104 protein-coding genes, 10 tRNA genes and 1 pseudogene (1 of these 115 running past the window's edge) are annotated in these 115,343 nt (G+C 42.7%); 52 read left to right on the top strand and 63 right to left on the bottom strand.

Annotated elements, in window-relative coordinates:
- The 5 genes from pstA to FTU46_RS07095 all read right to left on the bottom strand — a co-directional run.
- Positions 1-287: the 5' portion of a phosphate ABC transporter permease PstA gene (pstA, locus tag FTU46_RS07115; protein WP_180104639.1), read on the bottom strand. It extends 1,105 nt beyond the left edge of the window; 287 of the gene's 1,392 nt are visible here — the first part of the coding sequence; the start codon lies at positions 285-287; the stop codon falls past the left edge of the window.
- Positions 287-1,666: a phosphate ABC transporter permease subunit PstC gene (pstC, locus tag FTU46_RS07110; RefSeq protein WP_180104638.1), complete on the bottom strand. Its 1,380-nt coding sequence runs from the start codon at positions 1,664-1,666 to the stop codon at positions 287-289. The genes pstA and pstC overlap by 1 nt, the downstream gene beginning before the upstream one ends.
- A 105-nt stretch (positions 1,667-1,771) precedes the next feature.
- Positions 1,772-2,800 carry a substrate-binding domain-containing protein gene (locus FTU46_RS07105; protein WP_180104637.1) on the bottom strand — a complete coding sequence of 343 codons (1,029 nt, stop codon included), beginning with the start codon at positions 2,798-2,800 and terminating at the stop codon, positions 1,772-1,774.
- A gap of 193 nt (positions 2,801-2,993) precedes the next feature.
- Positions 2,994-4,376, bottom strand: coding sequence for an amino acid permease (locus FTU46_RS07100; protein WP_159123120.1), 1,383 nt, complete (start codon positions 4,374-4,376; stop codon positions 2,994-2,996).
- Positions 4,377-4,420: 44 nt separating this feature from the next.
- On the bottom strand, positions 4,421-6,136 hold the full coding sequence (locus FTU46_RS07095) for an alpha-keto acid decarboxylase family protein (protein WP_180104636.1): 1,716 nt from the start codon (positions 6,134-6,136) through the stop codon (positions 4,421-4,423).
- 139 nt (positions 6,137-6,275) lie between these two features.
- Here FTU46_RS07095 and FTU46_RS07090 point away from each other — a divergent pair, with 139 nt between their 5' ends.
- Positions 6,276-6,749: an Lrp/AsnC family transcriptional regulator gene (locus FTU46_RS07090; protein WP_180053220.1), complete on the top strand. Its 474-nt coding sequence runs from the start codon at positions 6,276-6,278 to the stop codon at positions 6,747-6,749.
- Positions 6,750-6,803: 54 nt separating this feature from the next.
- Here the strand turns inward: FTU46_RS07090 and FTU46_RS07085 are convergent, their stop codons facing one another.
- Positions 6,804-8,234 carry an aldehyde dehydrogenase family protein gene (locus FTU46_RS07085; protein ID WP_180104635.1) on the bottom strand — a complete coding sequence of 477 codons (1,431 nt, stop codon included), beginning with the start codon at positions 8,232-8,234 and terminating at the stop codon, positions 6,804-6,806.
- Between the two features lie 303 nt (positions 8,235-8,537).
- On the opposite strand from FTU46_RS07085, the gene FTU46_RS07080 reads away from it, so the two are divergent.
- Positions 8,538-9,590, top strand: a complete 1,053-nt coding sequence (locus FTU46_RS07080; protein WP_180104634.1) for an aromatic ring-hydroxylating dioxygenase subunit alpha — start codon at positions 8,538-8,540, stop codon at positions 9,588-9,590.
- 86 nt (positions 9,591-9,676) lie between these two features.
- Here the strand turns inward: FTU46_RS07080 and FTU46_RS07075 are convergent, their stop codons facing one another.
- The gene (locus tag FTU46_RS07075) at positions 9,677-11,209 is read right to left on the bottom strand and encodes an aspartate aminotransferase family protein (RefSeq protein ID WP_034703653.1); all 1,533 of its coding nucleotides are present in this window, start codon (positions 11,207-11,209) and stop codon (positions 9,677-9,679) included.
- 3 nt (positions 11,210-11,212) lie between these two features.
- Positions 11,213-12,586, bottom strand: coding sequence for a diaminobutyrate--2-oxoglutarate transaminase (locus FTU46_RS07070; protein ID WP_180104633.1), 1,374 nt, complete (start codon positions 12,584-12,586; stop codon positions 11,213-11,215).
- Positions 12,587-13,061: 475 nt separating this feature from the next.
- Here FTU46_RS07070 and FTU46_RS07065 point away from each other — a divergent pair, with 475 nt between their 5' ends.
- Entirely contained in the window at positions 13,062-13,766 is a 705-nt protein-coding gene (locus FTU46_RS07065) for an SIMPL domain-containing protein (protein ID WP_004646521.1), read from the top strand.
- A gap of 167 nt (positions 13,767-13,933) precedes the next feature.
- Positions 13,934-14,530 carry a phosphatase PAP2 family protein gene (locus tag FTU46_RS07060; RefSeq protein WP_180104632.1) on the top strand — a complete coding sequence of 199 codons (597 nt, stop codon included), beginning with the start codon at positions 13,934-13,936 and terminating at the stop codon, positions 14,528-14,530.
- Between the two features lie 56 nt (positions 14,531-14,586).
- Here FTU46_RS07060 and proB read toward each other — a convergent pair whose 3' ends face one another.
- Positions 14,587-15,720 carry a glutamate 5-kinase gene (gene proB / locus FTU46_RS07055; RefSeq protein WP_180104631.1) on the bottom strand — a complete coding sequence of 378 codons (1,134 nt, stop codon included), beginning with the start codon at positions 15,718-15,720 and terminating at the stop codon, positions 14,587-14,589.
- Positions 15,721-15,747: 27 nt separating this feature from the next.
- Positions 15,748-16,953 carry an Obg family GTPase CgtA gene (cgtA, locus tag FTU46_RS07050; protein WP_004782712.1) on the bottom strand — a complete coding sequence of 402 codons (1,206 nt, stop codon included), beginning with the start codon at positions 16,951-16,953 and terminating at the stop codon, positions 15,748-15,750.
- Positions 16,954-17,280: 327 nt separating this feature from the next.
- On the opposite strand from cgtA, the gene FTU46_RS07045 reads away from it, so the two are divergent.
- Positions 17,281-18,417 carry an MFS transporter gene (locus FTU46_RS07045; RefSeq protein ID WP_180104630.1) on the top strand — a complete coding sequence of 379 codons (1,137 nt, stop codon included), beginning with the start codon at positions 17,281-17,283 and terminating at the stop codon, positions 18,415-18,417.
- Between the two features lie 50 nt (positions 18,418-18,467).
- Here FTU46_RS07045 and FTU46_RS16705 read toward each other — a convergent pair whose 3' ends face one another.
- The 6 genes from FTU46_RS16705 to uvrB form a co-directional block, all read right to left on the bottom strand.
- The gene (locus FTU46_RS16705) at positions 18,468-19,100 is read right to left on the bottom strand and encodes a hypothetical protein (protein ID WP_257218977.1); all 633 of its coding nucleotides are present in this window, start codon (positions 19,098-19,100) and stop codon (positions 18,468-18,470) included.
- Between the two features lie 29 nt (positions 19,101-19,129).
- On the bottom strand, positions 19,130-19,504 hold the full coding sequence (locus FTU46_RS07035) for a helix-turn-helix domain-containing protein (RefSeq protein ID WP_159123113.1): 375 nt from the start codon (positions 19,502-19,504) through the stop codon (positions 19,130-19,132).
- Positions 19,505-19,716: 212 nt separating this feature from the next.
- On the bottom strand, positions 19,717-21,174 hold the full coding sequence (locus FTU46_RS07030) for a glyceraldehyde-3-phosphate dehydrogenase (RefSeq protein ID WP_180104629.1): 1,458 nt from the start codon (positions 21,172-21,174) through the stop codon (positions 19,717-19,719).
- 246 nt (positions 21,175-21,420) lie between these two features.
- Complete coding sequence (rarD, locus tag FTU46_RS07025) at positions 21,421-22,353, bottom strand: EamA family transporter RarD (protein ID WP_180104628.1); 933 nt, start codon at positions 22,351-22,353, stop codon at positions 21,421-21,423.
- A gap of 168 nt (positions 22,354-22,521) precedes the next feature.
- On the bottom strand, positions 22,522-23,121 hold the full coding sequence (locus tag FTU46_RS07020; protein WP_180015125.1) for a lipocalin family protein: 600 nt from the start codon (positions 23,119-23,121) through the stop codon (positions 22,522-22,524).
- A gap of 142 nt (positions 23,122-23,263) precedes the next feature.
- Positions 23,264-25,285, bottom strand: a complete 2,022-nt coding sequence (uvrB, locus tag FTU46_RS07015) for an excinuclease ABC subunit UvrB (RefSeq protein WP_034170047.1) — start codon at positions 25,283-25,285, stop codon at positions 23,264-23,266.
- A gap of 339 nt (positions 25,286-25,624) precedes the next feature.
- On the opposite strand from uvrB, the gene FTU46_RS07010 reads away from it, so the two are divergent.
- Positions 25,625-26,413: a hypothetical protein gene (locus FTU46_RS07010; protein ID WP_034580895.1), complete on the top strand. Its 789-nt coding sequence runs from the start codon at positions 25,625-25,627 to the stop codon at positions 26,411-26,413.
- Between the two features lie 56 nt (positions 26,414-26,469).
- Here the strand turns inward: FTU46_RS07010 and FTU46_RS07005 are convergent, their stop codons facing one another.
- A complete protein-coding gene (locus tag FTU46_RS07005) occupies positions 26,470-26,649 on the bottom strand; it encodes a hypothetical protein (protein WP_004782731.1) in 180 nt (59 codons plus the stop codon).
- Between the two features lie 445 nt (positions 26,650-27,094).
- On the opposite strand from FTU46_RS07005, the gene FTU46_RS07000 reads away from it, so the two are divergent.
- The 5 genes from FTU46_RS07000 to FTU46_RS06985 all read left to right on the top strand — a co-directional run bounded on the left by FTU46_RS07000 (position 27,095) and on the right by FTU46_RS06985 (position 31,489).
- Positions 27,095-28,189 (top strand): OmpW family protein, encoded by a 1,095-nt coding sequence (locus FTU46_RS07000; protein WP_034702885.1) that lies wholly within the window; start codon positions 27,095-27,097, stop codon positions 28,187-28,189.
- Between the two features lie 182 nt (positions 28,190-28,371).
- A complete protein-coding gene (locus tag FTU46_RS06995) occupies positions 28,372-29,586 on the top strand; it encodes an MFS transporter (protein WP_180104627.1) in 1,215 nt (404 codons plus the stop codon).
- Positions 29,579-29,713: a hypothetical protein gene (locus FTU46_RS16700; protein WP_257224610.1), complete on the top strand. Its 135-nt coding sequence runs from the start codon at positions 29,579-29,581 to the stop codon at positions 29,711-29,713. Before FTU46_RS06995 ends, FTU46_RS16700 begins: the two co-directional genes overlap by 8 nt.
- A gap of 185 nt (positions 29,714-29,898) precedes the next feature.
- Entirely contained in the window at positions 29,899-30,858 is a 960-nt protein-coding gene (locus tag FTU46_RS06990; protein WP_180104626.1) for a TauD/TfdA family dioxygenase, read from the top strand.
- A gap of 301 nt (positions 30,859-31,159) precedes the next feature.
- Complete coding sequence (locus FTU46_RS06985; protein WP_180033336.1) at positions 31,160-31,489, top strand: four-helix bundle copper-binding protein; 330 nt, start codon at positions 31,160-31,162, stop codon at positions 31,487-31,489.
- A gap of 100 nt (positions 31,490-31,589) precedes the next feature.
- Here the strand turns inward: FTU46_RS06985 and sthA are convergent, their stop codons facing one another.
- Entirely contained in the window at positions 31,590-33,005 is a 1,416-nt protein-coding gene (gene sthA / locus FTU46_RS06980) for a Si-specific NAD(P)(+) transhydrogenase (protein ID WP_004782740.1), read from the bottom strand.
- Positions 33,006-33,222: 217 nt separating this feature from the next.
- On the opposite strand from sthA, the gene lipA reads away from it, so the two are divergent.
- From lipA to FTU46_RS06965, 3 genes are all read left to right on the top strand, one after another.
- The gene (gene lipA / locus FTU46_RS06975; RefSeq protein ID WP_004782741.1) at positions 33,223-34,236 is read left to right on the top strand and encodes a lipoyl synthase; all 1,014 of its coding nucleotides are present in this window, start codon (positions 33,223-33,225) and stop codon (positions 34,234-34,236) included.
- A 351-nt stretch (positions 34,237-34,587) separates the two neighbouring features.
- Entirely contained in the window at positions 34,588-37,092 is a 2,505-nt protein-coding gene (locus FTU46_RS06970) for an acyl-CoA dehydrogenase (protein ID WP_180016750.1), read from the top strand.
- 168 nt (positions 37,093-37,260) lie between these two features.
- On the top strand, positions 37,261-37,653 hold the full coding sequence (locus FTU46_RS06965; protein WP_004782744.1) for a carboxymuconolactone decarboxylase family protein: 393 nt from the start codon (positions 37,261-37,263) through the stop codon (positions 37,651-37,653).
- A 133-nt stretch (positions 37,654-37,786) separates the two neighbouring features.
- On the opposite strand, the gene FTU46_RS06960 is transcribed toward FTU46_RS06965, so the two are convergent.
- The 9 genes from FTU46_RS06960 to FTU46_RS06920 all read right to left on the bottom strand — a co-directional run bounded on the left by FTU46_RS06960 (position 37,787) and on the right by FTU46_RS06920 (position 45,796).
- Entirely contained in the window at positions 37,787-38,626 is an 840-nt protein-coding gene (locus FTU46_RS06960) for an NAD(P)-dependent oxidoreductase (RefSeq protein WP_373686583.1), read from the bottom strand.
- A gap of 51 nt (positions 38,627-38,677) precedes the next feature.
- The gene (gene rutG / locus FTU46_RS06955; RefSeq protein ID WP_004782746.1) at positions 38,678-40,039 is read right to left on the bottom strand and encodes a pyrimidine utilization transport protein G; all 1,362 of its coding nucleotides are present in this window, start codon (positions 40,037-40,039) and stop codon (positions 38,678-38,680) included.
- A gap of 33 nt (positions 40,040-40,072) precedes the next feature.
- The gene (gene rutF / locus FTU46_RS06950; RefSeq protein ID WP_373686582.1) at positions 40,073-40,588 is read right to left on the bottom strand and encodes an NADH-dependent FMN reductase RutF; all 516 of its coding nucleotides are present in this window, start codon (positions 40,586-40,588) and stop codon (positions 40,073-40,075) included.
- A 145-nt stretch (positions 40,589-40,733) separates the two neighbouring features.
- Positions 40,734-41,114 carry a pyrimidine utilization protein C gene (gene rutC / locus FTU46_RS06945; protein ID WP_004810557.1) on the bottom strand — a complete coding sequence of 127 codons (381 nt, stop codon included), beginning with the start codon at positions 41,112-41,114 and terminating at the stop codon, positions 40,734-40,736.
- Between the two features lie 33 nt (positions 41,115-41,147).
- Positions 41,148-41,909 carry a pyrimidine utilization protein B gene (gene rutB / locus FTU46_RS06940; RefSeq protein WP_004646492.1) on the bottom strand — a complete coding sequence of 254 codons (762 nt, stop codon included), beginning with the start codon at positions 41,907-41,909 and terminating at the stop codon, positions 41,148-41,150.
- Positions 41,906-43,012, bottom strand: coding sequence for a pyrimidine utilization protein A (gene rutA, locus FTU46_RS06935; protein ID WP_004646490.1), 1,107 nt, complete (start codon positions 43,010-43,012; stop codon positions 41,906-41,908). The genes rutB and rutA overlap by 4 nt, the downstream gene beginning before the upstream one ends.
- A gap of 335 nt (positions 43,013-43,347) precedes the next feature.
- Complete coding sequence (rutD, locus tag FTU46_RS06930; protein WP_180104624.1) at positions 43,348-44,139, bottom strand: pyrimidine utilization protein D; 792 nt, start codon at positions 44,137-44,139, stop codon at positions 43,348-43,350.
- An 80-nt stretch (positions 44,140-44,219) separates the two neighbouring features.
- On the bottom strand, positions 44,220-44,477 hold the full coding sequence (locus FTU46_RS06925) for a hypothetical protein (RefSeq protein ID WP_004782755.1): 258 nt from the start codon (positions 44,475-44,477) through the stop codon (positions 44,220-44,222).
- Positions 44,478-44,614: 137 nt separating this feature from the next.
- On the bottom strand, positions 44,615-45,796 hold the full coding sequence (locus FTU46_RS06920; RefSeq protein WP_180104623.1) for a trypsin-like peptidase domain-containing protein: 1,182 nt from the start codon (positions 45,794-45,796) through the stop codon (positions 44,615-44,617).
- A gap of 170 nt (positions 45,797-45,966) precedes the next feature.
- On the opposite strand from FTU46_RS06920, the gene FTU46_RS06915 reads away from it, so the two are divergent.
- The 7 genes from FTU46_RS06915 (at position 45,967) to FTU46_RS06885 (ending at position 48,711) form a co-directional block, all read left to right on the top strand.
- Positions 45,967-46,725, top strand: coding sequence for a Nif3-like dinuclear metal center hexameric protein (locus tag FTU46_RS06915; protein WP_125278371.1), 759 nt, complete (start codon positions 45,967-45,969; stop codon positions 46,723-46,725).
- Positions 46,726-46,878: 153 nt separating this feature from the next.
- Positions 46,879-47,505, top strand: coding sequence for a superoxide dismutase (locus FTU46_RS06910; RefSeq protein ID WP_004782758.1), 627 nt, complete (start codon positions 46,879-46,881; stop codon positions 47,503-47,505).
- Between the two features lie 105 nt (positions 47,506-47,610).
- Positions 47,611-47,686: transfer RNA gene (locus FTU46_RS06905), tRNA-Asn, on the top strand.
- Between the two features lie 6 nt (positions 47,687-47,692).
- Positions 47,693-47,768: transfer RNA gene (locus FTU46_RS06900), tRNA-Asn, on the top strand.
- A gap of 279 nt (positions 47,769-48,047) precedes the next feature.
- Positions 48,048-48,123 (top strand) — tRNA-Asn (locus tag FTU46_RS06895).
- A gap of 6 nt (positions 48,124-48,129) precedes the next feature.
- Positions 48,130-48,205: transfer RNA gene (locus FTU46_RS06890), tRNA-Asn, on the top strand.
- Positions 48,206-48,276: 71 nt separating this feature from the next.
- Positions 48,277-48,711 (top strand): DUF2726 domain-containing protein, encoded by a 435-nt coding sequence (locus FTU46_RS06885; protein ID WP_166137107.1) that lies wholly within the window; start codon positions 48,277-48,279, stop codon positions 48,709-48,711.
- A 5-nt stretch (positions 48,712-48,716) separates the two neighbouring features.
- Here FTU46_RS06885 and FTU46_RS06880 read toward each other — a convergent pair whose 3' ends face one another.
- The 6 genes from FTU46_RS06880 to glnA form a co-directional block, all read right to left on the bottom strand.
- The gene (locus FTU46_RS06880; RefSeq protein WP_034702851.1) at positions 48,717-48,977 is read right to left on the bottom strand and encodes a hypothetical protein; all 261 of its coding nucleotides are present in this window, start codon (positions 48,975-48,977) and stop codon (positions 48,717-48,719) included.
- Between the two features lie 110 nt (positions 48,978-49,087).
- Complete coding sequence (locus FTU46_RS06875; protein ID WP_180104622.1) at positions 49,088-50,338, bottom strand: S9 family peptidase; 1,251 nt, start codon at positions 50,336-50,338, stop codon at positions 49,088-49,090.
- A gap of 106 nt (positions 50,339-50,444) precedes the next feature.
- Positions 50,445-51,323 carry a 4-hydroxybenzoate octaprenyltransferase gene (gene ubiA, locus FTU46_RS06870; protein WP_034702847.1) on the bottom strand — a complete coding sequence of 293 codons (879 nt, stop codon included), beginning with the start codon at positions 51,321-51,323 and terminating at the stop codon, positions 50,445-50,447.
- 6 nt (positions 51,324-51,329) lie between these two features.
- Positions 51,330-51,851, bottom strand: a complete 522-nt coding sequence (locus tag FTU46_RS06865) for a chorismate lyase (protein ID WP_218945655.1) — start codon at positions 51,849-51,851, stop codon at positions 51,330-51,332.
- A complete protein-coding gene (locus tag FTU46_RS06860) occupies positions 51,844-52,119 on the bottom strand; it encodes a hypothetical protein (protein ID WP_180015586.1) in 276 nt (91 codons plus the stop codon). The genes FTU46_RS06865 and FTU46_RS06860 overlap by 8 nt, the downstream gene beginning before the upstream one ends.
- Before the next feature lie 86 nt (positions 52,120-52,205).
- Positions 52,206-53,621 (bottom strand): type I glutamate--ammonia ligase, encoded by a 1,416-nt coding sequence (gene glnA / locus FTU46_RS06855; protein ID WP_171064793.1) that lies wholly within the window; start codon positions 53,619-53,621, stop codon positions 52,206-52,208.
- Between the two features lie 807 nt (positions 53,622-54,428).
- Here glnA and FTU46_RS06850 point away from each other — a divergent pair.
- From FTU46_RS06850 to trpC, 3 genes are read left to right on the top strand one after another with little or no spacing between them, the layout of a single operon-like run.
- Positions 54,429-55,013, top strand: coding sequence for an aminodeoxychorismate/anthranilate synthase component II (locus tag FTU46_RS06850; protein WP_218951176.1), 585 nt, complete (start codon positions 54,429-54,431; stop codon positions 55,011-55,013).
- A 17-nt stretch (positions 55,014-55,030) separates the two neighbouring features.
- Positions 55,031-56,077, top strand: a complete 1,047-nt coding sequence (gene trpD / locus FTU46_RS06845; protein WP_034590018.1) for an anthranilate phosphoribosyltransferase — start codon at positions 55,031-55,033, stop codon at positions 56,075-56,077.
- A gap of 20 nt (positions 56,078-56,097) precedes the next feature.
- Positions 56,098-56,904: an indole-3-glycerol phosphate synthase TrpC gene (trpC, locus tag FTU46_RS06840; protein WP_180104621.1), complete on the top strand. Its 807-nt coding sequence runs from the start codon at positions 56,098-56,100 to the stop codon at positions 56,902-56,904.
- Positions 56,905-56,972: 68 nt separating this feature from the next.
- On the opposite strand, the gene FTU46_RS06835 is transcribed toward trpC, so the two are convergent.
- Positions 56,973-57,413 (bottom strand): GFA family protein, encoded by a 441-nt coding sequence (locus FTU46_RS06835; protein WP_180104620.1) that lies wholly within the window; start codon positions 57,411-57,413, stop codon positions 56,973-56,975.
- A 252-nt stretch (positions 57,414-57,665) separates the two neighbouring features.
- Here FTU46_RS06835 and FTU46_RS06830 point away from each other — a divergent pair, with 252 nt between their 5' ends.
- From FTU46_RS06830 to FTU46_RS06815, 4 genes are all read left to right on the top strand, one after another.
- Positions 57,666-58,349, top strand: a complete 684-nt coding sequence (locus FTU46_RS06830; RefSeq protein ID WP_034590020.1) for a Smr/MutS family protein — start codon at positions 57,666-57,668, stop codon at positions 58,347-58,349.
- A gap of 93 nt (positions 58,350-58,442) precedes the next feature.
- Positions 58,443-58,991, top strand: a complete 549-nt coding sequence (folE, locus tag FTU46_RS06825; protein ID WP_171064799.1) for a GTP cyclohydrolase I FolE — start codon at positions 58,443-58,445, stop codon at positions 58,989-58,991.
- Positions 58,992-59,055: 64 nt separating this feature from the next.
- Entirely contained in the window at positions 59,056-59,415 is a 360-nt protein-coding gene (locus tag FTU46_RS06820; protein WP_159124404.1) for a cupin domain-containing protein, read from the top strand.
- Between the two features lie 267 nt (positions 59,416-59,682).
- Positions 59,683-60,237 carry a DUF4385 domain-containing protein gene (locus FTU46_RS06815; RefSeq protein ID WP_159124405.1) on the top strand — a complete coding sequence of 185 codons (555 nt, stop codon included), beginning with the start codon at positions 59,683-59,685 and terminating at the stop codon, positions 60,235-60,237.
- Here the strand turns inward: FTU46_RS06815 and FTU46_RS06810 are convergent.
- The 5 genes from FTU46_RS06810 to hemE all read right to left on the bottom strand — a co-directional run bounded on the left by FTU46_RS06810 (position 60,234) and on the right by hemE (position 66,293).
- Positions 60,234-61,631, bottom strand: coding sequence for a diguanylate cyclase (locus tag FTU46_RS06810; protein WP_180104619.1), 1,398 nt, complete (start codon positions 61,629-61,631; stop codon positions 60,234-60,236). The genes FTU46_RS06815 and FTU46_RS06810 overlap by 4 nt on opposite strands.
- A 203-nt stretch (positions 61,632-61,834) precedes the next feature.
- Positions 61,835-63,721 (bottom strand): DUF4105 domain-containing protein, encoded by a 1,887-nt coding sequence (locus tag FTU46_RS06805; protein WP_180104618.1) that lies wholly within the window; start codon positions 63,719-63,721, stop codon positions 61,835-61,837.
- Between the two features lie 73 nt (positions 63,722-63,794).
- Complete coding sequence (locus FTU46_RS06800; RefSeq protein WP_004782788.1) at positions 63,795-64,265, bottom strand: DUF3015 family protein; 471 nt, start codon at positions 64,263-64,265, stop codon at positions 63,795-63,797.
- A 143-nt stretch (positions 64,266-64,408) separates the two neighbouring features.
- The gene (locus tag FTU46_RS06795) at positions 64,409-65,212 is read right to left on the bottom strand and encodes a DUF817 family protein (protein ID WP_159124408.1); all 804 of its coding nucleotides are present in this window, start codon (positions 65,210-65,212) and stop codon (positions 64,409-64,411) included.
- A gap of 10 nt (positions 65,213-65,222) precedes the next feature.
- On the bottom strand, positions 65,223-66,293 hold the full coding sequence (gene hemE / locus FTU46_RS06790; protein ID WP_166138565.1) for a uroporphyrinogen decarboxylase: 1,071 nt from the start codon (positions 66,291-66,293) through the stop codon (positions 65,223-65,225).
- A gap of 206 nt (positions 66,294-66,499) precedes the next feature.
- Here hemE and FTU46_RS06785 point away from each other — a divergent pair, with 206 nt between their 5' ends.
- The 6 genes and pseudogenes from FTU46_RS06785 (at position 66,500) to FTU46_RS16875 (ending at position 73,016) form a co-directional block, all read left to right on the top strand.
- Positions 66,500-67,717 carry a L,D-transpeptidase family protein gene (locus tag FTU46_RS06785; RefSeq protein WP_180104617.1) on the top strand — a complete coding sequence of 406 codons (1,218 nt, stop codon included), beginning with the start codon at positions 66,500-66,502 and terminating at the stop codon, positions 67,715-67,717.
- A gap of 163 nt (positions 67,718-67,880) precedes the next feature.
- Positions 67,881-68,579: a pirin-like bicupin family protein gene (locus FTU46_RS06780; RefSeq protein WP_180104616.1), complete on the top strand. Its 699-nt coding sequence runs from the start codon at positions 67,881-67,883 to the stop codon at positions 68,577-68,579.
- Between the two features lie 305 nt (positions 68,580-68,884).
- Positions 68,885-69,865 carry a class I SAM-dependent methyltransferase gene (locus FTU46_RS06775; protein WP_180104615.1) on the top strand — a complete coding sequence of 327 codons (981 nt, stop codon included), beginning with the start codon at positions 68,885-68,887 and terminating at the stop codon, positions 69,863-69,865.
- Positions 69,866-70,088: 223 nt separating this feature from the next.
- Positions 70,089-70,436, top strand: a complete 348-nt coding sequence (locus FTU46_RS16695) for a hypothetical protein (RefSeq protein ID WP_257218571.1) — start codon at positions 70,089-70,091, stop codon at positions 70,434-70,436.
- 48 nt (positions 70,437-70,484) lie between these two features.
- The gene (locus tag FTU46_RS16690; RefSeq protein ID WP_257224609.1) at positions 70,485-70,862 is read left to right on the top strand and encodes a hypothetical protein; all 378 of its coding nucleotides are present in this window, start codon (positions 70,485-70,487) and stop codon (positions 70,860-70,862) included.
- A pseudogene (locus tag FTU46_RS16875) lies at positions 70,790-73,016 on the top strand (ImpA family metalloprotease). The gene FTU46_RS16690 and the pseudogene FTU46_RS16875 overlap by 73 nt, the downstream one beginning before the upstream one ends.
- A gap of 108 nt (positions 73,017-73,124) precedes the next feature.
- Here the strand turns inward: FTU46_RS16875 and FTU46_RS06765 are convergent.
- The 8 genes from FTU46_RS06765 to FTU46_RS06730 form a co-directional block, all read right to left on the bottom strand.
- Positions 73,125-73,610 (bottom strand): CinA family protein, encoded by a 486-nt coding sequence (locus FTU46_RS06765; RefSeq protein ID WP_180104614.1) that lies wholly within the window; start codon positions 73,608-73,610, stop codon positions 73,125-73,127.
- A 477-nt stretch (positions 73,611-74,087) separates the two neighbouring features.
- Positions 74,088-74,285 (bottom strand): hypothetical protein, encoded by a 198-nt coding sequence (locus tag FTU46_RS06760; protein ID WP_034706083.1) that lies wholly within the window; start codon positions 74,283-74,285, stop codon positions 74,088-74,090.
- Between the two features lie 70 nt (positions 74,286-74,355).
- Complete coding sequence (locus tag FTU46_RS06755) at positions 74,356-74,583, bottom strand: hypothetical protein (protein ID WP_004782813.1); 228 nt, start codon at positions 74,581-74,583, stop codon at positions 74,356-74,358.
- Between the two features lie 102 nt (positions 74,584-74,685).
- Positions 74,686-74,901, bottom strand: a complete 216-nt coding sequence (locus FTU46_RS06750; protein ID WP_004782814.1) for a cold-shock protein — start codon at positions 74,899-74,901, stop codon at positions 74,686-74,688.
- 431 nt (positions 74,902-75,332) lie between these two features.
- On the bottom strand, positions 75,333-77,033 hold the full coding sequence (locus tag FTU46_RS06745) for an NAD-dependent malic enzyme (protein ID WP_034704912.1): 1,701 nt from the start codon (positions 77,031-77,033) through the stop codon (positions 75,333-75,335).
- A 423-nt stretch (positions 77,034-77,456) separates the two neighbouring features.
- A tRNA-Ser gene (locus FTU46_RS06740) sits at positions 77,457-77,547 on the bottom strand.
- A gap of 87 nt (positions 77,548-77,634) precedes the next feature.
- Positions 77,635-79,671 (bottom strand): NADPH-dependent 2,4-dienoyl-CoA reductase, encoded by a 2,037-nt coding sequence (locus FTU46_RS06735; protein WP_180104613.1) that lies wholly within the window; start codon positions 79,669-79,671, stop codon positions 77,635-77,637.
- Positions 79,672-79,818: 147 nt separating this feature from the next.
- A complete protein-coding gene (locus tag FTU46_RS06730; RefSeq protein WP_125278928.1) occupies positions 79,819-80,172 on the bottom strand; it encodes a hypothetical protein in 354 nt (117 codons plus the stop codon).
- A gap of 245 nt (positions 80,173-80,417) precedes the next feature.
- Here FTU46_RS06730 and argG point away from each other — a divergent pair, with 245 nt between their 5' ends.
- Positions 80,418-81,761: an argininosuccinate synthase gene (gene argG, locus FTU46_RS06725; protein ID WP_005234795.1), complete on the top strand. Its 1,344-nt coding sequence runs from the start codon at positions 80,418-80,420 to the stop codon at positions 81,759-81,761.
- 56 nt (positions 81,762-81,817) lie between these two features.
- Here the strand turns inward: argG and FTU46_RS06720 are convergent, their stop codons facing one another.
- On the bottom strand, positions 81,818-83,089 hold the full coding sequence (locus FTU46_RS06720; protein WP_180104612.1) for a GGDEF domain-containing protein: 1,272 nt from the start codon (positions 83,087-83,089) through the stop codon (positions 81,818-81,820).
- A 152-nt stretch (positions 83,090-83,241) separates the two neighbouring features.
- On the opposite strand from FTU46_RS06720, the gene pyrC reads away from it, so the two are divergent.
- The 13 genes from pyrC to FTU46_RS06655 all read left to right on the top strand — a co-directional run bounded on the left by pyrC (position 83,242) and on the right by FTU46_RS06655 (position 92,995).
- On the top strand, positions 83,242-84,276 hold the full coding sequence (gene pyrC, locus FTU46_RS06715) for a dihydroorotase (protein ID WP_180104611.1): 1,035 nt from the start codon (positions 83,242-83,244) through the stop codon (positions 84,274-84,276).
- Entirely contained in the window at positions 84,261-84,920 is a 660-nt protein-coding gene (gene rnt, locus FTU46_RS06710; RefSeq protein WP_034704922.1) for a ribonuclease T, read from the top strand. Before pyrC ends, rnt begins: the two co-directional genes overlap by 16 nt.
- A gap of 20 nt (positions 84,921-84,940) precedes the next feature.
- Positions 84,941-85,016: transfer RNA gene (locus FTU46_RS06705), tRNA-Glu, on the top strand.
- A gap of 161 nt (positions 85,017-85,177) precedes the next feature.
- Complete coding sequence (locus FTU46_RS06700; RefSeq protein ID WP_004782839.1) at positions 85,178-85,333, top strand: hypothetical protein; 156 nt, start codon at positions 85,178-85,180, stop codon at positions 85,331-85,333.
- Between the two features lie 132 nt (positions 85,334-85,465).
- Positions 85,466-86,896, top strand: a complete 1,431-nt coding sequence (locus tag FTU46_RS06695) for an amino acid permease (RefSeq protein ID WP_180104610.1) — start codon at positions 85,466-85,468, stop codon at positions 86,894-86,896.
- A 210-nt stretch (positions 86,897-87,106) separates the two neighbouring features.
- Positions 87,107-87,182, top strand: a tRNA-Glu gene (locus FTU46_RS06690).
- Between the two features lie 109 nt (positions 87,183-87,291).
- Positions 87,292-88,704 carry an amino acid permease gene (locus FTU46_RS06685; protein ID WP_180104609.1) on the top strand — a complete coding sequence of 471 codons (1,413 nt, stop codon included), beginning with the start codon at positions 87,292-87,294 and terminating at the stop codon, positions 88,702-88,704.
- 84 nt (positions 88,705-88,788) lie between these two features.
- A complete protein-coding gene (locus tag FTU46_RS06680) occupies positions 88,789-89,682 on the top strand; it encodes an alpha/beta fold hydrolase (protein ID WP_180104608.1) in 894 nt (297 codons plus the stop codon).
- Positions 89,683-89,930: 248 nt separating this feature from the next.
- Complete coding sequence (locus tag FTU46_RS06675; protein WP_180104607.1) at positions 89,931-90,842, top strand: alpha/beta hydrolase; 912 nt, start codon at positions 89,931-89,933, stop codon at positions 90,840-90,842.
- A gap of 131 nt (positions 90,843-90,973) precedes the next feature.
- A tRNA-Glu gene (locus FTU46_RS06670) sits at positions 90,974-91,049 on the top strand.
- A 24-nt stretch (positions 91,050-91,073) separates the two neighbouring features.
- A tRNA-Glu gene (locus tag FTU46_RS06665) sits at positions 91,074-91,149 on the top strand.
- A 45-nt stretch (positions 91,150-91,194) separates the two neighbouring features.
- Positions 91,195-91,270, top strand: a tRNA-Glu gene (locus FTU46_RS06660).
- Between the two features lie 303 nt (positions 91,271-91,573).
- Positions 91,574-92,995 carry an iron-containing redox enzyme family protein gene (locus FTU46_RS06655; protein WP_180104606.1) on the top strand — a complete coding sequence of 474 codons (1,422 nt, stop codon included), beginning with the start codon at positions 91,574-91,576 and terminating at the stop codon, positions 92,993-92,995.
- Between the two features lie 67 nt (positions 92,996-93,062).
- Here FTU46_RS06655 and FTU46_RS06650 read toward each other — a convergent pair whose 3' ends face one another.
- The 5 genes from FTU46_RS06650 to FTU46_RS06630 all read right to left on the bottom strand — a co-directional run bounded on the left by FTU46_RS06650 (position 93,063) and on the right by FTU46_RS06630 (position 101,662).
- Complete coding sequence (locus FTU46_RS06650; protein ID WP_180104605.1) at positions 93,063-94,307, bottom strand: NADH:flavin oxidoreductase/NADH oxidase family protein; 1,245 nt, start codon at positions 94,305-94,307, stop codon at positions 93,063-93,065.
- A gap of 127 nt (positions 94,308-94,434) precedes the next feature.
- Positions 94,435-95,445 (bottom strand): ABC transporter permease, encoded by a 1,011-nt coding sequence (locus tag FTU46_RS06645; RefSeq protein WP_180104604.1) that lies wholly within the window; start codon positions 95,443-95,445, stop codon positions 94,435-94,437.
- Positions 95,445-96,488, bottom strand: a complete 1,044-nt coding sequence (locus FTU46_RS06640) for an ABC transporter permease subunit (RefSeq protein ID WP_180104603.1) — start codon at positions 96,486-96,488, stop codon at positions 95,445-95,447. Before FTU46_RS06640 ends, FTU46_RS06645 begins: the two co-directional genes overlap by 1 nt.
- 22 nt (positions 96,489-96,510) lie before the next feature.
- Positions 96,511-98,343 carry an extracellular solute-binding protein gene (locus tag FTU46_RS06635; RefSeq protein WP_180104602.1) on the bottom strand — a complete coding sequence of 611 codons (1,833 nt, stop codon included), beginning with the start codon at positions 98,341-98,343 and terminating at the stop codon, positions 96,511-96,513.
- A 16-nt stretch (positions 98,344-98,359) separates the two neighbouring features.
- Positions 98,360-101,662 (bottom strand): LysM peptidoglycan-binding domain-containing protein, encoded by a 3,303-nt coding sequence (locus FTU46_RS06630; RefSeq protein WP_180104601.1) that lies wholly within the window; start codon positions 101,660-101,662, stop codon positions 98,360-98,362.
- 208 nt (positions 101,663-101,870) lie between these two features.
- Between FTU46_RS06630 and dnaQ the strand changes: the two genes are divergently transcribed.
- The 3 genes from dnaQ to nudC all read left to right on the top strand — a co-directional run bounded on the left by dnaQ (position 101,871) and on the right by nudC (position 105,793).
- Entirely contained in the window at positions 101,871-103,244 is a 1,374-nt protein-coding gene (dnaQ, locus tag FTU46_RS06625) for a DNA polymerase III subunit epsilon (protein WP_180104600.1), read from the top strand.
- Positions 103,245-103,370: 126 nt separating this feature from the next.
- A complete protein-coding gene (locus tag FTU46_RS06620; protein ID WP_180104599.1) occupies positions 103,371-105,014 on the top strand; it encodes a chemotaxis protein in 1,644 nt (547 codons plus the stop codon).
- Positions 105,014-105,793, top strand: coding sequence for an NAD(+) diphosphatase (gene nudC, locus FTU46_RS06615; protein WP_180104598.1), 780 nt, complete (start codon positions 105,014-105,016; stop codon positions 105,791-105,793). Before FTU46_RS06620 ends, nudC begins: the two co-directional genes overlap by 1 nt.
- Before the next feature lie 69 nt (positions 105,794-105,862).
- Here the strand turns inward: nudC and FTU46_RS06610 are convergent, their stop codons facing one another.
- The 4 genes from FTU46_RS06610 to FTU46_RS06595 form a co-directional block, all read right to left on the bottom strand.
- Positions 105,863-106,741, bottom strand: coding sequence for an alpha/beta hydrolase (locus FTU46_RS06610; protein ID WP_180104597.1), 879 nt, complete (start codon positions 106,739-106,741; stop codon positions 105,863-105,865).
- Positions 106,731-107,423 (bottom strand): BON domain-containing protein, encoded by a 693-nt coding sequence (locus FTU46_RS06605; RefSeq protein WP_180104596.1) that lies wholly within the window; start codon positions 107,421-107,423, stop codon positions 106,731-106,733. Before FTU46_RS06605 ends, FTU46_RS06610 begins: the two co-directional genes overlap by 11 nt.
- 136 nt (positions 107,424-107,559) lie before the next feature.
- Complete coding sequence (locus FTU46_RS06600; protein WP_180048115.1) at positions 107,560-107,973, bottom strand: YraN family protein; 414 nt, start codon at positions 107,971-107,973, stop codon at positions 107,560-107,562.
- Between the two features lie 9 nt (positions 107,974-107,982).
- Positions 107,983-108,942 (bottom strand): penicillin-binding protein activator, encoded by a 960-nt coding sequence (locus tag FTU46_RS06595; RefSeq protein WP_180104595.1) that lies wholly within the window; start codon positions 108,940-108,942, stop codon positions 107,983-107,985.
- Between the two features lie 10 nt (positions 108,943-108,952).
- Here FTU46_RS06595 and rsmI point away from each other — a divergent pair, with 10 nt between their 5' ends.
- Positions 108,953-109,795 carry a 16S rRNA (cytidine(1402)-2'-O)-methyltransferase gene (gene rsmI, locus FTU46_RS06590; protein WP_004782868.1) on the top strand — a complete coding sequence of 281 codons (843 nt, stop codon included), beginning with the start codon at positions 108,953-108,955 and terminating at the stop codon, positions 109,793-109,795.
- A gap of 68 nt (positions 109,796-109,863) precedes the next feature.
- Here rsmI and FTU46_RS06585 read toward each other — a convergent pair whose 3' ends face one another.
- The 6 genes from FTU46_RS06585 to FTU46_RS06560 all read right to left on the bottom strand — a co-directional run.
- Entirely contained in the window at positions 109,864-110,115 is a 252-nt protein-coding gene (locus FTU46_RS06585; protein ID WP_004782870.1) for a hypothetical protein, read from the bottom strand.
- Positions 110,116-110,289: 174 nt separating this feature from the next.
- Entirely contained in the window at positions 110,290-111,537 is a 1,248-nt protein-coding gene (locus FTU46_RS06580; protein WP_180104594.1) for an FAD-dependent monooxygenase, read from the bottom strand.
- On the bottom strand, positions 111,534-112,742 hold the full coding sequence (gene ubiH / locus FTU46_RS06575) for a 2-octaprenyl-6-methoxyphenyl hydroxylase (protein ID WP_034703738.1): 1,209 nt from the start codon (positions 112,740-112,742) through the stop codon (positions 111,534-111,536). The genes FTU46_RS06580 and ubiH overlap by 4 nt, the downstream gene beginning before the upstream one ends.
- Before the next feature lie 404 nt (positions 112,743-113,146).
- Entirely contained in the window at positions 113,147-113,587 is a 441-nt protein-coding gene (locus tag FTU46_RS06570; protein WP_004782875.1) for a BLUF domain-containing protein, read from the bottom strand.
- Positions 113,588-114,508: 921 nt separating this feature from the next.
- Positions 114,509-114,979 (bottom strand): transposase family protein, encoded by a 471-nt coding sequence (locus tag FTU46_RS06565; protein ID WP_180104593.1) that lies wholly within the window; start codon positions 114,977-114,979, stop codon positions 114,509-114,511.
- On the bottom strand, positions 114,927-115,343 hold a 417-nt coding region (locus FTU46_RS06560; RefSeq protein ID WP_048882114.1), incomplete at its 5' end, for a transposase family protein. The genes FTU46_RS06565 and FTU46_RS06560, both read right to left, overlap by 53 nt.

Below are 115,343 nucleotides of genomic sequence, written 5' to 3'. Positions count from 1 at the left end.
TTAGGTTTTGGATCAATATTGACAATGGCTGGATCAAAATGAATCGGCAAGCTCATACTGCTTTGCCAGAATGCTGGCAAACCTTTGCCCAAAATACTGCCGAAAAGCACCACTACAAAGAACAAACCAGCCAATACAGCAGAAAGCCCCATGACACGAAAGGTTTTTTCTTTGCGATGACGTCGTGCCAGAGAGCTCTGAATGGTCTTCCTGCGCTTTTCACGTTGCTCAGCAGCCACAGATGGATCAATAGGCTGATCTACAGGCGTTGTATTTGAAGTACTCATTAGTCGTATTGCTCTCGATATTTACGCACGATGTACAGTGCAACAATGTTCAGCCCCAAAGTAATGACAAACAAAGTAAGACCTAAGGCGAAAGCCACCAGCGCCTGCGGACTGGCAAAGTCAGTATCACCCGTCAACTGATTGACGATGGTAATGGTCACTGTTGAAACTGCTTCCAGTGGATTGGCATGCAGTTGCGGACTGTTTCCTGCTGCGAGTACCACAATCATGGTCTCACCAATGGCCCGCGATGCCGCCAGCAAAAAAGCGCCAATAATGCCGGGTAAAGCGGCTGGTAAGACAACCTGACGAATCGTTTCAGATTTGGTCGCGCCCAGACCTAAAGAACCATCCCTCAAGGCACGTGGGACCTGGGTAATAATGTCGTCTGATAAAGAGGAAACAAATGGAATAATCATGATGCCCATAACGAAGCCAGCAGTAAGCGCACTGGTGGCATTAATATCAATACCGACCAAAGCACCTAGACTTTTAAGAAATGGCCCCAGAATCATTAAGGCGAAAACACCGTAGACAATCGTTGGAATTCCAGCCAAAACCTCAATGGTCGGCTTTGCCCAAGCTCGGAAGCGTGGTGATGCGTACTCGGCCAGATAAATCGCAATCATCAGTCCTAAGGGGACTGCAACAAGTAATGCAATCCCGCTGACCATCAATGTTCCCCACAGCAATGGCAATAATCCATAACTGCCTTCGGCATGACCCGTGGTGCTAAAACCCGGATCCCATTCGGTGCCAAAGAAGAAATCCAGTGGACTGACAAAGCTGAAGAATCGCATGGCTTCGCCAAACATCGACATCACAATGCCGAGTGTGGTCAGGATGGCTACTCCAGAACACAAGGCCAGTCCGATATTCATGATCTTTTCGACCTGATTCCGTGCACGAAAATTCTGGCTGATCCGTTTTTTTGCCCAGACCAGACTGGCCAAAGCCACAGAAATAACAACTGCCAGTTTGGCAAAAGTACCGATGGTAGAAAATTTAGCTAATTGTTCTGCTGCTGCAAGTTCATAAGCAGCTGGCTGATCACTGACACCGAAACCGGAAGCCAATGCCTGTACACGGTCTATGACCACACTCAGACTGGCTTGATCCAGATGAGTCAAAACATCATGAGGCAGGTGCTTAATTACGACCTGTTCCAGCAGGCTAGGTTCAACAATGTTCCATGCCATCAGAATCAAAAATGCAGGAAGTCCACACCACAAAGCTACCAGTGCGCCATAATATCCAGGACGTGAATGTAGCATCGCAGAATTATTGCCCTGACCTGCTAGTTTCCGGCTTTTACTTAATCCGATTTGATAGGCGATGGCAATTAAAGCCAGTAACACACCTATAAGTAGCAGATTCATGTATTCTCCATGGTTCTTTTCAGGATTTTAGTCTGTAAAAAAACTTGCTTGTTATGAAAAGCCGATGACAGGTCGACTGTCACCAGCATTTTCCTAAATCCTGTTTTATTTCACTACTACGGCTTTTGCAGCCTTAAAGTTTGCCAGCACTGCTGCACGTTCTTTGTCTGACATTGAAATCAAGCCGGCTTTTTCCAGCTTGGAACCCTTACCTGATACTTTTTTATTCAGGAAATACTCTGTGAACTGTTGCAAACCTTTGATTGATTTCAGGTGTTCGCCTTTGACATAGAAGAACAACGGGCGAGATACTGGATAAGCCCCATTTAAAATGGTCTTTTCAGAAGGTGCCACGTTATTGACTGTAGCTACACGTAGCTTGTCGCGGTTTTGATCGTAAAAGCCCAGGCCGAATACGCCAACAGCGCTCGGTGAGGTTTTTAAGCGAGCCAAGGTTTCAGTATAGTCACCTGAAATTTCAACAACACGGCCATCTTTACGGAAGCTGGTACATGCTTTTTTCTGTGCATCTTTCGCTAGAGCCTTAATAGCAGCATACGATTCACAACCTGCATCCACCATCTTCTCCTGGAAGACTTCACGTGTGCCATGATTCGAAGCTGGAATTACTAGCGTGATCGGCTCATTCGGTAATGATGAATCAATTTGGTTCCAGCGAGTATATGGGTTAGCCACCATTTTCCCTTTAGAAGGTAACTGCGCAGCTAAAGCAGCATAAACATGCTGAGGTCGTAATTTATAAGCGGCTTTATTCGAATTAGATGCAAAGACAATCCCGTCATACCCGATCTTGATTTCTAGTACCTTGTTGACACCATTCTTTTTACATTCTGCCAGTTCGGCACTTTTGATTTGACGCGAAGCATTGGCAATATCAATGGTATTGTCCCCTACACCATTACAGAACTGTTTTAGGCCGCCAGATGAACCACCCGAACCAACGACTGGTGTTTTAAACTGGGGGAAGGTATTGCCAAATTCTTCAGCGACAATACTGGCATAAGGTAAAACAGTAGAAGAACCTGCAATTTGGATGGTGTCACGTGCTGCATTCGCTGTCGTGGATGCCGCTATCCCCGCTGCAATTAAGATTGCTATATTTGTTAAGCGCATTCTGGATCTCTCTCATTTATTAAAATTTCGAGTACATCACTTTTGATTCAGTTGAGTACCTGTTTTGATACTCACATTTTGATTTTGGAATATGACAGCCGGGTTACAGCTTTATGACGGTTTTATGATAATTAATCCGTCACCTGATCAAGACAATATAATAGAAGAAAGACCCTGTTCAGGGCCTTTTTATTTAAGTGGTGGGTTCAGTAGATTCAGGCAAGAGCACAGGTTTCCTGCGATATTTCATCACATACATCACCGTCAAAAACAGCAACCAGACCGGCACCAATGCAACGGCAATCTGCATTTCTTTGGTAAAGCTCATGATCATTAAAATCATGATGATAAATGAAATCGTCAGGTAATTACTCCAGCGGCCAAACAGACTTGGGAATGCGGTCGTCTGCTGCTGTTCCTGCATGGCTTTTCTGAATTTCAGATGGGTCAGTGAAATCATCAGCCAGTTAATCACCAGAGCTGAAACCACCAGTAGCATCAGAATACCAAAAGCTTCACCCGGCATGAGGTAATTCATTAATACACAGATACCGGAGACTGCTGCCGAGAATAGAACAGCATTTACCGGGATACCACGGCGGTTAATTTTCTTTAAGAATGCCGGTGCATTACCCTGCTGAGCCAGACCCAACAACATGCGGGTATTACAGTAAATACAACTGTTATAGACTGAAAGTGCAGCGACCAAGACTACAAAATTAAGAACATTAGCCACGCCGTGACTATTCAATGACTGGAAAATCATTACGAACGGACTACCGCCTTGCGCCACCAGATTCCATGGATAGAGACATAGCAACACACCTATGGCGCCAATATAAAAAATGAGTACACGGTAGACAATTTGATTGACTGCTTTTGGAATGGTCTTTTCTGGATTTTTGGTTTCACTAGCAGCAATACCAATCAGCTCCAGCCCACCAAATGCAAACATAATCACGGCAAGTGCCATCATAAAACCCGACCAGCCCTCAGGGAAAAATCCGCCATGCTGCCACAAGTTGGTCACACTGGCCTGACTTCCTGCAGAACCGCTAAACAGCAGATAGATCCCGAATCCGATCATGCTTAAAATGGCAATGATCTTGACCATGGAAAATATAAATTCGCTCTCACCGAAGAATTTGACATTGACCAGATTGATCCCATTCATAAGCAGGAAGAATGCCAGTGCCGTGAGCCAGGTCGGAATCTCCGGCCACCAGAACTGAATAAAAGTACCAATTGCACTCAACTCAGCCATACTGACTAAGACATAGAGCACCCAATAGTTCCAGCCTGAAATAAAGCCTGCTTTTTTGCCCCAGTATTTATTGGCAAAATAACTGAAAGAGCCACTGACCGGTTCATGCACTACCATTTCACCCAATTGGCGCATGATCAGAAATGCAATGATACCAGCGATGGCATAGCCCAAAAGCACTGATGGGCCTGCCAGCTGAATCGTATGTGATAAACCTAAAAATAATCCTGTACCGATCGCTCCGCCTAAGGCGATTAGCTGAATATGCCGGTTGGAAAGCTGTTTTTTTAATTGATGATCTTCAACATCCATATTGTCACTCCTTGTGAACAATTTTTTTTAATTTCTACATTTTGCTAGATTGCCTTTTTGTAGGGAGGTGTATTCTGCTCAACCAGCTGCTTATAACCATATTCACCATAGTCATAGCGTGCCACGACTTCAGCAAACTGTTTTAAGCGTTGTGGAGCATCCATACGTGGAAGTTGCAGTTCAATCAGACATAATTCCTCAGCCTGATGAACTTGTGCGAGTGTACGCTTTAATTCTGCCGGGGTTTTCACTATATGAGCCTGATGCGGGGTATCTGCAGAAAAGACTTGGGCAAACTGACTGTATTGCCAGTTCTGAATATCGTTATACTTGGCATTTTCACCCATGATCAAACGTTCAATGGTATAGCCGCCATTATTCAAAATAAAAATTACAGGTTTTAAGCCTTCTCTTAATAAGGTTGAAAGCTCCTGAATGGTCAGCTGAATCGAACCATCACCAATAAACAGCAGATGACGGCGCTGTGGTGCAGCAAGCATACTGCCAAGCAAGGCAGGCAAGGTATAGCCGATTGAACCCCAGATCGGTTGTACCAGATACTTGGCGGTCACAGGTAAGGTCAATCCAGACAACCCCGCATTGGCGGTGCCCACTTCTGCCACAATCACATCATCTTCCTGTAAGAATTCAGAAATCTGCTGCCAGAGTGCAGTTTGGCTCAGCGCAGTATTTTCTTCGATCTGTTGAGTTTGTAACGATGGTTTTGGTGCAGGATTAAAAGTACGTGGTTGATCATCTAAAGTCTGTTTTGAGATAGCTTGGATCAACTGAGCTAAATCCAGTCCACTGATCATCTGCCCATCCAGACAAAGACAGGAATCCGCCAGATACAACATATTTTGTACGGATACACGATGTGAGAAAAATGCGGTGGCAACATCGGTAAAACGTGGCCCAATAGCGATCAGGCAATCCGACTGTTCCACCAGCTGACAAGTCGATGCTGCGCTTGCTGCACCTGCATAAACGCCCGCATATAAGGGGTGACTTTCATTCATGATATTTTTGGCAGTAGACAGACAGGTATAGGGAATCTGCATGCGCTCAGCCCAATTTTGCAGCATATCGGTAAGCTGGAAAATTTCTGCTTCATTGTCAATGAGCAGGACTGGCTGACGTGCCTGTTTGATGCGTTTGGCTATCCGTGCCGCAGTTTCTTGCAGAAGTTTTGGATCACTCTGTGGACGGCTCAGATCCAGAGGCTGCTTAGGTACTTTAATCTGAAGATGGGTAATATCCGATGGAAGCTGGATATGAACCGGTCGACGCATCAATATACATTGCTTTAATACCCGGTCAATTTCACTCACTGCATTGGCTGGAGTCAAACGTGTCTGTGCCACGGTAAATTCGCGCATGCAGTTCATGATATTGTCATAATCGCCATCAATCAGGGTATGGTGTAACAAAGCACCCTGCTCTACGGCATGCAAAGGCGGGATACCGGAAATATGCACCATGGCAACCTGCTCGGCATATGCACCTGCAATGCCGTTAATCGCGCTCAAATCACCAACCCCATAAGTGGTCAGTAAAGCGCCGACACCATGCAGACGGGCATAACCATCCGCTGCATAAGCTGCATTTAGCTCATTACAGTTACCAATAAATTCCAGTTTCGGATCAATTTCGATCTGTTCTAAATAGGAGAGATTAAAGTCGCCTGGCACACCAAAAATATGCTGAATTCCTAGCTCTTGCAGGCGCTGATTAAGGTACTGACCAATTTCCATAAACATTATTATTTTCCCTATCACTTATTATGCTTCAATTACAGAATATTGCATTTCATTTTCTGATTTCGTGCATAATGCAAGTCACAATGATTCAAAAACACATAAAACGTGTATCGGATAAGGATTCAATGCAATGGATGCAATGGATAAATTTGACTGGAAAATCATCCAGGCTTTGCAAAAAAATGGGCGCCTGACGAATCAGGAAATCGGAGATTTAATCGGTTTGTCAGCCTCTCAATGTTCTAGACGGCGTCAGCTGCTAGAGCAAAAAGGAATTATTTTAGGTTATAGCGCCTGCATTCATCCTGAAGCTTTGGGAGTTGCAGTTTTGGCTATGGTACAGGTCAATCTCAAAACACATGACGCAGCAGCGAAGATCGCTTTTCAACAATTGATTGAAGAAGAAGAAGCTATTCAGGAAGCTTTTTCTTTAAGTGGTGATGCAGATTTCATGTTAAAAGTAGGTGCTAAAAATCTGGAAATGCTGGCAAATTTTGTGACTGAAAAATTGCTGAGCTGTAATTTTATTGGTCATATCAAATCTTATATTGTCTTAAATAAATTCAAGCAATTACATTTTGATTTTCAGGCTGCCCGCCCTTTATTACGTTGATATATCTTAAAGTAAAAGAAAAAAGCTCAAGTTTAACTTGAGCTTTTTTTTGATTTAAGTTTTATTAATATGAACAACCTGCTGAATCGTATTTTCGAGCAGCCCACTCAGTCCGAACTGGGCACCGATGCCCGAATGCTTCCATCCACCAAAAGGTACATGCGGGAAAATCTCACCATGCGTATTGATCCACGCCGTACCACAACTCAGTCGTTGAGCAAACTGCTGCGCCTGCTCCAGATTGGATGACCAGATCGAACCACCTAAGCCAAAATCCGTATTGTTGGCTTCAGTCAGTACTTCTTCAATATCGTGATAACGAATCAAAGGTAACACCGGACCAAACTGCTCTTCCTGCACCAGACGGCTATCTGGGCTTACATTGGTCACAATTGTTGGTGCAATAAAATAGCCTGTATCCGGTAGATTCTGACCAGATGTCATGACTATTGCCCCTTCATCCTGAGCTTCCTGAATCATGGCCTGAACTTTTTGGTATTGCTTGATGTTTTGCACTGGGCCAAAAGTAGTCGTCTCGGCTAAACCATCTCCCAGAGATTGTTGCTGTGCGACTTTTACTAATTCCTGTGCCAGTGAATCATATTGGCTGTCATGCACATACAGCCGTTTCAACGCTGCACAGGTCTGGCCCATGTTGATAAAAGCTCCATTAAAGATTCGGGTTGCCATTGCCTGGATATCGGTATCTGGCAAAACAATGCCTGCATCATTGCCACCAAGTTCCAGTGTCAGATGTTTGAAAGTCGCGGCTGCATTTTGCATGATTCTTTGCCCAGTCGCAGTTGAACCGGTAAATACCACTTTGGCAATTGCAGGGTGACTGGTCAGATTGGCACCGACCTCACCGCCTCCTGTAAGTATAGAGACCACTCCAGGTGCAACCTCTTGCTGAATCAGCTCACCGAGTCGAAGTGTCGACAATGGGGTAAATTCTGAAGGTTTATTGATCACCACGTTGCCAGCGCGAATTGCCGGCATGATATGCCAGACAGCAATCATTAAAGGCCAGTTCCATGGGGTAACCGATGCCACGACCCCTAAAGGCCGATGATGAAGTTCGATCCGCTTGTTGGCATCATCCTGTAAGATTTCAGTTTCAATCTTGAGTTCTGCCTGATAGCGGGTCCAGGCAATGGCCCCACCGACTTCAAATTCAGCCAGTGCATAGGGTTTGCCCTGCTCCTGCACCACTAGACGAGCCAACTCTTCCCGATGTTCTTCAATACGATCTGCAATACGATGCAGGATTGCCTGTCGCGTTGCATCATCCGTATTTTTCCAGTGTTGAAATGCCTGCTCGGCACTACGGATGGTATCTTCAATTTGTGCTTCCGAGGGAGAGGAACATAGGGCCAATACCTGCTCATCAGCAGGATTGATCACTACAAAACTTTCGGCAGCGCCTTGTACCATTTTTCCTTGAATAATACAGCCAACGGGTTGGGATACATGCAAATTAGTCATCTCTTCATCCTGAATCAGATATTTTTGTTGTTCCCTGACATTAGCTGATTTTGTCTGAATGGAGCTTGCATATCACATTAGGCATAAAGTCCTGAATGCACATTTTGTGCATGGAAAATAGAAGAATCATCTTTCGGAATGCTTTTTAAGCGCTTCAAATATCACTTCCTTTAATTTCTTGCCTATAGCTCATTCTTCCTTACCTCCTGTTCGAATTTATGCAACAGGATGTCCTGATCTTTGAAATTTCGTAGAACATCACATTGGCCTATATTGGAAATAAAGAATCACAGTGATAGCGTCATGAATAGCACAACCATTCCAGTTTTCAATCCCGATTTACCGGTTCACATGACATTTGAAGAACATGACTGGCATCTCCTGGCTCAATATTGGTATCCAGTGGCCTTAGCCCGTGATATTTCCAAACAGCCGTTAGGGACAATATTGCTAGATATGCCTCTGGTCATTTACAAGATGCAGGATGAACTGATCGTGGCCAAGGATGCCTGTCCGCATCGTGGTGTGCCTTTAAGTCTGGGAAAAAATGATGGTCAAGGCGTGGTCTGTCCTTATCATGGCTTGCGTTTTGGTACACAAGGTAAATGCAACCGTATCCCTGCCCATCCACAGCATAAAATTTCAGATCGGTTTCATTTACGGACCTATGCCGCGGTTGAACGTTATGGTCTGATCTGGTGTTCACTGACAGCTGACAAAGACGCTGAACCGAATATTCCAATGATGCCTTATTGGAATGATGCAGATTATCAGCAACTGGTTTGCCCACAAGTCGACATCAAATGTTTTGCTGGCAGACAGCTAGAAGGCTTTATTGATGTCGCCCATTTTGCCTGGGTACATCCGGATACCTTTGGTGATCCGAATGATGTCGAAGTCCCGGATTACACCACAACGGAAACTGAATATGGTTTTAATGCCGACTATATCAGCAGTGTCGGCCGTTATCCGATTGGGTTAGATCAGCGCGGTCAGGAAGATTTTAAATGGCTACGACATTTTGAAATTAGTCTGCCCTTTACCGCGACCCTGACCATCCATTTCCCTAATGATGCCAAACAGGTGATTATGAATGCTGCCTCACCGATGACCGCCCGTCAGACCCGACTGTTTGCTCCCATCTGTCGTAATTATGATAAAGACTTACCTGTCGAAGAAGCCTACGATTTTAATCTGAAGATTTTTGAAGAAGATCGCCTGATTGTCGAAAACCAGAAGCCTGAGTTTTTACCGCTAGACTTATCTCTGGAAGCACATTTCCCGGCAGATCGCAGCTCCAGTATGTACCGTAAACTGTTAAGGAAAAAAGGCTTTAATCCTTTATTTGCAGCTTAATCACCTTGAAGCTGATGATCTATATATGGATCAAAACCCAATAAAAAAGGAGATCATCTAGATCTCCTTTTTTCACCTGCAACCGCTTATGCGATTGGCGGTGTATAAGTACCATCAGCAATTGAATCTTTGATACGGTCCGCTTCTGCAAGCACGAGTGCCAACAGGTTCTTCACGTTTTCAAGGGTTGCAACCGGGCTTAAAGTCGTCATTTTCAGAGATTGAACCTGACCGACTTTAGTGACACCAATGTTCGCTTCACCACGTGCAAACAGTTCGTCTGCGACGTTCTGATTCAAGGCATCGACAAACTCAGCTGGATAGCCTGCTGGAACCACACGGAACAATACCGATGCAAATTGTGGCTCAACCAGAAGTTCCAGACCATCAGTTGCCTTGATGTAATCTGCAACTTCACGAGTCAATTTCACGCCATGGTCGATCATCGAACCATAAAGCTCTTCACCCAACGCTTCTACAGTCATCCACAATTTCAACGCGTCGAAACGACGAGTGGTTTGTAGCGACTTCGACACCAGGTTAGGTACACCGTGCTCTTCGTCATAAGCAGAGTTCAGATATTCTGCTTCGTAGTGCATGAAACGATAGTTCGCTTCATCTTTCAGCAAGAATGCACCGCATGAAATGGTCTGGAAGTAATGCTTATGGAAATCCAGTGTCACAGAATCAGACAGCTCGATGCCATCCAGCATAGAACGATAGTCATTAGACAGAATCAGTGCACCACCCCATGCTGCGTCGATGTGCATCCACGCGCCATACTTATTGGTGATTTCACGAATCTGTTTGAGGGGATCAATTGCACCAGCATCAGTTGTACCAGCAGTTGCCACCACACATGCCACGATCTTGCCTTCAGACTGAAGATGTGCCATGGTTTTTTCCAGAGCATCAACATCCATCTGCGCATTTTCGTTCACAGGAACAGTCACAACGGACTGGAAGCCCATGCCCATCATCGCCATGTTCTTTTGCACAGAGAAATGCGCATTTTCAGAACAGATGACTTTGACGTTACGCATTGCATCCGCTGGGATACCATCACGCTGAACCGACCACGGATTACCGTTTTCATCTTTCCAGTTTTTCGCGATGCAGGCATCACGCGCCAGCAATACGCCCATCAGGTTGGATTGTGTACCACCAGAAGTGAACACACCTGCCTGACCTGAGCCATAGCCGACTTTTTGGCGTAACCAGTCAATCAGTTGCACTTCCATCAAAGAACCTGCTGGGCTTTGATCCCAAGAGTCCATGGACTGGTTAGTGGCGTTAATTAACACTTCCGCGATCTGGCTGGTTACCATCGTCGGGCAATGCAAATGCGCAAGCGAATGCGGGTGATGTACTTTCAAGCTCTTGTTGAGGAATAGCTCAACCATACGCTCTAAAGATTTCTCTACGCCCAAGCCTTCTTTAGAAGGATTGAACGCAATTGCGCTACGCAATTCCTTGATGCTACCGCCGGTATACATCTTGTCGTTTTGCAACCATGCTGCAACCGCTTTGGTCGCCTGATCCATCGCCGACTCATAGTCAGCGATAGATGCAGCATCATTGCAGAGTAACGCTTTACGGTGTTCTGCAAAATCTACCATGAATTATGCGCCTCGAACTGCGATTAGAGCTTCAGCAACCGCTTTCTTGAAGCGAACCAGAACTTCTTCACACTCAGCTTGAGTAATGATCAATGGGCAAAGTAAACGGATTACTGTACCGTTACGACCACCTTTTTCCAGCAACAGTTTGTTGTTGAAACAAGCGGTTTGAATTGCTGCAGCCAATTGGCCATCAGCAGGAAAAGAACCCATATGATCTGCTGGTTTACGCTCGTCGACGATTTCAACACCAATCATCAGACCGCGACCACGTACGTTACCGATACATGGGAATTCAGCAGCCAGTTTTTTCAGTTCAGCTTGCAGGAAATCACCACGTTCTTGTGCATTTTGCGCAAGATTTTGTTCTTTAATGGTTTGTAGAGTCGCAAGACCTGTACCCATTGCCAGCTGGTTACCACGGAAAGTACCGGTGTGGCCAGCTGGTTGCCATGCGTCAAATTTACGTTTAATACCCAGTACTGCAAGTGGCAAGCTACCGCCAACGGCTTTAGACATTACAACCACATCAGGTTCGATACCAGCATGTTCGAATGCGAACATTTTGCCTGAACGCGCAAAGCCTGCTTGAACTTCGTCAAGAATCAACACAATGTTGTGTTTTTCAGTCACTTCACGGATTTTCTGCAACCATTTTACAGGTGCTGTTACCACCCCACCTTCACCTTGAATCGCTTCAAGAATCACAGCTGCTGGCTTGGTTACACCGCTTTCGACATCTTCAATGAAGTTTTCGAAATAATAAGTCAAAGCATCAACGCCCGCTTCACCGCCTAGACCCAATGGGCAACGGTATTCATGCGGATATGGCATGAATTGAACGCCTGGCATTAAACCATTCACCGAGTTCTTCGCAGACAGGTTACCTGTCATTGCCAAAGAACCGTGAGTCATACCGTGATAGCCACCAGAGAAGCTGATCACTGAACTACGGCCAGTAAAGGTTTTGGCAAGTTTAATCGCTGCTTCAGTCGCATCTGCACCAGATGGGCCACAGAACTGTAAGCAATATTCTTCTTTACCACCTGGAAGGTAGGAAAGAAGAGCTTCAGTGAAAGCATCTTTTAAAGGAGTGGTTAGATCCAGGGTATGCAGTGGGAGACCGCTTGCAAGCGTATCCTGGATACTTTGAATCACCGCAGGATGATTATGGCCCAAAGCCAATGTCCCTGCCCCAGCTAAACAATCAAGGTACTCAGTACCTTCAACATCGGTAACCCAGCAACCTTGTGCTTTCGCTATCGCTAACGGTAATTTACGTGGATAACTACGCACATTCGATTCCATCTGACTTTGGCGAGTCAAGTAGTATTCGTTTGTGGAATTGGTGGCAGGGTTTACAGAAGTAACGCTCATATCGAATTACCATCTCTGATATGGGTTGAAAGAAATAAGTCTGGTGACGTTTGGTCCTTTGACTCGGTGCTTTATAAGATTTTAGTTAGCCATAATCTTAGTTAACTAACTTAGGAGGCGGATGATACCGAATTTTTCAGGAAAATAAATAACTTTCAACTCAATTTACCTGAAAATTTATCGAAAAAAAATATCATGCCTGTCTAAGCTCTAAATTATCATCTTAACGTGTGACAAAGGAAAGAAAAGCAGCTTCTTTTATACTTTTTTGTAGCCTTTCAGAAAAGTTTGCAATTATTTTAATAATGCATTAATAAATATATAATTTTTAAAATAATTAAACTTTAAAACTACAGAAAAAATAATCGAAAACTTAACACTCTTACCACAAATATTTCGTAAAAAGATCACAATTGAGATTTAATATTTTAACAACGGCTTAGATGGCCAATTTTAAGAAAAACAGGACAATTTCATGCGTCTCTTAGCACTTACCAGTTTGATCCTTGCCAGCACCCTCGCCACAGGCGCATTTGCAGCTCCTGCTGAATCTCTGAATTATAATGTTGTTAATCTTTCAGCAGAGGCTAGCCGTGAAATCTCAAATGATGAAATGCATGCTGTGCTTTATATTGAAAAATCCAACAAACAGCCGGCTGAACTAGCCACTCAAATTAACCAGCTGATGAATCAAGCAATTGCCACAGCACGCAAATATCCAACTGTGAAAATCGAGACTGGGGCACAAAGTACTTACCCTATTTATGACAATGACAACCGTAAATTGAAAGAATGGCGTGGTCGTGCCCAGATTCGTCTAGAATCAAAAGATTTTAAAGCGACATCTCAATTAATTGCTGAATTACAACAGCACTTCCAGACCCAGTCGATTAATTTCAAGGTATCTGACGAAAAGCGTAAAAAAGTTGAAAGCGAACTGATGATTGAAGCCACCAAAAACTTCCAGCAACGCGCACAGGCACTCACCCAGACCTGGAACAAACCGAGTTATCAACTGGTGAACTTAAACCTGAATACTAACAATTATTCACCACAGCCAGTACCGCGTATGGCCATGATGAAATCTGCATCGGCTGATATGGCGGTTCCTGAGCAGGAAGTTGCGGCAGGCGAATCGCAAATGACCGTCAGCGCGAATGGGGCGATTCAGTTTAAATAAGTCTTAATAAAATTATTTAGATGTTTAAAAACCACCCTTTTGGGTGGTTTTTTATCACTTGAATATTCTGTGAAAAATCAATGCTACAAATTCATACAAACTCAGATATGAATTGAGCTTTGATCGGTTTAGAGTAACGGACATTTGTGTCAGCCCTCTCTCTCCTCATGTCACTCGATCAACTAAACCTGTATCTGTTTCATCTTCTCAATGTACCTGACCAAGCCTCGATCTGGATGATTAACTATGCCAGTCTGATAGCGCATGATCTGGTGTATTTATTTCTGCTGATTTTTGCTATTACCTGGCTGCGTGGCAGTCGTGAAATCAAAACAGGGATTATTAAAGCTGCGATCTTCACAGCAATCACCTTGTCGATTAGCGAGGTATTATCTGCCGTTCTAAACACACCCCGCCCTTTTGTCATGGAGGTTGGTCAAACCCTGATTGAGCACGCACCTACAGGTTCATTCCCAAGCAATCACATGAGTATTTTTAGCGGGATTGCCTTTGCCTATTATTTCTCAGCACAACGTGATTTGGGTCGAATCCTACTCTGGACTGCTTGGCTTGTCGCTTGGTCGCGGGTTTATGTGGGTGTACATTTTCCGATTGATATGATGGGAGCATTCGTGATTGCTTTGGCAGTCAATCTTGCTGGCTTACCGCTCTGGTGGAAATATGAGAATAAAATCATGAGCTTTATTTTCAGCATTCATCAATTCCTGTTTAAGCCTTTTATTCGGATGGGCTGGGTGAAGTAAATTTCCAGACATAAAAAATCCCGCTCGAAAGCGGGATTTTTTTATAGACCGAAGATTTAGTAAATCGCCATATGATTACGGTGAATCATCTCTAAAGAACGCGCTTCACCCAAGACCTGATGCACTTTATCTGAGGCCAGACCTTTCACGATTTCCGCTGAACGTGAACTGAAGTTGACACGTCCTACAGCAATGCGGTGACCTTGTCGGTCAACACATTCAACCACATCACCACGGTCAAAATGTCCTTCTACCGCTTTGACACCGACCGGCAACAGGCTACGGTGATTCTCTTTAATGGCTTTAACCGCACCATCATCAATTACCAAACGACCTGCGGTTTGCAGATGCGCTGCCAACCATTGCTGATGTGCAGTCATGCGATCATCATCAGTGATAAATAACGTACCCAACATTTCACCTGCCATCAGGCGCGATAAAACATTGTCGCTATCACCACTAGCGATCAGCGTTGGACAACCAGATTTTGCAGCCAGACGTGCAGCACGGACTTTGGTCAGCATACCGCCACGACCAAATTTTCCGCCGCCGCCTGCCATATCAAACAGGCTTTCATCCATGGCACGCACGGTATGAAACAGTTTGGCATCCGGATTAGAACGTGGATCCGAGTCAAACATGCCTTCCTGATCAGTCAGGATAATCAGCAGATCTGCATGAACTTGACCTGCGACCATCGCAGCTAAGGTATCGTTATCACCGAAACGAATTTCGTCAGTAGAAACCGTGTCATTTTCATTAATGACCGGAATCACATGCCAATCAATCAGGTGCTGCAAAGCATCACAAGAGTTGAGATAGCGACGACGGTCTGCCAGGTCATCATGAGTCAATAACACCTGAGCAGTTTGAATGCTGTGTTTTTCCAGCACACTTGACCAGGTCTGGATTAAACCCATCTGACCAATGGCAGCACAAGCCTGAAGACTGGGTAGATCGGTGGGTCGATTCTCAAGTTTCATTCGAACCATACCTTCAGCCACAGCTCCGGAAGAAACGAGAATAATCTCGTGTCCGGCATTGTGTAGATCCGCGATTTGTCCCGCCCAATGCGAGATAGCATCTAAATCTAAACCTTGCCCGTTTGCTGTGAGTAAAGATGATCCGATTTTAACAACGATTCGTTTACAATCCTTGAGCTGACGTTGCCCATCTACCACTTCTATCATCTTGTCCTCAGACTTATCTTTAAAAGATTAACGTACGTAATATACTTCTACGTCGCTGTCGTCATCATCTTCATCATCAAAGTCATCGCCGCCCAGACGTTGAGCGCGACGCATTTCACGATAAGCTTCTTTCGCAGCAATCGTTTGTTCACGTGTTTCAGCTTCAAGCTGATCACGGAATTCTTTCATCTCTGCTGCGTATTCAGGATCTTCAACTTCGCGTTCGCGTTGCTGCTCGATTTGATCCATCAGGTAATACACCACATCCTTAGTTCCTTCAGCCGTTAAGCCTGAAGTTTTAAAGACAGGACCTTCCCACTGCAATTCTTCAAGAATGTGATTACACCATTCATCGCGAGTATCTACAGCAAGCTGATCGACCTTATTCAGAACCAATACCACCGGTAATTTTGAAAGTGTTGGGGAGAATTTTTGCAACTCATTCAAAATCGCTTTGGCATTGTAAGCTGGATCTGAACCGTCAATCGGTTGAACATCGACAATGTGAAGCAGAATACGGGTACGTGCCAAATGTTTCAGGAAGCGAATCCCGAGACCTGCACCTTCTGCCGCACCTTCGATCAGACCTGGAATATCCGCCATTACAAATGAACGGTGACGATCCGCATCCACTACACCCAGATTAGGTACCATGGTCGTAAACGGATAATCTGCCACTTTTGGTTTTGCTGCAGAGACTGCACGGATAAAGGTTGATTTACCTGCGTTTGGCATGCCAAGCAAGCCCACATCAGCCAGTACTTTCAGCTCAAGGCGGATTTCACGGAATTCGCCTTTAGTACCATGTGTACATTTACGCGGAGAACGGTTGGTTGATGATTTGAAGTGCGTATTACCCAAACCACCTTGGCCACCATGTGCCACTAATACTTTCTGGCCATCTTCAACCAGATCGCCAATAATATCGCCAGATTCTGAATCGACGATTGTTGTTCCCACAGGAACTTTTAAAATAACTGATTCGCCACCACGACCAGCACAGTTTGCGCCAGCACCGTTTTTACCACGTTCAGCGCGAAATTTACGGGTATAACGATAATCTACAAGGGTACTCGTGTCGTCGTCAGCCTGAATATAAATGCTGCCGCCACGACCACCATCACCACCATCTGGACCACCAAATGGTACGAACTTTTCACGGCGAAAACTGGCTACGCCATTGCCACCGTCGCCAGCCTCTACGGTAATGACTGCTTCATCAACAAAGCGCATAATGCCAATCCTCTAAAAACTTTAAAAACCGCCTATTCTGCCATATTTTAAAGCATTTCTCGACTATATTTATTCACTATTCCATGAAGATCATGCATTTCAAGCAGATTTTTTTTGAGCTTGTATCAAAATTTTAAAAGTACAATCCAGCTTGAATTGATCGTCTGATGTACATATAGCTCGCAACGCTAAGTTGGTTGTTTTTTGTTATTTCTGCTTGTCGTAACATCTTCATATAGTGCAATTCTTGCAATCAGAGTTTTTGTTATGTCAAATCCTAAGGAAAGGAATACTATCAGTCCATTGTCATCATAATTTGTTTTATTGATGGCACTTGCTTGTGGTCTATGCGCAGGATCAGCATATTTTAATCAACCGCTTATCTATTCGATTGAAAAAGGTTTAGGCATTAGCACCAGTGAAGCTGGTTTGACTGTAGTGATTGCACAAATTGGCTATGTTTTAGGTTTAATGCTCTTGGTCCCACTAGGTGACTTTTTAAATAAGCGCAAACTCATTGTTAGCTTAATGGTCTTTGCTGCTCTTTCTCAGATTTTATTATCGTTAAGTAGCAACTTAAGCACGCTGTATCTATTTACCCTTTGTGCGACGTTTGGCGCAATTTCGGCACAAGTCCTAATTCCTTTTGCATCGAGTATTAGCCCACCCGAATCCAGCGCAGCCACTGTAGGTAAACTCATGAGCGGCTTGGTCATGGGCATCATTTTATCGCGAACATTTGCAGGCTTTGTATCGACCTATTGGTCTTGGAATGCTGTGTATTTCACCAGTGGTATCATCACTTTAGGTTTTGCGATGATCATGTGGAAAAAACTTCCGAACACGACGCCGCAAGCAGGTTTAACAATGATAGGAATTTACCGCTCGTTGTTTATCATTGCTCAAAATAATCCACATCTGATTCGTCGTGCCTGTGCTGGTGCTTTGGGTTTTGGTATTTTGTCGATGATTTTTACCTCTATGACTTTTGTCTTAGGCAGTGCGCCATATTACTTTACTGATTTTGAAATTGGTCTGTTTGGCTTGCTTGGTGTGATCGGGATTTATTCATCAAGTTGGTCGGGTAAAATTGTGGGACAAGGTAGAGAAAACTTTGTAGCAAAACTCTGTATTGCTTTGATGTTTTTCTCAACTATCCCTCTATTTTTTGCCCAGCAAAATATCGTGATTTATGCGATTGGCGTACTCATGGCATATTTTGGTTTAACAGCATTTCACGTGCTCAATCAAAATTTGGTCTATCGGATTGATCTTAAATCCCGTTCGCGAATTAATGCGGTGTATATGACGATTTACTTTACTGGTGCAGCTATAGGTTCACTCGGTGCAGTATATGCCTGGCAGCATTTTGGTTGGATGGGTTGTGTGATTCTAGCTTTGGTTTTTTCGATTGGAATTTTACTGATTGATCGGTGGGATTTTAATAAGATGGTTAAAAATTAAGTGTTTTATGAGGAATAAATCGAATGGTTTATTCCTTTTCTCATTACTAATTAAAAATTTAATGTTTTTCGATATAACGCATATTCGTACATCTCCTCAATCAATTCATCAAGTTTTTCAGAAAATGCTATCCTAAAAAACTGATGATAGATTTCCTCATTATTTATTCCATATATATGCGAGTCAATTTTGCTAGCAAGCTCACGATATTCGTCGATCAGTTTTCCTAATTTTTTATTATCTTGATTAAAATTTATAAAACTCAAAGCATCATTTATATTTTGCCTTAGGGGACTTAAAGAACCCCATATCCTTCTGATTTCACATGGCTCGATTTTAGGACCTAAAAATTTTTTTATCATTTCATTATCTAATTCATTTAAATAGTTATTAAGTACAAGCGCCAGAAGCTTATTAGTTTGAGCTTTATATTCCTTTAAATAAATTATTAAATCTTTAGACTGAGCAGCAATTAATTCACTGCCTTTTTGCTCTCGCCAATTCGTGTAAGTCATTAAGACCGCTATTGGAGCAAATATCCCCGCCGACCAAAGCAAAAGATTTGTCGCTAAAGTAATATCAACTTCTAAACTTTTAAAAATTGCATAAATAGCGATGCATAAGGTTAAGATAATTGCGTAGACTGCTAACACTGTCGCAATCAAATTTTCTGATTTTTTCATCTATTGCTTCCCCAAAAGCAATTTAATTTTTATTTAGCAACACGCTCTTTATTTTCCAAAATCTCTGGCAAACTCCGCTCTACCCAGCCAATCAAATAATTTATTTTTTCTGCCGCTTGCGAACCGGTAATGGTCAATTGATATTCCACTTTAGGGGGTACAACCGGATATACCGTTCTTAAAATAAAACCATCTTGCTCCAGCATTTTTAAGGTTTGCGCCAGCATTTTTTCACTGACCCCTTCAATTCGCTGTTTCAGCTCACTAAAGCGATGTACACCCTCACTTAAACAGCGCAATACCAGCACTGACCATTTATTGGTGAGATGTTCCAGTATTTCACGGGATGGGCATTCATTAGATAGCACCTGTCCCAACAATGGACTGATTGCATACTTGGTCATTGAAGAGTTCCTTTCTTGATCACGGTTTTTAGTTATTACTTACTATTTTTAATGTACTTACCATTTGTAAGCTAACAGATTCATATGAGCGTATCAAGGTGAATTTTCCATCAATTAATGTATATGATTTTATTAAGCTGATTGGCCAACTTTATTTTCCACAATAAAAAAGAGCCTCAAAAGAGGCTCTTTTTTTAGATGACTTCTACAAATTATGCATTTGTTTCAGCAGGAACTTTTGGATAGCTTACGCCGCCCATTTGTTCAGCAATGCGAAGTACCTGGCAGCTATAACCTACTTCGTTATCATACCAAACGTAGCAAGTTAAACGGTTGCCTGAAGTGATGGTCGCTTGAGCGTCGAATACACCTGCAGTACGAGAACCGATAAAGTCAGAAGATACAACTTCAGTCGAGTTTGTATAACCGATTTGACCTTGAAGGTTAGAATTGATTGAGATTTGGCGAATGTATTCATTTACTTCATCACGATCAATTTCTTTGTCTAAAGTCAGGTTCAGAATTGCAAGAGATACGTTTGGCGTAGGAACACGTACAGAGTTACCAGTCAACTTGCCTTTCAGTGCAGGAAGTGCTTTCGCAACCGCTTTAGCAGCACCAGTCTCAGTAATAACCATGTTCAATGTTGCAGCACGGCCACGACGATCAGCTTTATGGTAGTTGTCGATCAGGTTCTGGTCGTTTGTGAACGAGTGAACTGTTTCAACGTGACCATTGATCACTGTGTATTTGTCGTTTAACACTTTCAGTGTTGGAGTGATCGCATTGGTTGTACAGCTTGCAGCAGAGATGATTTGATCTTCATCAAGGATGTCAGCCTGGTTCACACCAAATACAACGTTCTTCATGTCACCTTTACCAGGTGCAGTCAGAATTACGCGAGCAGCGCCTGGGCATTTCAGATGTTGAGCAAGACCTTCAGCATCACGCCATTTACCAGTGTTATCGATCACTAATGCATTTTCGATACCGTATGCAGTGTAATCCACTTCAGATGGATTAGATGCATAGATCACTTTGATGAACTGACCGTTTGCAATGATTGCTTCGTTTTCTTCATCTACAGAAATCGTACCAGCGAATGGACCATGAATTGAGTCACGACGTAATAAAGACGCACGTTTTTCAAGGTCACCATCAGATGATTTACGAACTACGATTGCTTTCAGGTTCAAGCCGCGGCCTAGACCTGACTGGCTGATCATCAAACGGGCCAGGATACGACCGATACGACCGAAACCGTAAAGCACCACGTCTTTACCTTCTACAGAAGTTGCATTGCCTTCAAGTGATTTCACAGCGTCAGCAACGAATGCGTTAACATCACCACCTTTTGCTTTGAATTCAACAGCAAGTTTGCCTAGATCAATTTCAGCAGTACCGATGTTTTCCACTTTTGCCAATGCTTCAAGGATTGGGAAAGTGTCTACAACAGAAAGCTCAACGTCTAATACGCGAGTACGACGATGCGCTTTAAGGATCTGGATTACAGAACGGTTAATTAAAGAGCGACCGTAAACTGTAGCTACGATATTTTTTTCACGATATAACTGACCTACTAGGGCAATCATACGTTCCGCAAGTTCTTCACGGTTTTTCCAACGACCTTGGTGCTCTGCATGGAGGGCAACGATAGTGTCTTTGCTCACAGATACGTCCTCTAATTAATTGTAAATCTAAGCATAAATTTCAAAACCCGATAATTGTAATGGAATTGGCCGCAAGTTTGAATCAAAAGCTGATTAACTCTGGCCGAAAATCCGATATATTCACTATAAATTTTGAAAATAATTGTAATTAGTCAGATGATTTTGCATTTAAAATTTGAAAAATCATCTATTCCCTGTAAAAACCAGATTTTTGTTAAATGTTGTTTATTCAGCCAAATTTATCATTCAAGAATCTAAACGTTTCTGATAACGCTCTAAATTTTGTGCTAGTGTCAGGCGTCTTTTTCGTTGTTCAATAATGTGTAGTATACCTTCAATTACCAACAATACGACGGCCAGCCAGATCGGAAGATAGGTCAGCCATTCACCGGCTTCAACCCGCTCCCCTAATGCCATAGACGCAAAAGCCAAAAGTACTGGCTCCAGATAGCTCAGCAGACCAAAAATTACGAAAGGCAGATAACGGGTTGCCAGAATATAACTACCTAAGCCTAAAGCACTTAAGAAGCCCAAACCCAACACTGCCAAGATGAGATGAGGGAAACTGACCATAAGCTTGAGAGAATCGCTATGTACAAAGCCCAGATAGAAAGCCACTGGCAGAATCAGACACAAGTCCCACCAGAATCCACCCAAGTGATCCGTACCAAAGCGACGGCGCAGGAAGAAATACAGTGGATAAGCCAAAGCCACATAGACCGTTTCCCAGGCGATCGAACCGATTCGCCAGATTTCATGTCCCACACCTAATATGGCCAGTGCGACTGCTGCCATCTGCCAGCGCGACAACTTCTCTTTATAGAGCACACATCCGACCAGCACCATGACTAAAGGCAACAGAAAATATCCCAGGGATACCTGTAAACCGCGGCCATTAATTGGTCCCCATAAAAAGAGCCACAGCTGTGTGGTACATAACAAGGAACTGATGATCAACCAGATCAGAAAAGCAGGTTGTTTGAGAATGCGTTTTAAAATTTGAGTGATATGGCTGAGGTCACCTGACCACCACATGAACGCAGTCAAAAATGGAATGGTCGCCAGCATCCGCCAGGCAAAGGTCTGTTCACTGTCTAAAGGCTGCAAAAATGGCGTGAATATATAAAGAACACCAAATACCACTGATGCCAATACCGATAATGCAATGCCTTTATACATGCTTCAAACCTAAAATCACTCCAGCGCATTATAACGATTAGTCTAAAATAAAGCTTGAAGATTCATCTGACCAAAGGTGATAACAAGGCAAAATACATGATTCAAAAAAGAGAAGGATTAAAAAAACCATGCCGAAGCATGGTTTTTATACATAACCCGAGTGGCTTTTTATTTTCTTGCCTGTTGGGTCTGTTTAGTATGAATCACATCACTCAAATCGTAACCCACAGATTGCGCATATTGCAGGTATTCATTCACCACATTCTGATCCAGTTGAGGATCACGTGACAATACCCACATATATTTACGTTTAGGCTCGCCGACCAGTACAGTTTGATAATTATCATCCAGTTTCAATACCCAATAATCGCCACGGCCCACTGGTAACCAGCGAATAAACTCTGGCAAGAAACTTACTTTGAGCTTGGTGTTATAAGGAGCATTCTGAATGTATGCCTCACCTACGGATTGAGTCACCTGACCATTTTTCTGGATACAGCGGTTATCTACATTAACGTTACCATTTTCATTTAATGTATATGTCGCCGTAACGTCACGATCGCACTTATTCTGGAACGAAAGTGGTTTACGAGCCACTTCATACCAAGTGCCCAGATAACGGTCCAATTCAACTTTCTCTACAGTGGGTAAAGAATCGTTCTTGGCATAAGCCATGGTTGCAGCCCCGAGTCCGAGTAGAACTGCACCACCCACTGCAATTTTTGCAAGTTTCAATCCCGCATGAGGGAGATTATTTTTAGTTGTCATACGATACCTATTTGATCAGGACAAAATTTTCAACATGAATATTTCGTACTTACAATAGCGGCATCCGCAGACATACTTTGTAGCATTATGTTAGGTTTGTGATTGATTTTACGTAATTTAAATCTGTAATTTACACACAGACCTAACTTAACATCTGCGCTTTTAAACGTAAAATTTCATCCCGTATACGTGCAGCCTGCTCAAACTGCAGCTCTTTTGAAGCCTTGAGCATTTCTTTTTCTAGTTTATTGATATGCTTCGCGAACATCTTTGGATCGGCCATGATATGGCGTTCATCTGCACTGATCGCACGGGCCTGATCGGAAGCTTTCAGCTCAATAGTTTCATCATCCAGCACTTCGCCTGTATCAATTTCCTTAATCACCTGACGTACTGCACTACGTGGTGTAATGCCATGCTCTTCATTAAACTGGATCTGTTTGGCACGACGGCGTTCAGTCTCATCAATCGCTTTTTGCATAGAATCGGTAATGCGATCCGCATACAAAATCGCTTTACCTTTCAAGTTACGCGCTGCACGACCAATGGTCTGGATCAGTGAACGCTCTGAACGCAGGAAACCTTCTTTATCCGCATCCAAAATCGCAACCAGTGAAACTTCTGGCATATCTAGACCTTCACGCAGCAGGTTAATGCCGACCAGAACATCGTGCACACCGGTACGCAGCTCATGAATAATTTTCACACGCTCAACAGTATCAATATCGGAGTGCAAATAGGCAACCTTGATTCCGTATTCTTTTAAATAGGACGTCAGGTCTTCTGCCATACGCTTGGTCAAGGTCGTCACCAGCACACGTTCATTCATTTCCTTACGGATATTGATTTCAGACAGTACATCATCGACCTGAGTCAGGACTGGACGGATTTCAATTTCCGGATCAATCAGACCGGTTGGACGAACCACCTGCTCGACTACCTGTTCAGATTTTTCCAGTTCATATCGTGCAGGTGTGGCACTGACGTACACGGTCGTCGGTACAATACGTTCCCATTCCTCAAATTTCATTGGACGGTTATCCAGCGCACTTGGCAAGCGGAAACCGTAATTCACCAGATTTTCTTTACGGGAACGGTCACCTTTGTACATGGCTCCAATTTGTGGAACAGTCACGTGCGATTCATCGATAATCAGCAAGGCATCATCGGGTACATAATCAAAAAGCGTCGGCGGTGCTTCGCCTGCCGGACGACCCGATAAATGACGTGAATAGTTTTCGATACCGTTGGTATAACCGAGCTGCTGCATCATTTCCAGATCATAACGGGTACGCTGCTCGATCCGCTGAGCTTCCAGCAACTTGTCATTTTCACGGAAAAAGACCAGACGTTCTTTTAATTCATCTCGAATGGTTTCAATCGCGCGAGCCAAATTGTCTTTCGGTGTTACATAGTGACTTTTAGGATAGATCGTGACACGCGGCACTTTACGGATCATTTTCCCGGTTAAAGGATCAAACCAGCGAATGGAGTCGACTTCATCATCAAACAGCTCAATCCGGATGGCATCCTGATCCGATTCGGCTGGGAAAATATCAATGATCTCACCACGAATACGATAGGTACCGCGCAGGAATTCCAGTTCATTACGCGAATACTGCATTTCAACCAGACGGCGAATAATATCATCACGTCCAATACGGTCGCCTTCGACCACATGCAGCAACATGCTCATATAGGCATTCGGATCACCCAGACCGTAAATCGCAGACACTGAAGCGACAATAATTGCGTCGCGACGTTCTAAAAGTGCACGGGTGGCCGAAAGACGCATCTGGTCAATGTGGTCATTAATTGCCGCATCTTTCTCGATAAAGGTATCTGAAGATGGTACATAGGCTTCTGGCTGATAGTAGTCATAATAACTGACAAAATATTCAACCGCATTATTCGGGAAAAATGCTTTAAATTCGCCGTAGAGCTGTGCAGCCAGCGTTTTGTTATGGGCCATGACAATAGTCGGACGCTGGGTACGGGCGATGACATTGGCCATAGTATAGGTTTTACCTGAACCGGTAACCCCCAGCAAAAGCTGATCGTGATAGCCTTTTTCTATACCCTTGACCAGCTTTTCAATGGCCTGTGGCTGATCGCCAGCAGGTTGATAATTGGTCACCAGTTCAAAGGGTTGTTTATCACTCATAGCTTTAATCATTTCACTGCGGATATCGACTCAATTTATTATGGGGGTAAAACTGAATTACTCAATCCCTATCCAGGTTTCTGTTTAGTAAAATAAATCGAGTGAAATATTATGCTTTCGTAGCTTAAAGTCGTTTTAGATCTAAACTTTTCTATCAAAATTGAATCAGCATAAATTTCGAGCCGGATCATTACTTCATTCTAGCTTATTCGCTATTCAGCTAAAATTTCTGGACAAAGTTCTGCCTTATCTGATGATGTAATAAAGATTAATTTCGTCTTGACCCTTATAGCGTTCAAAGGCAACATGAAGCTAATCAGGACATCGAATAAAAAAGCCATGACTTACCATTATCACGATGAAAGTATTGTTAAATCTCTGCCAGAAAATACGGTATTTGTTTTCGGAAGCAACTTGGCTGGACAACATGCCGGAGGAGCAGCCAGAACAGCTTATGAGCATTTTGGGGCGGTCATGGGGGTTGGTCGTGGCTGGGCAGGTCAAAGTTATGCCATTCCGACTATGAATGAGCATTTGCAACAGATGCCTCTCTCACAAATCCAGCACTATATTGATGACTTCAAGATTTACACCAAGAACCATCCTAAAATTAAATATTTTATTACTTCGGTCGGTTGTGGCATTGCTGGTTATAAAGTCGAAGAGATCGCTCCAATGTTCAAAGGCATTTCTCACAATGTCATTTTTCCGCAATCTTTCCGGCCTTTTGTAGAAAAAGCGCTTCCGAAAATTACGTCGCAATTCCTGCATACCATCTTTCGGGATTCGGTGATTTTTACTCCGGCAACAGATGAGCTGATTGATGTTCTGGCACTGACCGACAATGAAAAGAGTCTGGCCAAGATTCTGCTTAACACTCAGATTTATCCGGTCGACAGCAATGGCCGTGATCGTGTATTTGAGATTGAAGATATTCTGCATAACCTGAATGGCAAGATTTTTGATTTCCAGAATAATTCTGAAGGTTCCATGCTGTTTGGTGCTGTGATTTTGGCACTTCTGGAACTTTATAATATCAATGAAAAAGACTTTATTGATGTCTGGAAAGGCGATCGTGAGATTGCCCCGCCAAAACCTGAAAATAAGGCGCGTAAAACAGTTCGCTAAGAAGATCTCAAATTTTACTCATAAAAAAGCCATGAACTTCATGGCTTTTTTATTTGTTAACGTTTGCCCATTGAACGGCGTGTACCACGAGGTGGCATCCAAGTCCGGTCGGCATAACGCTGCGGTTTAGGTCGTAGATCTTCCAGAACCTCATCTGAAGCAGATTGTTCTGCCTGTTTTAATGGAAACGGTAAATTAACCAATGGCTTTTTCTTGGGAGAATTTTGGGAGCTCATGCGCAATACTCAATAATTTATGCGGCTATTGTACAAAAAAACTCTATCTGCTGTGTACCATCGGTTAGCTAAATTTATTCAAGCTTTTTCTAGTGAGTTTAAAGCAGAAAATTTCCTGATTTCTTGTACAAATCACGTCCAGGATAGAAAGCTTAAATCATTATTTAAAACTTAGATTAATGAGAAAAATGTTACCCACTTATTATTCTATTACTTCGATAAAACTGAAAATTTTATAAAAATTAATATCCTATTTATCTTCACTATTCATAATAATTTTTACATAAATATATATTTTATTAATACAATTTATACAAACTTTGGCATTTTTTACTTTCTGTTAACTTTTCACTACTCGTTCTGTAACTGTGTAAATTGGTGAGATTTAACTAAATTGTTCAATAGAAAAACAAATAACTAGCACGGACAAGGAGTCCTCTGAACAATGAAGACAATCATGGTATGCATGGCAGGTCTAGCCACATTACCCCTGCTTGCACATGCAGAATCCCCATATTTCAGCCTACAGGATGGCGATGGCTTTAAACGATTTTCCGTTTCAGTCGGTGCACTGCATGTCATGCCACAAGGAAAAGCACAACCATTTGCGGTAAATACAGCAGTTCAAGATGGTGAAACGGCTAAAGTTGGTGACATCTCGATCGCTGCAGTCAAAGGCAATCTTGATCCTGCTATGGAGTCGAATCTTTCAACCGGCTTCATTAACCTCATCGATGGCTTAGGCGGAAAAACTTTATCTGGCAATTTAAGTGGCAGTGCAGAGATTTATGGCTTGGAAAGCTGGAATAATGCTGGAACAGGTCTGGAAGCTGATGATGTCACTACACTCGGGATCATGACCAACTATTTCTTTACCGACAATGTCTCACTGGAAATAAAAGCCGGCATTCCTCCCAAAGTCGACTTGCAAGGTAAAGGCAAGATTTATGCACCATTCTCTGCAATGGCAACGCCAAGTATTGATTTAATTCCTCAAATACCGGGTGGCATTGATTTACCGAGTATTGACTTAAAAAATGACATCCCGATTACGGATCTGGAAGCATATGGACCGGCAGCATCTGCACGTGCCTGGACCCCGGCTTTTGAATTTCAGTACCATTTTGGCAAAACAGGTGTCAATAAATTCCGTCCTTATGTCGGGCTTGGACTCATGTATGCCTATTTCAATGAACTGGAAATCAATTCAAGTACTGAACAAGACCTGATTAAAGCCGGTCATATGATTGCCAACATTAAGGAAGGCAAAGCTGGCGCTTCTCTAGATGGGATAGAAAGTAGTGCTAATCCAAAAGTTGATCTGGAAGCGTCTGATGCTTTTGCTCCTGTCGCGACTGTCGGCTTCACTTATGACTTTAATGATACCTGGTTCGCGGTAGGTTCTGTATCTTATGCTCATCTGAAAAATGACACCACGATTACGGTAACAGATGCAAATCTAGGTGAACTGATTCGCTCCAAAGCCGATATTGAAGTCAATCCAATTCTGGCCTATGCCGGATTCGGGATGCGTTTCTAATCAATTAATTCTTTCATTAAAAAAAACTGAATACTTCAGGACAACGGCTACGGCCGTTGTTCTGTTTTCTGACGTTCTATGCAGCTATAAAAAAAATTTATCGTTTGATTAATTTTTATTTTATCGCCTCTCTAGGTTGAATCGAATACTATACCTATCAACTTTATATGCATGAATGACTTATGGCTGACAGTCAATTTTCCAGAACCCTGATTTTTATGCTGATTGGCGCTGCCATTATTCTGGCTTTATCTTTGGGGATTCGTCATGCATTTGGCCTGTATCTGGTGCCAATGAGTGAAGAATTTGGCTGGGGTCATAATGTCTTTAGTTTAGCCATTGCCATGCAAAACCTGATCTGGGGTGCTGTTCAGCCCATTACTGGTGCCTTCGCTGATAAATATGGCAGTAAGATTGTCGTTGCCATTGGCGGTGCTTTATATGCGCTTGGCCTGTTATTGATGGCTGTCAGTTCAACCGGATTATTATTGAATCTCAGCGTCGGACTGATTTTAGGTCTGGCCTTGTCTGCCACCTCTTTCCCGGTTTTATTATCTGCGGTTGGACGAGCTGCACCACCTGAAAAACGCAGTCTGGCAATGGGGATCGCCAGTGCAGCAGGCTCCTTCGGCCAGTTTATTATGCTGCCCTCAACGCTGTTACTTTTACAGAATGTCGGCTGGTCAGCAGCACTTGTCGTCAGCGCAATTTTAATCGCTTTGATTGTACCTTTGGCCTGGATGCTAAAAGCCCCGATGTATGTCGATCCAAATGCCGTATCTACACCGAATAAGGTATCACTCAGCTTTAAAGAGATTTTAGTAGTAGTCAAAAACCATAAGCCATTCTGGTTTCTGGCGATGGGCTTTTTTGTCTGTGGCTTTCAGGTGGTCTTTATCGGGATTCACCTGCCGGGTTATCTGATTGATCATGGATTCAATGCTACAACTGGCACCATTTTCCTGGCGCTGGTGGGCCTGTTTAATGTTGTCGGTACCTATACGGCTGGCTGGCTCGGTGGAAAGTATTCCAAACCACGTCTGCTAATGGGCTTATACGGTCTGCGCGGGATTGCGATTATCGCCTTTTTGATGCTGCCTTTAAGCACCTGGACGGTCTATGCATTTGGTGTCATCATGGGATTATTATGGCTTTCCACCGTACCACTGACCAACGGTATTGTTGCCAATATGTTTGGCGTGAAATATCTGACCATGCTCAGCGGGATTGTATTCTTTACCCATCAGGTCGGTTCATTCTTTGGCGGTTGGCTCGGTGGTGTAAACCATGACATGAGTGGTAACTATAATGCGGTATGGATGTTGTCGATTGCCTTAAGTATTTTTGGCGTACTGGTGCACTTATGGGTGAATGAGGAGCAAATCGTACATGACTGATTCGACCATTCTGCTCAAGCTTTCCATTGCGGTAGCGATGGTACTTCTCCTCGCTATTTCTCTATTGCTCTGGAGCCAGACTCCGGAGCTGTTTGAGTACTTTAATCAGGCTTTTTGCGCACACTGATTGTCAAATATTTGACATTTTTCAGCAGCTTTAGGACTTTGTTTTGCCATATTAATTAAAAGATTTCAAATCAATCATTTAGATATTTTTATTCGGTTTTTCATAAGTTTAGCAATTCTTGTGATTTTATTTTTGCTCTGGATTTTTTTAGATTTTCTGCAACAAGAAAATTCAGAGACTTTCCAATGACAAGCTTGACCCAACTTTCACAAGCCATTCACGATGCACCACGCTGGCATCAGCAAGATCAGTTCCAGAATACTGATGAAATTAAAATTGTCCCGCAGACAGATCAAGCCCTAGGCGCAGTGGTTTATGGCCTCGATGCCCGCAAAGCCCAATCTGGCGAAACCATCCTGCGTCTGAAGCAAGCTCTGGCTGAACATTTGATCCTGATCTTTAAAAATCAAAGTCTGGATGATCTACAGTATCTTGCCTTTGCCACCTATTTCGGTTCAATCTTCCGTCCAGATGCCGACACGCCAGTGCTGGCTTCTAAAACAGATACCGGCACTCCACCTGATGTCGTACCCGTTTCCAACGCAGTCGGTCAAGGGGATTACACCGGCCATGGTGAACTTGCCCCGCATGCCGATCACCAGTGGACACCTTTACCATCTTTTGGCTCTTTACTCTATGCCATTGAACTGCCAAAAGACGGTGGTCAGACGTCCTGGATTAATACCATCAAGGCTTATGAAGCATTGGATGAAGAAACCAAAGCACAAATCGATCAGTTACAGCTCATTACCTATAATCCATTTGTACGCTTCCAGAGCAATAAAGGTGGTAATGCGTATGCGGGAAATATGCCAAAATATCGCTTTAAAGATCAGCCAATTTTAGGTCATGCCTATCCGCACCCACTGGTACGCACCCATCCTGAATCTGGCCGTAAAGCACTTTGGTTAAATACCCATACTGAAGTTGAATTAGTGAATTATGACGATCAGGCAGGTAGTGAACTGATTGCAAAATTACGTGAGCATGTCTTAAAACCTGAATTCGCTTATGAGCACAATTGGGAAGCAGGCGATATCGTGTTCTGGGACAATCAGGTTACTCTACATTCACGCCGTCCTTTCCCTGCTGATCAGCGCCGTTTATTAAAACGTATCAGCCTGGCAGGTAGTCGTCCATTTTAATCACCATAAAAATATAATAAAGAGAAAGGTCATTTAAGCCTTCGACAATAACGACTCATCATGTAGATTTTCCGCCATTGAGGAATGACCGCCTCAATGGTTTTATTTTTAAATTTTTAGTCATCCTATTTTGGGAATATCAGGATAGAGGTTTTAAATTAAATTTTTTAAAAATACAGCTTTTAACAAAATCGGCAATCGGATTACTTTTTCTCACTCAAACTGCCTAGTGTATTTTTCCTTTTCTGCTTAGCGTATTAAAAAAACAAGCCATTGCTATAGCTGCAAAAAGGAGAAGAAAATGAACGAGATTCAGTTTTCAGATTGTGTTCGTGCATGTATGACCTGCTCTCTGGCCTGTACCAACTGTGCCAGTGCCTGCCTGAAAGAAGAACATTTAGAAATGATGCGGGAATGTATCCAGCGCTGTCTGGACTGTGCTGATCTGTGTCAGCTCTGCGCCCGCATGCAACAAAAGCAATCTCCATTTATGAAAGAGATTTGCGAGCTATGCGCTAAAGCTTGCGATTATTGTGTAGAAGAATGTGGCCATCATGAGGATGATCATTGCCAGCAATGTGCCGAAGCTTGCCGTCGCTGTGCTGAAGAATGCCGCAAAATGGCAGCCTAATTTCCAGCATTACTGACAAGATTGAATTTTTTCAATCTGAAAAATAAAAAAACCCGCAAGCCAAACCTGCGGGTTTTTGATCTAACTTGAATAAATCAAATTAGAACAAACGGTTCATACCATTCAAGGTTGCCACACGATAGGCTTCTGCCATCGTTGGATAATTGAATGTGGTTTCCACAAAATACTTGATCGTATTGTTCGGGCTGTTCATGACTGCCTGACCAATGTGGATAATCTCCGATGCATTATTACCGAAGCAATGAACACCCAGAACTTCCAGCGTATCGCGATGGAACAGGATTTTTAATTCGCCAACTGTATCACCGGTAATCTGCGCACGCGCCAGATGACGGAAAGAAGCCTGACCCACTTCATACGGGATTTTTTCTTCAGTCAGCTGCTGCTCAGTTTTACCGATCGAAGAAATTTCCGGAATGGTATAAATACCAGTCGGAATATCAGTCACAGGTGCAACGTCTTGTTCACCGCTCATGTTGGCACCTGCACAACGACCTTGGTCATAGGCAGCAGAAGCCAGTGATGGCCAGCCAATCACGTCACCTGCAGCATAGATATTTTCAACTTCAGTCTGATACTGCTCATTCACGGTTAATTGACCACGACTGTTTGGTTTCAGACCAATATTTTCAAGGCCTAAACCGTCAGTATTCCCTGAACGTCCGTTACACCACAGAATAGCATCAGCTTTAATTTTCTTGCCGCTTTGTGTATGCAGAACGACATAATCATCAGAAGTTTCAAGGAAGTCGATCTGTTCATTATGACGGATCAATACACCCTGTTCACGTAAGTGATAAGACAGTGCATCGGAAATTTCGTCATCCAGATAGCTGAGCAGTTTTGGTTGAGTATTGATCAGGTCAACCTTATGTCCCAGACCAATAAAGATCGATGCATATTCACAGCCAATCACACCTGCGCCATAAATAATGATTTTTTGGATTGAGAAATCCAGATCCAGAATTTTGTCTGAATCAAATACACGTGGATGATTGAAATCAAGAATTTCTGGACGGTATGGACGCGAACCGGTCGCAATCACCAGTTGCTGGAACATAATGGTTTCTTTTATGCCATCTGGTGTAAATACAAAGATCGTATTTGCGTCTTGAATGTAAGCACGACCATGATAGATATCAATCTTGTTACGGTCATAAAAACGTGAGTGAGTATCCACCTGCTGCTGAATCACTTTATGTGCATTGCGCAGTACCTGTTTCATGGTGAATTGTTTCCATTCACCTACTTTTTGAAACATTGGATCACGTTGATAACGGATAATGCTGGATACCGTTTGACGCAATGCCTTACTTGGAATCGTACCTACGTGAGTACAGTTACCACCCAGCTGTTCACGCATATCCACAATTGCAACACGCTTACCCGATTTGGCAAGTTTCATTGCCGCGCCTTCGCCCGCAGGGCCTGAACCTAGAACTACCGCATCGTACTTAACGAAAGTCCCACTAACGACCTCTTTTTTACGTGGCATTCAACGCTCCTTAAAATTAAAAAATTTTGCTTTAATCTACGCTATATTATGACGTAATTGCTGCCAATTTGGTGTATTTAACTTACATATATTGTGTGATAAGAACATTTTTTAAATGAATAATCCTTTTTGCCCTATTTCACCCGAGTTTCGTTATAATTAAAAAAGTGTTAACTTTGATTTATCTCCCTCCTTCAAAACAGTGGAAAAGTTATATATGTCTGAAAACCGTAAACCTGAACAGGGTATCAAACTTCGCGGCGCAGAAAAGGTCGCCCGTATTCCTGTAAAAGTTGTTCCTACGGTTGAAACGCCACGTAAGCCGGACTGGATCCGCGTGAAAATGGCCGCTCCCGAGGAAGTTCAGCGTATTAAAACTACACTTCGTCAGCAAAAACTGCATACCGTATGTGAAGAAGCGGCCTGTCCGAACCTGCCTGAATGTTTTGGTGGGGGTACAGCAACCTTTATGATTATGGGTGATATTTGCACGCGTCGCTGTCCATTTTGCGATGTGGCACATGGTCGTCCAAATGCACTTGATCCAGACGAGCCGCGTCATATGGCAGAAACGATTGCCAACCTGGGTCTGAAATATGCAGTCATCACTTCAGTAGACCGTGATGACTTGCTAGATGGCGGTGCACAGCATTTTGTGGACTGTATTAAAGAAGCCCGTGCTTTGAGTCCAAAGACTTTGCTGGAAATTCTGGTACCTGATTTCCGTGGTCGTATGGACATTGCTCTGCGCATCATGACTGAATGTCCACCAGACGTGTTTAACCACAACATCGAAACTGTGCCACGTCTGTATAAAGCCATGCGTCCAGGTTCTGATTATCAGCACTCTTTAAATCTGTTGAAAATGTTTAAAGATTATTGCCCAGAAATTCCAACCAAATGTGGTTTGATGGTCGGTATCGGTGAAACTGAAGAAGAAGTTCTCGCTCTGTTAGATGACCTGAAAGCGCATGATGTGGATTATGTAACCATTGGCCAGTATCTACAGCCATCTAAACAGCATGCACCAATCGACCGTTTTGTCACGCCAGAAGAATTCGAACGTTATGCAGAACATGGCCGTAAGCTTGGCTTTAAGAATATCTGGTCAGCACCGATGGTACGTTCAAGTTACTTTGCGGATCGTCAATACTACGGCGAACCGGTTCCAGAAGTACGCCGTAAAGTGGATCCAGCGAAAAAAATCGCTGTACAGGCGATTGAAGCTTAAAATGACTTAGATCAACGCCCTCTCAAGTAGAGGGCTTTTTTATGCCTAACTAAATTTATATTTGTTCACTTTTTAATTATTTTAACTACCCTCTCTTAAAGATTAAGTTATTACTTATCTTCACATTTCTTTGCGTGTTCTCACTTGAAGACTGTGCATTTTTCAAACAATCTCAAAAACAGATAAAACACTTCAATATATCGTTGAAATATTTAATAACGATCGTTCTCACAACAACAATTGTGAATTTGCCAGTTGCTTAAGCGATGTAAAAAAATTGATCAAGTCTTATGAATACACCTTAGGGAGATCGGCAGCATCACAATTGTATGACCCTGGAGAAATATAACAATGCTATTTATTTTCGCCGTACTTCTTCTCATTGCCAGTTTATGGGCGATTTTCTTTTTTCAACTCTCCCGTACCACTGGTGCAATTACGCTGATTGTCATGTCAGTGGTTTGTGCCTTTATCAGTCCTTGGTCACTGATTCTGGGTATTCCCCTGATCCTGATCAGTCTGGTCGTCATGATCGAACCTTTGCGTATGTCTTTCATTTCCAGGCCAGCCTATAAGGCATTAGCGGATGCCATGCCGAGCATTAGCCCGACAGAACGTGAGGCTCTTGATTCCGGCACCAGCTGGTGGGAAAAAGAACTCTTTATGGGTGCGCCGAACTGGGAAACCTTTAATAGCTATCCCTATCCAAAACTTTCCATTGAGGAACAGGCATTCTTGGATAACGAAGTCGAAACGCTGTGTAGCATGCTGGATGAATGGGAAATTCATGAGAAGAAAATGCTGCCTGAACATATCTGGCAATATATTAAAGATAATGGCTTCTTGGGACTAATTATTCCCAAAGAATACGGCGGTCGTGCCTTTAGTTCCTTTGCTCAAAGCCGGGTGATGAGCAAAATTTCTTCACGCTCTCTCACTGCTGCTGTGAGCTGTATGGTGCCTAACTCACTTGGGCCGGGTGAGTTGTTACTACATTATGGTACCGATGAACAAAAAGATCGTTATTTACCCGGTCTGGCCAAAGGTGAAGAAATCCCATGTTTTGGTTTGACCAGTCCTGAAGCCGGTTCAGATGCCGGTGCGATTCCAGATACCGGTGTGGTTTGCTATGGACAGTTTGAAGGTCAGGAAGTCTTGGGAATGAGAATGAATTTCTCCAAACGCTGGATTACCTTGGCACCGATTGCCACTGTCGTCGGTTTAGCTTTTAAAATGTATGATCCTGACCATCTACTCGGTGATAAAACGGATTATGGGATTACTTGTGCCTTGCTACCGGCCAATCATGAAGGGGTAAAAGTCGGTCCACGTCATAATCCTGGCTCCCCTTTTATGAATGGTACTGTTGAAGGTAAGGATGTATTTATTCCTTTAGACTGGATCATTGGTGGCGTGAAAAATGCCGGCAAAGGCTGGCGTATGCTGATGGAATGTCTGGCAGTTGGCCGTGGTATTTCCCTACCGGCTTTATCTACCTCCAGTGCCGAAATGACTTATCTGAATGTCAGTGCGTTCTCGCGAATCCGTCAGCAATTCAAGATTTCAGTGGGTAAATTTGAAGGCGTACAGGAAGCCAATAGTGAAATTGCCAGTGATGCCTATATGCTGGAAGCATTCCGTTATTTAGTGACTTGTGGCTTGAATCAAGGTGGTAAGCCGGCAGTTATGACCGCGATTGCCAAATACTATGCCACAGAGACCATGCGTAAAATCGTCAATCATGGTATGGATGTCGTGGGCGGTCGTGCTATTCAAATGGGGCCTCGTAACTTCCTGGCTCTCAACTATCAGGCCATTCCAGTATCGATTACAGTCGAAGGCGCCAATATTCTCAGCCGTTCATTGATGATCTTTGGTCAAGGCTCAATGCGTTGCCATCCTTATCTATATGAAGAATTACAGCTTCTGCAAGCTGAAGATCCAAAAGCCGCTCTGAATCCATTCGATACTATGTTGTTTAAGCATCTGGGTTATACCTTTAACCGGACTGCCCGCTCTTTTGCCTATGCTTTTAGCGGTGGTTCAAGTGCTGCGCCACAAAGTGCAGTTGATTTTACCCGTCCCTATTACAAGATTATCAACCGGCTCAGTGCCAACTTTGCCCTGACTGCAGATATGTGTTTAGGTTTATTAGCAGGTGATATTAAACGCAAGGAAATGCTTTCTGGCCGTCTGGCTGATATTCATGCCCATCTGTTTATTGCGACGGCAATCCTGAAATTCTTTGAACATAGCAAAAAAACTGAAGCTGAACGTCTGCATGCACAATTGGCAATTGAGAAATCTTTATATACGGCTCAGGAAGCGTTTTATGACCTGTTTGCAAATTTCCCGGTGGGTGTTGCTGCTGGCATGGTCAAACTTATCTGTTTCCCATTTGGCCGCCCTGTCGCGAAGCCATCTGACCGACTTAAACAGGAAGTCGCAAATGTCATGATGGAAGATAACGCTTTCCGGAAAGTACTGAAAAAGCATGTTTTCTATAGCACAGCGGAAGATGATGTGAATGGTCGTATGGAATCAACCTTCACCATGTTACTGGAAATTGAGCAGCTTTGGGATCGCTTTAAAAAAGCCGAAAACAAAGGTCAATTTAAAGGACTCAGTTTTGCTGATCATGTGGCTGATGCGCATGAACAAGGCTTTATTAATGAAGAAGAAGCCAATAAGTTGCTGGACTATAATGCGCGTCGCTACGACAGCATGTTGACTGATGTCTTCGATTTGCATTTACAGGAAGTATTGGAACTTGAAAATCCTCATATTTCGAAAGCAGATGCAACAGGTACCGATACTTCAGTTCAAAGTGCACCTTCACATTCAACCAGTCCTTAGATAGAACTTTTATCTAAATCGGATCTTGCTTGCCAAAGTGAGGTTATTTCCTGATTTCACTTTGGAATATCACAAGTGGCTATTCAGCCACTTTTTTACGACTATTGCACGATGGTATTTAAGATATTAAACGTTAAGCTAGACCCATAATAAAATTGAGGGTCAATGATGTCACAACAAGATTATGAAAACGGCTTGAAAGTCCGTACTGAAGTGATGGGTGCAAGTTTTGTAAAACGTGCTCAGGACAATACGGTTCCTTTTACCCAACCTTTGCAGGACTGGATTAATGAACATGCCTGGGGCTCAACCTGGCAACGTGAAGGGATTTTACCACGTAAATACCGTTCTTTAATTACCATTGCTTTTCTTACCGCGCAAAAAAGCCCAACTGAATTGAAAGGCCATGTTCGTGGCGCTTTGAATAATGGTGCAACAGTTGAAGAAATTCAGGAAGTGCTACTGCATAGCCTGCCTTACTGCGGTGCCCCTGCTACTCAGGAAGCCTTCCGTGCAGCGCTTGAAGTGATTCAGGAATATCAGGCAAATCAGCAGAATTAAGATTTACTTAGGCTATTGAGCTGCTTAATGAATAAATAAAGTCGGGAATTAAAATTCCCGGCTTTTAAGTTTTAAACGGATATATCTATAGCTATAACGTCTTTAACACTGTCTTTGATATTGTTTGTAAAGATTATCCTCTTAATTCAATTTGAGTACGTTGCTCCAAGCCTTGCACCGCAGCGGAGAAATCCAGCTGGCTGGCCTGTGGCTTGGCAATCTGCTGAAACTCCTGCTGAACCAAAGACATCACCGATAAATCCAGTTGTTGTTGCTGTACCAGCTCCAAGGCAATGCCAATATCTTTCTGCAATAAATCTAGTGCAAAGGTTTTGTGAAACTCACGGTTCAGTACACGCTGCGCCATGATATTCTCCGACATACTGCTTTTACCACTGGAATGATTAATACAGTTTAGTGCACTACTTAAATCAACGCCCTGCCCTTTCAGTACCGTCATCCCTTCAGCCAATGCCCATAAGTGAGTCGCCATTAAAGTATTATTTATAGCTTTTACCGCAAAGCCAGAACCACTTTCTCCCACATATTCAATTAAACCGGCAAAGGCATCAATGATCGGTTTGGCTTGTTCAAAGGCTTGTTCATTGCCTCCCACCATAACGGTTAAAGTACCGCGTTCCGCTCCAATCGTTTGACCAGAAACCGGTGCATCCAGATAAAAGCTGTCTTGTTGCTCCAGGAGCTTCGCCAGTTTCTGGGCAGATTCCGGCACACCACTAGTACAGTCAATCCAGATTGCACCTTGTTTGGGTGGATGAGCTGCAATCAATGCTTCAACATCCTGACTGGTCGGCAAACAGGAAAAGATAAAATCTGCCTGAACCGCCTGCTCAATACCAACTGCCTGCGTTACAAAAGTTTCGGCATGCGCTACAGCTTTCTGTTCAGTACGGTTCCAGACCCACACCTGATGTCCGAGTTTTGGCAAATGGGAGGCCATATGCCAGCCCATTGCCCCGAGTCCTAAAAATGCAATTGTATGACTCAAAAAATGCTCCTCATTTTAAACGACTGGCTTAGCCTCAACTTCGGTTACAGTTTCAGCTGGTTCAGATGCTGGTAATTCTTTATCTTCACCACGGTTCAGGAATAGATTCAATAGAATTGCGGCTAAGGTTGCGGTACCAATACCACCCAGATCAAAACCACCGATCTGCAAGCTATAGTTCCCTGTACCCATGATCAGACACACGGCACCAATAATCAGCGTACTGTTCTTGGTGAAATCAACACGGTTATCTACCCAAATTTTCGCACCAGCCACCGTAATCAGACCAAATACGACAATCGATGCACCACCCAATAAAGCCACTGGAATGGTACTGATCACTGCGCCAAATTTAGGCGAAAGTCCGAGTAAAATTGCGAAGATACCAGCAAAGACAAATACAGTGGTTGCATAAACTCTGGTGACTGCCATCACACCGATATTTTCAGCATAAGTGGTCATGCCGGTACCGCCGACAGAAGCGGATAATGAAGTACAAACCCCATCTGCAAAGAAACCGCGGCCCATATACGGTGACAGATTTTTACCAGTCATCGCGGATACCGCTTTAAAATGCCCAAGATTTTCTGCGACCAGAATAATGGCCACCGGTGCAATCATCAGCATCGCATTCATTTCAAAGACTGGACTCTGGAAATTTGGCAAACCAAACCATGCTGCTTCACTGACCTTGGTAAAATCAATCGCAGGTCCGAAGCCCATCACGTTGGTGAAAAGGAAGTAAATCAAGTAGGAAGATAATAAGCCCAACAATAATAATAGACGGCGTACCATTCCTCGGGTAAACACAGCAATCACACTGATACAGATAATCGTGATTAAAGCCATCCACGAATCAAACTGATTCGCTGAAACACTCTTAATCGCGACGGGTGCCAGATTCAAACCGATGATCATCACGATCACGCCTGTCACTACTGGCGGCATCAGTTTTTCAATCCAGTTGGTGCCAGTTTTCATCACCAGCAGACCAATCAAGGCATAAACAATACCGCAAGCAATCGTACCGCCAAGGGCTAATCCTATATTTGGATTGGCTCCAACCCCTGAATAACCCGTCACTGCGACGACCGCACCAATAAAGGCAAAGCTTGATCCCAGATAACTAGGCAATCGACCGCCCGTGATCAGGAAAAATAAAATGGTCCCAATCCCGGTAATGAAAATCGTGAGATTGGGATCAAACCCCATTAATAAGGGTGCCAGCACGGTTGCGCCAAACATGGCAAACACATGCTGCAACCCGAGAATAATACTTTTTCCAGCAGGCAGATATTCATCTGTTTGCACGGGTGTGGTATCGAGATTGCCTTGGTAAGGCTTAAATTTTGGAAACCACGTTTCTTTTTCTTGCATCGGCTTCCCCTCCTTGATTAGGATTGAATTGAATTAGCACATTTTGTGTGGCTCACAGTAAGAACGGTTGAAGTACATCAGCGCATTGCCTTGACTCTGGCACATCGCTTTCACCTCACAGAACAGCACGTCATGACTGCCTACGGATAAACATTGGACCACCTCGCAGTCAAAACTGACTAAGGCATCCTCAAGTACAGGTGACTGGGTCACCAAAGTTTTCCAGTTCCCCTGACTGAAACGCTCTGCCATTGGTGTTTTTCCACCAAACAGATTGGAAAGATGTTGTTGATGTGATGCCAGGGTATTCACACACAACACCTGATTCTTTTTAAAGGTTTCATAAACTGAAGCAGAACGGTTCAGACACACCAGCAACGTTGGTGGTGTATCTGTCACGCTACATACGGCTGAGGCAGTAAATCCTGCCTGTCCTGCCTCACCTTGCGTGGTAATGACATTGACTGCAGCCCCGAGATTGGACATGCCTTGACGGAAAATCTGTTGATCAACTTGGGGAAAGATGTCATCTGATGCGTTAGTCGCCAAAACCTTATTTAATGCGTTATTTTCTGCAACTGTTTCTGTGATGATTTTAGATAGTTTGGCATTCATGCTGTTCTCCCGCCCCCAAGTCAATATTCAGTTTCAGACCTGGGGCATCTAGTAATGAGATTGAATCAGGTGGATCGGCTTATACATGGGCAATCGAAGCAATTTCGACTAACGCATCAGGTTTGACCAAACCTGTCTGTACGCAATACCGTGCCGGCTTATCTCCCGGGAAATACTCAGCATAAACTGTATTAATCGCAGCATAATCTGCCCAGTCTTTGACAAAGACATGGTTAAACGTTACGTCATCCATGCTGCCACCGGCTTCTTCAATCACACGCTTGATAGTTTCCAGAATATGACGGGTCTGTGCTGCGGCATCACCGACATGCACCACATTATTATTTTCATCAAAAGCTAATGTACCGGATACATACACGATATTGTCTGCCTTGGTTGCCGGTACATACGGTGCTAATGGTTTCGATGTTCCTGCTGGAATAATGATTTCTTTAGGCATACTATTTTTTCCTTAATTCTGTTCTTTAATTCTTTATGCGCTTACAGCTAATTTAGTTTCTTTTAGTGACTCACTTTCTTTTTGAAAGGTCTCTACAAAATTTTTGGTATCTGATACCCAGCCAAAGAAAGTCTTGATGTTATACAGACTGGCTTCATGCGCTTCGACTGGACCGGCCTGATGGCAGGCATCAGCAAGTGCGATACCAAAATATTCTAAGAAGAAGCCATCACGTAGTGTCGACTCCACACACACGTTGGTGGCAATCCCCACAAAGACCAGATTGCGAATTCCTCTTACACGCAACATGCTGTCCAGCGCGGTATTAAAGAAACCGCTATAACGTGGCTTTTCGATCACCAGGTCTTGTGGCAGTGGTTTTAACTCATCAATCAGCTCAAAATCCCAACCACCTTTTGCTAACAATTGCCCCTGTAATTCAGGACGTTTACGCATGGTCTTTAAGGCATTGGATTTATGGAAATTTGGAGAGTCCTTACCACCCGCTTCCTTATATTCTGCATCCCAGCCATTTTTGAAATAAATCACCTGAATACCGGCTGCATGTGCGGCATCAACGGCCTTTTTAATATTTTCAACCACGGGCTTGGTTTTCGAGACATCAAAGCCCGCCAGATCCAGATAGCCACCCTGAGAGGTATAGGCATTTTGCATATCAATCACAATCAAGGCTGTCTGTTCTGGTGCAAGACAAATCGCTTCGGGTTCCGCTTTAAGCGTTTTTCCTGTGCCGAGTTTTTCCGTAAAACCGGCTGTTACGACTGATTCACTCATGCGCTTTTCTCCAAAACTGGCGCTTCATCTTCAATGACAATATGATCACGGCATTTCATTAGCGGCTGGATTTTTTGACCAAAGTCTTCAACCCCTTGAATAAAATCATCAAAAGTTAGTAGTACGCCTTCCGTACCTTTGATCTCACCAATTTCATCCAACATTCGTGCCACATTTTCATAAGAACCCACCAGCGTACCCATATTGATGTTGACTGGAGATACGCTAGAAGCCATTTGACGGATATTGGTGTCTGCACCGGAAGTGGTATCTTTACCGCCTTGATTCATCAGCCAGTTAATCGCTTCCATATCAGCACCATCGTTATAGTGCTGCCATTTGGCTTGCGCTTCTTCATCAGTTTCTGCAGCAATCACCATAAACAGCACATAAGTCTGTACATCACGGCCAGTCACATCTGTTTTTTCTTTGAGGCGGTCATTAATTTCTGCATAAGCTGTTGGAGTATTCAGGCCTTTACCAAACACGAAGTTATAGTCAGCATATTGTGCAGAAAACTCTAAACCTGCATCAGATTGACCTGCACAGATAATCTTCATGTCGGCTTGTGGACGTGGGCTAACACGGCAATCTTCCATCTGGAAATGTTCGCCTTTAAAGTCTGATTTACCAGTCGCCCAAAGTTCACGCAGAATTTGTACATATTCAGACAGATATTCATAACGTTTGCCAAAATAGTCATTACCTGGCCACATACCCATTTGGGTATATTCAGGTGGCTGCCAGCCAGTTACGACATTCAGACCAAAACGGCCATTTGAAATCGAATCAATGGTTGATGCCATGCGCGCGACAATTGCAGGTGGCATCACCAGAGTTGCGGCAGTTGCGAAAATTTTAATTTTGCTGGTGACAGCCGCAAGACCTGCCATCAGGGTAAACGTTTCCAGGTTATGTTCCCAGAATTCAGTCTTGCCACCAAAGCCACGCAGCTTGATCATAGAAAGTGCGAAATCGAAACCATAGTGCTCAGCGCGCTGTACGATTTGTTTATTTAACTCAAAAGTCGGCATGTACTGCGGTGCATTTTCAGAGAGTAACCAGCCATTATTTCCGATTGGACAGAAGACACCTATTTTCATTTTCACACCTCATTATTTTTAACACTTATTCAAAATTCTGATTCCACTTCGGGAATTTTATTTACAAGATAAACATTGCAAATCGTGTGCCAACTATATTTAGTTAATATTTATCAAATACTTAATATTTTATTTTTTGAATTTTTAGTAAAATAACCATTTTTACCTATGAGTCAATTTTGAACATACTGTTTCATTCAAGTGCACTCGTAGCAATTTGTGCATTTGCAGTTCATGCATCAATTCGAAGTAAAAACCATACTAACGCTACAAAATGATTAATTAGAAAAAATAAAAAACCAGACAGGAGGTCTGGCTTTTAAAAAATCTTCAAACTAAGTGGAAATCAAGAAGGAAAGGATCAGCTGATTGACCTGATCCGTTTCGGTCACGGTAGATGCATGTGCACCTGTATCAAGCAAACTGAGGTAACTATGCGGCAGGCATTGTTGTAATTGCTGTGACCGTTGATAAGGCACCAGAAAATCATCCTGATTGGCAATCAGATGGATTGGAACATCTTTTAATACTTGCTGATGCTCTTCGTTTAGTTTAAAAGCCTGCACGGCTTGTAGACGCGCCAGAACATTTTGGATCGGTGGAAAGTCTAATAACTGCTTATTTTCTGCTTCGGTTAACTGATCAATATGGGTTGAGATCCACTGCGGCGGATAAAGAAATAAAGCCTGTGCTCTCACATATGCCTCTGCTCCGCTATTCACCAATAACGAAGTCCGTGCCTCGAAACATTTCTGCGTATGGGCATCAAGCTCTCCCCAGGCATTTAACATGGTCAGACTGAGCAGCTTAAACTTTCTTTCAGTTTGATAGGTCGCCAGTTGCATGCCGATATGTCCGCCCAATGCATGCCCGATAAAATGAAACTCTCGAATACCATCATTGATCAATAAATCCAGAATCTGGCAGGCCATATGGTCGATCGAATAAGACATGGGCAAGAGTTCAGAATCTGAATGACAGCCTTCCTGATCATAAGTGACTACATGAAAATGCTGCTGTAAAACTCTAATTTGAGGATTCCAGAAACTGGCATGCCCGCCCAGTCCGGATGAAAGCACCACATAAGGTGCATCTGCCCGTGCTGCAGGATGAATAAATAAAGACATAAATTTCTCATAGTTTCGTTATGAGGTAAATGCAGCAAAATATATGCCTGAACAGGATTTTTTTTGAACAATTGATAAAATTATAGCCAGTAGACATTAAAGCTATAATAAAATTCCTGCACCTCAAAGCGTACGTTATAACCAAGCTCAGTCAATTCCGCCGAAAGACCACGAATTTCTTCCAAGGGCAAATGTTTGGGAAATACCGTTAGCACAGCGGTATTGCCCAGTCGGGCATTATCTTCAATCAGTTGAGCCAAGCGAGGCTTGTACATTTCAATATTTAAATTAGCCACGTTCGATAAAATTTTGGCCTGATCCGCAGTCATAAAACTCATTGTTCTTCACCCTTTTTGATTTTTATTCAATGAAGTTAAATGATTTAATTCACATAAAATATTTTTGTTTTGTATCTATAGTAAATACAGCGTGCATAAAAAATCCCTCACATGGAGGGATTTTCCTGAAGAAAAAATTACTGACCTGGTAAAGGAATATATTGTGAAGAACTGCTTTGCGTTTTACGTTCACTAATCACCACATCCAGTGTCATAGTTTTTCCAGCGCGTTCTACTTCAATCTGAACAGTACTGTTTGGGGCCTGTAAAGCGACAAAATTAATCAGATGTGAGGCAGAAGTAATCACTTCATTATTCACCTTAATGATTTTATCACCACGCTGGATGCCAGCTTTTGCTGCAGGTCCATTTTCCAGCACTTCAGCGACCACTACACCTGATTCTTTAGGTTGCAGTACATCATTACGTTCTTTCGGCAACAGACTGATACCCAGCCAGCCACGAACGACACGGCCATCTTTCAGGATTGCATTCATCACTTGCTGACAGATTTTAGCGGGAATCGCAAAACCAATCCCCAGTGAGCCACCTGTTTGGGAGAAGATTGCTGTATTTACCCCGATCAGGTTACCAGCAACATCAATCAATGCACCACCCGAGTTACCCGGGTTAATTGCAGCATCTGTCTGAATAAAGTCTTCATAGGTATTGATGCCCAGATCAGAACGGCCTGTCGCAGAAATAATCCCCTGAGTCACGGTTTGACCGACACCAAACGGGTTACCAATAGCCAGAACAACATCACCGACTTCATTGCCACTCAGCTTGAATGGCAAAACTGGCAATTGTTCAAGTTCGATCTTGATTACAGCCAAATCCGTATCTGGGTCTGTACCCACGACCTTGGCTTCGGCACGGCGTCCATCATGCAAGGCCACCACAATCTGGTCTGCTTGTGCAATCACGTGGTTATTGGTCAGGATATAACCATCAGGACGTACAATTACACCTGAACCTAAACTGTTTTCATTTGGACTCTGACCAAACTGGTCTGGCAACTGATCACCGAAAAATTCACGGAAGACTGGATCAGTCAGTAAAGGATGCGCCTGCTGTTTTACTTTTTGTGTGGTAAAGATATTCACCACCGCAGGTGCTGCGACTTTCACGGCGGCACTATAGGAGACAACCCCTCCAGAACGCGAAGTATCAATCAACGGTTCTACTTTTTCAGCAGGCATTTTTACACCATCCGGCGCAATCGGTGATTTAGGTTTCTGCAGCTGCTGCCACCCCAAAAAACCGATAATGACTAAAATCAGTAACACCCAAGGTAACCATGTAAAGGTGCGGCGCACTTTGCTATCCTCTAAAATATTTTAATTCGTTGATGACTAATTAATTTGTATCCTATTGTAATGCCAAATACATAACTAAACACAAAAAAATCCACAGAGATTTGTGCTGCTTTAGTTACAATTGGACATATAAATAAGAATTGGCAAGTTTATAAACTGACAGGAATTTTATGGCGAATTTAAACGATATTATCCGCTGGTGCGATCAGACTTTGGCATCTTCCGAATTTAAGGACTATGCACCGAATGGCTTACAGATCGAAGGCCGCGCTGAAGTCAATAAAATTTTATGTGCGGTTACTGCCTCCCAAACTGCGATCGAAGCTGCGATTGAACAAGGTGCTGATTTGTTACTGGTACATCATGGTTATTTCTGGAAAGGTGAAGCCTACCCGATTACCGGGATGCGTGGTAAACGCATTAAAAGCCTGATCCAACATGATATTTCGCTTGTCGGTTATCACCTGCCCTTAGACAGCCATCCTACGCTGGGAAATAATATTGCGATTGCAGACCTGCTGGAACTGGAAAACCTTGAACAGCTTGATCCGAATGAGCGCCGTCCAATTGGGAATATTGGTTATTTAAAACAGGCCATGACGCCAGAAGGATTCAAAGCCTATGTTTCAGAAAGACTCGGTTATGATGCGTTACATTTACCTGCCGAAAAAAACCTGATTCAAAAAGTCGGTTTCTGTACCGGTGGTGCACAGGATTATATTCATAAAGCGGCAGCACAAGACTGTGATGCTTATATTTCTGGCGAAGTCAGTGAACGTACTTTTTATGATGCTCAGGAACTGGATGTGCATTATTATGCCTGCGGCCACCACGCCACTGAAAAATATGGTGTACAACGTCTGGCTAAAGCTATTTCAGAACAATTTAATATTGAGTATAGTTATTTCGAATTAAACAATCCGATTTAATTTGGATTGGCAAGTACATTGGTGGCTTTATCTTTAAATTTTCAGGCTTTATTCTGTATTGTTATTTATACACAGTGCCCATTTTTGCCTAAGAATCTATTACAATAACGCCACTTATTGTCAAAACCCAGCAAAATGCAAGGAATTGAAAACATGACAACCATTACTTTACCACCATTACCATACGACTACGACGCTCTTGCTCCACACATCAGCAAAGAAACTTTAGAATACCACCACGACAAACACCACAACACTTATGTGGTTAACCTGAACAACCTGATCGCTGGTACTGAGCTTGAAGGCAAAACTCTAGAAGAAATCATCAAAGCAACTGCTGGTGATTCATCTAAAGCAGGTGTATTTAACAACGCTGCGCAAGTATGGAACCACACATTCTACTGGAACTGCTTGACTAAAAACGGTGGCGGTAAAGCAACTGGCGCTTTGGCTGCAAAAATTGACGAAGCTTTCGGTTCTTACGAAAAATTCGCTGAAGAGTTCGCAACTGCTGCTGCAACTCAGTTCGGTTCAGGTTGGGCTTGGTTAGTTGCTGATGAAGTAAATGGTAACCTTTCTATCCTTAAAACTTCAAATGCTGACACTCCAATGGCACACGGTAAAATTGCTGTGTTGACAATCGACGTTTGGGAACACGCTTACTACATCGATTACCGTAACGCTCGTCCTAAATACATCTCTACTTTCCTAGAAAGCCTGGTGAACTGGGACTACGCAAACGCGAAATATGCAGGTCAACCTGCTGGTGTTGAGAAATAATTTTTATTTTTAGGCCTGAGGTGCATATTAAAAAAGCAAATGATTCATTTCTTTACAGGAATTGATTGACGGTCTTTGTTTTCCTGCCTAAAATGCGCATCAGATTCTCCAATAGCTCAGTCGGTAGAGCGACGGACTGTTAATCCGCAGGTCCCTGGTTCGAGCCCAGGTTGGAGAGCCAATCTATTCTCCCATAGCTCAGTCGGTAGAGCGACGGACTGTTAATCCGCAGGTCCCTGGTTCGAGCCCAGGTGGGAGAGCCAAGATTCCGAAAGAACCCACTCATTGCGAAGTGGGTTTTTTTATGTCTATCTTTTTGGGATTAAATATCTATATGAGTCCTGTTTGTAGTTTTAGCGACTTGCAACCATGGCAGCGAATAATCACGCAACCCCTCTACCCTTAATCTGGGTTTACATAAACATAACATTTTGAACTACAATCATTTTTGATTATTTTTAAAACACTTGATTCAGTTTTTTTAGCTTTTTTATAAAAGTGCCTTGACCCCTTTTTAAATCTCTCTATAATCGCTTGCAGATTCTCCAATAGCTCAGTCGGTAGAGCGACGGACTGTTAATCCGCAGGTCCCTGGTTCGAGCCCAGGTTGGAGAGCCAATCTATTCTCCCATAGCTCAGTCGGTAGAGCGACGGACTGTTAATCCGCAGGTCCCTGGTTCGAGCCCAGGTGGGAGAGCCAAGATTCTGAAAAACCCACTCATTGCGAAGTGGGTTTTTTTATTCTTTTCTCTTTTATGATCCGTATTTGATTTGAGTCAGTTTATATTCTTTGTGATTGGCTGTCTGGCAAGCTTTGCCTTAATTTGCCTGCTCTTCCCCCATCTGTTTACCCGCCAGACGAAATTCTATCCCAAGCGTGTCATTACAGCTTTCGAAAGCAAGATGTTTACTCGCCTGAAAGATGCTTTTCCGCATCATCACATTCTGGCACAGGTCGCATTTAGTGCTTTGATCACACATGACAATATGAAAATGCGCAGCAAGTTCAACCGTAAAGTGACCGATTTTGTGGTGATGGACCGGGAATATAATGTAGTGGCGATTATAGAATTGGATGACCCCACCCATATTGGCAAAGAACAGGAAGATGCAGAACGCGATGCGATGCTGATTGCTGCCGGCTACACAGTCATCCGCTACACTGAAATTCCAACGATCCGGCAGCTTCAAAGAGATTTGAGATAAATAGTTTAATGAGAGGAATTTGTTTCAGCTTCGGAAGCAGCTTGAGTTGCTTGAGTCTCCTGCTCTGCCTTTGATTTTTCAGCCGCTTCGCGTGCTTCAATCCGGGCAATCATGTCAGCTTGTTGCTGTTTATATTTTTCCTGATTTTTTGCATCACTATTAACAGCTAAAAATGCCATGGTCACCAAAAAAATTGGAACACACAAAGCCAAGGTTCCAAAGATAAGCAGTTTTTTGATACTGCGGGGTTTTGTCTGTTCCGACATAACGAGCCTACACTGATAACCTATAATCTTAAGCCACTATAACAAACTTAAATGATTGCTCAAGGCCTAGCATCACAAGGAATAAAAAGGAGCCGAAGCTCCTTTTAGGATTAAGGATTGACAGAAATACCTGAAGGCATATAGGTATTAATAAAGGTCAGCAGCTGGGTTCTGCTTTGTACAATAGCCTCGGTATGTGAAGCATTCTCTACCTCTACAAAATTCACTGTGGTTCCCATATCTTTCAAGCCCTGTTGTAAAGTATTTGTTACTGGATACGGAACAGCCATATCTGCAGTACCTTGAATGATCATCACAGGAACATTAATTTTTTCAGTTGCAGGCTGATTATTCTCAAGGAACTTTTCAACCGACGAATTATTCTGGAAGTTTTCTACTAATCCCGGATAGTCCACGACTGTTTTTTCCGGATTATTCACCAGATAATCATCAATATCTTGCATATATTCAGTAATCAGTGGCCCTAAACAAAGTCCATTTTCTCCAGTCGTACCTTCTGCCTTTTCAGCCACAATCGCTGCACGGCTTGAAAATATATTGCGATAGTTAAAGCCTGGTTCATAAGCTTTAATCCCTACAGCCACATAAGCCGCATATGCCAATAATTCTGCATAGACCGCTTTCGCAGCATTATCTTGTCCAGCCTCAACCAAAGCACTAAGCGCTTGCGGTGCTACTTCACTGATAATATAGCCCAGACTTGAGGCCGGAGCTGCTGCAACTGCCGCCTTATAATTTGGATCTTCATCGGCAAACTGGGCTGTTGCAAGTGATGCGTGTCCTCCCTGGGATTGTCCCACTGAAACCCAAGCACCATTAAATCGATTTCCTTGTTGTTCTTTAAAGGCTCTTACTGCATAGATAGCCGATTGTGCCGCACTTTTTAAATTTAAATAAGGATGGATCCCCCGAGTACCTAATCCTTCATAATCGGGTGCAACAATCACATATCCCTGTGCAAGCAAGCTGCTGGCCAATCCTCTAAAATTATTATTCAGCTGGTTATTACTTGGTGCACAAGAATCACCGCTACCCACCGTGCCATGTTCCCAAACCACCACCCTCCATCCGTCTTGAGGTTGAGGTATATTTGGATAAAACACCATGGCTGTCGCTTCAGCCCGTTCACCATTTACGTTTGGCATATTATAGCGTATGACTTGAATATCCGATGCTTCAGGCAAGGTATCCTCATCATAAGACTGTTGACTTAAAAATACCCTTTCCTGTGGTCGGAACGAATCATTATCATCGTCATTACACGCAGTCATAAACAATGACATGGAACATACCAGTGCCAGACAGGTTTTTTTGAAACCGTTTTTCACTACATTATTCATATTCTAATCCCTTATTGTTGTTTATGATTTTCATGAAGAATCTTGAATTAAGCATAAAAAAAAGCACCCTTATAGGATGCTTTTGTTATGAATCGACAAGGTGCAGTTACAGAAGCGCGGCAAAGATTCCAAGAAAAATCATCAGCCCCACCCAACGGTTATGACGGAAAGCCCAGAAACAGCGCTGCGGGTCCTTATCTCGAGTTTTTGACCATTGATAAATAAAATCAATTGCGACGGCTAGAAGCCCCATCAGGCCAAATGGAACAAGCAAATCCTCAATCCATAATGCCGTGCCAATCAAGACCAGACTTAGAACCTGTAAGGTACTAATGATCTGAATATCATGCTGACCGAATAAAATGGCTGTCGATTTTACTCCAATCTTTAAATCATACTCACGATCGGTAATCGCATATTGCGTGTCATAGGCCACGGTCCAAGCCAGATTGCCAAAATAGAGAAGCCAACAAGTTAAATCTGGCGTCTGGCCGACGGCAGTATAGGCCATCGGAATGGACCAGGAAAATGCAGCTCCCAAAAATACCTGCGGCAAATGGGTATAGCGTTTCATAAACGGATAAATGAACGCTAAAAATAACGCGCCAAAGGACCAGTAAAAGGTTTCAATCGGCAGGAAAAATAACAGGCAGGCACTGGCTGCGACGAGCACCAGAAAGACCATCACTGCTTCTTTAGCACTAATAATACCGGTGGCTAAGGGGCGGGTTTTGGTACGCTCGACATGCGCATCCACTTTACGGTCGGCAAAGTCATTAATGGCACAGCCCGCTGCGCGCATAAAAATTACACCTAGAATCATCAGCACTAGAATACTGAGATCAGGGATTCCTTTTGCTGCGACCCATAGCGCCCACATGGTCGGCCAGAAGACCAGCTCTGTGCCAATTGGCTTATCAAAACGACAAAGATAATAATAGGCGCTCAGACGTTCACGCCAGGTAATTGCTTGTGCAGTTGCCATATCAAGTTAAGCCTGTTGATTTTGTATAAAGTGTTCAAATGCCGGTAAAAATGTTTCTTGTACAATAAATTTACAACCATGCCAAGTATAGCAGCTCTGGCGGGTCCAGCCCTCTTCCAGATAAATCACACGTCGTTCACAGTTTGGATTGGTCCGCTGGAATAATAGCCAGCCAATCGGCTTCGATCCAATGTGCTGAAAAATCCGCGCACGTTTTTGCAAGCTTAATATCGGAAATATACTTTTTGCTTTGACCCAAGGCTGCTCTTCACAGCCATATAAATAACTTTCTCGCACCCAGGACGTATGCTGATGTGGCATCTGCATCCACCGCGCATCCACAAATTCCAGACGCTGAAAATGTTCCTGCTGTGGCTCTACCCGGAACTGACCACCGGCCAAATCCGTTAATTGCTGCGTCAATGATCCTGAGGCATACAGCCACTCTCGAAGCGCAGCAGGTATATGCGGTCCATGCGGATTTTTAAATTTTACACTCACAACGTTATCAACTTCACGATTAGGCATTATCTGTCTTGGCAATCACTTCATATTTTCCATTTGGCAACTTTTTCAAAATCATGCCATCTGTGGTGAGATAAAAACTTTGTGGGTAGTCATAGTCCAAAGCCAGCTCAGGATGACGTAATGCCACAAACTCGACCTGCTTATAACCTTCAGGTGTACGCGCAACTTCTACATAGGTCACTTCAGAAAAATTCAGTTTAAAGCCTTTACTATGATCCTGAGGATCAATCCAGGGAAAAAAGCCGGTATGTCTTTTACGTTGTGCCATAACTTCATATCTTTGATCAATAACAGCATCATACAAAAAAACCCGCACAAAGGCGGGTCTTTTTTACAGTGAAATTCAGATCAGAATTACAGACTGTAGTACATGTCGAATTCAACTGGGTGAGTAGTCGTGTTTAGACGACGTACATCTTCAGTCTTAAGTTCGATGTAAGCATCAAGCATTTCTTTAGTAAACACGCCACCTTTAAGCAGGTAGTCATGATCTTCTTTAAGAGATTCAAGTGCCATTTCAAGGCTGTGTGCCACTGTAGGGATTTTCGCTTCTTCTTCAGGAGGAAGATCGTACAGGTTCTTGTCAGCAGCTTCACCTGGGTGAATCTTATTTTGGATACCGTCGATACCCGCCATCAACAATGCAGCGAAACCTAGGTACGGGTTCATCATTGGATCAGGGAAACGTGCTTCAATACGTTTGCCTTTAGGGCTAGAAACGTAAGGAATACGGATAGAAGCTGAACGGTTACGCGCTGAATAAGCAAGCATAATCGGTGCTTCGAAGTGAGGTACCAAACGTTTGTATGAGTTTGTAGATGGGTTAGTGATCGCATTCAATGAACGAGCATGTTTGATCACACCACCGATGAAGTACAATGCCATTTCTGAAAGGCCTGCATATTCATCACCAGCAAACAGGTTCTTGCCATCTTTAGAGATCGACATGTGAACGTGCATACCAGAACCGTTGTCGCCTACCATTGGTTTAGGCATAAAGGTTGCAGTTTTAGCGTATTGGTGCGCAACGTTCCAAACAGCATATTTGAACTGTTGTACTTCGTCAGCTTTACGAACCATTGTGTTGAAGCTCACGCCAATTTCTAACTGGCAAGATGCAACTTCGTGGTGATGCACTTCTACACGACCTGGGCCCATGATTTCTTCAATTTTTGCACACATGTCTGCACGCATATCTTGATGAGAATCAACAGGAGGAACTGGGAAATAACCACCTTTAACACGTGGACGGTGACCTGAGTTACCTGCTTCGTAATCTTTACCAGTAGACCAAGCAGCTTCTTCAGCGATCAATGTGTGGCGCGCGCCAGACATGTCGATGTCCCATTTCACTTCGTCAAATACGAAGAATTCTGGTTCTGGACCGAAGAATGCAGTATCACCGATACCTGTAGATTTCAGGTATTCTTCTGCACGGCGAGCAATCGAACGTGGGTCACGTTCATAACCTTGACCAGTTGATGGTTCGATAACGTCACAAGTCACAACAACAGTTGGCTCTGCAAAGAACGGGTCGATGAAACCTGTTTCTGCATCTGGACGTAAGATCATGTCCGATGCTTCGATGCCTTTCCAACCTGCGATTGAAGAACCGTCAAACATTTTGCCGTCTTCAAACGTATCTTCATCAATACTGTCTGCTGGATAAGTAACGTGCTGTTCTTTACCCTTGGTATCAGTAAAGCGAAAATCGACCCATTTCGCGCCACTTTCTTGTATGAGTTGAAGGACCTTGTTCGCCATGCTCATTTTGCTCCGATGTTTTTTGTTGCACTCGCAAAGTGCGTGTTAGAAGTTGGTATCTATTAAGCAATTAGCGTACCAACTTTTAAAAGTATATCTAAAATCTTGAAATCTTTATAAGAAAACATAGGAAGATAAAAATACCTTGTCGCTATTATACTGTGACTTAAACTAAATGCACTATATTCAAGCATTCTTCCTAAGATTTGTTGCAGGTATTTTTTTAGCGCACCTAAATAGTGCGATGATTTCATATTAGGTAAGAATAGAAGCACTTTTCAGTGAGGATTTGCGTTTTTATGCTAATTTAGTTTAAAAAATATTCAATTTCGTTTAATTCTGGTTAATTTTTATCAGTTACAAAGTGGTATCTGGAGGTTTGTGTATTAAAAAAGATCACTATTTTGAGTCACTTTTATTCAAATTGTCGATCTTATTGTTTGATTTATCCCATGCATTATTATTCAAATGATGTTTTTTTCAGCATAATTATTTTAATCATTTAAAACTTATTTATTATTAATTTAAAAAAATAATAACTGCAATATTTATTTAAACTTACTTTTCGTCAGTTAATTACTTATACGCACATTTAAAATATTTAAAAGGCTGTGAGCTAATCACCAGGCTGAAAATTGAAAAATTATTGCGCCCGATGTGGCTATTTTTTGCTATGATGAGGCGTGCTTTATTTTCACACAATGAAATCAACGATTTAGTCGTGTATTCCCTAGACTTGCAACAAGTCCCGATAAAGCTCAATCTGGATCACTTTAGCACAGTTAAGTGCAATAATTTCAATAGGTTAAGCTCATGCTTCTAATGATCGACAACTATGACTCCTTTACTTATAACATCGTCCAGTATTTTGGCGAACTGAATCAAGAAGTAAAAGTAGTCCGCAATGATGCCGTGACATTGGAGGATATTGAGCGATGGCAACCCAAGTATCTGGTGATTGGTCCTGGTCCATGTTCGCCAAGTGAAGCGGGAATTTCGATTCCTGCCATTCAGCATTTTGGCGGCAAGATTCCCCTGCTCGGTGTTTGTCTGGGACATCAAAGTATTGGTCAGGCTTTTGGCGGCGATATTATTCGTGCCAAACGCGTCATGCATGGTCGTTTGTCTGACATGTATCACAGCGACAAAGGTATTTTTAGCAACTTGCCGAATCCTTTCTCTGCGACGCGTTACCACTCGCTGGTGATTGATCAGGCCACTTTACCTGAATGCATGGAAGTGACCTGCTGGACCAATGAAGAAGATGGCTCTATGGAAGAAATCATGGGGATTAAACATAAGACACTACCGATTGAAGGTGTGCAGTTCCATCCGGAATCAATCCTGAGCCAGCATGGTCATCAGATCTTTAAAAACTTTCTTGAAATTTACGCATAATGGGCAAAACGCAAGTCATGAATATTCAACAAGCTTTAAGCAATATTACTAAAAACATTCACCTGACTCAGGAACAAATGGAAGACGTGATGCGCACCATTATGTCTGGCGAAGCAACCGATGCCCAGATCGGTGCTCTGCTCATGGGTCTACGCCTGAAAGGCGAAAGTATTGACGAGATTACTGCTGCAGCACGTGTCATGCGTGAACTGGCAACCAAAATTGATGTCAGTGATGTCCCTCATCTGGTGGATATCGTCGGTACAGGCGGTGATGGACAAAACCTGTTTAACGTATCTACCGCTTCAGCCTTTGTAATTGCAGCAGCTGGTGCAACGATTGCCAAACATGGTAACCGTGGTGTTTCTACCAAATCAGGCTCTTCAGATTTACTGGAACAGGCAGGCATTAATCTTGATTTGAATATGCAGCAAACCGAACGCTGTATCCGTGATATTGGTGTGGGCTTCCTGTTCGCACCGAATCATCACAAAGCCATGAAATATGCGATTGGTCCACGTAAAGAACTGGGTATTCGCAGTATTTTCAACCTGCTCGGCCCGCTTACGAATCCGGCCGGCGTAAAACGTTTGGTCATCGGGGTATTTTCCAATGAACTTTGCCGCCCAATTGCAGAAGTCATGAAACAGCTCGGTGCTGAACATGTCATGGTCGTACATTCACGTGATGGCTTAGATGAAATCAGTCTGGCTTCTTCGACGCATGTGGCTGAGCTGAAAAACGGTGAAATCACTGAATGGGAAATCATTCCTGAACAGGTCGACATTGAATCGCAAACCTTAACTGGCTTAATTATTGAAAGTTCAGCAGAAAGTCTGGCTCTGATTAAAGATGCCTTAGGCAAGAAGAAATCTGAGATCGGTCATAAGGCTGCCAATATGATTGCCCTAAATGCCGGTGCTGGTATTTATGTATCAGGCCTGACTTCAAGCTATAAGCAAGGTGTGGCATTGGCACACGATATTATTTATGGTGGCCAGGCACTGGAAAAAATGAGCGTGCTGTCTGAATTCACCAAAACCATCAAACAATATGAAGCTTAATACGGTCAGGAATTTGAATCATGGTTGATATTGCAAATACAATTTTGGGTAAAATTGTTGATCGTAAGAAAGAAGAGTTCGCTCTTCGTTTGAAGCAGAAAAGCTATAAGGATATAGAAGAGTTAGCTCAAGGCGCGACACCTGTACGTGGTTTTGCTCAATCTTTAATGTCTAAACGTCCGGGTGTAATCGCTGAAATTAAAAAGGCTTCTCCGTCCAAAGGCGTGATTCGTGAAAACTTCAATCCTGCAGAAATTGCGGCACAATATCAGGATGCCGGCGCTGCCTGTTTATCTGTACTGACTGATGTAGATTTTTTTCAGGGTGCTGATGAAAATATTCAGATCGCCCGTTCGCACTGTGACTTGCCTGCGTTGCGTAAAGATTTCCTGATCGATCCTTATGGTGTGATTGAAGCGCGTGCACTACATGCAGACTGTATCTTGCTGATCGTGGCCTGTCTGTCTGATCAGCAGTTAGAAGAAATGTCTAAAACCGCATTTGAGCATAATCTGGATGTACTGGTTGAAGTGCATGATGAAGAAGAATTAGGACGTGCTTTAAAACTGTCTGATCGTTGTCTGCTGGGTGTGAACAACCGTAATTTAAAAACTTTTGATGTCGACCTGAATACATCACTACGTCTGAAAAAATTACTGGATCCTTCACGCCTGCTGGTCACTGAAAGCGGTATCGCAACCCCTGCTGATGTTGCGATGATGCAGGAACATGATATTCATGCTTTCCTGGTCGGTGAAAGTTTCATGAAACAGCCACGCCCAGATCATGCTTTCCGTGATTTATTCGGTGAGCCTGAATCGGTTTAAAATATTAAGTATAAAAAAAGCCCCATCTCAGCATGGGGCTTTTTTTTATTTCTATTAACCAAATTCATTTAATACTGAGTTAAATGATCAAAATAAGAGATTAATTTTTCAAATTCTGGCAGTTCAGAATAGGACTCATCCGCCTTGATTTCATCTGCCCAATCCACCTTCGAGTTCAGACAAAAACTCAGTCTGTGCTGAATTTTGGGTGCTTGATCCAGAAGCCCTAAAGGAATCCAGATCAATGCAATTGTACCTACCTGATTCGGTACAGGCGAGCCACAGTGTTGACAAAAATGAGAACGAAATCCGGTCTCTTTTTGATAGCAGGAAATTGAAGTCTGTTCTGAGGTCCATTCAAAATATTGCTGATGAACTAAAGTTGCTGCATTTGCGGCCGTACCACTCTGTTTACGACATAAACTGCAGTGACAATGATACATGGCCTGAATATTCGTATTTACTTTGAACTGGACATCGCCACACAAACAACTGCCTGAATAACTCATTTTTTTATTTTCCAGGTTTGATTGATTTATATTTAAAGAGAGATGTTCCATCGAGGCAACTGTTAAGATGATAAAAGGAGAATATTCATGAATTATTTTCTATTTAAAGTTCATCAAGCTATACAATCTTAGAAAACTATTGAGAAATTAATGCTGGGTTTGGGATATGTTGTATTTAGTGCAATTCATTTCTCCTTTCAGTCATTTAAGACTATAATTTACCAAATTCAGTATCTCCCCCGTTTCCAGATTATGAGCAAACACGATTCTTCGCTTTCTAAAGATCAGTACAATTTACTGAAAGATCTTAAAAAGCAAATTAGTCATCCTCAGCCTAAGGCTGAACCTGTTGCCCCTGTCGTGAAAACAGCGGAGCAGGAACAGGAGGAAGACCTCGATCTATTTCGCAAGCAGATGCAAGGCGTACAAAAAATTGATGCCGGCAATATTGCGAAAATAGAAAAATCTCCCAAGAAAAAAGTCGATGCGCAAACTTTGGCCAAGCGTGCTGCTGCCGAAGGCCCCATGCATACCGATGAAACCGTCCTGTCTGATACTCAAGCCATGCTCAATCCGGTTGGCAGTCAAGCGAGCTTAAGCTACCGCATTGCGACCTTGCAGCATAAGGTTTTTGAAGATTTAAAAGCAGGCAATCTGCGCTGGTTCGAAGCTGTCGACCTGCATGGTTGTACGGTCGAAGAGGCACGTCAGGCTGTGCTTCAGATTATCCAGATCGCCAAAGATGAAAACCAGAACGTGATCAAGATCGTACATGGCAAAGGGCCGGAAGCGATTTTAAAAACTTATGTCAACGGCTGGTTACGTCAGCACCGTGATGTTCTGGCCTTTGTCAGTGCGCCTGAAAAACAGGGTGGCACTGGCGCAGTTTTAGTTTTGCTAAAACGTGCAGAAAAAAATCCAAAGTTTAAACAGTAAGCGGATTTACCCCCAAAATAAGGCATTGTAAAAGATTTCTGCTACAATGCCGTCCTTGTTCATTCTCAGTTTAAGTGAATACGTCATATGACTATGCAGCAATCTTACGCAAACATTCTTACTGCCGTTGGTGAAGATCTCAATCGCCCTGGTCTCAAAGATACGCCCGTGCGTGCTGCGAAAGCGTTTTCGTATTTAACCTCAGGTTATAGCCAGACTCTGGAAGAAGTAACCAATAGTGCAGTTTTTCCATCAGATAACCGTGAAATGGTTTTAGTGAAAAATATCGAATTTTATTCACTCTGCGAACACCATTTATTGCCATTTTATGGCCGTGTACATATTGCCTATTTACCTGAAGGCAAGGTACTGGGGCTGTCTAAATTTGCCCGAATTACTGAAATGTTTGCCCGTCGTTTGCAGATTCAGGAAAATCTGACCCAGCAAATCGCAGAAGCGGTTGCTGAAGTCACCAATGCACGTGGTGTGGCTGTGATGATTGATTCAGCACATATGTGTATGATGATGCGTGGTGTTGGCAAACAGGAATCGACGACGCGTACGGTGTCATTTATCGGTGACTTTAAAACCGATAAAGAAGTCCGCCGTGAGTTTTTAGGCGCTGTACCAGAAAGTTATTAATATAGATTCATACATGAAAGCCTCAATTGATATTGGGGCTTTTTTACACGATGAGGTTACGAAAATGTCATCTATTTGGATTGCGGGTCAAGGTTTAGGCCAGGCTGAAGAAAGTATCGATTATCCACGGCCAGACCGGCTGGTTAAAGGCAATCCTAAACGCCTGACCCAGAGTGCCTATCAACATCCCAATATGGATTGCGGAATCTGGCAATGTGAAGTGGGTGCCTGGAATATCGTATTTGCCGAGAATAAACAGGAATTCTTTCAGGTAATCGAAGGGATCGTCCGTTTACATGATGCTCAAAGACAATCCTTTGTTGAAATCAAAGCAGGTGAAGCCGGCATTATTCCACCCGGTTTTATTGGCACTTTTGAAGTGGTTGAAGCCGTTAAAAAATATTATGTCGTGGTAGAAAGTTAAAACATAAGTACGAATTTCATATCTTCATCAGTTAAGGAATTTTGCAATCAATTCCTTAACTTTTCTACGTATTCATTCAATTTCTTAAAATTTTATCCCTACATTCTTTTCAAAAAGTTGTCTCATTAACTTAACTTCCCTAGTTTTAAAAATAAACAAATTGATGCTGCATAATTAATTTCCTGACTACATTTCCTGCCATGTTTAAATACAGATCTTTTGTTTAGAAGGCTGCATGATCCAAGTGTATAAATTCTGGAAACAGCCATGAGTAGAAAACAGCCTGATCCGCCTAAACGCCCTTCACGTGTTCATTCAAATAGTTTTGACTATAGTCTAGATTTTAAAAAAATTGATTTCCGTAAACGTCCAGACTTATACCGGATTGGACGCGGTGAGCAAGGCGTGCTTTTAGTAGAACCTTATAAGTCGGAAATTCTGCCCCACTGGCGTTTTGCAGATGCGGAAAAAGCCCAAGCCAGTAGTGAAAAAATTTATGCCCTGTTTCTAGAATATTTAAAACATGAAGATTTCGTCGGGGCCGATATGGCACGCAAGTTTTTACAAATGGGTTATACCCGCGCCCGACGTTATGCCAATCATAAAGGCGGCAAAAAATACGATGGTCCGGTTCCAGATGATAAAAAGGGTTTAAGTGGTGCGCATGGGCGTGAGGAATTGCCGCGCAGTTCTGAAGATCCGGTTAAAGCTGCTGCAGCGAAAATATTTAAACAAAAATGGGATAAAGCCAAAGTCCATCCCGAATATGTACGGCAAAAACAGCAATTTCAGGCTGCGATTCAGCAGCAAATTTTAAATTAGACAGACACTTTTTGTGTGCCCTGAATTTGAGAAGGTTGCGCCAGATAGACCCGGTTACGCCCTGTATTTTTAGCCATATACAGTGCAGCATCTGCGGCATCCAGGAATCTTTGGTAATCTGGGTGACCATCAAATAACGCACAGCCGATACTAACCGTGAGTCTAAATTGCTGTCCTTGAGCCGTACTGATCAGGCCATGCTCTACATATTTACGGATATTTTCAGCAATGTTCAGCGCGCGTCTTTCATCGGAATCCACCAGCAGCAGCAGGAATTCTTCCCCACCGACACGGAAGGCGTAGTCACTGCCCTGAATATATTTCTGTAAGGCATCAGCAATAAATTTTAAAGCCAGATCGCCGGCTGCATGACCATATTTATCATTAATGGCTTTGAAGAAGTCGGCATCAATCGCTAGCAAGGATAATGGTGTCTGGTTATCACGAGAGAAATTGATTTCACGTGAAATAATGGTATTTAAATAACGGCGATTCAATAACTGGGTTAGAGAGTCATTTCCAGATTCGATGTAATCTGCAACCTGGAATAATTGATCGACCAAGTGCTGTATTTCACGGTTTAAATCACGAATACTTTGAATCAGATTCAGCATCTGATCTTTTTCAGTACATTCCAGCACTGCCTGATTCAGCGTATCGATCTGATAAATTCGCTCGATAATTAAATCGACCTGATCAGAACCGGTAAAGGCATAAGACGCCTTATGAATAAACCATAAGCCAAATTCTGACTTGGACAGCATTTGATGTCTAATGCCTGTAGTGCCAGAAAAGACCTTGAACATCAGCTCATTTTCCCAATCCAGCAATGAACTGCGCTGCTTATCTTTTTGTACCGCGACATCCTGCATTGCAGAAAATACCCGGTAACTGTGCTTCATTTCCTGATTCTGAACTGATTTCGCCTCATAGGAACGACACATAATTTCTGTGGCAAACCCCATGATTTGTATAATATAACTACAGGTAGTTAGCATGTTTGGCTGCGGATTTAAACTTAGCAATTCAAATATTTTGCGCTGAATTTCTCGTACACCACGCATAATCAGCCAGGATGGAATCCCGACGCGTGCATGCACATGTCCAACGATATTCTGTTTTTGCACGGCTTCTGCATAACGCTTATTTAGCGCCACACTAAAACTTTCTGAAAGCCATTGATGTAAAGTATCGCGTAAACGCTGCTGAATCAGCTCATCAGTAAAATATTGAGATGCTTCTTCTTCCAGAAGCATATTTTTATAGAATTCTTCTACCAGTACCAAAGAGTGGTCTTGAATAAACTGAAATGCGTGTAGCAAATCATCCGATGAATAATTTTGACAGATCTGCTCCCACTGCTCCGCCAGCATAGCCATACACTCATTATTCATATAACTTTTCCCGATACTTGCGATTCGCAGTGATATTATGTGACAAATACAACAATATTCAGGCATTTTAACCCAATTACTGAATACAATCTTTGATAATATCGGTAGAAGTCTCCGAACATGAATTTATTTTAAACATTCAAATACAAGTCATTTGATCTATAAACTTCATTTACTCAATATTCGAGGTTATGTTAGCCAAATTAAAAATAATGGACTAAGCCCAGACTCCATTTTTCCCAGTCTTTCGATTCCTGTTGCTGATATTCCCAGCCCACCCGAATGGCATTTTGTGCATTCCAGGCATATTGCAACTGGTTTTTCAACTTCAGTTGCCACTGATGAGAATCTTCCCAATACGGCAGTTCCACCTGTACCAGACTATTGATCTGATCCGTCCAGATATTCTGACAACCCACCGTTGGCCCCATACCGACACGCCATCCTTTGTCAAGCGCTTTTCCGGCCTGCACATGATTTTGTAGCTGCACATAGCAGAGATGTTCACGTGCTTCATTTGCCCAGCTATAGCCACCCTGAACCTGAAAATTGGCTACGCCATGCTGCTGCTCGGTACTAAACTGGCCATGCTGATCCAGTGCTTCCTGTTTCCAGCCCAAACTAAAACCCCAAGATAACGGCGCTTTAAATGCATTGATCGGGTTATAGGAATTCACTGTAAGTAGATCCAGGTGCTCCAGCTTCACGCGGTCATCACGATACTGCAATGCACCATCAAGGAATAATAATTGGGTTCCTGTACGAAGCCCACCTTGCGGATCCATGAGGTCGTGATAAGCCTGACGATGACCCAACTGCACAAAAGTCTCACCCTGTACTTGCCCAGTTTCAAGAACGATATTTCGGGCATGATGGCTTTGAACCGGATCTATTTTTGGACGCTCTGGCTGCTGACGCTGTTTGTCTATCGCCAACTGACTTCTTAGGCCCAATAATTTGCGAAAGCGCGGCTGGGCAAAAGATTCATCTACTTCCTGGCGAAGGAAATCCAGATATAAATGGTCATAGGCCATTTCCAGAATCTTGGCTTGGTCTTCAGCCGGATAATGTTGCAGCATGGCTTCCATTTCAGAGGTTTCTGCATAAGCCACCTGATGCGCAGTTTTTGCCAAGGATTTGCCATGTTGCCGGGCTTGAGCCAGCAATTGAGTTTCCAGCGCCGGACGATAAATTTTCTTCCTGATCAGTCCCTGCTGTTCCACAACTTTTAAAGTTTCGACCGGAATCGCGGCGGTATCGAATTGCTGCTGCAAGTTCAGTTCAGGACGCACCAGATCAAAAAGCCCTAATAGACGATAGGCACAGTTATCATTAATGAAATAATAAGGGAAACTTACCTGCTGCATTTCCCAGAGATGCTTCACCAGAAAACCGGTTTCTTCAGGCGTCAGATTAAGTTCATATTCCCATAAATCACGGCTTTCAAAGTCACCATATTCCTTGACTTTGCGGTAATATGGCATCAAGGAATATTCACCTGGATATTGTCCGGTCAGCCCTTTCCAGGCAAAGGACCAATTATCATTACTGTCAACTGTGGCAGCATAATTGACTGCATAAGAAACCAGATTCAGTTGCTGCTGGTCTTTAGGATCCAGACGCAGCAAAGTATGACCAAACATGGAGCTGGGATTACCCATATAATCGGTGGCATAAATCAGGGTCGCCTGGTAAGGCTTAACTTCATTCATCCAGCGCTCAAAATCCGGGCAACTCGCTTCAGGCAATTGCTGTTCAGAAATATTCAGCTGTTGCATTAACCACTGACTACGTGCCGGGAATTTACATCGTACAGACTGATTGGGTTCTGCGGGCTCAAACAATGCCTGTATATTTTGCTTTAATTCAAGCTGCAGATCTGTCTTGCCCTGCTTTGCCAGAAAATAGCCAGCATAACTGACTTCACTTTTTCCTTCAGCATTGGCATACATCAAACGCTTCCAGGTCGAAGTCTGGTGCAATTTTTTTTGTGTGGCTTGTTCTAGATAAGCTTGAATATCTGGAGAAATTTCGGATGCAAAACTTAGCGGACTCCACAGCAAGGCTGAGAGCAAAAAAGCATATTTCATTCAGTCTACGGTTCTTTTCAGTTTTTATTTATAAGAAAACCCTGCCAGGACAGCAGGGTTTTTACAGCGATACTTAGATATAAGCTTTTAATACTTCATCTTTAGCCATGACTGTTTGTAGAGTACTTAACACTTGTAAAGTATTCTGGTTTTCTTCTGAGTAGATTTCAGAAAAATTCTGCTTAGATACAGTGAAGAAACGTGCTTTGTCTTCTGCCTTGATATTTAGCAGTTCAGCCAGTACATTCAGGCTTTCACCTTCACCTACGGCCATATCGCGTGCCAATGCCTCAGCATTTTCATTGGTAAAAGTCACGACTTGAGCCGTTACTGTACCGCCCTGGCTACATCCTAAAGTACCGAAAGTAATACCCAGCCACTGGTTAGTAAACAGGACGTTTGTTGTACCTGCAAGCAGCTTAGGAATAATGCCTGACTGGCCTGCCCATACCTGGCTACCAATACCACAACCTACATCTCTATCCGCCATCGCCATACCAGAACCCGTTGCCAATACCACAGCGAGCATAATCTTTTTTAACATACTTATTCTCCGGTTATTCTCATGCATCTTTTGTTATTACGCTAATGATGTAATCTTCATTACACATTCAGGAGAGTAGCGGGAAGTCTAATTTGGCGCAATGAAAAAAATGTCCAATTTACATAAAGATAAACAGAATAATTTTACCGGGTTTTTAGACTCCAGTTACCTTGAGAATTACGCTGTCCTAGAATCTTTAATACCAGCACCAGACTGAGCAATAAAAGTAAATACCAGGAACCGAGTTTCCCCCAACCGACCATATGCCATTTTTCTACCTGGCTTGGATATAGCCAGATCTGATAAAAGGTACTGATGTTCTCAGCCACCCAGATAATAAAGGCCAAAATCAACAGGACAGGCAACATCGGCAGCTGAAAAGCATGCTGATTCAACTGAAATCGAATTCTGGTTTTCCAGAACATCACTATACTCCAGACAAATAACAGCAAACGATAGTCGGGAATGAAGAATTTACTCATAAAGTTGATGTAGGACAGTACTGCCAAAGCCAGCATATGGCTAAAGCGCGGCAATTTTTCAAATGAAACTTGGTATAAGCGTAAGGAACGTGCAAAAAAACTGCCAACAGCCGAATACATAAAGCCGGCAAATAAAGGCACCGTCAGTATTTTAAAAATTGCAGGTTGTGGATATTGCCAGGATGCAATCGCCGGATGGGTCAGGAAAATTTCCATAACCATCGCCATGATATGGAACAAGGCAATTACTTTGGCTTCGGCCCAAGATTCCAGTTTGGTATAGAGCAATACCATCTGAATCAGTAAAGCAAAAAATAATAGATAGTCATAGCGGTAGAAACCATAAAAAAGTTCACTACCCATTGATGCGGTTTGTGCAAAAGCAAGCAGGAGCAGAATCCCAAATAAGGCAGCCGAAGCTGCCTTATAGGTAAATTCAAACCCTGATTTAAAAAAGTCGATCAAGGTTTACATCCTAAAGATATTTAGCGCTGTACTCATGTACGGTATCAATAAATACTTTAGGATTGGCTGGATCCACCCACTGGGTAATGCCATGACCTAAGTTGGCTACATAACCGGTTGTTTCACCATTGGCATAGGCATCATCCAGCATCAACTTGGTCGCTTTAGCAATCGCGTCCGGAGTGCCATATAAAGTTGCTGGATCAAGATTACCTTGTAGCGCAGCACGACCTGCAACAGTCTGGCGTGCAACATTGAGCGGCGTGGTCCAGTCCAGACCAAAAGCATCTGCACCGGTCGCGACCATAGGCTCTAGCCATTGGCCACCACCTTTGGTAAACAGAATTACTGGAATCTTGCGGCCATCTTTTTCACGTTGCAAACCTGCCACAATTTTCTGCATATAATTGAGTGAAAATTCAATATATTCACGATGCGCAAGTGCACCGCCCCAACTATCGAAAATCTGCACTGCCTGAGCACCGGCATCGATCTGGGCATTCAGATATTCAGTCACAGCATCTGCTAAACGTTCTAATAAAGCATGCAGAACTTCTGGCTGTGCGTACATCATGTTTTTAGTGAAGCGGAAATCTTTACTCGAACCCCCTTCAACCATATACGTCGCCAAGGTCCACGGGCTGCCGGAGAAGCCGATCAATGGTACTTGCCCCCCCAAAGCCGAACGAATAGTCGATACTGCATTCATTACATAATCAAGGTCAGACTTGGCATTAAATTTGGGTAAATTAGCCACATCCTGTTCAGTCCGCACAGTTTTGTGGAATTTTGGACCTTCACCTGCTTCAAAATACAGGCCCAGACCTAAAGCATCTGGTACAGTCAGAATGTCCGAAAATAAAATGGCCGCATCCAGCTCATAACGGCGTAAAGGCTGTAAAGTCACTTCACAGGCAAATTCAGTATTTTTGCAAAGAGAAAGGAAATCCCCTGCTTTGGCACGTGTTTCTCGATATTCTGGTAAATAACGGCCTGCCTGACGCATCATCCATACAGGGGTAGTATCTACAGGTTCACGTAACAATGCGCGTAGAAAACGATCATTTTTTAAGGTCGTCATTCACTTTCCTATCTATCTTTGATATTGCCCACATCATAACAAAATGACTGCATTTTGAATAACTTCTCATGACTTTAAAAACCGATCATGTTAAGTGATCAAATGTGAGGAATTACACAAAAGAACTACTGCATCTCCACATTTTTTCTGTAATACTTATAGTGTTTTTTCACATAGTTAACGAAATATTTTTAAGGTTGAGTTACATGTTCGTTCGCACAATGCTCGCTGTGAGTCTAGGTTGCATTTTCGCAGGTACTGTTTTCGCTGCGTCTACTGCTGAACAACCATTAAACCCCCAAGTTGTCACTGATGTTGCGGTACAGGATCCGATTGATCCTTTAGCGACTGAAGCTTCGGCAGCACAAGCAGAAACTCGAATTAGTGCTCAAGAACAACAAGATCTGAAGAAAGCTTCTGAAGCATTGGATGTATTACAAGATACTGAAGACCAGACTGCCAATATCGGTGCTGCTCCAACCACGACTAAAGCACCGACAAATTCTGCTGCTGCGAAAGCATCTTGGACTTTAGACGGCCTTAATAATGCAAGCTGGTATGAAGATATTGGTAAAGGCCAATTTCCGGTATATGCACGTGCGCATGTCATGTTGAATAATGCCCATGCTTCTCCAGGTGCGATTGACGGTACTAGCGGTAAAAATACCTTGAAAGCGATCGCATCTTTCCAGCAAATGAATGGTATTAAACCAACCGGTACATTGACTCAGGAAACTTGGGATGCCCTATTGGCTAAACAGGGTTCTAAGCCTGCTTTTGTGGAATACACCATCACTGAAGAAGACCTGAAAGGTCCTTATGCCGAGTCTATTCCTTCTGACTATGCCTTACAGGCAAAAATGAAAGGTCTGTATTACACTCGCGTAACTGAAATGCTGGGTGAAAAATTCCATATGGATGAAGACTTTTTGAAAAAGTTAAATCCAAAAGCTACCTTTAAGAAAGCTGGGGAAAAGCTGATTGTTGCCAATATCCGCAATGAAGTTCCTGAAGATATTCATTTAATTGTGGCGCATAAAGGTGCTAAGCAGCTTTATCTGTTCAATAGCCGCAACCAGATGATCGCTTCTTTCCCTGCAACGATTGGTAGTTCAAGTACTCCATCGCCAACAGGAACTTATAAGGTGACTGGCGTAGCGAAAAACCCATGGTATAGCTACTCGCCATCTAACTTCGTTCAGGGCAATAACAAGAAACCACTTTCTTTACCACCTGGTCCAAACGGTCCTGTAGGTAATATCTGGATCGGTTTAAGCAAAAAATCATTTGGTATTCACGGTACGCCAAATCCATCTGCAATCTCTAAAACTGCGTCACATGGTTGTATCCGTCTGACTAACTGGGATGCGAATGATTTAGGCCGTAAAGTGAAATCAGGCGTAACTGTCCGTTTCCTTGAATAATCTTTATTTAAATACCTAAGCCCGCTTACGAGTGGGCTTTTTTATACCTGCTTTCTCTTATATCGTTGCAAAAATGCAATGATCTGTCGCCTGTTTATAATTTTTTAAGAATTAAAACAACGTTATGATGATCTCAAGTTAAAAATTAAAGTGAGATAAATTCATGAAAGCTTTTCTACATCCAAGTGAAAATCGTGGTCATGTAAAAATGGGCTGGCTGGAGTCTAAACACAGCTTCTCATTTGGCAACTGGTATAATCCGAACTATATGGGCGTGAGTGCATTACGCGTTATTAATGATGATCTGATTGATGCACATCAGGGCTTTGGTACCCATCCGCATGACAATATGGAAATCCTGACCTGTGTATTGAAAGGCACGATTACTCATCAGGACAGTATGGGCAATCATGGCGGTATTGCAGCAGGTGAATGGCAACTGATGAGTGCTGGAACCGGTGTACGTCATAGTGAAATGAACCAGGGCGATGAACAGGTGCATCTCCTGCAAATCTGGATCATTCCGAATGAACATGATGCTCAGCCAAATTATCAGCAAATTCGTCTGGACGCAAAAGAACAACCAAATCAATGGCATTTAATTTGTGGACCAAATGACAATGCACCCATGCACATTCGTCAAAATGCAGAAGTCAAAACCGCAGTGATCCAGCAAGGTCAAAGTCTAGATATTAAGGCAACCCAGCATATCAATTATGTACATGTGATTTCTGGTTCAGTACAAATTTCGGAATATACAGTTGAAGCTGGTGGTGCGATTGCCTTTATGGATGACGCAGAAATTAAAGCAATTGAAGATGCTCAGGTGATCTGGTTTGATTTACCAGAAGCTGCTCATTAAAATTTCTATTTATATTCAGTCTATGCCGACTCATCATTTTGATCAGTCGGCATTTTTATAGAAAACATATAAAAATAAAAGTGATTCACTCCTTACGAGGATGTGAGCTTCAATATCCCACTATACAAATTAAACCAATTCACATCAGTTTTTTACCGAACAACAGTAAATTTTGGGCGAAGATTAATCAGATCCATTTTGATTGAATCAATATAGCGAATGGCTGTTCTGGTCATTATCTTGTATAGATTAAACAGGTGTATGCACCTTTTCATTTATTCTGAATAAACCGAAGAGCACATCTAATGAACCAGATTTTAGAAATCCAAAGCAGCCAGCAACAAGCTCTGCACTTTCTATTAAATTTTTTAAAACAGCAGCAATATCAGTTTACCGCCATTACCCCACTTTCTCATCAACGGATTCTGGATCGCAAAAGAAGCGAAAAAAATAAACAGAAAACCCTACAGGATATCTTTGGCTGGAATCTGGAATTTACAATTACTGATCTTGATCCTGTTCTTTTTTCGTTATTGTTAGAACATCAGCTTCTAGAAGTTGAGGATAATACATATAAAAGTCTGATCAGAGTCGCTTCACTTGAAGACGAATTATTTATTCATTCAGCCTTTCCTACGACCCAACAGGACGCTGTTTTTTTTGGTCCTGATACTTACCGTTTTGCCTATCATTTAAAGCAGTATTTATCTTTACAGGCCAATTCTTTTAAACGGGCGGCTGAAATATGCTGTGGCACTTCTGCTGCTGCAATTCATATAGCTAAACATTTTCCAGATCATGAGGAAATCTTTGTCGCAGATCTGAATCCTAAAGCTCTTCTCTATAGCCAGATTAATATCGATTTTTCAGGTTTTGATACGATTCATCCTGTGCAAAGTAATTTATTTTCTGGTCTTGAAGGTCAGTTTGACCTGATTTTTGCCAATCCTCCTTATTTAATTGATCCAGATCAACGGCAATACCGTCATGGAGGCAATGAACTGGATGGTAATGAATTGTCTTTTAAGATTATTAAACAGGGTTTACAACGACTCAGTCCAGATGGACGTCTATTTTTATATACTGGCGTCACTATTTGTCAGGATGGCAATCGCTTCTTACAGCATCTGGAAGCTTTGATGAAACAGCATCAAAATATTGACTGGTGTTATGAGGAAATTGATCCGGATATTTTCGGTGAGGAGTTAGAGCAACCTGCTTATCAACATGTAGAAAGAATCGCGCTGGCCCTACTTAAGTTCGAAGTCAAAACTGATAGAACATGAAATTTCAGCTGGGATTGAGGCCATCTTTAAACTGCGGCCTAATTAAAACAAATAAAAATTAACTCAACCCGCATCACATTTAAGATTATTTATCATTAAAAATCATATACTTAAATTAAATATTAGTTCTATTTTATCGCCACTTACTTCTATAATTCTCATCTGAGATTTACGACAACTTTAAAAATAATGTCGTCTTTTTGGTTATACCTTGGGGAAAATTGTGGAAAGAAATTATTTGAGGTTGAGAACAGCCTTACTGACCTTATCGCTATCGATGAGTCTGATTGCCTGTGGTGGAGGTGGTAGTAGCGGAACATCTTCTCCTGCAGAAACACCAGATTCTGCTGTTAATCCACCATCAACAACTAATCCATCTGATAACGAGGAATCATCCCCCTCACCTGTAGAAACACCTGATGGCAGTACACCACCTTTAAATCCACAAACGCCAACAACCACCCGGATTAATAAGGCATTGAGCACAGGTGATGCCCGACCTTTGATTCAGCAAGATTCCGCTACATTGCTAGACTGGGCCCTGCAGCTCGCCAAGCAACAACAAACATGACAAAAGGGTTTAATTACCTCACTCTATACCAGTTCGAATGGCAAAGTTTTGCAACCTCAACTGCAATTTACGCCAACTGCTTCGATTAATCTTTATCCTTATGATTTAAGCGCAGCTTTACCAATCGCAGTTTCAGATCAAGCCTGCGGCTGGAATTTAAGTCAGCAGGCGAATAAAGGCTGTGGTTTGGGAGTCGCATCACAAATCGGTAAAGGCCGTGCGCTGGCTTTTGGCCAGAATATGCTTGGAGGGATCTCAGCGAATAGTCCTGACGTGGTAGATTTTGCACCCGTGCTCAACAATGGTTTTCGCTGGCTATTGACGGGGAAAACACAAGCACAGCCTAAACAAGAATTAAAACTTACCGTGAATGGCCTGGCACAAACCAACCTGAGCATGATAGAAAATATTTTGCCCAGCATTTAGGGGTTAAAGTTACCTTTCTACAATGTAATGTACTGGATCAAACCAATACCTGCTGGAAAGATGCTGACCTGATGATTTTAGGCAGTAATATCGGCGCCAATAATTTTGAATCCAGCTTGATTCAGGAATATCTGGAGGCAGGTAAGCCAATATATTTCCAGGCAATGGGTTATAACGTCACTACACCGATGGAAAAAATCTTTTCGGCATTGAAGATTGAGACCAATAATAATTACTGGCGTGGCCAAGATACTTTACTCATGTCTTCAGGACGTTCTATCACAGATCAATGGAATAAAGTGAATGACATTGATAGTACGATCCAAATGCTGGAATATTTCAAGTCACCAAGTGCGGCACATCTAGGTGATTTAAATGCCAATAATCCGTTGATTCAAACCATCAATAAAGCTTCTACCAATCTACAAAATTTAAATGCACAAGGCATTACTGCATTTAGCGCAAAAAATAATAATCAGATTCTAAAAGCCTTGGTGTTATTGGCAGATCTCTGGCGTCCAGGCGTGAATTACAGCGGACTGTCGAAAAATGGCGATGCTCTGACTTTTATGCGTACCTATGCCAGCGACTCCTGGACGGACTATAAACGCAAAACCACATTGGTGAATCCAAATGGTGCCGGCGATTATATGCCAGCCTCTGCACAAAACATGACTGTCAGTGCTCAAGCCGAAACCATTACCGTGACCATTCCGCAAGGCAGCGGAATTACCACAATTAGTCGTGCCAGCATTCCGGGCAAGCCTGTCAGTATTGAGATTGTTGATGCTCAAGGTGCGCAGCTTTCAGTCCAGACCAGCTATTTACGTGCCTGGGGCAATCCCTTTGATGATGGCGGCTATAAACGTCCTCGCCGTCCCAATAGTTTCACCGTAAAATTAGACGCCACTCAAAGCAATGACTTTATTAGCCCGTTCGGTGGACCATTGATGTTGAATTACAGCAATGCCAAAGCAGGCTCGGTGGTGACCTTAAAAATCAAAGGCGCAGCAAAATATGCGCATTATGATTTTACTCAAATGATCACTGAAGCGGATATTAGCGAAGCCACCAGCATCCTGCAAAGTAGAAACTTCGGCTGGAACACTTTTAAATTTGCTGGTGGTGAAATTCAACAGCCCAATGACTATGCTTTAAAAGCCATTGGTGATCGATCGGCACGTACCTATGTGGATCAGATTAAGGGCGTAATCTTTGACAGTAACCACATTGCCAACGGTTATAACAACATGCCGCTGGATAGCAGTACGGCACAGCGTTGTAATGAATTAGGCTGGGATTGTACCGGCACAGTTCATCGTGCCCCGTGTTCAACATTTTGTGGGCTGGATTGCGACCTGTGGCTTCCTGTGCTCAGGAAATCCATCAGATGGGTCAACTGGCATTGATACCGGTTGGGGCTGGGTGCATGAACTGGGACATAATACTGTTCAGGATGTCTTAACCATGGTATTCCCTTCCACTGAAACCGGGAAAACTATTGGTTGCGTAGTGGAATGTAATAACAACATTCTGGCAGGCCTAAGCATGATGCGTAAATATCATCTATATGCTCAGGACAGTAATGCCAGCAATTTCCGTCACCCAACTTTATATGCCAATATCAAGGATACACGAAGTCTTGGTCTGTCAGGTGAGGCACAACGTGCCGCCATGGAAAAACGCTTATGGCAAGATGGCTATCATGTATCGATGCAGGCTTTCCATATCCAGATGGCCATGAACTATACCCGTTTACATCAAGGTAAATCACGACCTGATCTTCAGGGTGTATTTGAGTTCATACGCCTACTGAATACGGCACAACGTTTATATAACCAGATCGATTTAAGTAAAGCTTCTCAAGCAGATAAGAATAAACTGGGACTAGCTGCATTTAATGCGAAAAACATGAGCCGCCCTGACCTGATTTATGTACTCAGTTCAAAAATCATGGGCTATGACCTAAAAGATTTTTATGCACTTTATGGCTTACCTGTAACTGCAACCGCACATGCTTCAGTCGCTATGCTTAATCTGCCTACTGCACCTTTGTATTTCTATGCGCAACCGGACGGTGGTTCAAATCGCCTGGCAACAGGACAATGGCTCACCATTCCAACGCATGGCCCTGTCCCTAATTATCCTTACTAATTGATCGATTAAATATAAAAAAATCCCGGCTTCGGCTGGGATTTTTTATAGCAGGGCATTTTTATGATCAGTGTATGAGCGACTATCAAGAGCTAAATAAATAGCGATTTACTTATTTTTCTTGTCCCGACTGCCTTCAAGGATTTCAATTAAGCTCAGATTGATATTTCTCGCCAGTTTTTTTAATTTCTCTCTCGGTTTTCCTCTGCAAAGAAAGCGGAAACTATAAAGCTCATCTTTATAAGAAATTACATAGAAAAAAGTTCCTACTGGCTTTTCTTTGGTTTCTGTCCCGCCTCTTTTTAAGAGTCCTGTACAGGCAATATAAATATCAGAATAAAACATTTTCTTGGCTTTTCTGACCATTTCCTGTGTGACTTCCATAGATTCCGGCGTATATTGTTTAATAAATTCAGGTTTGATTTTTAAAATATTCTTTTTGACACCCATGTCATAACACACCAGTCCGCCATATAAAATATCACCCGAATATTTATTTTGGGAAAATCGGTAAGCCAGGTAACCTGCTGATGCACTCTCTAGAAAAGTAATACTTAATTTTTTTTTGGCGAGTAATTTTATACATTTATTCATAGAGTAAACTCTTGACTTTATGATCATCTATTGAGTATTAAATATTCAAAAATAAAAGATTAAATACTTAACTTCTGAATGTCCTAGCAAAACCAAAACTGAACTGCCCTTGCTCACCATCTTAAACCTGCTGTATATCCTCAGTCATTTATATGACTTAAGTTCATACCAACGAAACTTATAATAACCTTGACGGGTTTTAACTCTGATTGGCTTTCTGATTTGATGTGTATTAGATTTTTTATAGGTTCATGATAGTTGTATGCCTAAAAGCATAAATAGTAGAAGATATAAAATAGGGATCACTAAAATGATGGCTAAGTCGATTTAAGTGTGAACTAAAAATGCGCTTATTAATTCAGGATTTATTTATAAGATGATGAATAGGTTTAATTAAGAAGTGAATAATTTCAAAGACAAAATCCTGGCAAGATACCAGGATTTTTTATATTCACTTTTGGTCATGTCATATGACCACTAAATAATTTTGAAAATTTTGCCGCTGATGGTGCTTTGAAAAAACATTTCAAAACTTGGGCGAATATTTTCACCTTCAACCGTAATATGTTTAACGTTAGAATCCGATTGGGTATGAACAAAATCAGGGTCAACAGTAGCCTGAATCACGTATTGAACACCGAATTGATCTTTCACATTAATATTTTGCTTAAGCATAAATAAACCTTTAGTAATGATTATAAGAGAGATCGGCTAGAAATTGGTTAGCCAATATATAATTTAAATATTAAATAACTTTATGATTTAATTTAAATAATTGATTTAAAGATGTATAAAATGTACGACCGTCTAGATTCAGGTCAACTTCGATTCCTGATTGAAGCAGTACTCTTTTACCTACTTCAATTTCCTTAAAACCTTGACGTGTATTTTGCATTTTATTCAAGGGAATCAAAGAAACAATAATTTCTGTACCATTTTTAGATTTTGCAATTAATTCATTAATTTTTAACAACTTGTATCCTATTTTTATACTTCTTCCAATCTAGAAAAAGCTTTTTAACTTTTATTTAAAACAATAAAAAAGCACTGATGCGTGCTTTTTTATTCTACAGACTTATAGCGCAGTAATATTTACAGCATTTGGGCCTTTTTGACCTTGAACTACGCTGAATTCAACTTGCTGACCTTCCATTAAGGTTTTAAAACCTGAACTAGCAATTTCACTGAAATGAGCAAAAACATCTGGACCAGATTCTTGTTGAATAAAACCGAAACCTTTAGTTTCGTTGAACCACTTTACAGTACCTTTAACAATATTTGAGTTTGACATAATAAAACCTACTAATTTTTAATAATTTTTAGTCATCTGAATGACCAGTTGTAACTTTGAAAATAATAAAGAATGGAACTTAAAATCTGGATAAAACGAAGGATTATGAATAAAACGACGATACTTAAGGAAGATTTTTTGCAACAAGACTTTTTTCTAGTTAAGGCCAGTATACAGGAAGATTTAAAATAATCAAGTTTTCTTATATATATATATATTTAATTACTTTATAAATATTATTTTATTATTTACAGAATTTTCATTATATTTTATTTAATTTCAACGACTTGATAAAATAAATCCATATTGCTTGAGTGAGTTAAACTTTTGCATTTTAGTGTACTTTCGTTTCCTGCAAACAAAGAAGCAGAGAAATAACAATGTCATCGCTCTGCTTTACTTAATTTTAAACTGCCCTTTCCCTAATAATATTAAAAGGTCACACGCTTATATTCCCGGTATTCCGGTATCCAGAAATTCGCATCTATGGCTTTCTGCAGCACCTCAGAACCAACTTTTGGAGCGACGCCATCCTCAACCGCAGCTTGTGCAACCCTTAGAGCAATAATCTTGGAAATATGCTGAATCTGATCCAGATCTGGCAACAAATTGGCGGTTGGGTCTTGAAGTTTTGGAGAGCATTCTGCTAAGGCATTACTTGATGCCATCAGCATATTATCCGTGACTCGTGTAGCGCCTGAAGCAATCACGCCTAGTCCAATTCCCGGGAAAATATAAGAGTTATTACATTGAGAAATAGTATAAATGTGTTCCTGATAATTAACGGGTGCAAATGGGCTACCTGTAGCAATCAGAGCTTTCCCATTGGTCCATTGAATAATATCGGCTGGAACAGCTTCTACGCGAGAAGTAGGATTCGATAAAGGGAAGATGATCGGATGTTCACAATTTTCAGCCATTGTCGTGATCACTTCTTTACTAAATAATCCCGGCTGTCCAGATACCCCAATCAGTACTGTTGGTTTTGCATACTTGATGACATCCAATAGAGAAATAATCTCTTCGGCATTTCCCCATTCAGCAATATTTTCTGGTTCTTGAGCCAGTTTTCTCTGGAAATTTAATAGATTCGGCTGATTCTGGGTAATAAGACCAAAGCGGTCCACCATAAAGACCCGCTTACGCGCTTCAGCATCAGTCAGGCCTTCTGCCACCATTTTTGCCACAATCTGTTCAGCGATCCCACAACCGGCTGAACCTGCTCCCAGAAAGGCAATGGTCTGATCTTTTAATTGTTTGTTTGACGCATAAGAAGCTGCAATCAGACTTCCTACTGCCACAGCTGCCGTACCCTGAATGTCGTCATTGAAGCAACATACTCGATCTCGATATTTTTCCAGTAAAGGCATGGCATTGTGCTGGGCAAAATCTTCAAATTGAATTAGTGCATCTGGCCATCTTTGCTGAATCGCCTGTATCACCATTTCGACAAATTCATAATACTCATCACCAGTGATACGAGGCTGACGCCATCCCATATAAATCGGATCATTCAACAGCTGCTCGTTGTTCGTGCCTACATCCAAAGTAATTGGCAAGGTATAGGCCGGACTAATGCCTCCGCAGGCCGTATATAAAGCCAGCTTTCCAATCGGAATGCCCATTCCACCAATGCCCTGATCGCCTAAACCGAGGATACGCTCACCATCCGTAATCACGATCACTTTGACATTTCTTCGATTCACGTTATGCAGGATGTGCTCAATATGATCCCGATCCGGATAGGAAATAAAAACCCCGCGATGACGGCGATAAATCTCGGAAAAATGCTGACATGCTTCTCCTACCGTTGGCGTATAGATGATCGGCATCATTTCGCTTAAGTGATTTTCAATCAAATGATAGAAAAGCGTCTCGTTGGTGTCCTGGATGTTACGTAGGTAAATATGCTTATTGATTGCATCATTGAATGAGCAGTATTGCTGATACGAACGCTGACTTTGTTCCTCAATCGATTCGATTACTTGGGGCAAAAGTCCATGTAAATTAAAATGAATACGTTCTTCTACAGAGAAAGCTGAGCCTTTATTCAGCAATGGGAGTTCAAGTAATGCAGTACCTGCGTAGGGAATATAAAGTGGACGTTTAGGGTTCAGAGGTTCAGTTGCCATTTTTAACTCGCACTTTAAAATTCGACATAAATGAAAGCCGAAAAGAACAAAAAATTATCCTACTATCCTAGTCGACTTTCAGCTGTTTCAGTCATTCAGCGAATTAATAATGAAAAATGTTCTATTTAATAAACTGATAACGGCAATGAAATAAGCTTTAAATTTTTATATCCTCTTGTCAGATAAAAATTTGGATCATACTTTTTGAATTTAGGCTTAAGCTAATTGCCTGAGATTAAATTTTAGAAATTAAAGCTATATGCATTCGTTTTTATTCATTTATTTTTTTAATAAGAAAATATTTAGGAAATTAGATCAATTAGCTTGTTATCTATCTGCTTTATCTAAAAAATCAGACAATTTCCCACTCAATAAAACTTAGGCAATAAAAAACCCCGATCAATGATCGGGGTTTTTCGTATCTGGCGGAAGCGGTGAGATTCGAACTCACGGAGGGGTATAAGCCCTCGTCGGTTTTCAAGACCGGTGCATTAAACCGCTCTGCCACGCTTCCATGTGCGCAATAATACGGAGCTTTTAGGCGACTGACAAGTGAAAATTACAGTGAATCTCATCAACTGCATATAGTTTCATCAAATCCTTACAATTTTGCTGCCAATTCTGCCCCTTCACGAATTGCACGCTTGGCATCTAGTTCAGCAGCCAGCTTTGCTCCACCAATAATATGGTAATTCGCTAAAGTCTTTTGATCCTCTGAAGGCATGACATCTTTGACTGACTCCTGACCAGCACAAACGACGACCGTATCTACACGCAGCAACTGATCATGCCCATCCACTTCAATCCACAAACCTTCATCCGTAATCGATTTGTAGTGCACACCGCGTAACATGCGTACGCCATGTTTTTTTAATTGGGCACGATGAACCCAACCCGTGGTTTTACCTAAGCCTGCTCCTAAAGCAGTAGTTTTACGCTGCAACAGATAAATTTCACGTACAGGTGGCTCCACTTCTGCTGGCTGCAGTCCGCCTTCACTTACATAGTTTGCATGCAGATCTACACCCCACTCCCGTTTCCATTCATCTACAGGCTGCGGTTGCGGCTGATGCGGTGGCTTTAATAAAAATTCCGATATGTCAAAACCGATTCCACCGGCACCAATGACCGCGACACGATCTCCTACTGGTGCGCCGCGCAATACTTCAGCGTAAGACAGGACTTGAGGTGCATCACTACCGGTAATTTTTAATTCACGCGGAACAACGCCCGTAGCCACAATAACCTCATCAAAACCTTCGCGTTCCAGTTGTTCCCGATTCACTCGGGTATTTAAACGGACATCTACCCCAGTTTTTTCCAGCTGCACTTTGAAATAGCGAATGGTTTCGTGAAATTCTTCTTTGCCTGGAATCACTTTGGCCAGATTAAATTGTCCACCCACTTCATTAGTGGCTTCAAACAAAGTCACATCATGACCGCGGCTGGCAGCGACTGTAGCTGCGGATAGGCCTGCCACCCCACCACCTACCACGGCGATGCCTTTAGGTTTTTTGGTTTTGACATAAACCAGTTCGGTTTCATAGCCGGCACGTGGATTCACCAGACAGGTAGCGCGCTTATTTTTAAAGGTATGATCCAGACAGGCCTGGTTACAGGCGATACAGGTATTAATTTCATCAACACGATTGGTTGCTGTCTTATTTACCCAGAATGCATCTGCCAACAACGGGCGCGCCATTTGCACCATATCTGCCTGACCCGATGCCAAAATCGCTTCAGCCGTTTCTGGCATATTGATCCGGTTCGATGCAATAACTGGAACAGCAACATGCTTTTTGACTTCTGCAGTGTAATCTACAAATGCAGCACGAGGAACAGAAGTGACAATTGTCGGAATACGCGCTTCATGCCAGCCAATACCGGTATTCAGCAAAGTTATTCCAGCCTTCTCTAATGCTTTAGCGACGGTAATCACTTCCTGCATGGTATTTCCATCGTGTACCAAATCTAGCAAGGACAAGCGGAAACAGATAATAAATTTTTCACCAATTTCAGCACGAATCGCTTTAACAATCTCCACCGCAAAACGCATGCGGTTTTCAGTTTCTCCACCCCAGCGATCAGTACGCTGATTGACATGACGGCTTAAGAACTGGTTAATCAAATACCCTTCAGAGCCCATGATTTCCACGCCGTCATAATCCGCTTTTTTAGCCAGTTTTGCAGTTTTAACATAGTCCTGAATCGTATCCAGAATCTGGCTCTCAGACATCTGACGCGGTTTAAAAGGTGAAATTGGTGATTTAATTGGACTGGCAGATACCACAAAAGGCTGATAGCCATAACGTCCGGCATGCAAAATCTGCAACAGAATCTTGGCCCCATGCTTATGCACGGCATGCGTAACCAGTCGGTGCGGTGCAATATCGCCCAAGGTATTCATGGTTCCACCAGCAGGCAATAACCAGCCTTGACGATTCGGTGAAATCCCGCCAGTAATCAGGAGACCCACACCACCTTTGGCACGTTCACCAAAATAAGCGGCCAGTTTAGGATAATTATAAAAACGATCTTCCAAGCCCGTATGCATTGATCCCATCACCACACGGTTTTTAATCGTGGTGAAACCCAGATGTAATGGTTTTAAAATATTTGCATAGCGCGTCGTTGTCATAAAATATTCCTGATTCTTATTTGGCTAAAAGCTTAAATCTTATCAATGTACTTTAACTGATTTTCAGAGGCTTTTTATGACTATCAGGTCCGCTTTCTCAGGCACAAATACCAATTGTGATATTCATGCCGTACCTGAGTGATGGATTTATTGCTGCCATTGATTTTTACTGGATTTCCATAACGCAATTACGCCGAGTACTGTACCAATAGGAAAACTGAGCAGCATAAGGATCGCCATAATTCTGGACAAGGTGCGTCCTGAACCATTGCCCTGTTTGACCTTGAGACAGGTCTGAATATTCAAAACAATCAGCACAGCCAAAAGCAGCAACACAATACCCAGACTCAACATGGAAATCGTCGACTGCTGATATTCCAGATATAAAAATGCAACCGTACTAAAAACCAGCAAACCGGCATAGATTCCATGCACAATCGATAAGGTTTCATTTTTGGCAGCAGGTTGCAGATTAGGCAAAGGAGGAATATTCGGGCTCATGAGGGCTATCCTGAAGATGTTTTTTCTTAATGATTTTATTGAATCTTCCCAGATTTTCCTATTTTTTAAGCGTTTGTCAAAAATACGGTAATTTTATGATTATTTAAGCCTATTGAATCAAGATTTTGAAACGAGTTTTTCTTTTCTAAAGCAAACCTAAATAAAATAATGATACAATTGACGCAATATGTGTTTTTTCAGGCCACCACTTCTGGCGTGCCTATTTCATATCATTAGGATGAACAATGTCTGATAATGCAACTATCTTGCAGAATGTCCCAGTAGGCAAAAAAGTTGGTATTGCCTTTTCTGGCGGTCTAGATACTTCTGCAGCTCTTTTGTGGATGAAACAAAAAGGCGCTGAACCTTATGCTTATACAGCAAACTTGGGTCAGCCAGACGAAGACGATTACGATGCGATTCCAAAAAAAGCTGAAGCTTATGGCGCAGTAAAAGCACGTTTGATCGACTGCCGTTTACAGCTTGCATTAGAAGGTATTGCTGCAATTCAATGTGGCGCGTTCCACATTTCTACCGGTGGCGTTCCATACTTCAACACGACTCCTCTTGGCCGTGCAGTAACAGGTACCATGCTGGTAACTGCAATGAAAGAAGATGACGTGAACATCTGGGGTGACGGTTCTACTTATAAAGGTAACGACATCGAGCGTTTTTACCGCTACGGTCTGTTGACTAACCCTAACCTGAAAATCTACAAACCTTGGTTAGACCAGACTTTCATTGACGAACTAGGCGGCCGTGCAGAAATGTCACAGTTCCTGATCGACAATGGCTTTGACTACAAAATGTCAAAAGAGAAAGCTTACTCAACTGACTCAAACATGTTGGGAGCGACTCACGAAGCCAAAGATCTTGAATACCTGAATGCCGGTATCAAAATCGTTGATCCAATCATGGGCGTTGCATTCTGGAAAGAAGAAGTTGAAATCAAACCTGAAGAAGTATCGATTACTTTTGAAGAAGGTTTCCCTGTTGCAATCAATGGTCAACGTATCGAAGATCCAGTTGAGTTCATTCTTGAAGCGAACCGTATTGGTGGCCGTCATGGTCTAGGTATGTCGGATCAGATCGAAAACCGTATCATCGAAGCGAAATCTCGTGGTATCTACGAAGCTCCGGGTATGGCCCTTCTTCACATCGCTTATGAACGTCTGGTCACGGGTATTCATAACGAAGATACCATCGAACAATACCGTATCAACGGTCTTCGTTTGGGACGTCTTCTGTACCAAGGTCGCTGGTTCGATTCTCAAGCATTGATGCTTCGTGAAACTGCACAGCGTTGGGTTGCCAAAGCGATCACTGGTACTGTGACTTTAGAACTGCGTCGTGGTAATGACTACACCATCATGAACACTGAATCTCCTAACCTCACTTATGAAGCTGAGCGTTTAACTATGGAGAAAGGTGATTCTATGTTCTCTCCAGCGGATCGTATCGGTCAGTTGACTATGCGTAACCTGGACATCACAGATACACGTGCAAAACTGGGTATCTATACAGATTCTGGCTTACTTGCAGTAGGTACAGGTTCTGCAGTACCTCAATTAAAAGACAAAAACAAATAAGTTTGTTTTAACGTCAAAAAAACCGCTCAATTGAGCGGTTTTTTTATAGATTCGATTTAGGTATTTACACTATTTGGATTTGCAGTGCGGATCGACTGATAATAAATCTGATTCCGTCCTAGCTGTTTGGCCCGATACAACGCCTGATCGGCAATTCCCAATAAGACATCCTTATCAATAAAGTCTTCACCACGATACACAGTGATGCCCAAACTGATGGTGATGTGATCAGCCACACCAGATTTCTCATGCGGAATTTCCAGACGCTCAATCGCATTAAAAATATTAGAAGCCACTGCATAAGCACCATGAGCATCAGTTTCTGGAAGCAGTACCACAAACTCTTCACCACCATAACGGGCCACGAAATCCATATGCCGGATCGCATTTTTAATAGTAAAGGCAATACTGGAAATAACATCGTCCCCTTTTTGATGTCCATAAAAATCGTTATAGTTTTTAAAATGATCCACATCGATAAATAAAATCGCTAAAGCATGCTGATTACGGCGAGAACGTTCAAAAAAGATATCCAGTGTTTCATCGAAAGTTCGACGATTAGAGATTTTGGTCAGCTCATCATGCTGGCTTAAATGCAACAATTCTGTGGTATGAATCCGCTGAATTTTCTCACTGATTCTAGCCCGCATGGTATATAGAAAAATCATGCGCTCACGGGCAAAAAGCATATAACTAATCACACATCCCAATAGGCTACTGCCGATCAGAATCCGCCCCAAGACCAGTGCATTAAAATCGATCGATAACATGGATAACAGCCAGACCGTACAAAGTGCGGCAAACAACCCCGTGATTAACATCTGTAAAGGTTTTACTCCGGTCAGAATATACCCCAGGATGTAGATAATGGTGATGATCGCCATCGACTGATGTTGCAAGCTTACTGTTTGAATGGACATGGTCAGATAGGAGGTCGAGACTATCATCCAGAACATTAGCAGCATGGAAGCCTGCGGAAAAAAGTGTTTGATTTTAGGCAGACAGGAGAAGAAATAAAAAGCAAGTAAAGCGAGACTACCATTGATCAGCCCCAGCATACAGCGCACAAAATCTTGTACGAAATATTGTGAATCGATAATCCAGTAGTCGGTCGGAACCATGACCAGCAGAAAAATAAAATAGGTCAGTACACCTGCCCAGACATATTTTTCGACATGTTTACGTGCTCGCTCCAGGTTTTTGCTCCAGAACTCCTGTTCCAGATTCTGAGGGAAAACCGAGCCTACACGCTGACTTTGCCGTGTGATTAATTCTTCTATTTTTTCTTTTTCATCTTGCAATTTTGCTAGATTGTACTTGTATTCCATTGCCAAGTATTTATGTAATTTTTTTATTAATTTTAAAATATCATACTTTTATAAATTAATTTATAGATATCCCTTATTTTGTATATATTTCTCGTTACCATTTTAGGCATAGATGCATTATCATTTGTTTTATTTCTCCGATTGAATTCGCCTTGAATACGATTACCCTTCTCCAGCCAGACGACTGGCATGCCCACCTGCGTGATGGTCACGCTCTGCAACGCACCGTTCCTGATCTAGCTAAACAGTTTTCCCGCGCCATCTGTATGCCGAACCTTGTTCCACCGGTTAAAACTGTGGAAGAAGCATTAAGCTACCGTGAACATATTATGGCGCATGTTCCTGAAGGTAGCGATTTTGATCCACGCATGGTGCTGTATTTCACAGATAATACCTCTCCAAGTGAAGTCAAAAAGATTAAAGATTCTGAGCATGTCAATGCTATTAAACTTTACCCTGCTGGCGCAACCACCAACTCGGATAGCGGTGTAAGCGACATTCGTAAAGTATATTCAGTCATTGAACAGCTTGAAGAGCATCAGGTGCCTTTATTGCTGCACGGTGAAGTGACGCATAATCATGTCGATATTTTTGACCGTGAAAAACGTTTCCTTGATGAAGTCTTAGCACCATTACTAAAACAGTTCCCGAAACTGAAACTGGTTCTGGAACACATTACTACCAGCGAGGCAGCTAATTTCGTACTGGAACAGGATCGTAATGTGGCTGCGACTATTACCCCACAGCATTTACTGTTTAACCGTAATGATATGCTGGTTGGTGGGATCAAGCCGCACTTCTATTGTCTGCCAATTTTAAAACGTCAGACGCATCAGCAAACGTTGCTTGAAGTGGCAACGAGCGGTAATCCTAAATTTTTCTTAGGCACCGACAGTGCACCGCACTCAAAAAATGCCAAAGAAAATGCGTGTGGCTGCGCAGGATGCTATAGTGCTCCGACTGCAATTGAGTTATATGCTCAGGCCTTTGATCAAGTAGGTAAAATCGACCGCCTAGAAGGTTTTGCCAGCCACTTTGGTGCAGATTTCTACGGCCTCCCACGTAATACCAAAACCATTACGCTGGTCAAAGAAGATCAAGTTATTCCTGAAAGTCTAGACTACTTGGATGGTGAACAAATCGTTCCGCTATATGCAGGAAAAACCATTCAATGGAGAAAAATGTGACAAATGAAACTCTTCCAGTCATTGGTCAGCGTTTCCGTGGATTTTTGCCTGTTGTTGTCGATGTTGAAACAGCAGGCTTTAATGCACAGACTGATGCCTTGTTAGAAATTGCGGCCATTCCTATTGTTTATAATGAAGATGGCCAGTTTGTGCCCGGTGAAGCTTACCACGCACATATCAATCCTTTCGAAGGTGCCAACCTGGATCGCCGCTCTTTGGAATTTATCGGGATTGACCCGTCAAATCCGATGCGGATCGCAATGGCTGAAGATGAAAAAACCGCGTTAAAACGTATTTTTAAATCGGTCAATGAAGTGCGTCGTCAGCAAAATTGTACGCATGCCGTTTTGGTCGGTCACAATGCGCATTTTGATTTGGGCTTTGTACAGGCAGCAATTGCCCGTACCGGAACCAAAAACCAGAATCCGTTTCACAGTTTTTCTGTGTTTGATACCGTGACTTTAAGTGCGGTGATGTTTGGTCAAACGGTTCTGGCTAAATCTTGTATTCAGGCCGGTATTGAGTTTGATGGCAAAGAAGCACACTCTGCGTTATACGATACGCAAAAGACTGCGGAACTGTTTTGCTATATTTTAAACAAACTCGCACCTCACCTGCTTGACACTTTGGTGGCGGATCAATAAGATACCGCCATCTTCTAAACGTCCCTATCGTCTAGAGGCCTAGGACATCGCCCTTTCACGGCGGTAACCGGGGTTCGAATCCCCGTAGGGACGCCATCTTATTTATCCCCTTCTTCTTTCATTTTTTCCAAGAAAACTCTTTTTCTTATTATTGCTTTCAATACTATTGTTATAAATTTCGCATGACTGAGTTTGGTGCCCTTTCTCGTTTGCTTAGGCTATAATCAAGTTGATGTTAGGTTTTGATCAATTTTCCCATGCTAAAGAAAATCCTGCTTGTTTTACTTATTCTGGCACCTTCAGCGCTTTATATTTATGTGATCAGTCGCGATGATAAAACTGCTGAGAACCGAGCAGAAACTACGCCTGCTGAAAAAACACCGACTGAGCAATACCAGACTCCCGATCACTAGTTTTTAAGAGGCTTTGCAAATATTTATTTTTTAAATTAAAAGAAGAACTTTATGAGGAAATTCCAATTTATGTGATATTTCACATAATTAAAACTAAAATACTTTTTTTAAATCTCTCCTTTTAATTGAGCTATGCAATCTCCCTCTCCACCTTCACAGCATTCGTCTGTTGAGGGTCAAACTCCGTCGTTAAAACGTGCCATGGGCACACGTCATCTGATCATGCTTTCCCTTGGTGGCGCTATTGGTACCGGCCTGTTTATGGGTTCCGGTGAAGTGATTTCACAAGCTGGACCTTTGGGCGCAGTACTGGCCTATATTATTGGTGGCTTGATCGCCTATATGGTAATGCTCTGCCTCGGTGAACTGGCCGTACATTTACCCGTGTCTGGTTCCTTTGGTGCCTTTGCAACCCATTATATTGGACCGGGTACAGGCTATATGGTGTCCTGGATGTACTGGCTCGGCTGGTCAGCCACTTTGGGTACCGAATTCACTGCAGCTGCGATTCTAATGCAGGAATGGTTCCCGCAAACTTCGATCTGGTTATGGACATTGACCTTTGCTGCAGGTGTACTGCTCTCCAATTTAAGCTCAACCCGTACTTTTGCCGAATCAGAATTCTGGCTGTCACTGGTTAAAGTTGCGACTGTACTGATTTTTATTATTCTGGGCTTTGGCTGTATCTTTGGCTTTATTCCATTTCAAGGTTATGAATCTGCGCCACTGTTCAATAATTTGACTGAACATGGCTGGCTACCAAATGGTTTGATCCCATTATTCACTACCCTGCTGATCGTGAATTTTGCCTTTAACGGTACCGAGATGATCGGGATCGCTGCCGGTGAAACCGAAAATCCTGAGAAAAATGTACCGAAAGCGATTCATGCTGCGGTATGGCGTCTGATGATTTTCTTTGTTGGCACCATCATTGTGATCAGCTCGTTACTGACTTATACCGATGCAGGTCTACAGGTCGGTGGTCATGGGGGCTTAAGCAGCAGTCCGTTTGTATCCGTGTTTACCCAGATGGGTATTCCTTATGCCGAAGATTTCATTCGTTTCGTAATTATCACTGCGCTGCTCTCTACTGCAAACTCTGGACTCTATGCAGCTTCACGTATGATGTGGGCATTGTCTTCACAAAACCAGTTACCGCGACTATTTGCCAAAGTCAGCAAATCCGGCGTGCCTTATGTAGCAGTTTGGGTCACCATGATTGGCGGCTTGCCTGGTCTGCTCTCTGAACAATTTGGTGCAGATGTCATCTTTAAAAACCTGATGGGCGTGGCCGCTTTTACCATGGTGATTGTCTGGATGAGTATCTGCTGGAGCCAGTTTAATTTCCGTCGCCAATGGCTGAAGTCTGGTCATAGCGTCTCTGAACTAAAATTCCGTACACCTTGGTTCCCCTTAGTTCCCACTCTAGGTTTTGTAACTTGTACTGCAACCGGTCTGAGTATGGCAGCTGACCCTGAAATGCTCTCTGGTTTTATTGGCTGTTTATTGTTTATGGCAGCATGTTATGCAAGTTATTACTGGCTTTATCATCAAAAAGCTTAAATTCTAAACTTTTGAACTGAAATAATTTCTTTAATAAACCCAATTCCGATTGGGTTTATTTTTTCATATCAGGTAAATCCGTTCAGAAAATAACATCTTAATAAAATAAAGTTTTTGTTTTGCCTAATGTTTAAACTGTTAAATACATTTTAGTAAAAACTCTTTTGACAAAGTCCGGCTTAGTCCTTAATATAGCCATCACCTCGCAACGTCCCTATCGTCTAGAGGCCTAGGACATCGCCCTTTCACGGCGGTAACCGGGGTTCGAATCCCCGTAGGGACGCCATTATCTGATCGCTCACGATCAAGTCTTATACATAATCCATATTAATACGTTGCAGATTTGTAGTTTTTCACTACAATAACCCGCTTCATTCTTTTATTTTTTGACTCCTATGCACTCATCTCCGAATGATGCTACGCATCAGGGCAATTCTGCGCCTTTAAAACGCGCTATGAGTACTCGACATCTGGTCATGATTTCGCTTGGTGGCGCAATCGGAACAGGCCTATTTCTAGGTTCGGGTGAAGTCATTGCACAAACGGGGCCTGTAGGTGCCATTCTTGCTTATCTCCTTGGCGGGATCATCGCTTACATGGTTATGCTATGTCTGGGTGAACTTGCCGTTCATATGCCCGAATCTGGCTCATTTGGCGCCTATGCCAAACGCTATATTGGACCAGGGACTGGCTACACCATTACCTGGCTATACTGGCTGACCTGGTCAGTGACCTTGGGAACTGAATTTACCGCTGCAGCTTTATTAATGCAGGAATGGTTCCCGAATAGCTCTATGTGGATGTGGACACTGATTTTTGGTGCTTTCGTATTCGCACTGAATATGATTTCTACCCGCTGGTTTGCAGAGTCCGAGTTCTGGCTAGCACTGGTGAAAGTCGTTACTGTCGTGACCTTTATCCTGCTTGGCCTACTCGCTATTTTTGGTGTAGTAAGCTACCAAGGACAGGAAACTGCTCCGCTATTCAGTAACCTGACAGCTCAAGGCTGGTTCCCAGAAGGTCTGTTCCCAATCTTCACCACCATGCTGATTGTAAACTTTGCATTCTCTGGCACAGAACTGATTGGTGTGGCTGCGGGTGAAACCAAAGATCCTGCCAAAAATGTACCAAAAGCGATTAATACTGCAATTTTCCGCTTACTGATTTTCTTTGTAGGTACGATTATTGTGGTGACTTCCCTTCTTCCGCATCAGGAAGCAGGTCTGGCAGCTGAAGGTGTCAGTAGCAGCCCATTCGTGACAGTATTCCAGCATATCGGTATTACTTATGCCGAAGATATTATCCGCTTTGTGATTATCACAGCATTGCTATCTGCTGCTAACTCAGGTCTATTTGCTGCATCCCGTATGATGTGGTCATTGTCTTACAGTAAACAGTTACCAGCGGTATTTTCACGCCTAAATGCGCGTGGTGTACCTTATATTGCAGTCATTGTCACCATGATTGGCGGTATGCCTGGTTTGCTGTCTGAACAGTTCGCACCGGAAACTATCTTCACGAACTTGCTAGGTATTGCAGCATTTACCATGGTAGTGGTCTGGATGAGCATCTGTCTCAGCATGTTCAACTTCCGCCGTGAATGGTACAAACAGGGTAAAACAGCGAAGGATCTTGATTTTGCTGCGCCATTATTCCCGATCGTACCGATTCTGGGTTTTCTGTTCTGTCTGATTACCTGTATCAGTATGGTGTTTGATCCGAGCATGCGTATCAGTTTCTTTGGCTGTCTGGTATTTATTGCACTGTGCTATGCCAGCTACTACAAGTTCTATCACAAAAATGCTTAAACATTAAAATGACTAAAAGAGCAGCTTCGGCTGCTCTTTTTTATTTATACTGAAAATGTTCTAGGCAGCCAGCGTGGTGTGTCGATGAAAATTATTTATATTCATGGCATGAATAAGCAGAAATTTAGCTCTGCGTCCCTGCGTCAACGTTGGCTGAGTTTGCTAAAACATGGTCTGGAACAGTCGCATCAACAAACACGTTTTGCCTACCTCAAACGGCATATCCGTATCCCTTTTTATGGCGACTTACTGTCACGTCATCATTTACATAATGTGCTAAATGCCAGTACATTGATGCCGCAAGACTGGCCTCGCTTTCCTTTCCAGTCTCCAGTTAAATCCCAGCCACCACCACCCCATCTCAATCAATATTCACCTGAAATTTGTGAAATTCCCGAGCTAAGGGTTGAGGATGCCATGACCTTTAACCAGAAGCTGCAGTTTATTAGTATATTAAGCCGGAATACTCTATTACGGGATTTTGTGATTTTACTGAATCATTTCCCTCGCCTGCATGATACGCTGATCAAAAAATTTCTGATCGAAACCTATTCTTATCTAGCGAATTCCACATTCATGCAGCAGGTACATCAGCGAATTGGTCAACAACTGCATGGCGATAAACCCTGTATCCTAATGGCTCATTCTTTAGGAAGTGTGATTGCCTATCATTATCTGCTTTTGCACCCGGAACTGAATGTACAGCGTTTTATCAGCATGGGATCACCAATGGCTTTCCGGGTCATTCAGGAACATTTGCCCCAGCCTGTTCATCGGCCAGAAGCTATTAAAGGTGACTGGATTAATTTTTATTGCAGTGATGACTTTTTAACTGCCTTTCCATTATCAGAACCGCCTTTTCAGTTTCAGCCGGCAATTATCAATCGGGAGATTCGTACTTCAATTTATCATCCGCATGATATTGATGGCTATGTCCAGCATCCGGAAGTCATCGAAGCCCTGCTAGAATTACTTTAAAAAGCATCTTAATTTACAGATTTAATTTTACTATTTCCTTTGCATTATTTTTCTGCTCAGTAAAATTCTTTATTCATACCTACTCATTTTGTGGTTTATTTATGACTCTTTTATAAATATACAGATGTCTGTTAATTATTGTTTTATCAAAGATAATTTACACATTAACACCACAAAAAGCGCTGCTTTTGCTACGTTAATATTTTCTATACTGTAAATATAATTCTATCGAACTCAGTGGGGTGTCGATGAAAGTTATTTTTATTCATGGAATGAATCAGCAACATCATAGCGCTGCCTCCATCCGCCAGCGCTGGCTCCATATACTTCAAAAAGGGATGCGCAAACATCAACAAGATGCCAGATTTAGTTATTTAAAACGCCACATTCGTATTCCATTTTATGGCGATCTGCTTTCACGTTATAACGTCCGTAATATTCTAGAAGCTGGCACCCTGATGCCCCAGGAATGGCCTAGCTTTCCTTTTCGTAAGCCTGCTCAACCTCAGCTTCCCGCCCCTGTTCCACGTCCTGGTTGGCGTAGGCCCACAATTACCGATTTCGCCCAACCCAGCCCAAGTGATACCATGGATTTCAGACAGAAATTCAATTATTTTACCGCCCTCGGCAAGAATGTGGCGCTTCGGGATTTTGCCTTATTACTCAATTATTTTCCCACTCTGCATCGCACTCTATTGCAGAGATTTCTGATTGAAACTTATCTTTATCTCGATAACCCTGATTTCATGAGAGAAGTACATGAACGGATTGCCCGACAACTGAGTGGTCGCAAACCCTGCATTGTCATTGCCCATTCTTTAGGAAGTGTGATTGCCTATAATCATCTTATCCAGCACCCTGAACTGAATGTACAGCGTTTTATTACTTTAGGTTCACCATTAGCCTTTCAGGTGATTCAATCCAGCTTGGCACAGCCGGTGGTACGACCTAAGGCAATTAAAGGCGACTGGATCAATTTCTACTCAACGGATGATTATCTCACCGCCATTCCGCTTACCGAACCGCCATTCAAGTTTGAACCTGAAATCATCAATCATGGCATTCGTACACATATTCACCGTCCACATGACATTACTGGCTATTTACTGCATCCTCAGGTTGTTGAAGCCATTCTGGAATTGCTTAAAAATCCGGCCTAAATCCTGCATTTTTCAAGTATTCTGCTAATATTGTTTTAAATTTATGCACTCAAAAGAAAATTTCCAAAAAACTCTGGAAAAGCGTTTGACACCCCCCTGTTTTCACCCTAATATACGCCCACCTCTGAAACGTCCCTATCGTCTAGAGGCCTAGGACATCGCCCTTTCACGGCGGTAACCGGGGTTCGAATCCCCGTAGGGACGCCAATTTCAGAAGTAATATTTTATTAAGTCCCTATCGTCTAGAGGCCTAGGACATCGCCCTTTCACGGCGGTAACCGGGGTTCGAATCCCCGTAGGGACGCCATTACTTTAGATCAAAAGTTCTGGTTTAAAATATCACTTCTACATTGTCCCTATCGTCTAGAGGCCTAGGACATCGCCCTTTCACGGCGGTAACCGGGGTTCGAATCCCCGTAGGGACGCCATATTCGAGATGGTTAATTTAATTAACTTCTCATAAAAAAGCCCAAGCATGATGACTTGGGCTTTTTTATTGCTTGTTCCTTCATTCCTGTTTTTAACGTTTGATCAAATTTCTTTGATTGCAATTTTATTTGTTTATAAATTAATTCATTCAAAAATCTTATTCTTTTACATTTCTCTTCAACTCGTTATCCATTCATATTCATTTACAGCAATCGCACTATAAATCCGAACAAAAAATCAACACCGGTGGTATAAGCATGCCGTTAAGTTAGAAAGCATAATATATCTGCAAGGATCAGATTATGTTCGTCAGTACAAAGTTAAGTTCGCCTGAATCATCTATTAAAAATCATAATCATCAATTTAATAACTTTAAAGATTGGGTCAACTTCTTTCAAGATCAACAGATTTCGACGGCAGTAAAGACCGAACAGGCTGAGAACTATTTAAGAGATTTAATCCAGCAAGTTGATGTGGCTGGATTGGAATGGCTGAATCAACCCAGACATGTAGAGCAACATTTTCTTGAACAGCACCACCAAACCTGCGCAATCTTCCAGTCTTATGTAGAGCGGCGTAGACAGCAGCAAGGACGTGAATACTTCCCGACTGTGTCACATGCATTTGAGTTCCTGGCCAAAGTCGCACCTGTAAAACTGGTAGACGGCTCATGGCTGTATTCAACTGTGCAAAACTGGAATCGTCCGGAAACCAAAGACCTGATTTATATCTATCTGGAAGAACTAGGCATGGGTCATACCCGTGCCAATCATGTCACCATGTATCAGGACTTGCTGAATCATTATGAGCTGAACAGCTATGCTGAGCAACTGGATGCCAGCTATTATGAACAAGCAGCCGTGCAGCTGGCTTTGGCCTATGCGCCGCCAGAATATCTGCCGTTAGTAATTGGTTTCAATCTGGGTTATGAGCAGCTGCCCTTACACCTGTTAATTACCAATTATGAGCTGTCTGAACTCGGTATTGATCCACATTATTTCAATGTACACATTACCATTGATAATGCTCACAACGGTCATGCACAAAAATCGCTGCAAGCCTATTTAGATCAGTATGCACTCGCTGAAGATCCTGCCCAGTATCTAGACCTGATTAAAAAAGGTTATGTGCTGAATGACATTGGTAAAAGTTCTTCCCAGATCATCAAGCAACTGGATACTGAAAAACTGGCTTTGAAAGTATTTCAGAACAAAGCGCTGATTGGACAATATATCCATAACCAGAAATGCCAGTTTAGTGGCAAGACCATTAATGAGTGGTTATCCGATCCGGCACAGATTGCAGACTTCTTGAAAGTCATGATTGAAAAAGGCTGGATTGTAAAAGATGCACCTGTAGAACAAAGCCGGTTCTGGAAAATGATTGATGATCCAGATGGCATAATGTTTGGTGTATTTAATGCGACTGAAAAACAGATTATTAAAGACTGGATTCAAGGTGAGACTTTTGCCGCTCGTCTGTCATCACGTAGCAGATCTCAAGTTCATAACCAGATGGAACCGGTATTGAACCGTATTGACCAGCAACAGATCCATCAGCTGAAAAGCCGTCTGAATCGCTGCGCTGCTGCCGAACAAAAGATTGATTTATTGATTCCTTACGTGGCACCGCATATGCATCATCAGGAAGTGGGCTTGTGGGCAACACGTCAGCTTTCTCAGTTGCTCTTCCCTTTTCAGACTCAAGCCATGACTTATTCTTAAAAAGGTCATTCATAAAAAAAACAGGGCATTTTATATGCCCTGTTTTTGCTTCAATGCATTATACAAATTAAGCCGATTTACGTGAATTGATCTGACCTTTAATCACAGCTTTCACATTACCTTTTACGTAATTTAAAAATACCTTTAAAGGCGACAGTTTTGGATTTGGTCGATTACCTTTGGCAATTTCTTTAAATTGTGCGGCATACCAGATGATTTCCATAATCGCCATTTTATCGATCATTGGAATACCGGTTTTAATTTTCTCTACTGCATAACGTACATCCTGCCCAGCCACCAGACGGTTGCCCAGATCAGGCTCGACCGCAAATGGACGTGCAATACCGACAAAATCACATGCGCTACTATCAAGGGCTGCATTCATACCCACTGCGGTACGGAAGCCACCCGTCACCATCAAATGGCAATTTACTTCCTGACGGATCTTTTCGGCAAAGTCTAGGAAATAGGCTTCGCGGGCAACCGTTGATGCTTTACGCTTCTCTGCTTTTACCCCGGCCATTGCAGGTGCTTCATAGGTTCCGCCAGAAACTTCAATCATATCGATCCCGGCTGCATCCATCGCCTTAAAAACATAAATAACGTCTTCTTCACTAATGCCACCGCGCTGAAAGTCTGCCGAGTTTAATTTCACTGAAATGATAAAATTCTCTGAAGTTGCTGCACGCACTGCCTTATAAGCCTCTAGCAAGAATCGGCTGCGGTTTTCAATACTGCCACCCCACTGGTCTTGGCGCTTATTGGTCAGGGGCGATAAAAACTGGCTAATTAGATAACCATGCGCCCCATGTAACTGCACGCCTTCAAATCCCGCCTTTTCGCAAATGGCAGCTGAAGTCGCAAAGCGCTGGATAATATCTAAAATTTCATCTTCACGCAGTTCACGTGGCGTACCGAAACTCATCGCCAATGCTGGACTAAAAGGTACAGCTGAAGGTGCTACGGTTTCTTTATTCAAGCCTTTTGGGCACTGACGTCCAGGATGAGATAACTGTACCAGTTGCACCATGCCATGACATTTGCCGACATTCGCCCAAGCTTTTAACTTTTCCAGGTCACGTTCACTTTCTACTACCACTACACCGGGTTCATTCTTGGCACGAAAATCCACCATGACATTACCCGTAATCGCACAGCCTAAACCACCTTTGGCCCAAGCTTCATATAACTTTAAATGGGCCTGATTGGGTTGGCCTGCATCATTGGCCAACGCCTCACTCATGGCACCTTTAATGATACGGTTTTTAAACTGGGTATTACGGATCTGGATGGAATCGGCCAATTGTGTCATGTACTTTCCTGAAATGTTTATCTTATTTTGTATGTGTTATAACCTAACTTGCCATAATTGACAATTCATATTGTCAAATGGATACAAATTTTATTTGTAGATATTAAATCAGTCTTAAAAAATCATTTTAAATTTTGGGATCGAAAGCATCCCGGATGGCTTCACCGATATAGATGAGTAAAGACAAGACAATGGCTAAAATCAGAAACCCGGATAAAGCCAACCACGGCGCATTGAGATTATTTTTACCCTGTAGCAATAGTTCCCCTAAAGAAGCGGTTTCAGGCGGCAAACCATAACCTAAAAAGTCCAGTGCAGTTAGTGCGCTGATATTGGCAGTCAGCATGAAAGGTAGTTGTGAGAAACTGGAACCCATCACATTGGGTAAAATATGCCTGAACATGATCCGGCCATGCCCTGCACCAATACTTTTCGCTGCCCAGACATATTCCAGATTTCTGGCCCGTAAAAATTCAGCGCGCACCATCGACACCAGTGTTGTCCAGCCAAAAAATAGCATGATCACAAATAGCCAGTAAATATTCGGACTAAACACACTGACCAGAATCATGACCATAAACAGCATCGGCAGGCTGCTCCAGACCTCAAGTGCACGTTGCCCGATCAGGTCAATCCAGCCACCATAATAGCCTTGAACTGCACCGACCAGCATACCTAATCCTGCCGACAGCAAAGTCAGTGCAAAGCCAAACAGCAAGGAAATACGCAAGCCATATAGAATCCGTGCCAGCACATCCCGTCCCTGATCATCTGTTCCTAGCCAATTTTGCCTGCTTGGAGGTGAAGGTACTGGAATATCGAGTGCCAAATTGGGTGTGTCATAGCCGAAGCGGATCACCGGCCAGATTGCCCAGCCTTTGGCATTAATCAGCTGCTGTACCGCAGGATCCTGATACTCGGCTTCAGTTTCAAAGACACCCCCAAAAGTCGTTTCAGGATATGACTTTATTACTGGCAGATAATAGGAGTCCTCATACTTGATCAGTAAAGGCTTATCGTTAGCGATCAGCTCAGCACCAAGTGACAAGATAAAAATAATGACAAAGGCAATGCAGCAGGCAAATCCGGTTTTATTATTTTTAAAACGTTGCAGGCTGGCGCGTAGCATTGGTGACATTATTTCAATCCTCGCGAATCGAAATGAATCCGGGGATCAATTACCCGATACAGCACATCACTGATCAAACGCAACACTAAACCCAATAAGGTAAAAATAAACAAGGTTCCAAAAATGACCGGATAATCCCGCTGCAGAATCGCTTCAAATCCCAGCATGCCCAAACCATCCAGATTAAAGATGATTTCAATAAACAGGTTCCCGACAAATAAAATACCGAGCAAAGCTTCTGGCAATCCAGCGATCAACACCAGCACTGCATTGCGCAGTACATGCCGGTAGAGCACTGCTCTGTCCTGTAGTCCCTTCGCTCTTGCTGCCAGCACATATTGTTTACTGAGCTCTTCCATAAAGGAAAATTTCACCAGATAAGTTAGCCTTGCAAAACCACCGAGCACCATGGCCAGCAATGGCAAAGCCATATGCGAGAAATAATCTCGAATTTTTCCAAAGAAAGATAATTCATCAAAATTTTCCGAGCTTAACCCTTGTAAAGGAAACCATTGCAGATAGGAACCACCTGCAAAAAATACAATCAGCAAAATGGCAAAGATAAAGGCTGGAATGGCATAGCCCACAGCCAGCAGCAAAGACGTAGTTTGATCAAACAGACTGCCATGCTTTTTGGCTTTCTGGATGCCAAGAGGAATAGAGACCAGATAAATGAGCAAGGTACTCCAGAAACCTAGAGACAGTGAAACTGGCAGTTTTTCCCAGATCAGTTCAGTCACAGCTTGGCCTTTAAAAAAGCTCTGGCCCAAATCAAACTGAGCATAGCTTTTTAACATTTCCCAGAACCGTAAATGAACCGGTTGATCAAATCCATACTGAATCTTGATCTGTTCCAGCATTTCAGGGGTCAGGCCTTGCTGTCCCTGATATTGTAAGCCACCGATCGCCAAATTATTTGCATGCTGTGACTGATAGATAGCCTGTTCCACTGGACCACCCGGTGCAAGCTGAATCACCACAAAATTGATCAGTAAAACCATCAATAATGTCGGAATCATAAGAAGCAAACGTTTGACGATATAAGTGCTCATGGCACTCCCCAAAGCTGAAAACCTAGCGATATTTTAAGTACGGTGCCACTTGTCTGGCTTTAGCCGTATCCACCCACCAGTAATCAATACCCGCAGAAAGCTTGGGCTTGATCTTGGGCTGCCGATACATATTCCAGTAAGCATACCAGTATTCACCCGTACCATAGGTCGGAATATGATAATAACCGGCTCGCAATAAACGGTCTAAAGCTCGGGTACTATAAATCAGCTGCTCCCGGCTTTGTGCCTGAACCACCTGATCAATTACCCGATCAATCACCGGATTTTGAATACCGGCATAATTATAATTGCCAGGCTGACGTGCCGCCTCACTGCCCCAAAACTGTTTCTGTTCCTGCCCCGGTGTCAGCGATTGCGGCATGGTATCCATAATCATATCAAACTGATAATTTCTTAGTCGCTCATAATACTGAGCCGTTTCCACCATCCGAATGTGAGCCTGAATTCCTAAACGTTTCAAATGCCGTAGATAAGGCATCAGATGACGCTGCTGTTCAGCCTGATGCAACAGAAATTCAATCTGTACAGGTTTACCTTGAGCAGTCACCAGTTTCCCCTGCTGATAACGGTAACCGGCATTCAATAAAATTTGTCGCGCCTGTAATAAATTTTTGCGGTTAAACCCGGAGGCATCTGATTGCGGATAATGCCAATCCTGTAATACCGCCTGACGTTGCACCGGATGCAATTTAGATAAATTTGGTTGTAATATTTTCAGCTCCTGAGCACTCGGCTTGCTTGTAGATGCCAGTTCACTATTACTAAAAAAGCTGTTCAGACGCTGATATTCTCCATGAAACAAGGCTTTATTTAGCCATTCAAAATCATAGGCCAGAGTTAAAGCTTGCCGGAAGCAGATATTAGCAAAGGGCTGACGCCGGGTATTAAAAATCAGGCTTTGTGTAGGAATCGGATTGTGATGGTGAAAACGATAGGTTTTGATCTGGCCTTGCTGTACCGCAGGAAAGCGATAATCACCTACCCAGCGATTAACCTGTTTTTCCTCATGTAGCGTAAACTGTCCCGATTTAAAAGCCTCAAACTTGATTTCCGGACTACGATAATAGCGATACTGTATGCGATCAAAATTATAACGCCCACGATTGACCAGCAGATCTTTGCCCCAGTAATGAGGATTACGTTTATAGGAAATACTACGTCCTGCATCAATGCGTTCAATCACATAAGGCCCAGAACCCAAGATCGGTTTCAGGTTAATGTCCTTGAAGTTGCGCTTTTGCCACTCCTGCTGAGAATAGATCGGCATTTGCGTCACAATCATCGCCATTTCCGGATTATGGCGAGACCTAAAACTGATCTTAACTTTTGAAGGTGACAGGACTTCGGTTTTTTTAATATCTGCCAGATACATCTGCAAGCCGAAATTAGACTGGGTCTGGTACAGATCAAAACTGTATTTCACATCCTTAGCCGTCACTGGCTGACCATTACTGAATCTGGCTTTAGGATTTAAATGGAAAATAATATAAGCGGTCTGCTTTGGGTCAAAACTGACTTTCTCCGCCAGCAAAGGATAATAGACGCCGGGTTCATCCAGGGATTTTGACATGAGGCTGTCAAAAATATAATTAACCCCTTCAGTGACATTCCCCTTACCATTCATGCTGTTCAGATTATCAAAACTGCCATCAGCTGCCTGAATAAGAATACCGCCTTTGGGCGCTTGCGGATTGGCATAAGGCAGAGATTTAGCCTGTGCATATTTGGGTACACTATGCAGTGCAATATAAGGCGTCGTAATGACTGCTGCCCCGCTGGAACTGATGATCCAGGGGGCAGCAAGAATCCATAAGATATGGACGGGATTAAACAATTTCACGATCCAGAAATTAGTTTGGAACCTTAATCACATCACCAATACGCAATTGAGTATTGGGTTTCAGTTCATTCATTTCTGCCAGTTCATTGGTTGCCATACCATAACGGGATGCCAGGCCGATCAAGGTATCGCCACGCTTCACCTTGTATTCAGTGACCAGCTTTGGAAGCTGAAGCGTTTGGCCCACACGTAAACCGGCACGTGGACTAAGATTGTTCAGGCTCGCCAGATCAGTAACGGGTACTCCTACACGATTGGCAATCGCAATCAGAGATTCCCCGGATTTTACCGTATAGGATTCTGTCGCCTTAGAAGATGCAGATTTTGTTGCGACTTTCACTACCGGCTCTTTTTTGGCGATCTGAATATCTTCATTAATTTTTAAACGCTGTCCAATCCGCACATTGCTATTGGTATTCAAACCATTCAAGTCTGCCAGATAACGTAATTGCAGATGATATTGGCGGGCAATCGAGCTTAAGGTTTCACCAGATTTCACGATGTGAGTATCTGATTTGACATTTTTTTCCTGAGTCTCGGTGACCACTTCCTGCACAGGTTCAGGACTGCCAGATAATTTCAGATGCTGACCCACACGCAGATTGGCACTACGGGAAATATTGTTCAGGTTAGCAATTTGATCCATCGACAGATTATATTTTGCTGCAATCCCGGTCAGTGTATCACCCGATTGAACCGTATAACTGTCAGGAACCTGACTACCAGCTGGAATCTTGATGGTTTGACCAATGCGTAAGCCGCTGTTTGCAGACAGGCCATTTAACGCTGCCAGTTCAGATACCGTCAATTTACTTTGATTGGCAATGCTGTACAGGGTTTCACCACGTTTGACCTGATAGTTTTCTGTTGGCGTATGATCAACCTTAACGTTCTCAAACTTCTGTTCGACTTTTTCGGTTTTCTTACTGCTCGCAGTCAGTTCTTCAACTTCATTAAGAGGAACATTAATCTTCTGTCCGACCATCAAACTGCTACCCGCAGTTAAACCCGGAGTTAGTGCAGCAAGTTCTGCATTCGACAATGCGTAGCGATCTGCAATCAATTTCAGATACTCACCACGTTTAACGGTATAGGACTTGGTCTGAACTTTGGCAGTTTCGGCTTTTTTACTGTCTTCAGCTTTCGCTTTGCTGGCACTTTCTTTCAGGGAAAGCTTTTGCCCAACAAATAAACCGCTGGTCGTACTCAGATCATTATAATCAGCCAACTGTTTAACGCTCAGGCCGAACTGGCTGGCAACGCTGGTCAAAGAATCATTGGCCTGAACCACATAGCTTTCCGGTTTCTCTTTAGCTTTCGGTGCTTCCTGCACGGGCTTGGCATCATAGAGATAAATTGTGGTGCCCACATATAATGTAGAGTTTGGATCAATCTGGTTCCATTTCGCGACATCACGCCAGTTCACGCCATTTTTGGCTGCAATCAATGCCAGGTTATCACCCGGTAAAACCTTATAGGTACTGCGCTTACCTTTCGGTGCCACAACCACGACTTCTGAATCAGTTTTTACATAGTTTTTGCCCTGATTGAGTCGGGCTTCAACTGAATCTGCACTGGTGTTTACAGCGACTTCTTTCGGATATGAGAATCCTTTGGTCAGCTCCTTGCCCTGCTGCTCGGCAATAGACTGACTGGTCTGAATTGCAGTCAGTTTGATCTTGCCATCATAAGGGTCAACTATTTCTGTACCTGCAGGTGCCAATGCTTTGAGCTCTTCAATGACCTGTGCCTGTTCAGCTGCAGTCGCCACAGGTTGTAAAAGCTCATCCACGGTCTTATTAATTTCTTCTGCTGACACCACTTTCTGGATTTGCTGACGTTCAGCTGCGGTAATTGGTGGCTCGACCTGGATAGGCTTCACCGAAGCCACTGGCGTCACAGCAACCGGAATACGTGGCGCGCTTGGAATAGGCAATTCACTTTTTGCAGCAAATTCAGCAAGTGCTTCGGAACCACGTGGTGTGCTGACCCGTTTGGTGGTTTGTGCAGTTAAATTTGGTGTCGTCGTGGTAGAAATTGCTGCTGGTGTAGTCGTAGTTGGTTTAGATGTGGTTGTCGTAGTTGGAGCTTTGGTCGCTGTTGCAGTCTTAGCAGTCGTAGTGGCAAGCACCGGTGGTGTCTGCTTGGCAGGTACGATGGTGGTACTGGTTGATGCTGGTGCTACAGCTGGCTTTGGAGCTACTGTAGTGGTCGTTTTAGGCGAGTTACTGACAGTACCTGCCCATAAGCCGCTTGAGCTCGACTGCAGTTTTTTCAGTTTTTCATCAATCGATGGACTTAAGTCAGCCGGAATCAAAATACGGCGTGGACTTTCAGGATCAATACGGTCACCACGATGTCCCGGGTTAAGCTGATACAGTTCAGCACGGCTTAAACCCGTAATCGATGCAATCTCATTTAAATTGGCTGCACCCACAGTCACTTCACGAAAGTGAGGACGGTTGGCAATCGGTGGCAAACTCACGCCATAAGTACCCGGATTTTTCACAATCTGTGCAACTGCCAGGAAGCGCGGTACATAGTTCATGGTTTCCTGAGGCAGTTTCAAGGACCAGTAATCGGTAGGTAAACCTGCAGCCTTATTACGGTTAATCGCCTGCTGGATACGGCCTGGACCGGCATTATAAGAGGCCAAAGCCAATTCCCACGAACCAAACTGGTTATATAGGCTGCCTAGAAACTCATAAGCCGCACGGGTCGACTCAACGACATCACGACGGCCATCGTAAAGTGAGGTTTGTTTCAGACCATAAATACGGCCAGTACTCGGAATAAACTGCCATAAACCTGCCGCTGCTGCACTGCTGGTCGCCGCCGGGTCATAAGAACTTTCAATAATCGGTAATAAAGCCAGTTCCGTAGGCATGCCACGACGCTCTGCTTCTTTCACCGTATAATATAAATAGCGTGATGCACGGGCACTCAGGCGGTCCAGATACGGCTGACGGGAAATAAACCAGCCACGCTGTGCATCAATACGCGGATTCCAGGTATTCAGATCCATCTTGAAACCCACGGTCATCCGTTTCCAGATATCACCATGCTTCAAAATCAGTAAGCGATCACCTTCAACCGCACGCATATCCGTTGCAGAAAGTAAATCTTCCAGCCCATCCAAACTGCTTGCATCTAGATATTGTGAGCCAACCTGCTTGCTTGACGCTTTCTGGGTCGCACTTTGTGTAGAAGAACAGCCCGTCAGTCCCAAGGAAGCGAGAGCCGTTCCAAGTACAGAAAATTTTAAAAATGCTGGTAATGCGGGCTGCCACAAAATTGCGGTTGGTTTATACATAAAGAAATCCAAACAATTCGTATATAAATTTATTTTTTAGATATGCCATTGTAGTGAAGCATGTCGTGGACACAAGGCATTAATTTACCCCGATTTCACGTTAAATGTTACAAGAAATTAAAAAAACTGGTGCATCTAGACGCATCAAGCGTATTTGCGTTATACAATATCCGCTTCAGCAAGTTCTTTTTTGATCGGATTTTAATTTATGTCTCACACTATCACGCTATATGTTGATGGCGCCTGTCGCGGCAACCCGGGTTTAGGCGGTTGGGGTGCGTACATAATTACCGAACAGCAGGAACACAAAATTTGCGGTGGCGAAGATCATACCACCAATAATCGCATGGAGCTGACCGCGGCGATCGAAGGCATCCAGTTCTGTCCGAAAGATGCCAAGCTGGTCATTTATACCGATTCCAATTATGTCAAACAAGGCATTACCGAATGGATTCATGGCTGGAAAAAGAAAAACTGGAAAGACGTTAAAAATCCGGATCTATGGCAAAAACTGGATGCCACCTGTCAAAGCCGCGATATTGAATGGCACTGGGTCAAAGGCCATGCCGGACATCCTGGCAATGAAATGGCCGATCAACTGGCCAACCAAGGCGCAGATGAAACCTTGAAAAAATCCAAATCAGTGACTGCAATCACTGAAAATAAAAAAAAATCTGAACCTGACTGGCTTCTAGACGACCCTTTCGGGCTGGATCTTGTCGATAGTGAAGAAGAACTCGAAGAGAGCATGGAAATGGCTGAAGAAGAAATGGAACAGACTGAAAATTTGGAAACAACAGAAAATACCGATGAATCCGCTTCAGTCGCTTCAGATCCAATCGAGTTACATCCGCAAATTGTGATTACACCGCCGACCTTAGAGCTGCATGGCCCTCGTCAATTGATTCTGGATACGGAAACCACCGGTTTCTATTATCAGGATGGTGACCGGATCATTGAGGTGGGTGCGATCGAAATGATTAACCGGAAACTTACCGGCAGCTCAATCCATATTTATATCAATCCGAAAAAACCGGTTGGCGATTCGGTGAATGTCCACGGTATTACCGACGAGTTCCTGCAAGACAAGCCGCTGTTTGAGGAAATCTCACAGGTATTGTTTGACTATCTGCAAGGTGCCGAAATTATTGCGCATAACGCGACCTTCGATATGAACTTCCTGGATATGGAATTCAAGCGCGCAGGTTTTGTCGCGCTTTCTGAAGTTTGTGAAGTGACCGATACCCTGGCAATGGCCAAATCCAAGCATCCGGGACAGAAAAACTCTCTGGACGCCCTCGTCCGTCGTTATGAAATTCCACAGCGTGACCGTACCTTCCACGGTGCCTTGCTCGATGCGGAAATTCTGTCCGATGTTTATCTGGCCATGACCGGTGGACAGGTCTCTTTTGATATGGATGCCCTGTCACATACCGAAGAACAAGGCGGCAGTTCAGGCACTGTAAAAATCGAAATTGAATTGCCTGTGATTCTTCCATCAGATGAAGAACTTGCCGAACATGAGAAATGGGTCAAACAATTTGAAGAAAAGCATGGAACGCCTTGCCTTTTTGCCAAATAAAATCTAAATTTCAAGCAGTAATTTCGCTTTTAAAATACAGTTCTTCAGTTATAGTAATTCCAAAGAGGCCCCGTCCGATAAAGCGGGGCTCATATATAGATAATACTCAAGGAAAGGTGCAGATCCATGTCTTACCAAACCTCTATACATTTTGATCCAACAGCTTTACTGATAATAAAAAATGAGGTTGATAACTCGATCAAGTTAGTCGAATCAGCAGTAAGCACCTTGGTAGAAGATCAAACTTTACCTTTTGGCATTGACGATGCATTAAATCAGTTCGAACAATGTGCACAGGTACTGGCACTGATTGATATGCCGAATCTGGCACAAATTGCACAATATTCAGCAGAACTGATGCGCAAGATTATGGGGAATCCGGCGCAGGTCAACACTCAGGATGTGATCGCATTGAGTGAAGGCACCACCATGCTGAAACGCTATATCGAATTTATCTGCTTGCGTGAAGTGAAAATTCCACAGTTCCTGCTCGATACCCTGAACCGTCTGGAACTAGCGCTTGGTAAACCATTAACCACTGAAGGTCAGCATATTGAACCTTTGCTTGACCTGATTACCCCTGACTTCCAGTTACCCCAAGTACCAGGTCTGGAAAAATCCAAATATGTGCAACGCCTGTACAAGCTGTCTCTTAACAAACTGCTGAAACAGGAAGAAAGCGAGATGGACCTGCAAGCGATCAAACTGGTCGGTACTTATCTGGCAGGTCTTTCAGCAAATCATCCAAGCAAGCAATACTGGCATCTGGTGCATGTTGCTTTTGATAATATTGATCACCTGCTCATCAATGAACCACGTTTACGTACTTTAATCAGTATTGAACGCAACATGGCGCAGTACTTTAGTTCAGCCGACAGCTTCAAAGCCTCTCTGTCCGATCTGGCAAATGTATTAAGCTTATGTATTAGTCAGGAAGATGCAACTGCACAGCAAATCCGTAGCCAGCTGAATATTGGTGATGATCTACTGACAGATATGCAGCTTCAGGTGTTCAGCCGTCATCTGTATGGTCCGGACTTCGAAACCATGCACACCATTAGCGAACTGGTGACTGTGGAAATGACCCAGATCCGCAATGATATCGAATATAACTATCAGCACATGACACCTGAAAAAACTCAGGAACTTCAGACTCAGCTGAATAGCTTGGCCAATATCTTCAAGGTTCTGAACCTGAACGAAGCCTATCATGATTTAAACCGTCAGGCAGCTTCACTCAGCCAGGCAGATATTCTGAAAGATGAGTCTTTTGCCCAGCAGTTGATGAATGTGATTTTATCCGCAATGAACTCGATTGGTGTATTGGAACGTCACCATACTTCGAGCCGCTTGCAGCTACGTGTGAATAACATGAATATCTCGCTGGATCGTCTGGACGAAGCACATAACGCTTTGTTAAATGAAACCAAAGCATTGATTGAATTGTCTAGCCAGATTCTGACTGATTATCTGCAGGATCAAGATCTGACCAAACTCGAACCTGTACCCATCCAGTTCTGTGAAATTGGCGGTGCCATGCTGTTCCTGAATGCTGAACATGTGAAAGCTGCATTCAATACAACTGCCCTGTTCATTAAAAACCGTATTGAACAGTCGGTTGCATTAACACCAGCAGAAATTCATTATGCGCTGGATGCATTGGCTAGTGCCGACATGATGATCGACAACTTAAAGAACAAACAGCCTGTATTACAGTCCATGTTTAAGGTAGCATTAGACAGTAGTGAGAAACTGAAAATCGTTGCCTAATGTCTAAAAAATTGTCACTTGCTTATATTTTCCAGCAGCAACAGTTGCTGGTCGATCAACACTTTCAACTGCCTCAAGTTGAAGCTCTGGCAAGTGATTTGCTGCTGAATCCGGGTGATCAGGTGGTTGCCCGTGATCTTCTTCCAGATGAGCCGATTCCTGAAGGCTTGCAACTGGTTCCAATCCGTCAATTATTACAGTTTTGGAATGTTCAGCAATTTGAACAGGCCAGTCGTGCTGTGCAACTCTTGGAATGGCGCCGGAATCACAAGTTCTGTAGCCACTGTGGCACCCCGACTGAAGTCCATGCTGTTGAATATGCCATGGTTTGCCCAGCTTGCCATTATCATCAGTATCCAAGGGTGCAACCTTGTGTGATTACTGTGATTACCCGCGGTGAAGATGAGATTCTGCTGGCCAAAAATGCACGTAATACCAAAAGCCAGATGTATGGTCTGATTGCCGGATTTGTCGAAGTTGGGGAAACGCTGGAAGAAGCGGTACGTCGCGAGACGCTGGAAGAAGTCGGCTTGAAAGTGAAAAATATTCAGTATCTGGCTAGTCAGCCGTGGCCCTTCCCGAGTAATTTGATGATTGCCTTCAAAGCAGAATATACTGGCGGTGAGCTGCAATTGCAGAAAGAAGAAATTAGCGACGCGAAATTCTTTAAATTTGATCAGCTGCCGGAAATTCCATTTAAAGGCAGTATTGCCCATGCCATGATCATGCATGTGACTCAAGGTACACCGGTCGCAGATGATACCCGTAAATGGCTCTAAGGTTTTCAATTAAAAAAGCCCGGTTTTTATACCGGGCTTTTTTATGGGAATTACCACGATCACAGATCTTCACTTGAAAGCATCTTCTAGCGCCCACATCACACGCGGCTTGGTTTCAAAGAACCGGCTAAACAAACTGGACAATGAACCGATCATCGTAATATGACCCAGTTTCGGAATGGTAATCAGCTCACTATGATTGCCATGGTCTTTTAAAACCCGGTCCAGATCCTGACTGTTGAAATGACCGACAATATTGTCCCGCTCTGCCATGAACAGATAATGTTTGGTGGAGGTATTTTCCACAAAATAATATGGCATGACCTGCTGATATGGAATCGACTGGTCAAAAGCATCGGCACAGATCGGATCATCTTTATAGTCAAAATGATAAGGACCTGCCAGTCCAATAATGGCGCGGATCTGTTCCCGCTCAATCATGGCCTTTTGTGGATGGTATAGCGCTGACATGACATTAAATGCCCCGGCTGAATGCCCCATCAAGACCAGATTTTCCGTAGAAACATTTAACTGGTCTGCATGCTGTTGCAAATGATTTAGCAACAAATGCAGGTCATTAATATAGATTGGAAAAATGTATTCAGGCGCTAGATGATAATTCATCACCACCACATCATAGCCTTCTTTGGCAAAGGCCTCGCCAATGAAGTAGTAATCCTTTTTATCACCATGCAGCCAGGCACCCCCATGGACAAAGATAATCAGGGGGCGATGCGCTAATGGCTGATGGCTTAAAAACAGATCAAAACGTTGACGGGCTTTTAAGCCATAGGCTAACTGGGTTTCAACACTATAACCCTGTTTTGGGGTTAAACGGTTCAGCGCATAACTGCCAAAATCATAGATCCGGAAATCTTTATAACGTTGTTGGACTTCAAGGATCTGATCTGACAACTGCGTTTTAAATTGACCAACCTTATGGAACATCAGTCGGTTCAACTGTATCAGGATCAATAGCGACTGGAGTCTGTTCAACACCCGACTGTGCATAAGATACAGGCGCTGCAAAATTCTGGTTAGTATTATAACCAGAGCGCTGATCCACGTTGTCGATGAGCGTGACAATTTTAGTGATATTCCCCACTTGTTGCAGCACCTGATTCAGGTCATCGATTTCAGCACTGTTCAGACGTCCCATCACATACAGTACACCATCTTCAGTATGCACATGCACTTTGCTGTCAGACACCACCGGTGCTTTCATAATCAGGCCACGGGTATTCGCCGTCACGGCGGTATCCTGCATGATCGTAGTGTAGCTGCTCTGGTTACCCACAGTGATAAAGTTATGCACCGCTCTGACATCACTCATGGATTTGACATTATCTTCTGCCAATTGCTTGAGATGCGCATCCGGCACCTGCCCGGTCAACAGGACATTACCATGGAAGCTTTCAATATTGACCCTTGACTGTTTAAAACGTGAATCCAGTTTATAAAGATTAATTTTTGCAGTACGTACAATAGAAGAATCGATAAATACCTGTCCTAGCGTCCGAGCTCCATTTTCGGTACCTACAGGAGCCGTACCAGTACCGCTAGAAATAAAGCTGGCACAACCCGATAAACTTGCGACACACAGCATTGTTATTGCAATACGCTTAACCACTCAGCAAGACTCCTTAATTTTAATCAGTCTTATTTCAATATAATAATCTGGTTTTTCAAGGTCAGATATTCTTCATCATACTTGAACTTTCCCATGATGCTGCAAATTTTATCTGCCGCATCAGATCTTATTTTATTCAAAGATTAATAAACTCTTGATCAAAAGTAAAAGCATTTTCAAACCAGTGCAGATCATAAGGGTATTGAGAAAAATCATGCTGTATGGTTTTTGCAAAATACCGATTAAAATCAAAACAAATCACATCAAAACGATAGTAATAATGTGCAAACTGTGGATTTTTTTGAATAAAACATACAGCCGTTTGTAGGACTTTTCGTTGCTTGGCAGAGGAAACAGATTCAAAAGCCAATGCATAACCTGTTTTAGCTCGTGCTTTTACCTCGACAAAGACCAGTTCCTGCTCACGCTGCATGACCAGATCAAGTTCACCATAGCGGCTATGCCAGTTTCTGGCAATGAGCTGAAAGTCTTGTTGCTGCATCAGTTGGGCAGCTTGCTGTTCTGCCCATGCACCTAATCGTTTCTGCATCGCTGACCCTTATAGTGCCTTGAGACCTTTGGCACTCTGCTGAAAACAGGATGGTGTACGTTGTATGCCCTGATCCGATACCCGAATCATTCCAGTACGACCCTGGAATTCAATATTGCGTATTTTTTTATTGTTTAAATAATACTGGGTGATTTGCCAGGCATCGCCACCAAAAGCAATCAAGCGCTGATAGGACATATTCACCGGTGCCTGTTGATGAGCCTGCATCACATCAGGCCAGTTAGCAAAATAAAGTACCGGCACATCGCAGAACTTGATGCCTCGTGGCGGAACATGCTGTTCATTAATTGCATTTGCGACTGTATAAATCCGTTTATGTCCTAAACCATGTAAGGATTCCAGCCAGTCTGCATTGCCAAGCAATAGTATCCCCTGCTTGCTCTTCAGAAAAAATGGCGGCTTCTCGATCATTTCCAGTTGCAGCTCACTCTGGCTAAGTAGTGACATTAGCAATAGTTCATGTTCTGACTCACTGCCCGGTTGACGCAGCACAAACAGTTGCTGAATCCCATCTAGCGCAATCTGCTTCTGTAATGCAGCTGCATCTTCTTTTTTCGACAGGCTAAATTGCCAGATATTTGGGGCCGTGAGGCTAGTTTCATTCAAACTCAGTGTACGAATCTTGGGTTTAGTCTGCACCAGCTGCTCTACATCCTGACGTGCCAGAGGGCCGATCACCATTTGCGTCTTTTTACTGACATGCTGTTTGAGTAACTGAGAGATTTTTTTCTGGTCTGAATTGACCCATTTCAATGGTACTTTCTGTCCGGACGCCGTATATGCACTGAGAAATCCTTGCTTGATACTCGAAGCGGCTCGCGCCAAGGGGCCGGTTTCAGGTAGAATAATCAGCACTTCCGCTTGTACGCTGCTGACGCAGGCCAGTAACCCCAAGCCCAGAATTTTGTTTTGAATCTTCCATTTTTTATTATTCGATTTATTCCACATGGAGAAACCTATGAGTGCTCAGTTATTTGTTGTTGCGACTCCAATCGGGCACTTAGATGATATTAGTTATCGTGCAATTAATGTATTGAAATCGGTGAGTCTTATTGCAGCTGAGGATACACGAACTTCTGCACAATTACTTAAACACTTTAATATTCAAACACCTTTGACAGCCTGTCATGAACATAATGAAAGCAACAAGATTGATCAGTTGATTCAACGCCTGCTCAATGGTGAAGATATGGCATTGATCAGTGATGCAGGCACGCCACTGATTAGCGATCCAGGATTCAAGTTTGTCCGTGCTGCGCAAGAACATAATATTCATGTGGTTCCTGTACCGGGTGCATGTGCTGCAATTGCCGCTTTAAGCGCAGTAGGTTTACCGAGTGACCGTTTCAGCTTTGAAGGCTTTTTACCGTCTAAACAAAGCCAACGACTCTTGACTCTGGAAAAACTGAAAGATGAAACCCAAACCTTAATTTTCTATGAAGCGCCCCACCGCATTTTGGAATGTGTTAAAGATCTGGCAGTAGTATTCGGTGCAGAACGTCCTGTCGGTTTTGCCCGTGAAATTACCAAGACCTTTGAAACTATCAAGAAAATGACACTGGGTGAATTAGTCGAATTTGTTGCCAATGACCATAACCAGCAAAAAGGTGAAATCGTACTGGTCATTGGCGGTTCTATCGAAGAAAAAGATCTGGATCAGGAAAAACTGGATAAATTGTTACTGCGTTTATTGCAGGATCTGTCTGTCAAAGCAGCTTCACAACTGGCTGCCGATTTGACCGGGATTAAGAAAAAAATCGCCTATCAACGTGCTTTGGAACTAACCTCTGCCAACGATTAATTTTTCTTTACCCATAAAAAACACCACAATCAATGTGGTGTTTTTTTATTTACTAATATTGAGTGCAATTATTCTCTTGCAACGGATTCATCAGCTGGAACTTCAGTAATACGGCCACCGCTTGCCAGAAAAGCCGCAATTTCATCTTCAAGTGCCTGACGTTTTTTCTGCTTAGCAGTTACAGTCAAAGTTTCAGCTTCTAATACGTCCGTATCATTCACAACTTCTTCGCTACTTGCAGCGCCTTTTTCTGCTGCTTTTGCTTCATCGTCGTCGATTACAGGATCTTCTACATCATCATAATCATTTACGTCTGTCATTTTGCTCTCCCCACAAATGGCTTCGCTTTTATCTATTGAACCAAGCTTTAAATTAACTGAAATTTAGCAATCTCTTTGGTCTTCGCCTAGCCCTAATTTTCAAAAAATCGTATCTTTTTTAAACAAAATAGTTACTCTTTATAGATGTTTGTTTAAAAAATTTACATTCGGCCGCTAGGCTGAATAACGTGTATCTTTGAGTAAACTTAAACCATTCGCCTGAGCCATAAATGCATCTTTCAGGACTGTCTGTTGCTCGACCTGTTTCAGCCCGAAATTACGTGCCCACACCACTGGGAAAAGCTCTGTAGTTTCCATCCAGCCAATCGCCGACATGCTATGCATCATCGCATCATTCTGGCCTTTACGGCGATGCTCATAACGTTTCAAGGTCTGTTCATGGGCCCACACTCCACGCGCTTTGTCATGCAGCAACACGTCACAGAGTACGGCAGCATCCAGACAGCCGATATTAACCCCTTGTCCAGCGAGCGGATGAATCACATGCGCAGCGTCACCAATTAGTGCCAAGCCATCTTGTACATACTGCTGTGCAGCACGAGCTTTGAGTGGGAATTTAGCTCGCGGTGTCGCCTCCAGCACTTCGCCAAGCATATGATAGCTTTCACGGGTCAATAGTTGAGTGAAGTCAGCATCTGATAGCGCTGCATACTCATCGGCATAATCATCAGGTAATGTCCAGACTATGGATTGCCAGTGGCCTTGCTCTTCTTCTTTAAGACTCGCCATTGGCAGATAAGCCAAAGGACCAGTTTCCAGAAAAATCTGACGGGCCACATGCTGATGTGGCTGGGCTGTTCTAATTGCGCAGCTGATTCCGGCCTGTTTATAGTCCAGTACATCAATATCAATAAAGGCTTGTTCACGCACAAAGGAGTTCGCGCCATCTGCACCAATAACCAGCTTGGTTTTGAGCTGGGTACCATCTGCCAGATGAATCATCCAGACATCTACTCCACGTTCAACCCGGCTAACTTTGACCTGTGTGCGGTAATCTTGCACCTCTTCAAGCATCTTTTGCTGGATGGCCAGATTCAGAATACTCGGTTCCACCATTGAGCCTAGCGCCTGCTCTACAGAAGGTGTTCTTTCTGAAGAATGACCAAAGTTAATTTCACCATAGCCATTTTTATTCCAGACCTGCATTCCAGTATATGGCTGCTGGCGTGCAAGTTTTTCCCACACACCTACGGTTTTTAATAAATGAATAGTCGCCTGACTTAGCGCCAAAACCCGCGGATTGGCTACACTTAAAGTTTTGTCTGCATCCAGAATAGGCGCAGCATCCAGAACAGTCGCTTGCACACCACCTTGAGCAAGTAATAAAGCGGTCAAGCCACCTACTAGTCCACCACCAACAATGACAACATCTAATACATCAGAACTTGGATTCAGACTCATGCTTTTAACCCCATGGCATAGTTAGCGACCAGTGGCTTGATACCAGGAATGGTATCAAAAGCAATCAGTCCGGTATTACGGATCAGTTTCAAGAATGGATTCTGGTTACTAAATCCACGTACGACTGAATCACAGAACTTAATCACTCTTTGCTGGTCATTCAAACGGGATTTTTCATAATCCTGTAATACTGCTGCATCACCTAAGTCTGCACCTTGTGACTGCTGTTCTTTCAGGTAGCGCACCAATACATGCGCATCTCGCATACACAGGTTAAAACCCTGACCCGCTACTGGATGAATTGTATGTGCAGCATTACCCATCAAGACCACGCGGCCCACAGCCTGTTTTTCTGCTAATACTTGGGACAATGGAAAACTGAAGCGCTTACCTGTTTTCTGGAATTTACCGGCACGATCGCCATAGGTTTCTTGTAAGGCGTTCAGGAAATGCTGGTCATTTTCTTCACCCAGCCATTCTCCTTCCGTTCCTTTTTTCACAGGCCAGACTACAGAACGACGATATTCACCTGGAAGTGGTAATAAGGCTAATGGTCCTAGATGGCTAAAGCGTTCAAAGCCGACATGATTATGTGGCTTAGAAGTTTGAACGGTAGTGACAATGGCGACCTGATCATAGTCATGTTCTGAAGCCCCAATACCGAGCGCTTTACGACAGAAAGAATCACGCCCATCAGCAGCAATCACCACTTTGGATTGAAGTTTCAATAAAGCATCACCACGTTGTGCTTCAAGATAAGCAAACTCAGCATCTTGAGTCAGAGAGCTGACCTGAACCCCATCAATCAGTTCAATTAAAGGTTCTTTTTTGACTTGAGTTAATAGCACACGACCTAGCCAGGCATTTTCAATCACTTGGCCAAAGCTTTCGACTTTTTCCTGTTCTGCAATTAAGCGCGCCTTACCAAAACTGCCCTGCTCAGTGATATTCACTTCAAGAATCGGCGTTGCATGTTCCTGCAAGGCATCCCAAAGCCCAAGTTCCTGATAAATCTGTACACTACGGCGTGACAAGGCACTATTACGTGCATCAAAGCTGGAATGATAGGGTGCAAGGTTTACATCATCATAATCTGGATATTTAATCGCTTCCAAAAGTTTGACTGCAATATTGGTTTTGGCCAACATCAGCGCGAGACTCAAGCCGACCATACCACCACCGACAATGATGACTTCTTGTTGCATGCTGTAATCCTTTTAATATCGTATCTATATACATAGATACTTATAATCATGATGAATTTTATATTAGCCTAAAAAATTTTTTTTTTATAATAAATTAGGTAGCGGTTTCGAAGCGAAGTCTGCTAGTGGTTAATTTATAGCTAACCAGAACGTCCTACTTAAATTTTTCAAAATACAGAAGTGTCGTATGCCTGATGAAAAGCAGAAGAATCTTACACTAATTGTTAGGTTTAAAAGCTTGGTATGAAATGATGAAGATGATATCTGGATATATTTTTTGAATTAACGATATTTATGTTTTTAAATTTATAAAATATTTTTTATTTCAATTATTTAAAGTAAATCTCATTCTAAAAAATCATGCGATACATAGCTTTAGCTTATATCGCATGATGATGTAAGAATTAACTTGCTTTCAATGTATAGGCATGGTCATTCAAACTTGCCAATATCTGTATAAATTGAGGAATGGTCTCGGCATTCAAGGTATAAGGATTGAATTCATCCAGATTATGTTCGGCAAAGAATCCAAGAATATCCTGATGGATATTGGCATATTTCATATGCCAGTCTGAGAAGAGTCGATCATTTACATCTTCAAAATACAGAACTTCACAATTTTTATGTCGAGGATCTTTCAAGATTTTTTTATAGAACAGATCTTCAATCTTGTTCCTATCTCCTTCCAGACATTGAACAAAGTAACCATTTCCATAATACAGAGCCCCAAAAATCGCATTACGTGAATTGAAATTCAACGCTTCTGTCAGAATATTGAATAGATCATTCATTGGATCTTCGCAATCATACAACTTACTAACATATAAAAGTCTTGCGTCGCTCATTGTCTACCTCAATATTTTAGATTATGTACATTACTCAATATTTTTCTGTTTAATATATATAACTGATTTTATAAAAATTTTCTATGATCAGATACAAAATAATTTATCGAATAGTAAAATAACTTGAAAAATAAAATAAATTTTTATATAAATTCAGCTACTTGCTTTTAACACGCATTTTCCAAATATTTCTATATTAAAAAGCTTCAAAATTTTGCTATTTGAGATCTGCCATCAAGTATCAGTTTTTTACTTTCTAAATGCTCATGTAATTTGAGCACCAGTTATCTTTGCCAGAACATCAGCAAGCCAGCAAAAATGTAAATCAGCGATTTGTTCTCAATCAATAGTGCAAGTGCTACGAATACGATAGCAAAGATGAAGGAACGGATTAAAGTCGCGATGTTTAATTTAGAAACGACAGTCTAAGTCGAGCTCAAGCAACTTATTAAGTATGTACTTTCTTACACCTCTCTTCTTATAATATTTTTAAAAGGTAATTGTTTTTAATTTCTAAATGATACAAAAACATGCTTATTTAATAATCAATCTTGTACTCTTTGACTTACAGCTATTCAAGTCCTTTACCCCTATTTTAGTTAAATGAATTTTCATATGATGATTACATCAGGAACAGGGAGTTCCACATAAGAATAACAATAGATAAGCACAAGGACAGTAAGGTACGACAGGAGTTATACCAAGCTAACCAATACAAAGAACCCCGGCAGGATGCCGGGGTTCTTTATTATTTAATGATTAAAAATTTGAAGATGATACTGAAGTTTCTAAACAGAAATCTTAGCAATCACTACTACCTATATCTTTCATCTACTTATAGAAAATTCCCAAATTTTGGTGTGAAGTTAATAATGTATACGTGATCTTTGAATTAATTCATCAATAGATTTCTTTCATAAGTCATTTTTCACTCAGCTCCAAGTTATAAATTCCAGCAATTAGATTGAATCTTAATGCTAGTCTTTTGCCTCGATTGCGATATCGCTCAGCAAGAATTTTGAAGGTTTTCAAACTGCCAAATACATGCTCAATTCCAATTCTTCTTTTATTGATTTCCTGATTATAGATTTTTAGTTCGGAATCTAGTTTACAGCGCTTCTTTGCTTTTAATGGCAACAAGCTATTTGGATACACTGTATAAATTCCCTGATAACCCTTATCCGCAAGGATAAATGCACCTGCAGGAATCTGATTCAAGTTACGTTTGAAGAGTTCGAAATCATGCACTGCACCACGACTGGTACATAAACTCAGAATTTGCTGAGTTTTGTAGTGAATCATGGCCTGTACTTTAAAGGTATGGGTCTTTTTCTTGCCGCTATAGCTTTTCTTCTGTTTTTTTAGGCCTTTGGATTGGAATTTCCGTGGCATCCACGATCACAACATTCCAGTCGATGCCTTCGCCCTCGGGTAAATCTTTGGGTAAATTAAACAGATTGGACCGAATCAGGCAGTCTTCAACATGACGGACAATTCTTGAGGCTGTGGGCTCTGAAACCCCGTAACTCGTCGCAACGTGAAATAAGGTTCGGTATTCCCGCCAATAGCTTAGACAGAGCAGAACCTGATCCTCCAGGCTTAACTTGGGCGGTCTGCCTTTGGCAGAGACATGCTTCTGCAATTGCTCAACCATCAAATAGAAAGTTGACCATGAGATGCCTGTGTATCGCTTGAACTGAGGATCAGAAAGCTTGTTTGAATCGATGTATTTCATCCGCAGATTATGCACGAATGC

Source organism: Acinetobacter sp. YH12108 (assembly GCF_013419055.1).
Lineage (GTDB): Bacteria > Pseudomonadota > Gammaproteobacteria > Pseudomonadales > Moraxellaceae > Acinetobacter.
The sequence above is the reverse complement of the archived record's forward strand: the minus strand, read 5'-3'. Positions and strand labels throughout refer to the sequence as shown.

What these genes read in the sequence shown, in the direction of transcription:
- pstC (WP_180104638.1), bottom strand. Translation starts at nt 1,666, where the DNA reads ATGAATCTGCTACTTATAGGTGTGTTACTGGCTTTAATTGCCATCGCC.
- FTU46_RS07105 (WP_180104637.1), bottom strand. Translation starts at nt 2,800, where the DNA reads ATGCGCTTAACAAATATAGCAATCTTAATTGCAGCGGGGATAGCGGCA.
- FTU46_RS07100 (WP_159123120.1), bottom strand. Translation starts at nt 4,376, where the DNA reads ATGGATGTTGAAGATCATCAATTAAAAAAACAGCTTTCCAACCGGCAT.
- FTU46_RS07095 (WP_180104636.1), bottom strand. Translation starts at nt 6,136, where the DNA reads ATGTTTATGGAAATTGGTCAGTACCTTAATCAGCGCCTGCAAGAGCTA.
- FTU46_RS07090 (WP_180053220.1), top strand. Translation starts at nt 6,276, where the DNA reads ATGGATAAATTTGACTGGAAAATCATCCAGGCTTTGCAAAAAAATGGG.
- FTU46_RS07085 (WP_180104635.1), bottom strand. Translation starts at nt 8,234, where the DNA reads ATGACTAATTTGCATGTATCCCAACCCGTTGGCTGTATTATTCAAGGA.
- FTU46_RS07080 (WP_180104634.1), top strand. Translation starts at nt 8,538, where the DNA reads ATGAATAGCACAACCATTCCAGTTTTCAATCCCGATTTACCGGTTCAC.
- FTU46_RS07075 (WP_034703653.1), bottom strand. Translation starts at nt 11,209, where the DNA reads ATGGTAGATTTTGCAGAACACCGTAAAGCGTTACTCTGCAATGATGCT.
- FTU46_RS07070 (WP_180104633.1), bottom strand. Translation starts at nt 12,586, where the DNA reads ATGAGCGTTACTTCTGTAAACCCTGCCACCAATTCCACAAACGAATAC.
- FTU46_RS07065 (WP_004646521.1), top strand. Translation starts at nt 13,062, where the DNA reads ATGCGTCTCTTAGCACTTACCAGTTTGATCCTTGCCAGCACCCTCGCC.
- FTU46_RS07060 (WP_180104632.1), top strand. Translation starts at nt 13,934, where the DNA reads ATGTCACTCGATCAACTAAACCTGTATCTGTTTCATCTTCTCAATGTA.
- proB (WP_180104631.1), bottom strand. Translation starts at nt 15,720, where the DNA reads ATGATAGAAGTGGTAGATGGGCAACGTCAGCTCAAGGATTGTAAACGA.
- cgtA (WP_004782712.1), bottom strand. Translation starts at nt 16,953, where the DNA reads ATGCGCTTTGTTGATGAAGCAGTCATTACCGTAGAGGCTGGCGACGGT.
- FTU46_RS07045 (WP_180104630.1), top strand. Translation starts at nt 17,281, where the DNA reads ATGGCACTTGCTTGTGGTCTATGCGCAGGATCAGCATATTTTAATCAA.
- FTU46_RS16705 (WP_257218977.1), bottom strand. Translation starts at nt 19,100, where the DNA reads ATGAAAAAATCAGAAAATTTGATTGCGACAGTGTTAGCAGTCTACGCA.
- FTU46_RS07035 (WP_159123113.1), bottom strand. Translation starts at nt 19,504, where the DNA reads ATGACCAAGTATGCAATCAGTCCATTGTTGGGACAGGTGCTATCTAAT.
- rarD (WP_180104628.1), bottom strand. Translation starts at nt 22,353, where the DNA reads ATGTATAAAGGCATTGCATTATCGGTATTGGCATCAGTGGTATTTGGT.
- FTU46_RS07020 (WP_180015125.1), bottom strand. Translation starts at nt 23,121, where the DNA reads ATGACAACTAAAAATAATCTCCCTCATGCGGGATTGAAACTTGCAAAA.
- uvrB (WP_034170047.1), bottom strand. Translation starts at nt 25,285, where the DNA reads ATGAGTGATAAACAACCCTTTGAACTGGTGACCAATTATCAACCTGCT.
- FTU46_RS07010 (WP_034580895.1), top strand. Translation starts at nt 25,625, where the DNA reads ATGACTTACCATTATCACGATGAAAGTATTGTTAAATCTCTGCCAGAA.
- FTU46_RS07005 (WP_004782731.1), bottom strand. Translation starts at nt 26,649, where the DNA reads ATGAGCTCCCAAAATTCTCCCAAGAAAAAGCCATTGGTTAATTTACCG.
- FTU46_RS07000 (WP_034702885.1), top strand. Translation starts at nt 27,095, where the DNA reads ATGAAGACAATCATGGTATGCATGGCAGGTCTAGCCACATTACCCCTG.
- FTU46_RS06995 (WP_180104627.1), top strand. Translation starts at nt 28,372, where the DNA reads ATGGCTGACAGTCAATTTTCCAGAACCCTGATTTTTATGCTGATTGGC.
- FTU46_RS16700 (WP_257224610.1), top strand. Translation starts at nt 29,579, where the DNA reads ATGACTGATTCGACCATTCTGCTCAAGCTTTCCATTGCGGTAGCGATG.
- FTU46_RS06990 (WP_180104626.1), top strand. Translation starts at nt 29,899, where the DNA reads ATGACAAGCTTGACCCAACTTTCACAAGCCATTCACGATGCACCACGC.
- FTU46_RS06985 (WP_180033336.1), top strand. Translation starts at nt 31,160, where the DNA reads ATGAACGAGATTCAGTTTTCAGATTGTGTTCGTGCATGTATGACCTGC.
- sthA (WP_004782740.1), bottom strand. Translation starts at nt 33,005, where the DNA reads ATGCCACGTAAAAAAGAGGTCGTTAGTGGGACTTTCGTTAAGTACGAT.
- lipA (WP_004782741.1), top strand. Translation starts at nt 33,223, where the DNA reads ATGTCTGAAAACCGTAAACCTGAACAGGGTATCAAACTTCGCGGCGCA.
- FTU46_RS06970 (WP_180016750.1), top strand. Translation starts at nt 34,588, where the DNA reads ATGCTATTTATTTTCGCCGTACTTCTTCTCATTGCCAGTTTATGGGCG.
- FTU46_RS06965 (WP_004782744.1), top strand. Translation starts at nt 37,261, where the DNA reads ATGTCACAACAAGATTATGAAAACGGCTTGAAAGTCCGTACTGAAGTG.
- FTU46_RS06960 (WP_373686583.1), bottom strand. Translation starts at nt 38,626, where the DNA reads ATGGGCTGGCATATGGCCTCCCATTTGCCAAAACTCGGACATCAGGTG.
- rutG (WP_004782746.1), bottom strand. Translation starts at nt 40,039, where the DNA reads ATGCAAGAAAAAGAAACGTGGTTTCCAAAATTTAAGCCTTACCAAGGC.
- rutC (WP_004810557.1), bottom strand. Translation starts at nt 41,114, where the DNA reads ATGCCTAAAGAAATCATTATTCCAGCAGGAACATCGAAACCATTAGCA.
- rutB (WP_004646492.1), bottom strand. Translation starts at nt 41,909, where the DNA reads ATGAGTGAATCAGTCGTAACAGCCGGTTTTACGGAAAAACTCGGCACA.
- rutA (WP_004646490.1), bottom strand. Translation starts at nt 43,012, where the DNA reads ATGAAAATAGGTGTCTTCTGTCCAATCGGAAATAATGGCTGGTTACTC.
- rutD (WP_180104624.1), bottom strand. Translation starts at nt 44,139, where the DNA reads ATGTCTTTATTTATTCATCCTGCAGCACGGGCAGATGCACCTTATGTG.
- FTU46_RS06925 (WP_004782755.1), bottom strand. Translation starts at nt 44,477, where the DNA reads ATGAGTTTTATGACTGCGGATCAGGCCAAAATTTTATCGAACGTGGCT.
- FTU46_RS06915 (WP_125278371.1), top strand. Translation starts at nt 45,967, where the DNA reads ATGGCGAATTTAAACGATATTATCCGCTGGTGCGATCAGACTTTGGCA.
- FTU46_RS06910 (WP_004782758.1), top strand. Translation starts at nt 46,879, where the DNA reads ATGACAACCATTACTTTACCACCATTACCATACGACTACGACGCTCTT.
- FTU46_RS06880 (WP_034702851.1), bottom strand. Translation starts at nt 48,977, where the DNA reads ATGTCGGAACAGACAAAACCCCGCAGTATCAAAAAACTGCTTATCTTT.
- FTU46_RS06875 (WP_180104622.1), bottom strand. Translation starts at nt 50,338, where the DNA reads ATGAATAATGTAGTGAAAAACGGTTTCAAAAAAACCTGTCTGGCACTG.
- ubiA (WP_034702847.1), bottom strand. Translation starts at nt 51,323, where the DNA reads ATGGCAACTGCACAAGCAATTACCTGGCGTGAACGTCTGAGCGCCTAT.
- FTU46_RS06865 (WP_218945655.1), bottom strand. Translation starts at nt 51,851, where the DNA reads ATGCCTAATCGTGAAGTTGATAACGTTGTGAGTGTAAAATTTAAAAAT.
- FTU46_RS06860 (WP_180015586.1), bottom strand. Translation starts at nt 52,119, where the DNA reads ATGGCACAACGTAAAAGACATACCGGCTTTTTTCCCTGGATTGATCCT.
- glnA (WP_171064793.1), bottom strand. Translation starts at nt 53,621, where the DNA reads ATGAGCATGGCGAACAAGGTCCTTCAACTCATACAAGAAAGTGGCGCG.
- FTU46_RS06850 (WP_218951176.1), top strand. Translation starts at nt 54,429, where the DNA reads ATGCTTCTAATGATCGACAACTATGACTCCTTTACTTATAACATCGTC.
- trpD (WP_034590018.1), top strand. Translation starts at nt 55,031, where the DNA reads ATGAATATTCAACAAGCTTTAAGCAATATTACTAAAAACATTCACCTG.
- trpC (WP_180104621.1), top strand. Translation starts at nt 56,098, where the DNA reads ATGGTTGATATTGCAAATACAATTTTGGGTAAAATTGTTGATCGTAAG.
- FTU46_RS06835 (WP_180104620.1), bottom strand. Translation starts at nt 57,413, where the DNA reads ATGAGTTATTCAGGCAGTTGTTTGTGTGGCGATGTCCAGTTCAAAGTA.
- FTU46_RS06830 (WP_034590020.1), top strand. Translation starts at nt 57,666, where the DNA reads ATGAGCAAACACGATTCTTCGCTTTCTAAAGATCAGTACAATTTACTG.
- folE (WP_171064799.1), top strand. Translation starts at nt 58,443, where the DNA reads ATGCAGCAATCTTACGCAAACATTCTTACTGCCGTTGGTGAAGATCTC.
- FTU46_RS06820 (WP_159124404.1), top strand. Translation starts at nt 59,056, where the DNA reads ATGTCATCTATTTGGATTGCGGGTCAAGGTTTAGGCCAGGCTGAAGAA.
- FTU46_RS06815 (WP_159124405.1), top strand. Translation starts at nt 59,683, where the DNA reads ATGAGTAGAAAACAGCCTGATCCGCCTAAACGCCCTTCACGTGTTCAT.
- FTU46_RS06810 (WP_180104619.1), bottom strand. Translation starts at nt 61,631, where the DNA reads ATGAATAATGAGTGTATGGCTATGCTGGCGGAGCAGTGGGAGCAGATC.
- FTU46_RS06805 (WP_180104618.1), bottom strand. Translation starts at nt 63,721, where the DNA reads ATGAAATATGCTTTTTTGCTCTCAGCCTTGCTGTGGAGTCCGCTAAGT.
- FTU46_RS06800 (WP_004782788.1), bottom strand. Translation starts at nt 64,265, where the DNA reads ATGTTAAAAAAGATTATGCTCGCTGTGGTATTGGCAACGGGTTCTGGT.
- hemE (WP_166138565.1), bottom strand. Translation starts at nt 66,293, where the DNA reads ATGACGACCTTAAAAAATGATCGTTTTCTACGCGCATTGTTACGTGAA.
- FTU46_RS06785 (WP_180104617.1), top strand. Translation starts at nt 66,500, where the DNA reads ATGTTCGTTCGCACAATGCTCGCTGTGAGTCTAGGTTGCATTTTCGCA.
- FTU46_RS06780 (WP_180104616.1), top strand. Translation starts at nt 67,881, where the DNA reads ATGAAAGCTTTTCTACATCCAAGTGAAAATCGTGGTCATGTAAAAATG.
- FTU46_RS06775 (WP_180104615.1), top strand. Translation starts at nt 68,885, where the DNA reads ATGAACCAGATTTTAGAAATCCAAAGCAGCCAGCAACAAGCTCTGCAC.
- FTU46_RS06765 (WP_180104614.1), bottom strand. Translation starts at nt 73,610, where the DNA reads ATGAATAAATGTATAAAATTACTCGCCAAAAAAAAATTAAGTATTACT.
- FTU46_RS06760 (WP_034706083.1), bottom strand. Translation starts at nt 74,285, where the DNA reads ATGCTTAAGCAAAATATTAATGTGAAAGATCAATTCGGTGTTCAATAC.
- FTU46_RS06750 (WP_004782814.1), bottom strand. Translation starts at nt 74,901, where the DNA reads ATGTCAAACTCAAATATTGTTAAAGGTACTGTAAAGTGGTTCAACGAA.
- FTU46_RS06745 (WP_034704912.1), bottom strand. Translation starts at nt 77,033, where the DNA reads ATGGCAACTGAACCTCTGAACCCTAAACGTCCACTTTATATTCCCTAC.
- FTU46_RS06735 (WP_180104613.1), bottom strand. Translation starts at nt 79,671, where the DNA reads ATGACAACGACGCGCTATGCAAATATTTTAAAACCATTACATCTGGGT.
- FTU46_RS06730 (WP_125278928.1), bottom strand. Translation starts at nt 80,172, where the DNA reads ATGAGCCCGAATATTCCTCCTTTGCCTAATCTGCAACCTGCTGCCAAA.
- argG (WP_005234795.1), top strand. Translation starts at nt 80,418, where the DNA reads ATGTCTGATAATGCAACTATCTTGCAGAATGTCCCAGTAGGCAAAAAA.
- FTU46_RS06720 (WP_180104612.1), bottom strand. Translation starts at nt 83,089, where the DNA reads ATGGAATACAAGTACAATCTAGCAAAATTGCAAGATGAAAAAGAAAAA.
- rnt (WP_034704922.1), top strand. Translation starts at nt 84,261, where the DNA reads ATGGAGAAAAATGTGACAAATGAAACTCTTCCAGTCATTGGTCAGCGT.
- FTU46_RS06700 (WP_004782839.1), top strand. Translation starts at nt 85,178, where the DNA reads ATGCTAAAGAAAATCCTGCTTGTTTTACTTATTCTGGCACCTTCAGCG.
- FTU46_RS06695 (WP_180104610.1), top strand. Translation starts at nt 85,466, where the DNA reads ATGCAATCTCCCTCTCCACCTTCACAGCATTCGTCTGTTGAGGGTCAA.
- FTU46_RS06685 (WP_180104609.1), top strand. Translation starts at nt 87,292, where the DNA reads ATGCACTCATCTCCGAATGATGCTACGCATCAGGGCAATTCTGCGCCT.
- FTU46_RS06680 (WP_180104608.1), top strand. Translation starts at nt 88,789, where the DNA reads ATGAAAATTATTTATATTCATGGCATGAATAAGCAGAAATTTAGCTCT.
- FTU46_RS06675 (WP_180104607.1), top strand. Translation starts at nt 89,931, where the DNA reads ATGAAAGTTATTTTTATTCATGGAATGAATCAGCAACATCATAGCGCT.
- FTU46_RS06655 (WP_180104606.1), top strand. Translation starts at nt 91,574, where the DNA reads ATGTTCGTCAGTACAAAGTTAAGTTCGCCTGAATCATCTATTAAAAAT.
- FTU46_RS06650 (WP_180104605.1), bottom strand. Translation starts at nt 94,307, where the DNA reads ATGACACAATTGGCCGATTCCATCCAGATCCGTAATACCCAGTTTAAA.
- FTU46_RS06645 (WP_180104604.1), bottom strand. Translation starts at nt 95,445, where the DNA reads ATGTCACCAATGCTACGCGCCAGCCTGCAACGTTTTAAAAATAATAAA.
- FTU46_RS06640 (WP_180104603.1), bottom strand. Translation starts at nt 96,488, where the DNA reads ATGAGCACTTATATCGTCAAACGTTTGCTTCTTATGATTCCGACATTA.
- FTU46_RS06630 (WP_180104601.1), bottom strand. Translation starts at nt 101,662, where the DNA reads ATGTATAAACCAACCGCAATTTTGTGGCAGCCCGCATTACCAGCATTT.
- dnaQ (WP_180104600.1), top strand. Translation starts at nt 101,871, where the DNA reads ATGTCTCACACTATCACGCTATATGTTGATGGCGCCTGTCGCGGCAAC.
- FTU46_RS06620 (WP_180104599.1), top strand. Translation starts at nt 103,371, where the DNA reads ATGTCTTACCAAACCTCTATACATTTTGATCCAACAGCTTTACTGATA.
- nudC (WP_180104598.1), top strand. Translation starts at nt 105,014, where the DNA reads ATGTCTAAAAAATTGTCACTTGCTTATATTTTCCAGCAGCAACAGTTG.
- FTU46_RS06610 (WP_180104597.1), bottom strand. Translation starts at nt 106,741, where the DNA reads ATGTTCCATAAGGTTGGTCAATTTAAAACGCAGTTGTCAGATCAGATC.
- FTU46_RS06600 (WP_180048115.1), bottom strand. Translation starts at nt 107,973, where the DNA reads ATGCAGAAACGATTAGGTGCATGGGCAGAACAGCAAGCTGCCCAACTG.
- FTU46_RS06595 (WP_180104595.1), bottom strand. Translation starts at nt 108,942, where the DNA reads ATGTGGAATAAATCGAATAATAAAAAATGGAAGATTCAAAACAAAATT.
- rsmI (WP_004782868.1), top strand. Translation starts at nt 108,953, where the DNA reads ATGAGTGCTCAGTTATTTGTTGTTGCGACTCCAATCGGGCACTTAGAT.
- FTU46_RS06585 (WP_004782870.1), bottom strand. Translation starts at nt 110,115, where the DNA reads ATGACAGACGTAAATGATTATGATGATGTAGAAGATCCTGTAATCGAC.
- FTU46_RS06580 (WP_180104594.1), bottom strand. Translation starts at nt 111,537, where the DNA reads ATGAGTCTGAATCCAAGTTCTGATGTATTAGATGTTGTCATTGTTGGT.
- ubiH (WP_034703738.1), bottom strand. Translation starts at nt 112,742, where the DNA reads ATGCAACAAGAAGTCATCATTGTCGGTGGTGGTATGGTCGGCTTGAGT.
- FTU46_RS06570 (WP_004782875.1), bottom strand. Translation starts at nt 113,587, where the DNA reads ATGAGCGACGCAAGACTTTTATATGTTAGTAAGTTGTATGATTGCGAA.
- FTU46_RS06565 (WP_180104593.1), bottom strand. Translation starts at nt 114,979, where the DNA reads ATGCCACGGAAATTCCAATCCAAAGGCCTAAAAAAACAGAAGAAAAGC.